Source organism: Streptomyces sp. NPDC017246, from assembly GCF_044331325.1.
Classification (GTDB): domain Bacteria; phylum Actinomycetota; class Actinomycetes; order Streptomycetales; family Streptomycetaceae; genus Streptomyces.
The window spans coordinates 1-113,808 of sequence record NZ_JBIRMW010000020.1 but is presented as its reverse complement, the minus strand read 5'-3'; the positions used below and the strand labels follow the sequence as shown (position 1 = coordinate 113,808).

The 113,808-nt window shown below is 72.9% G+C and carries 94 protein-coding genes, 1 tRNA gene, 3 pseudogenes and 1 riboswitch (1 of these 99 only partly in view); of the genes and pseudogenes, 43 read left to right on the top strand and 55 right to left on the bottom strand.

What is annotated here, in order from left to right; translation table 11 throughout:
• The 4 genes from ACH4MY_RS33930 to ACH4MY_RS33915 form a co-directional block, all read left to right on the top strand.
• On the top strand, positions 1 to 1,582 hold the 3' portion of the coding sequence (locus ACH4MY_RS33930; RefSeq protein ID WP_398008083.1) for a glycoside hydrolase family 15 protein. Its footprint begins 236 nt before the window's first position; only the last 1,582 of its 1,818 coding nucleotides appear in the window; the start codon falls outside the window, past its left edge; the stop codon is at positions 1,580 to 1,582.
• Between the two features lie 94 nt (positions 1,583 to 1,676).
• A complete protein-coding gene (locus ACH4MY_RS33925) occupies positions 1,677 to 2,246 on the top strand; it encodes a PadR family transcriptional regulator (protein WP_398008081.1) in 570 nt (189 codons plus the stop codon).
• Positions 2,247 to 2,337: 91 nt separating this feature from the next.
• Positions 2,338 to 4,062, top strand: coding sequence for an acyl-CoA dehydrogenase family protein (locus tag ACH4MY_RS33920; RefSeq protein ID WP_398008079.1), 1,725 nt, complete (start codon positions 2,338 to 2,340; stop codon positions 4,060 to 4,062).
• A 226-nt stretch (positions 4,063 to 4,288) separates the two neighbouring features.
• Positions 4,289 to 5,836, top strand: a complete 1,548-nt coding sequence (locus ACH4MY_RS33915; protein ID WP_398008078.1) for a SulP family inorganic anion transporter — start codon at positions 4,289 to 4,291, stop codon at positions 5,834 to 5,836.
• A gap of 15 nt (positions 5,837 to 5,851) precedes the next feature.
• On the opposite strand, the gene ACH4MY_RS33910 is transcribed toward ACH4MY_RS33915, so the two are convergent.
• Entirely contained in the window at positions 5,852 to 6,007 is a 156-nt protein-coding gene (locus tag ACH4MY_RS33910; RefSeq protein ID WP_398008077.1) for a hydrophobic protein, read from the bottom strand.
• Positions 6,008 to 6,406: 399 nt separating this feature from the next.
• On the opposite strand from ACH4MY_RS33910, the gene ACH4MY_RS33905 reads away from it, so the two are divergent.
• Both ACH4MY_RS33905 and ACH4MY_RS33900 read left to right on the top strand, forming a co-directional pair.
• A tRNA-Leu gene (locus tag ACH4MY_RS33905) sits at positions 6,407 to 6,494 on the top strand.
• A gap of 124 nt (positions 6,495 to 6,618) precedes the next feature.
• A pseudogene (locus tag ACH4MY_RS33900) lies at positions 6,619 to 7,338 on the top strand (DUF429 domain-containing protein); the annotation flags it as partial.
• 135 nt (positions 7,339 to 7,473) lie between these two features.
• Here the strand turns inward: ACH4MY_RS33900 and ACH4MY_RS33895 are convergent.
• Positions 7,474 to 10,131 (bottom strand): hypothetical protein, encoded by a 2,658-nt coding sequence (locus ACH4MY_RS33895; protein WP_398008075.1) that lies wholly within the window; start codon positions 10,129 to 10,131, stop codon positions 7,474 to 7,476.
• Positions 10,128 to 11,546 (bottom strand): hypothetical protein, encoded by a 1,419-nt coding sequence (locus ACH4MY_RS33890; RefSeq protein WP_398008073.1) that lies wholly within the window; start codon positions 11,544 to 11,546, stop codon positions 10,128 to 10,130. Before ACH4MY_RS33890 ends, ACH4MY_RS33895 begins: the two co-directional genes overlap by 4 nt.
• A gap of 290 nt (positions 11,547 to 11,836) precedes the next feature.
• Here ACH4MY_RS33890 and ACH4MY_RS33885 point away from each other — a divergent pair, with 290 nt between their 5' ends.
• Positions 11,837 to 12,187, top strand: a complete 351-nt coding sequence (locus tag ACH4MY_RS33885) for a hypothetical protein (RefSeq protein ID WP_398008072.1) — start codon at positions 11,837 to 11,839, stop codon at positions 12,185 to 12,187.
• A 7-nt stretch (positions 12,188 to 12,194) separates the two neighbouring features.
• Here ACH4MY_RS33885 and ACH4MY_RS33880 read toward each other — a convergent pair whose 3' ends face one another.
• Positions 12,195 to 12,944 (bottom strand): GntR family transcriptional regulator, encoded by a 750-nt coding sequence (locus tag ACH4MY_RS33880; protein ID WP_398008070.1) that lies wholly within the window; start codon positions 12,942 to 12,944, stop codon positions 12,195 to 12,197.
• 297 nt (positions 12,945 to 13,241) lie between these two features.
• Here ACH4MY_RS33880 and ACH4MY_RS33875 point away from each other — a divergent pair, with 297 nt between their 5' ends.
• Genes ACH4MY_RS33875 through ACH4MY_RS33855 form a run of 5 tightly spaced genes read left to right on the top strand, consistent with a single transcriptional unit; the run spans position 13,242 to position 18,017 of the window.
• On the top strand, positions 13,242 to 14,360 hold the full coding sequence (locus ACH4MY_RS33875; RefSeq protein ID WP_398008124.1) for an ABC transporter substrate-binding protein: 1,119 nt from the start codon (positions 13,242 to 13,244) through the stop codon (positions 14,358 to 14,360).
• Positions 14,360 to 15,313, top strand: a complete 954-nt coding sequence (locus tag ACH4MY_RS33870; protein WP_398008068.1) for an ABC transporter permease — start codon at positions 14,360 to 14,362, stop codon at positions 15,311 to 15,313. The genes ACH4MY_RS33875 and ACH4MY_RS33870 overlap by 1 nt, the downstream gene beginning before the upstream one ends.
• Positions 15,301 to 16,248, top strand: a complete 948-nt coding sequence (locus ACH4MY_RS33865) for an ABC transporter permease (RefSeq protein ID WP_398008066.1) — start codon at positions 15,301 to 15,303, stop codon at positions 16,246 to 16,248. The genes ACH4MY_RS33870 and ACH4MY_RS33865 overlap by 13 nt, the downstream gene beginning before the upstream one ends.
• 3 nt (positions 16,249 to 16,251) lie before the next feature.
• On the top strand, positions 16,252 to 17,343 hold the full coding sequence (locus ACH4MY_RS33860) for an ABC transporter ATP-binding protein (protein WP_398008064.1): 1,092 nt from the start codon (positions 16,252 to 16,254) through the stop codon (positions 17,341 to 17,343).
• Positions 17,340 to 18,017 carry an HAD family hydrolase gene (locus tag ACH4MY_RS33855; RefSeq protein WP_398008062.1) on the top strand — a complete coding sequence of 226 codons (678 nt, stop codon included), beginning with the start codon at positions 17,340 to 17,342 and terminating at the stop codon, positions 18,015 to 18,017. The genes ACH4MY_RS33860 and ACH4MY_RS33855 overlap by 4 nt, the downstream gene beginning before the upstream one ends.
• A 123-nt stretch (positions 18,018 to 18,140) precedes the next feature.
• Here the strand turns inward: ACH4MY_RS33855 and ACH4MY_RS33850 are convergent.
• Together ACH4MY_RS33850 and rox are read right to left on the bottom strand one after the other, a co-directional pair.
• Positions 18,141 to 18,701, bottom strand: a pseudogene (locus ACH4MY_RS33850) (4'-phosphopantetheinyl transferase family protein); the annotation flags it as partial.
• A gap of 68 nt (positions 18,702 to 18,769) precedes the next feature.
• Positions 18,770 to 20,197 (bottom strand): rifampin monooxygenase, encoded by a 1,428-nt coding sequence (rox, locus tag ACH4MY_RS33845; RefSeq protein ID WP_398008061.1) that lies wholly within the window; start codon positions 20,195 to 20,197, stop codon positions 18,770 to 18,772.
• A 304-nt stretch (positions 20,198 to 20,501) separates the two neighbouring features.
• Between rox and ACH4MY_RS33840 the strand changes: the two genes are divergently transcribed.
• Entirely contained in the window at positions 20,502 to 21,920 is a 1,419-nt protein-coding gene (locus ACH4MY_RS33840; RefSeq protein ID WP_398008059.1) for an amidase, read from the top strand.
• Positions 21,921 to 21,991: 71 nt separating this feature from the next.
• Here ACH4MY_RS33840 and ACH4MY_RS33835 read toward each other — a convergent pair whose 3' ends face one another.
• Together ACH4MY_RS33835 and ACH4MY_RS33830 are read right to left on the bottom strand one after the other, a co-directional pair.
• Positions 21,992 to 22,321, bottom strand: a complete 330-nt coding sequence (locus tag ACH4MY_RS33835) for a plasmid stabilization protein (protein ID WP_398008057.1) — start codon at positions 22,319 to 22,321, stop codon at positions 21,992 to 21,994.
• A 76-nt stretch (positions 22,322 to 22,397) separates the two neighbouring features.
• Positions 22,398 to 22,991 (bottom strand): DUF6328 family protein, encoded by a 594-nt coding sequence (locus ACH4MY_RS33830; protein WP_398008055.1) that lies wholly within the window; start codon positions 22,989 to 22,991, stop codon positions 22,398 to 22,400.
• Positions 22,992 to 23,226: 235 nt separating this feature from the next.
• On the opposite strand from ACH4MY_RS33830, the gene ACH4MY_RS33825 reads away from it, so the two are divergent.
• Positions 23,227 to 23,619, top strand: a complete 393-nt coding sequence (locus ACH4MY_RS33825; RefSeq protein ID WP_398008053.1) for an STAS domain-containing protein — start codon at positions 23,227 to 23,229, stop codon at positions 23,617 to 23,619.
• Between the two features lie 64 nt (positions 23,620 to 23,683).
• Entirely contained in the window at positions 23,684 to 24,274 is a 591-nt protein-coding gene (locus tag ACH4MY_RS33820; protein WP_398008051.1) for an ATP-binding protein, read from the top strand.
• 258 nt (positions 24,275 to 24,532) lie between these two features.
• On the opposite strand, the gene ACH4MY_RS33815 is transcribed toward ACH4MY_RS33820, so the two are convergent.
• The gene (locus tag ACH4MY_RS33815; protein ID WP_398008049.1) at positions 24,533 to 25,453 is read right to left on the bottom strand and encodes a SigB/SigF/SigG family RNA polymerase sigma factor; all 921 of its coding nucleotides are present in this window, start codon (positions 25,451 to 25,453) and stop codon (positions 24,533 to 24,535) included.
• 175 nt (positions 25,454 to 25,628) lie between these two features.
• Between ACH4MY_RS33815 and ACH4MY_RS33810 the strand changes: the two genes are divergently transcribed.
• Positions 25,629 to 26,054, top strand: coding sequence for an ATP-binding protein (locus ACH4MY_RS33810; RefSeq protein WP_398008048.1), 426 nt, complete (start codon positions 25,629 to 25,631; stop codon positions 26,052 to 26,054).
• Here the strand turns inward: ACH4MY_RS33810 and ACH4MY_RS33805 are convergent.
• A complete protein-coding gene (locus ACH4MY_RS33805; RefSeq protein WP_398008046.1) occupies positions 26,048 to 26,524 on the bottom strand; it encodes an STAS domain-containing protein in 477 nt (158 codons plus the stop codon). The two genes, ACH4MY_RS33810 and ACH4MY_RS33805, sit on opposite strands and share 7 nt — an antisense overlap.
• 135 nt (positions 26,525 to 26,659) lie before the next feature.
• On the opposite strand from ACH4MY_RS33805, the gene ACH4MY_RS33800 reads away from it, so the two are divergent.
• Positions 26,660 to 27,112, top strand: a complete 453-nt coding sequence (locus ACH4MY_RS33800) for a helix-turn-helix transcriptional regulator (protein WP_398008044.1) — start codon at positions 26,660 to 26,662, stop codon at positions 27,110 to 27,112.
• A 22-nt stretch (positions 27,113 to 27,134) separates the two neighbouring features.
• On the opposite strand, the gene ACH4MY_RS33795 is transcribed toward ACH4MY_RS33800, so the two are convergent.
• Genes ACH4MY_RS33795 through ACH4MY_RS33785 form a run of 3 tightly spaced genes read right to left on the bottom strand, consistent with a single transcriptional unit; the run spans position 27,135 to position 29,901 of the window.
• Positions 27,135 to 27,629 (bottom strand): hypothetical protein, encoded by a 495-nt coding sequence (locus tag ACH4MY_RS33795; RefSeq protein ID WP_398008042.1) that lies wholly within the window; start codon positions 27,627 to 27,629, stop codon positions 27,135 to 27,137.
• Positions 27,626 to 29,209: an ATP-binding protein gene (locus tag ACH4MY_RS33790; protein WP_398008040.1), complete on the bottom strand. Its 1,584-nt coding sequence runs from the start codon at positions 29,207 to 29,209 to the stop codon at positions 27,626 to 27,628. The genes ACH4MY_RS33795 and ACH4MY_RS33790 overlap by 4 nt, the downstream gene beginning before the upstream one ends.
• Entirely contained in the window at positions 29,206 to 29,901 is a 696-nt protein-coding gene (locus tag ACH4MY_RS33785) for a response regulator (RefSeq protein ID WP_398008038.1), read from the bottom strand. Before ACH4MY_RS33785 ends, ACH4MY_RS33790 begins: the two co-directional genes overlap by 4 nt.
• A 134-nt stretch (positions 29,902 to 30,035) precedes the next feature.
• Between ACH4MY_RS33785 and ACH4MY_RS33780 the strand changes: the two genes are divergently transcribed.
• Genes ACH4MY_RS33780 through ACH4MY_RS33765 form a run of 4 tightly spaced genes read left to right on the top strand, consistent with a single transcriptional unit; the run spans position 30,036 to position 33,740 of the window.
• Entirely contained in the window at positions 30,036 to 30,689 is a 654-nt protein-coding gene (locus ACH4MY_RS33780) for a hypothetical protein (RefSeq protein WP_398008036.1), read from the top strand.
• Entirely contained in the window at positions 30,686 to 31,792 is a 1,107-nt protein-coding gene (locus ACH4MY_RS33775; protein WP_398008034.1) for a peptidoglycan-binding protein, read from the top strand. Before ACH4MY_RS33780 ends, ACH4MY_RS33775 begins: the two co-directional genes overlap by 4 nt.
• A complete protein-coding gene (locus ACH4MY_RS33770; RefSeq protein WP_398008032.1) occupies positions 31,789 to 32,550 on the top strand; it encodes an ABC transporter ATP-binding protein in 762 nt (253 codons plus the stop codon). Before ACH4MY_RS33775 ends, ACH4MY_RS33770 begins: the two co-directional genes overlap by 4 nt.
• Positions 32,547 to 33,740, top strand: a complete 1,194-nt coding sequence (locus ACH4MY_RS33765; RefSeq protein ID WP_398008030.1) for an ABC transporter permease — start codon at positions 32,547 to 32,549, stop codon at positions 33,738 to 33,740. Before ACH4MY_RS33770 ends, ACH4MY_RS33765 begins: the two co-directional genes overlap by 4 nt.
• Here the strand turns inward: ACH4MY_RS33765 and ACH4MY_RS33760 are convergent.
• From ACH4MY_RS33760 to ACH4MY_RS33740, 5 genes are all read right to left on the bottom strand, one after another.
• Positions 33,727 to 34,086 (bottom strand): MazG-like family protein, encoded by a 360-nt coding sequence (locus ACH4MY_RS33760; RefSeq protein ID WP_398008028.1) that lies wholly within the window; start codon positions 34,084 to 34,086, stop codon positions 33,727 to 33,729. The genes ACH4MY_RS33765 and ACH4MY_RS33760 overlap by 14 nt on opposite strands.
• 109 nt (positions 34,087 to 34,195) lie before the next feature.
• Positions 34,196 to 35,647, bottom strand: coding sequence for a DEAD/DEAH box helicase (locus ACH4MY_RS33755; protein WP_398008027.1), 1,452 nt, complete (start codon positions 35,645 to 35,647; stop codon positions 34,196 to 34,198).
• 232 nt (positions 35,648 to 35,879) lie between these two features.
• Positions 35,880 to 36,083, bottom strand: a complete 204-nt coding sequence (locus ACH4MY_RS33750) for a cold-shock protein (protein ID WP_030218719.1) — start codon at positions 36,081 to 36,083, stop codon at positions 35,880 to 35,882.
• A gap of 124 nt (positions 36,084 to 36,207) precedes the next feature.
• Positions 36,208 to 37,104 carry a DUF817 domain-containing protein gene (locus ACH4MY_RS33745; RefSeq protein WP_398008025.1) on the bottom strand — a complete coding sequence of 299 codons (897 nt, stop codon included), beginning with the start codon at positions 37,102 to 37,104 and terminating at the stop codon, positions 36,208 to 36,210.
• A 236-nt stretch (positions 37,105 to 37,340) separates the two neighbouring features.
• Entirely contained in the window at positions 37,341 to 38,786 is a 1,446-nt protein-coding gene (locus ACH4MY_RS33740) for a glyceraldehyde-3-phosphate dehydrogenase (protein ID WP_398008023.1), read from the bottom strand.
• A 137-nt stretch (positions 38,787 to 38,923) separates the two neighbouring features.
• On the opposite strand from ACH4MY_RS33740, the gene ACH4MY_RS33735 reads away from it, so the two are divergent.
• Positions 38,924 to 41,920 (top strand): BTAD domain-containing putative transcriptional regulator, encoded by a 2,997-nt coding sequence (locus ACH4MY_RS33735; protein WP_398008021.1) that lies wholly within the window; start codon positions 38,924 to 38,926, stop codon positions 41,918 to 41,920.
• Here the strand turns inward: ACH4MY_RS33735 and ACH4MY_RS33730 are convergent.
• The 4 genes from ACH4MY_RS33730 to ACH4MY_RS33715 are packed head-to-tail and all read right to left on the bottom strand — an operon-like array spanning position 41,917 to position 43,466.
• Positions 41,917 to 42,528, bottom strand: coding sequence for a GNAT family N-acetyltransferase (locus ACH4MY_RS33730; RefSeq protein WP_398008020.1), 612 nt, complete (start codon positions 42,526 to 42,528; stop codon positions 41,917 to 41,919). The genes ACH4MY_RS33735 and ACH4MY_RS33730 overlap by 4 nt on opposite strands.
• A complete protein-coding gene (locus ACH4MY_RS33725) occupies positions 42,512 to 42,967 on the bottom strand; it encodes a hypothetical protein (protein WP_398008018.1) in 456 nt (151 codons plus the stop codon). Before ACH4MY_RS33725 ends, ACH4MY_RS33730 begins: the two co-directional genes overlap by 17 nt.
• 18 nt (positions 42,968 to 42,985) lie before the next feature.
• Positions 42,986 to 43,162: a hypothetical protein gene (locus ACH4MY_RS33720; RefSeq protein ID WP_398008016.1), complete on the bottom strand. Its 177-nt coding sequence runs from the start codon at positions 43,160 to 43,162 to the stop codon at positions 42,986 to 42,988.
• Between the two features lie 52 nt (positions 43,163 to 43,214).
• Entirely contained in the window at positions 43,215 to 43,466 is a 252-nt protein-coding gene (locus ACH4MY_RS33715; protein ID WP_398008014.1) for a hypothetical protein, read from the bottom strand.
• Between the two features lie 178 nt (positions 43,467 to 43,644).
• Here ACH4MY_RS33715 and ACH4MY_RS33710 point away from each other — a divergent pair, with 178 nt between their 5' ends.
• Positions 43,645 to 44,046: a hypothetical protein gene (locus ACH4MY_RS33710; protein WP_398008012.1), complete on the top strand. Its 402-nt coding sequence runs from the start codon at positions 43,645 to 43,647 to the stop codon at positions 44,044 to 44,046.
• A gap of 111 nt (positions 44,047 to 44,157) precedes the next feature.
• Here the strand turns inward: ACH4MY_RS33710 and ACH4MY_RS33705 are convergent, their stop codons facing one another.
• Together ACH4MY_RS33705 and ACH4MY_RS33700 are read right to left on the bottom strand one after the other, a co-directional pair.
• Positions 44,158 to 45,189, bottom strand: a complete 1,032-nt coding sequence (locus ACH4MY_RS33705; RefSeq protein ID WP_398008010.1) for a serine hydrolase domain-containing protein — start codon at positions 45,187 to 45,189, stop codon at positions 44,158 to 44,160.
• 119 nt (positions 45,190 to 45,308) lie between these two features.
• Positions 45,309 to 47,072, bottom strand: a complete 1,764-nt coding sequence (locus ACH4MY_RS33700; protein ID WP_398008008.1) for a VanW family protein — start codon at positions 47,070 to 47,072, stop codon at positions 45,309 to 45,311.
• A gap of 313 nt (positions 47,073 to 47,385) precedes the next feature.
• Between ACH4MY_RS33700 and ACH4MY_RS33695 the strand changes: the two genes are divergently transcribed.
• The 5 genes from ACH4MY_RS33695 to ACH4MY_RS33675 all read left to right on the top strand — a co-directional run bounded on the left by ACH4MY_RS33695 (position 47,386) and on the right by ACH4MY_RS33675 (position 55,452).
• Positions 47,386 to 48,147 (top strand): IclR family transcriptional regulator, encoded by a 762-nt coding sequence (locus tag ACH4MY_RS33695; protein ID WP_398008006.1) that lies wholly within the window; start codon positions 47,386 to 47,388, stop codon positions 48,145 to 48,147.
• A 46-nt stretch (positions 48,148 to 48,193) separates the two neighbouring features.
• Complete coding sequence (locus tag ACH4MY_RS33690) at positions 48,194 to 48,523, top strand: putative quinol monooxygenase (protein ID WP_398008004.1); 330 nt, start codon at positions 48,194 to 48,196, stop codon at positions 48,521 to 48,523.
• Between the two features lie 174 nt (positions 48,524 to 48,697).
• Positions 48,698 to 49,732 carry a LacI family DNA-binding transcriptional regulator gene (locus ACH4MY_RS33685; protein ID WP_398008002.1) on the top strand — a complete coding sequence of 345 codons (1,035 nt, stop codon included), beginning with the start codon at positions 48,698 to 48,700 and terminating at the stop codon, positions 49,730 to 49,732.
• Between the two features lie 309 nt (positions 49,733 to 50,041).
• On the top strand, positions 50,042 to 54,667 hold the full coding sequence (locus tag ACH4MY_RS33680; protein WP_398008000.1) for an aminotransferase class I/II-fold pyridoxal phosphate-dependent enzyme: 4,626 nt from the start codon (positions 50,042 to 50,044) through the stop codon (positions 54,665 to 54,667).
• Positions 54,664 to 55,452: a class I SAM-dependent methyltransferase gene (locus tag ACH4MY_RS33675; protein ID WP_398007998.1), complete on the top strand. Its 789-nt coding sequence runs from the start codon at positions 54,664 to 54,666 to the stop codon at positions 55,450 to 55,452. Before ACH4MY_RS33680 ends, ACH4MY_RS33675 begins: the two co-directional genes overlap by 4 nt.
• Here ACH4MY_RS33675 and ACH4MY_RS33670 read toward each other — a convergent pair.
• The 9 genes from ACH4MY_RS33670 to ACH4MY_RS33630 all read right to left on the bottom strand — a co-directional run bounded on the left by ACH4MY_RS33670 (position 55,443) and on the right by ACH4MY_RS33630 (position 68,288).
• Complete coding sequence (locus tag ACH4MY_RS33670; RefSeq protein WP_398007997.1) at positions 55,443 to 56,723, bottom strand: beta-galactosidase; 1,281 nt, start codon at positions 56,721 to 56,723, stop codon at positions 55,443 to 55,445. The genes ACH4MY_RS33675 and ACH4MY_RS33670 overlap by 10 nt on opposite strands.
• Entirely contained in the window at positions 56,720 to 57,814 is a 1,095-nt protein-coding gene (locus ACH4MY_RS33665) for a glycosyltransferase family 4 protein (protein ID WP_398007995.1), read from the bottom strand. The genes ACH4MY_RS33670 and ACH4MY_RS33665 overlap by 4 nt, the downstream gene beginning before the upstream one ends.
• Positions 57,801 to 59,447: an ArnT family glycosyltransferase gene (locus ACH4MY_RS33660; protein ID WP_398007993.1), complete on the bottom strand. Its 1,647-nt coding sequence runs from the start codon at positions 59,445 to 59,447 to the stop codon at positions 57,801 to 57,803. The genes ACH4MY_RS33665 and ACH4MY_RS33660 overlap by 14 nt, the downstream gene beginning before the upstream one ends.
• On the bottom strand, positions 59,444 to 60,328 hold the full coding sequence (locus ACH4MY_RS33655; protein ID WP_398007991.1) for a PIG-L deacetylase family protein: 885 nt from the start codon (positions 60,326 to 60,328) through the stop codon (positions 59,444 to 59,446). The genes ACH4MY_RS33660 and ACH4MY_RS33655 overlap by 4 nt, the downstream gene beginning before the upstream one ends.
• Positions 60,310 to 62,136, bottom strand: a complete 1,827-nt coding sequence (locus tag ACH4MY_RS33650; RefSeq protein ID WP_398007990.1) for a glycosyltransferase — start codon at positions 62,134 to 62,136, stop codon at positions 60,310 to 60,312. The genes ACH4MY_RS33655 and ACH4MY_RS33650 overlap by 19 nt, the downstream gene beginning before the upstream one ends.
• Complete coding sequence (locus tag ACH4MY_RS33645) at positions 62,133 to 64,721, bottom strand: lipopolysaccharide biosynthesis protein (RefSeq protein WP_398007988.1); 2,589 nt, start codon at positions 64,719 to 64,721, stop codon at positions 62,133 to 62,135. Before ACH4MY_RS33645 ends, ACH4MY_RS33650 begins: the two co-directional genes overlap by 4 nt.
• A complete protein-coding gene (locus ACH4MY_RS33640) occupies positions 64,718 to 66,169 on the bottom strand; it encodes a glycosyltransferase family 4 protein (RefSeq protein WP_398007986.1) in 1,452 nt (483 codons plus the stop codon). The genes ACH4MY_RS33645 and ACH4MY_RS33640 overlap by 4 nt, the downstream gene beginning before the upstream one ends.
• 5 nt (positions 66,170 to 66,174) lie before the next feature.
• Positions 66,175 to 66,924, bottom strand: a complete 750-nt coding sequence (locus ACH4MY_RS33635) for a glycosyltransferase (RefSeq protein WP_398007984.1) — start codon at positions 66,922 to 66,924, stop codon at positions 66,175 to 66,177.
• A 557-nt stretch (positions 66,925 to 67,481) separates the two neighbouring features.
• A complete protein-coding gene (locus ACH4MY_RS33630; protein ID WP_398007982.1) occupies positions 67,482 to 68,288 on the bottom strand; it encodes a glycosyltransferase family 2 protein in 807 nt (268 codons plus the stop codon).
• 205 nt (positions 68,289 to 68,493) lie between these two features.
• Here ACH4MY_RS33630 and ACH4MY_RS33625 point away from each other — a divergent pair, with 205 nt between their 5' ends.
• The 5 genes from ACH4MY_RS33625 (at position 68,494) to ACH4MY_RS33605 (ending at position 75,966) form a co-directional block, all read left to right on the top strand.
• Entirely contained in the window at positions 68,494 to 70,335 is a 1,842-nt protein-coding gene (locus ACH4MY_RS33625; RefSeq protein WP_398007980.1) for a glycoside hydrolase family 15 protein, read from the top strand.
• A gap of 268 nt (positions 70,336 to 70,603) precedes the next feature.
• Positions 70,604 to 71,677 carry a phosphatase PAP2 family protein gene (locus ACH4MY_RS33620; RefSeq protein WP_398007979.1) on the top strand — a complete coding sequence of 358 codons (1,074 nt, stop codon included), beginning with the start codon at positions 70,604 to 70,606 and terminating at the stop codon, positions 71,675 to 71,677.
• A gap of 44 nt (positions 71,678 to 71,721) precedes the next feature.
• Positions 71,722 to 73,941, top strand: coding sequence for an NADP-dependent isocitrate dehydrogenase (locus ACH4MY_RS33615; protein ID WP_398007977.1), 2,220 nt, complete (start codon positions 71,722 to 71,724; stop codon positions 73,939 to 73,941).
• A 95-nt stretch (positions 73,942 to 74,036) separates the two neighbouring features.
• Positions 74,037 to 74,327, top strand: a complete 291-nt coding sequence (locus ACH4MY_RS33610) for a hypothetical protein (protein ID WP_189831175.1) — start codon at positions 74,037 to 74,039, stop codon at positions 74,325 to 74,327.
• 181 nt (positions 74,328 to 74,508) lie between these two features.
• Positions 74,509 to 75,966, top strand: a complete 1,458-nt coding sequence (locus tag ACH4MY_RS33605) for a sigma-70 family RNA polymerase sigma factor (protein WP_398007975.1) — start codon at positions 74,509 to 74,511, stop codon at positions 75,964 to 75,966.
• A 22-nt stretch (positions 75,967 to 75,988) separates the two neighbouring features.
• On the opposite strand, the gene ACH4MY_RS33600 is transcribed toward ACH4MY_RS33605, so the two are convergent.
• The 4 genes from ACH4MY_RS33600 to ACH4MY_RS33585 form a co-directional block, all read right to left on the bottom strand.
• Positions 75,989 to 77,026 carry a CAP domain-containing protein gene (locus ACH4MY_RS33600; RefSeq protein ID WP_398007973.1) on the bottom strand — a complete coding sequence of 346 codons (1,038 nt, stop codon included), beginning with the start codon at positions 77,024 to 77,026 and terminating at the stop codon, positions 75,989 to 75,991.
• 152 nt (positions 77,027 to 77,178) lie between these two features.
• On the bottom strand, positions 77,179 to 78,051 hold the full coding sequence (locus ACH4MY_RS33595; protein WP_398007972.1) for a universal stress protein: 873 nt from the start codon (positions 78,049 to 78,051) through the stop codon (positions 77,179 to 77,181).
• Between the two features lie 173 nt (positions 78,052 to 78,224).
• Positions 78,225 to 79,592 (bottom strand): acyl-CoA dehydrogenase, encoded by a 1,368-nt coding sequence (locus tag ACH4MY_RS33590; protein WP_398007971.1) that lies wholly within the window; start codon positions 79,590 to 79,592, stop codon positions 78,225 to 78,227.
• A 158-nt stretch (positions 79,593 to 79,750) separates the two neighbouring features.
• Positions 79,751 to 80,206, bottom strand: coding sequence for an RrF2 family transcriptional regulator (locus ACH4MY_RS33585; protein ID WP_398007969.1), 456 nt, complete (start codon positions 80,204 to 80,206; stop codon positions 79,751 to 79,753).
• A gap of 593 nt (positions 80,207 to 80,799) precedes the next feature.
• Between ACH4MY_RS33585 and ACH4MY_RS33580 the strand changes: the two genes are divergently transcribed.
• A complete protein-coding gene (locus ACH4MY_RS33580; protein ID WP_398007967.1) occupies positions 80,800 to 81,660 on the top strand; it encodes a glutathione S-transferase C-terminal domain-containing protein in 861 nt (286 codons plus the stop codon).
• Positions 81,661 to 81,792: 132 nt separating this feature from the next.
• Here ACH4MY_RS33580 and ACH4MY_RS33575 read toward each other — a convergent pair whose 3' ends face one another.
• Positions 81,793 to 82,830 (bottom strand): NAD-dependent epimerase/dehydratase family protein, encoded by a 1,038-nt coding sequence (locus ACH4MY_RS33575; protein ID WP_398007965.1) that lies wholly within the window; start codon positions 82,828 to 82,830, stop codon positions 81,793 to 81,795.
• Positions 82,831 to 82,982: 152 nt separating this feature from the next.
• Between ACH4MY_RS33575 and ACH4MY_RS33570 the strand changes: the two genes are divergently transcribed.
• Together ACH4MY_RS33570 and ACH4MY_RS33565 are read left to right on the top strand one after the other, a co-directional pair.
• Entirely contained in the window at positions 82,983 to 83,222 is a 240-nt protein-coding gene (locus ACH4MY_RS33570) for a DUF5133 domain-containing protein (RefSeq protein ID WP_398007963.1), read from the top strand.
• 197 nt (positions 83,223 to 83,419) lie between these two features.
• Entirely contained in the window at positions 83,420 to 85,801 is a 2,382-nt protein-coding gene (locus ACH4MY_RS33565; RefSeq protein ID WP_398007961.1) for an ATP-binding cassette domain-containing protein, read from the top strand.
• A 162-nt stretch (positions 85,802 to 85,963) separates the two neighbouring features.
• On the opposite strand, the gene ACH4MY_RS33560 is transcribed toward ACH4MY_RS33565, so the two are convergent.
• Positions 85,964 to 87,298: a D-alanyl-D-alanine carboxypeptidase family protein gene (locus ACH4MY_RS33560; RefSeq protein WP_398007959.1), complete on the bottom strand. Its 1,335-nt coding sequence runs from the start codon at positions 87,296 to 87,298 to the stop codon at positions 85,964 to 85,966.
• 332 nt (positions 87,299 to 87,630) lie between these two features.
• Here ACH4MY_RS33560 and ACH4MY_RS33555 point away from each other — a divergent pair, with 332 nt between their 5' ends.
• The gene (locus ACH4MY_RS33555) at positions 87,631 to 89,589 is read left to right on the top strand and encodes an NAD-binding protein (protein WP_398008122.1); all 1,959 of its coding nucleotides are present in this window, start codon (positions 87,631 to 87,633) and stop codon (positions 89,587 to 89,589) included.
• 304 nt (positions 89,590 to 89,893) lie between these two features.
• Positions 89,894 to 91,144 (top strand): cytochrome P450, encoded by a 1,251-nt coding sequence (locus ACH4MY_RS33550; protein WP_398007957.1) that lies wholly within the window; start codon positions 89,894 to 89,896, stop codon positions 91,142 to 91,144.
• 104 nt (positions 91,145 to 91,248) lie between these two features.
• On the opposite strand, the gene ACH4MY_RS33545 is transcribed toward ACH4MY_RS33550, so the two are convergent.
• The 5 genes from ACH4MY_RS33545 to ACH4MY_RS33525 form a co-directional block, all read right to left on the bottom strand.
• The gene (locus ACH4MY_RS33545) at positions 91,249 to 91,497 is read right to left on the bottom strand and encodes a hypothetical protein (RefSeq protein ID WP_398007956.1); all 249 of its coding nucleotides are present in this window, start codon (positions 91,495 to 91,497) and stop codon (positions 91,249 to 91,251) included.
• A 172-nt stretch (positions 91,498 to 91,669) separates the two neighbouring features.
• Positions 91,670 to 92,146, bottom strand: a complete 477-nt coding sequence (locus tag ACH4MY_RS33540; RefSeq protein ID WP_398007954.1) for an NUDIX domain-containing protein — start codon at positions 92,144 to 92,146, stop codon at positions 91,670 to 91,672.
• A gap of 180 nt (positions 92,147 to 92,326) precedes the next feature.
• On the bottom strand, positions 92,327 to 93,532 hold the full coding sequence (locus ACH4MY_RS33535) for an FAD-dependent oxidoreductase (RefSeq protein WP_398007952.1): 1,206 nt from the start codon (positions 93,530 to 93,532) through the stop codon (positions 92,327 to 92,329).
• The gene (locus ACH4MY_RS33530) at positions 93,529 to 94,962 is read right to left on the bottom strand and encodes an FAD-dependent oxidoreductase (RefSeq protein WP_398007951.1); all 1,434 of its coding nucleotides are present in this window, start codon (positions 94,960 to 94,962) and stop codon (positions 93,529 to 93,531) included. The genes ACH4MY_RS33535 and ACH4MY_RS33530 overlap by 4 nt, the downstream gene beginning before the upstream one ends.
• Positions 94,959 to 96,536, bottom strand: coding sequence for an FGGY family carbohydrate kinase (locus tag ACH4MY_RS33525; RefSeq protein ID WP_398007949.1), 1,578 nt, complete (start codon positions 96,534 to 96,536; stop codon positions 94,959 to 94,961). Before ACH4MY_RS33525 ends, ACH4MY_RS33530 begins: the two co-directional genes overlap by 4 nt.
• 301 nt (positions 96,537 to 96,837) lie before the next feature.
• On the opposite strand from ACH4MY_RS33525, the gene ACH4MY_RS33520 reads away from it, so the two are divergent.
• Both ACH4MY_RS33520 and ACH4MY_RS33515 read left to right on the top strand, forming a co-directional pair.
• Positions 96,838 to 97,812 (top strand): hypothetical protein, encoded by a 975-nt coding sequence (locus ACH4MY_RS33520; RefSeq protein WP_398007947.1) that lies wholly within the window; start codon positions 96,838 to 96,840, stop codon positions 97,810 to 97,812.
• A gap of 108 nt (positions 97,813 to 97,920) precedes the next feature.
• Positions 97,921 to 99,453, top strand: coding sequence for an amino acid permease (locus tag ACH4MY_RS33515; RefSeq protein ID WP_398007945.1), 1,533 nt, complete (start codon positions 97,921 to 97,923; stop codon positions 99,451 to 99,453).
• Between the two features lie 140 nt (positions 99,454 to 99,593).
• Here the strand turns inward: ACH4MY_RS33515 and ACH4MY_RS33510 are convergent, their stop codons facing one another.
• A complete protein-coding gene (locus ACH4MY_RS33510; RefSeq protein WP_398007944.1) occupies positions 99,594 to 100,349 on the bottom strand; it encodes a GntR family transcriptional regulator in 756 nt (251 codons plus the stop codon).
• Between the two features lie 185 nt (positions 100,350 to 100,534).
• On the opposite strand from ACH4MY_RS33510, the gene ACH4MY_RS33505 reads away from it, so the two are divergent.
• Entirely contained in the window at positions 100,535 to 101,875 is a 1,341-nt protein-coding gene (locus tag ACH4MY_RS33505; protein ID WP_398007942.1) for a DUF2252 domain-containing protein, read from the top strand.
• Between the two features lie 143 nt (positions 101,876 to 102,018).
• Here the strand turns inward: ACH4MY_RS33505 and ACH4MY_RS33500 are convergent, their stop codons facing one another.
• On the bottom strand, positions 102,019 to 103,410 hold the full coding sequence (locus tag ACH4MY_RS33500; protein WP_398007940.1) for an FAD-dependent oxidoreductase: 1,392 nt from the start codon (positions 103,408 to 103,410) through the stop codon (positions 102,019 to 102,021).
• 106 nt (positions 103,411 to 103,516) lie between these two features.
• On the opposite strand from ACH4MY_RS33500, the gene ACH4MY_RS33495 reads away from it, so the two are divergent.
• A complete protein-coding gene (locus tag ACH4MY_RS33495; protein ID WP_398007938.1) occupies positions 103,517 to 104,170 on the top strand; it encodes a hypothetical protein in 654 nt (217 codons plus the stop codon).
• A gap of 88 nt (positions 104,171 to 104,258) precedes the next feature.
• Here the strand turns inward: ACH4MY_RS33495 and ACH4MY_RS33490 are convergent, their stop codons facing one another.
• The 9 genes and pseudogenes from ACH4MY_RS33490 to dhaK form a co-directional block, all read right to left on the bottom strand.
• Positions 104,259 to 104,795 carry a PadR family transcriptional regulator gene (locus ACH4MY_RS33490; RefSeq protein WP_398007936.1) on the bottom strand — a complete coding sequence of 179 codons (537 nt, stop codon included), beginning with the start codon at positions 104,793 to 104,795 and terminating at the stop codon, positions 104,259 to 104,261.
• Positions 104,796 to 104,827: 32 nt separating this feature from the next.
• Positions 104,828 to 106,843: an FAD-dependent oxidoreductase gene (locus ACH4MY_RS33485; RefSeq protein WP_398007934.1), complete on the bottom strand. Its 2,016-nt coding sequence runs from the start codon at positions 106,841 to 106,843 to the stop codon at positions 104,828 to 104,830.
• A gap of 204 nt (positions 106,844 to 107,047) precedes the next feature.
• Positions 107,048 to 107,929, bottom strand: coding sequence for an energy-coupling factor ABC transporter ATP-binding protein (locus ACH4MY_RS33480; protein ID WP_398007932.1), 882 nt, complete (start codon positions 107,927 to 107,929; stop codon positions 107,048 to 107,050).
• Positions 107,926 to 108,675 carry a cobalt ECF transporter T component CbiQ gene (gene cbiQ / locus ACH4MY_RS33475; RefSeq protein WP_398007930.1) on the bottom strand — a complete coding sequence of 250 codons (750 nt, stop codon included), beginning with the start codon at positions 108,673 to 108,675 and terminating at the stop codon, positions 107,926 to 107,928. Before cbiQ ends, ACH4MY_RS33480 begins: the two co-directional genes overlap by 4 nt.
• A gap of 296 nt (positions 108,676 to 108,971) precedes the next feature.
• Positions 108,972 to 109,287, bottom strand: a pseudogene (locus tag ACH4MY_RS33470) (energy-coupling factor ABC transporter substrate-binding protein); the annotation flags it as partial.
• Positions 109,284 to 109,982, bottom strand: coding sequence for an energy-coupling factor ABC transporter permease (locus ACH4MY_RS33465; protein ID WP_398007929.1), 699 nt, complete (start codon positions 109,980 to 109,982; stop codon positions 109,284 to 109,286). The pseudogene ACH4MY_RS33470 and the gene ACH4MY_RS33465, both read right to left, overlap by 4 nt.
• 28 nt (positions 109,983 to 110,010) lie before the next feature.
• Positions 110,011 to 110,218, bottom strand: a riboswitch (cobalamin riboswitch).
• Between the two features lie 65 nt (positions 110,219 to 110,283).
• Positions 110,284 to 110,691 carry a PTS-dependent dihydroxyacetone kinase phosphotransferase subunit DhaM gene (locus ACH4MY_RS33460; RefSeq protein ID WP_398007927.1) on the bottom strand — a complete coding sequence of 136 codons (408 nt, stop codon included), beginning with the start codon at positions 110,689 to 110,691 and terminating at the stop codon, positions 110,284 to 110,286.
• Positions 110,688 to 111,323: a dihydroxyacetone kinase subunit DhaL gene (gene dhaL, locus ACH4MY_RS33455; RefSeq protein WP_398007925.1), complete on the bottom strand. Its 636-nt coding sequence runs from the start codon at positions 111,321 to 111,323 to the stop codon at positions 110,688 to 110,690. The genes ACH4MY_RS33460 and dhaL overlap by 4 nt, the downstream gene beginning before the upstream one ends.
• A gap of 65 nt (positions 111,324 to 111,388) precedes the next feature.
• Entirely contained in the window at positions 111,389 to 112,381 is a 993-nt protein-coding gene (dhaK, locus tag ACH4MY_RS33450) for a dihydroxyacetone kinase subunit DhaK (RefSeq protein WP_398007923.1), read from the bottom strand.
• 258 nt (positions 112,382 to 112,639) lie between these two features.
• On the opposite strand from dhaK, the gene ACH4MY_RS33445 reads away from it, so the two are divergent.
• Positions 112,640 to 113,776, top strand: a complete 1,137-nt coding sequence (locus tag ACH4MY_RS33445) for a hypothetical protein (protein WP_398007921.1) — start codon at positions 112,640 to 112,642, stop codon at positions 113,774 to 113,776.
• The last annotated feature ends 32 nt before the right edge of the window (positions 113,777 to 113,808 follow it).

Below are 113,808 nucleotides of genomic sequence, written 5' to 3'. Positions count from 1 at the left end.
CTTCCTCACCCCGGAGGGGGTGGGCGAGGTGGTCGACTTCATGCCGGTGGGCGACCGGCCGGACGTGCCCACCGACCGGCACCGACTCGTCCGGGCCCTGCGCGTGGTGCGCGGCACCCTCACCTTCCACGTCCAGTGCCGGCCGCGCTTCGACTACGGCCGCGCTCCGCACACCCTCACGCTCGACGGCGCCGCCGCCACGTTCCACGGCCCCGACCTCGACGTACATCTGCGGAGCAGCGTCCCCCTGGACGCCGACGGGCAGGACGTGCGCGCCACCATCACCCTCAGCCACGGCCAGACCGCCGGAATCCTCCTGGAGACCTCCTCGCCGGGAGCCGCCGCCCCCGGGCCGGTCGACGAGGAGGCCCTGGAGGCGGCGATGGAGGAGACCCGCGTCTTCTGGCACGGATGGATCCGCCGTTGCCGCTACCGCGGCCGCTGGCAGAACATGGTCGTCCGCTCGGCCATCACCCTCAAACTGCTCATCTACGCCCCGTCCGGAGCGCCGATCGCGGCCCCCACCATGGGCCTCCCCGAACAGGTCGGCGGCGAGCGGAACTGGGACTACCGCTACACCTGGATCCGCGACGCCTCCCTCTCCGTGCGCGTCCTGCTCGACCTCGGATACATCGAGGAGGCCGACGCCTTCCGCCGCTGGCTCGGCGGCCGCGGCCGCGCCCCGCGCCCGCCCGGCGGCGAGCCGATGCAGATCATGTACCGGGTCGACGGCGACCCCCGGCTGTCGGAGGAGGTCCTCGGGCATCTGTCCGGCTACCGCGAATCCTTCCCGGTACGGGCGGGGAACGGCGCCGCCGACCAGCTCCAGCTCGACATCTACGGCGAGTTCGCCCACGCGATGACCCACTCGCCCGACCTGGCCGGCTACGAGGGCTGGAAGGGCTTCGCCGCGCTCCTCGACTGGCTCTGCGACAACTGGGACCGCCCCGACGAGGGCATCTGGGAGACCCGCGGCGGACGCAAGGACTTCACCTACAGCCGGGTGATGTGCTGGGTGGCCCTCGACCGCGGCATCCGTCTCGCCACCGAGTACGCCCGCCCCGCCGACGTCCCGCGCTGGACCGCGCAACGCGACGCGATCCTCGTCCAGGTGATGGAGCGCGGCTGGAATCCCCGGCTCAAGGCCTTCGTCCAGCACTACGACAGCGAGGTGCTCGACGCGTCCCTGCTGCTCATGCCCCTCGTCGGCTTCATCTCCCCGAGGGCGCCCTCCTGGCTGTCCACCCTGGACGCCATGGACCGCGAACTGGTCACGGACAGTCTCGTCTACCGCTACAACCCCGAGGCGTCCCCCGACGGGCTGCGCGGCTCCGAGGGCACCTTCTCGCTGTGCAGCTTCCTCTACGTCGAGGCGCTCGCCCGGGCGGGCCGCCTCGATCAGGCCCGCTACGCCATGGACAAGATGCTCACGTACGCCAACCACGTCGGTCTCTTCGCGGAGGAGATCGGCCGTACCGGCGAACAGCTCGGAAACTTCCCCCAGGCCTTCACCCACCTCGCCCTGATCACGGCGGCGATGGCCCTCGACGAGGAACTCGACAAGGCGGCGGACCGCCGCTGACGCAGGCGGCCGCGGCGCCCGCGCGCGGTGAGCCGCGTCTCACCCGGGCGGCCGGACTTGCCTATGCAACGAGTTGCATAGAAGGATTTCGGGTGTGGCGATCGAACACGCGATTCTTGTGTCCCTGCTCGAGCAGCCCGGATCCGGCTATGAGCTGGCCCGGCGTTTCGAGCGGTCCATCGGGTACTTCTGGACCGCCAGCCATCAGCAGATCTACCGCGTGCTCAAGCGGATGGAGAACGACGGCTGGGTCGACGTCCGGGACGTGCCGCAGCACGGCCGCCCGGACAAGAAGGAGTACTCCGTCGCGGACCTCGGACGGGCCGCCCTGTCCAGCTGGCTGCACGAACCCGTCGAGCCGGAGAGCCTCCGCCACGACCTGGCCGTGAAGATCCGAGGCGCCGCCTTCGACGACCCCGCCGCGCTGATCAGCGAGGTGGAACGACACCGGCAGGCGCACACCGAGCGCCTCGCCCGGTACCTCGCCGGCGAGGAGCGCGACTTCACGGGAGCCGCGGCGGCCCGCCCGGCCGACGGCCCGCCCGACGCCGGCCGGGAGCTCCAGCACGTCGTCCTGCGCGGCGGCATCGCGTACGAGCGGATGACGCTCGCCTGGCTCGACGACATCCTCGCCACCCTCCACCGGCTCGGCCCCGCGCGCTGAGCGGCGCCCTAAGCGCGCCCCCCGACCACCCGCCGGCAGGCGCCGCCGCCGGCTTCACGCCCCTCGTCCACCGGACCGAAAGATGGAGCACATGGCCGACTCGCTGCTGTTCAACCCGCACACCTACGACCCGGCACACTTCGATCCCGAGACCCGCCGGCTGCTGCGCGCCACCGTCGACTGGTTCGAGGCGCGCGGCAAGCGCCGGCTGATCGAGGACTACCGCACCCGGGCCTGGCTGGGGGACTTCCTCGCCTTCTCCGCCAAGGAGGGACTGTTCGAGACCTTCCTGACGCCGTCCGCCGAGGCCTCCGAGGAGCAGGGCGACAAGCGCTGGGACACCGCCCGGATCGCCGCCCTGAACGAGATCCTCGGCTTCTACGGTCTCGACTACTGGTACGCCTGGCAGGTCACCGTCCTCGGTCTCGGCCCGGTCTGGCAGAGCGACAACGCCGCCGCCCGCGCCCGCGCCGCCGAGCTCCTCTCCCAGGGAGAGGTGTTCGCCTTCGGTCTCTCCGAGAAGACCCACGGCGCCGACATCTACTCCACCGACATGCTCCTGGAGCCCGAGGCCGACGGCGGCTTCCGGGCCACCGGCTCCAAGTACTACATCGGCAACGGCAACGCGGCCGGACTCGTCTCCGTCTTCGGCCGCCGCACCGACGTCGAGGGCCCCGACGGCTACGTCTTCTTCGCCGCCGACAGCCGCCACCCGGCATACCACCTGGTGAAGAACGTCGTCGACTCCTCGAAGTTCGTCAGCGAGTTCCGCCTGGAGGACTATCCCGTCGCGGCGGAGGACGTCCTGCACACCGGCCGCGCCGCCTTCGACGCCGCCCTCAACACCGTCAACGTCGGCAAGTTCAACCTCTGCACCGCCTCGATCGGCATCTGCGAGCACGCGATGTACGAGGCCGTCACCCACGCCCAGAACCGCATCCTCTACGGCCGCCCCGTCACCGCCTTCCCGCACGTCCGGCGCGAGCTGGCCGACGCCTACGTCCGCCTCGTCGGCATGAAGCTGTTCAGCGACCGCGCCGTCGACTACTTCCGCACCGCCGGTCCCGACGACCGCCGCTACCTCCTCTTCAACCCCATGACGAAGATGAAGGTGACCACGGAGGGCGAGAAGGTCATCGACCTGATGTGGGACGTCATCGCCGCCAAGGGCTTCGAGAAGGACAACTACTTCGCGCAGGCGGCCGTCGAGATCCGGGGCCTCCCGAAGCTGGAGGGCACGGTCCACGTCAACCTGGCCCTGATCCTGAAGTTCATGCGGAACCACCTGCTTGACCCGGCCGCGTACGAGCCCGTCCCGACCCGCCGGGACGCGGCCGACGACACCTTCCTCTTCCGGCAGGGCCCGGCCCGCGGCCTCGGGTCCGTCCGCTTCCACGACTGGCGCCCCGCCTACGACACGTACGCCGGAGTGGCGAACGTCGCCCGCTTCCGGGAGCAGGCCGACGCCCTGTGCGAGTTCGTGCGCACCGCCGCCCCCGACGAGGCGCAGAGCCGTGACCTGGATCTCCTCCTCGCCGTCGGCCAGCTGTTCGCGCTCGTCGTCCACGGCCAGCTGGTCCTGGAGCAGGCCGCGCTGACCGGTCTCGACGAGGACGTCCTCGACGAGCTCTTCGCCGTCCTCGTACGGGACTTCTCCGCCCACGCCGTCGAGCTGCACGGCAAGGACTCCGCCACCGAGCCGCAGCAGGCCTGGGCGCTGGGAGCCGTACGGCGCCCGGTCGTCGACGAGGCGCGCTCGGCCCGGGTCTGGGAGCGCGTCGAGGCGCTGTCGGGGACGTACGAGATGGCACCGTAACGAGGTGCCGAGGGGCCGGGGCGGCGTCCGCCCCGGCCCCGGCGGCGGTCAGTACTGCTGAGCGGTACTGAGCGGTTCTGCTCCGGCCCTGGGAAGCGGTTGTCGCGACGAGGGCGAGGGCCGTTCCGGGAGCCCCCGGTAGAGTTGCCGGTGGCGAGGGTGGCAGGCTGCCGCTCGCGCCGTCGTCATGTCGGGGCCGACGCCGCTCCCGGCGTCGATCCGCACCATGCCCCGGCCCCTGCGCGCGAGGCGTGCCCACGCGCGACAGGTTCCCCCTTTGTCTTCTTCGCCCGCCCGTCTGTCCGTCGCCCGTCTGCGTCCCGACTGGCTGACCGATCCGAAGGTCTGGCGCACCGAGGTGCTGGCCGGTCTGGTCGTCGCCCTCGCGCTGATCCCCGAGGCGATCTCGTTCTCGATCATCGCCGGGGTCGATCCCGCGATCGGCCTGTTCGCGTCCTTCACGATGGCCGTGACCATCGCGATCGTCGGCGGCCGGCGGGCGATGATCTCCGCCGCGACCGGAGCCGTCGCGCTCGTCATCGCGCCCCTGAACCGTGAGCACGGGCTCGGGTACCTGGTCGCCGCCGTCATCCTCGCCGGTGTGATCCAGGTGATCCTCGGCGCGCTCGGGGTGGCGAAGCTGATGCGGTTCATCCCGCGCTCGGTCATGGTCGGCTTCGTCAACGCACTGGCCGTACTGATCTTCATCACCCAGGTCTCCGAGCTCCGGAACGTCCCCTGGGCCGTCTACCCGCTCTTCGCCGCCGGCCTGCTCCTGCTGGTGTTCTTCCCGAAGGTCACCGGCGCGATCCCCGCGCCCCTGGTGTCCATCGCGATCCTCACGGCCGTCACGGTGGCCGCGGGGATCGCCGTACCCACGGTCGGGGACAAGGGCGCCCTGCCGTCCTCACTGCCGGTGCCCGGCCTGCCGGACGTGCCGTTCACCGTGGACACGCTGACGACGATCGCGCCGTACGCCTTCGCCATGGCGCTGGTCGGCCTGATGGAGTCGCTGATGACCGCCAAGCTCGTCGACGACATCACCGACACCCGTTCCGACAAGACCCGCGAGTCCATCGGTCAGGGAATCGCCAACATCGTCACCGGCTTCTTCGGCGGCATGGGCGGCTGCGCCATGATCGGCCAGACGATGATCAACGTGAAGGTGTCCGGCGCCCGCACCCGTCTGTCCACGTTCCTCGCGGGCGTCTTCCTGATGGTGCTGTGCATCGCCTTCGGGCCCGTCGTCTCCGACATTCCCATGGCGGCGCTGGTCGCCGTCATGGTCATGGTGTGCTTCGCGACCTTCGACTGGCACTCCGTCGCGCCGGGGACCCTCAGGCGGATGCCGCTCGGGGAGATCGGCGTCATGGTGATCACCGTGGTGTGCGTGGTCGCCACCCACAACCTGGCCGTCGGTGTGGTCGCCGGCTCGGTCACCGCCATGGTGATCTTCGCCCGTCGCGTCGCCCACCACGCCGAGGTGACCGCCGTGACCGACCCCGACGGCACGACCGTCGTCTACCGGGTGACCGGTGCGCTGTTCTTCGCGTCGGCCAACGAACTCGTCGGCCGTTTCGCCTACGCCGCCGACCCCGACCGGGTCGTCATCGACCTCTCCTCGGCCCACATCTGGGACGCCTCGTCCGTCGCCGTACTCGACACGATCGAGACGAGGTACGCCCAGCGGGGCAAGACCGTGGAGATCACGGGCCTGAACGACCCGAGCGCGGCCCTCCACGGCAGGCTCAGCGGAGAACTCACCGGCACCTGAGAAGCGGAGCCGGGGTCACCAGCGGTACCAGCGCCCGTTCGAGCTCCGCATGAAGAAGCCGAGGACCCAGAGCACCAGGACGGCGATGGCGATGTACCAGAGCACCTCCACGGCGAAGCCCGCACCGAAGAGGACGAGGATCAGCAGGAGGACGAGCAGCAGCGGGACCATGACGACACCTCCGCCAGGAGTGTGGGGCGGGACCCCGTCCTCGGGGCGCGCCCTTGACACCAGGGCGTTTGCCCGCAAAGCCGCGCCTCATACCTGGTCCTGACCCTCGGGATCCGGCGTCCTCGTCCGGCACCGGATCCCGCGTCGTCATCCGACGGGGTGACCCGCGGATGAGCCGAACGCCGGGAACACGGCATGCGGCCCGTCGTCGTCCGTGCGCGGTCACCTGGTCGTACGTCGCCGAGTGCGGCGTACACCCGATGGCGTACGTGCCCGGGGCAGCGGCCCGGACCGGGCCACCGAGCCGCTGACCACCGGAAACGTGGGTGAACCAGGGGCCCGAGCCCTGATATATTCATCTTGTCGCCGCGAGGGAAACCCCGCTGCGACAGACACCTTGTCCGGGTGGCGGAATGGCAGACGCGCTAGCTTGAGGTGCTAGTGCCCTTTATCGGGCGTGGGGGTTCAAGTCCCCCCTCGGACACCAACCGGGACGATCACCAGATCGTCCCGAAGCGTTGACGAATGACCGGTCGAGCCTGGGGCTCACCGGTCATTCGTCGTTCAGGGAGCAGTCGGACCGGTGGCCGGTTCTCTGGTACTACCGACGCATGGGGATTGAACGGTTCATCGGCGTCGACCTCGCCTGGGCGGAGGGCGGAGCCCGCACCAGACCCAACGAGACCGGCGTAGCAGTCGTCGACGGCAGTGGCGTGGTGATCGCATGCGGCTGGACGTCCGGCCTCGAAGAGACGATGGCGTGGCTCGCCGAGGCAGCCGCCGGCGGATCGGCCCTAGCCTTCGTCGACGCACCGCTGGTCGTCGACAATCCGGCCGGCCAGCGGCCCTGCGAGCGGGAGGTCGGTCAGCGGTACGGCCGCTGGAAGGTGAGCGCGAACAGTACCAACCAGAGTTCGCCCCGGCGGGCCGGAGTGCTGTTGAGGACGTTGATGCAGGAGGCCGGCTGGGTCTACGACGACGGCAGGGGCGGACCGCCGACGGACGGGAAAGTGGTCTCCGAGTGCTATCCGTACACGACCTTGGTCGGGGCGCCCGAGCTGGGCTACGACCGGGAACGCCCCACCTACAAGCGCCGGCCCGCGCGAGTGCCGACGGCGCGGTGGCGAGCGGTCCGGGCGGAGGAGTGTGACAGGCTGATCGCGCGCATGGCGGACCTGGCTACCGCCGATCCGCCCCTCCTGCTCTCCTCCCACGCGGTGTCCCGCCGGCTGCTCGACGAGCCCTCACCCCAGCTGGCGGCCGACTACAAGCACCGGGAGGACCTCATCGACGCACTGATCTGCGCGTGGACGGCCGCCCTGTGGTCCCGGCACGGGCCGACGCGCTGCCAGGTCCTGGGAGCGGACAGCCACGCACCCCTCGGAGCCGCTCCCACCATCATCGCGCCGGCGCGCCCGGAGCAGAGGCGAGGCGAGCTGAACGGAGGGGAGCGCGGGCCGTTCCCTTCACGCGCCGTCTGCGAACAACCGCCGGATCAACTCCGGGTAGAGCAGGCCCCCGTCGCTCAGAATCTTCCTCAAGGCCTCGGGTGCGCCCGCCGGGAGCGGCGCCGGGGCGCCGACACGGCCGGGCACCGCGGAGAGGTCGCCACCGCTGAACCGTGACTCCGGTGTGGCCGGGGGCCGTACCTGGTAGGTACGCCAGACGCGAGCCGGGGGGTTCAGGAGGACCAGATGGGGCGCCGCCCACGCGACGAAGGCCCAACGGTTCCTGCTCCGAGCCCGCACGAGCACGCCGTCCGGGTGGTGCCGCCCGAGCCGGTCGGCGACTCGGGCCGCGACGGGGACCGGGTTGCCGAAGGAGCCTGTGATCTCCCAGAGTCCGTCCTCGTACGAGGCCTCCCAGCCGGCCGCGGAGAGCTCCTCGACCACCTCCGCGAGGGGGTCGTCCTCCTGGGCCCGCTCGATGAGCCGTTCCACCTCGCTCCAGGGTGCGACGCGGGCGTGGGCCTGTCCCGGCGGGAGCATCAGGTCCTCCGCCTGGGCGGGTTCGGCGCGCGCGATCATGTCTTTGCCGCTCTGCCACGCGCGGGCGGCCGCCACATCGTGCTCACCGCCTCCGGTGAAGGTGGCGCCCTGGCTGAGGAGTGTCATCACCACGGCCGCGACCGCGTCCAGTCGCCGCCGGGTCGCGGGTGGAGTCCGCCGGCCCGCGTCATCCGGTCCGTCTTCGGAACCGAGTGCCGCGAGCAGACCGCTGAGGCCGTCGCGCCAGCTCTGGTCGTTCTCGTCCCAGACTCCGGCGGCCAGGAGCTGCACGTACAGCTTCGCCACGACCAGCCGCACCGGCGCGGGTGCCGGGGGCGACGCGTCAGTGGCGGCGAGCGTCCCCACCCAGCGTCGAATCCAGGTGCGGCAGTGGCCCCGCTGGTCGGGCGGAACGTGGGGAGCGACCGTCATGCCCGCGGTGAAGAGGCCGTCGTCCTCTGCGTCGTCCTCGATCGCCTCGCTCGGCTCGTCGTCCTCCGCGGTCCCGATACCGGTGACCCCGGACACGACCCACCGCGACGAAGGGGCCTGCGGCAGGCCGGTCTGCGAGGTACCGAACGCCAGATCCGTCAGAGGTGCGCCGATCATCCGGCGGCAGTCCTCGATGTACGCGTCCCAGCGGTCGACCCCGCTCAGGGCTGCCGAGCCCGTCGTCGCACCGGTCGCCGGGCTCACCCGAGGCCTGGACGTTCCGGCGGTGAGCTCGCGCAGGCGCAGCAGATCGGTCTCGAAGCGGCGTGCGGCACGCTCGTCGGCGAACAGCGCCTGCGCCGTGTAGTCGTAGCGCAGCCGGGGTCCGCTGTCGGCTCCGTCGCGGCGGGCGCAGTGCACAGGGCTGTAGACGAAGACGACGGGCGATTCGAGGGTGCTGCCGTCCGGCCGGACGCAGGTGGCGCGAACCGCGGCTCCCGGGACCTCGGGCTGCGGGAAGGAACCGGCCGACGCCCCTGCGGGGACGGAACCGATCTCCGTCCACGAGCCGGGCGAACCGTCGGGTGACGTGCCGATCGCGACGGGTTCCGGCCGGGCGTGGGCCAGCGAGACGTGCAGGCCCTCGCTGTCCGTCTTCGCCCCGAGCAGGACGAGCGCTTGCTTGGTGGAGGTGAAGGGCCGAATGGTACGGCCCTTCAGACTCGCGAGCGGAGTCACGCGTCCTTCGTCGGGGAGCAGCGGCAGGGTGTCGGTGCCGAGAACGGCGAGCTCGCAGTTGCCGCCGTCCCTGGTGCTGGTTCCCAGTGCGGCACGGGTGAGGTTGGGGCTACCGGTGAGCGCGTATCGCCGGCCGCCGGTCTGCCATTCGATGAATTTGCCGTGGCGCATCCGTGTCTCGTCGAGAAGCCGGATCTGCGCGGAGGAGGCGCCAAGAGCCGCCTTGACCGCTTCGGCGTCGTAGCTCGACCAGCGGGGCTGGAGACCGAGGGTGAAGCGGCGCGGGGCGAGGCGGTCGACGAGCGCGCTCAGGGCGTGCCCGGCCTCGTCGACGAACGGGGCGTAGGCGTGCACCTCGTCGACGGGACCGCTCGGCAGTTGGTCGAGGAGGCTTCGGCGCAGATTGTGCAGCAGCCGGGGACCGCCTTCCGGCGCGGCGGGAGCGTTGACATGCCGTTCGGTGAGGAGGGCGGCCAGTTCCGCGAGGTGGCTCGCCGACCACGGTGCCAGGCTCACGGCGGTGGGAAGTTCGTCCAACCAGTCGGCGAGGTCGGCCAGAAGCGCGTGGGACTCGTTCTCCTCGGTTTCCACCACGGTCCACAGTTCGTCGTTGGCCCCCCAACCGGACAGGGTCGGGTTCCCCGAACCCACCGCCAGTCGGCAGGCGTGTTCCCCGACCAGAAGCACGACCTTGGGGTGGAAGGCGCCTCGACAGGTGGCCAGGCCGTGCAGATAGCCGCGGCCGGCCATGCGCACGTCGACCGGATCGTGGAGTCCCTGGGCTGCGTCACCGATCACCGCGGTGCGGGCGCCCATGCCGCGTGCGAGGGGTATGGCGACTTTCTCCAGGAAGGGAAGATCGACCGTGAACCCCATGAAGAGTGCTTCGTGCAGCGCCTGATCCTCGGCCCATTCGTGCAACAGCGTGACGGGGGAGGCGAATCGGGTGTGCCGGACGGCGCTCACCGGTTGGTCTCCAGGATTCGTCGGCCGCTCTCCGTGACGATGCGGCGGCCGTCCTGAACGGCGAAGAGTCCCAGCTGCTCCGCGAGGGATCCGAGTTGGGGGATGCGTGTGCCGATGTCGGAGTCTCCTTCGTCACCCGTCTTGAAGTACCGCTCGTCGCGAAGATGCAGTCGGGAGAAGATCTTCAGCCCGCCCGTGGCCGGGTCGGTGCGCAGCTTCGCGAGGGCGACCCTGCGGGACTGGGCGAGCATGTCGTCGACCAGCCGGGCGGCCAGATCGCGCGCGGGGCGGTCGATGTAGTCGTTGACGAGTCCGTCGATCCACGTCGGGTCGAGGAACTCGGCCGAGCGTCGTTGCCGGCCGAGGAAGACGGCCCGTACGTCCTCGGGCAGATGCCCGGCTCGGGACCGCAGCGCACCCACGACGAGGAGGCGCACATTCGTCATCGGTGCGTCACCACCCTCCTTGAGGAGCTCCTGCTCGACCGGCATCAACCGGCCTTTCGCGTCCTTGAGCGGGAGCAGATCGCCCAGCAGTGCCCGCACATCCCCCGTCGGCACCTGATGTGCCAGCCAGTCGCGCAGCTCCTCGGCCGACCGGTCGGCCTCGCCGTCCTTGGACCCGATTCCGGAGACCAGCGCTGCCCACAGGCGGCGCCAGGCGCCGACGGAATAGTGACGCAGCAGCGTTCCCCGCCACCCCGCTGTCTCGGGAATGGCCGCGAGGACCGGATCCGTGGTCGTCTCCTCGCCGAAGGCCACGGTGGAGCGCAGCATCTCCTGATAGCCGCCGTTGTCGTCGCGGCGAAGACGGACAGCCCCGGCGAGGATGCGAAGGGTCGCGCGCCGGGTGCGGTCGGACGCCTCCCAATCCTCCGGGACGTGGACGCCTCCGGCGTCGGTGGCGGTCAACACCCCCGTCAGCCACGCCTGCTCGGCCGGACAGGCGACGCCGAGGGCCGCGCGTCCCGCTGTGTCCAGCGCCGCGAAGGGAACGACCTCCTTCGAGGCGAGAGACAGCAGCGGGGCGAAGAGCTCCTGGACGGCGGAAGGACACGCGTGCCGTCCGGGCCTGAGCGCTCCCTCCCGGACGTTCACCGTGCCGAGTACCGTGGCGGGACCGCCGTACTGGTCCCAGAAGCCCCAGCGGCGGGGCGAGTACGACCGGCTCAGTTGCTCCTCGTCGGCGGCTTGCGCGAGTTCGAGGTCCTCCGCGCGGAAACGCAGTACGCGATCGGCGCCATGAGCGGACCATGCCGTGGGCTCCGGCTGCTGCTGCTGGAGCGCCGCCAGCAGCACCTCGCTGCGGCGAACCAGCCGGCGGCACGCGGTGACATCCAAGGCGTTCTGCTCGGCGTGCGCGGCGATCGCGGCGTACATCGAGTGATAGCGGATGTACCGGGTCACCGTCGACACACCGGGAACCAACCGGTCCACCGCCCGCATGACCGGGCCCTCGACCGCCAGGGGATACCGCCCCGACCGCACCCCCAACCCGTCGAGTGCCCATGCCGGTCCATGGACCTTCACTGTCACTGGTCACCCCTTGTCGGCTGCCGGAGCGTTGCATCAGCAGCGGTCAACTGCCCCTGCCTCAGGGTAGTTGCCGAGGGGGGAGGGGAGGCGGATACCGGCCACCGGTTGTGTGCGACCCGATCAAGGAAGGTCGTCTCGCCAGGCGCCACACGGCCGGGTACGTTCGCCCTGTGTGTTACTACGCCGAGAAGCCCTACAAGCCGCACTACGCCTGCGTGCCCTGCCGCGTCGCGTTCAAGCGGCATCCCGATTCCTGCGGGCATCGCTGCCCCCGATGCACGGAGCCGATGGCCTGCGCCGGGCACGACTTCGCGGCACCGCCTCGGCGGGACACCAAGGCGTGGACCGTCGCGGCCGCGGTGCTCGACGCCGGACTGCGTTACGAGGGCCGGGAACCGTGCGGCTGCGGCAGGGAACCCGCGTTCCGGCCTCGCACCCGAGCCCAACTGCGCGCCCGTCGCATCGCGGCGGCACGAACCGGAACTCCCCTCGCCGACCTGCTGGGACGCGCGGAGCTGTAGGTATCCCTCACATCAGCAGCGCGCCCGGATCCCTGACCAGTGGTGCCGTGCCGACGGAGTTACTGACGTTGAAGGTGACGCTGCCCGCGCGGTAGCGGTCCTCCGTCCATTCGATGGGGCGGCCGTCCGGGTTGCTCGTGAGGTGGCGCTGGCGCAGGAGGGGGCTGCCGCGGCGGACGCCGAGCAGGCGGGCGTCGTCGCTGCCGGCGGGGACGGCGTCGATCAGGTGCTCGCCGTAGTGGGCGACGATGCCGGCCTCCTCCGCCATGCTGTCCATGATCGAGGCGCAGTCGACGGGCAGCGACTCGACGGCGGGGGCGACCCAGCCCGCGTAGGCCGTGCGCTCCACCATCACCGGTTCACCGTCCAGGAGTCGCAGTCGCAGGACGTCCAGGACTCCCGACCCTTCCGGGAGGGCGAGGCGGCGGGCCTCCTCGGGGGTGGCCGGGCGGCGCTCGCGGTGGAGGAAGCGGCTGGTCGCCCGATAGCCCATGGCCCGCGCCCACTGCGCGAAGCTGTGGAGCTCGGCGAAGCTGTGCCGGCGCTCCCTGCGGAGCACGATGCGGCGGGCTCCCTGGCGTGAGCCGATGAGCCCTTCCGAGGTGAGCAGGGCCACGGCCTGCCGTACCGTGCCGCGTGAGGCGGACCAGCGGACGGAGAGGTCGCTCTCGGACGGCAGCCTGGCGCCGACGGCGTACTCGCCGCTGAGGATCGAGCGGCGGAGTCCCTCCGCGATCTCCACGTAGAGCGCCGTCACGGCATCCCCCTTATTCGCGCGTGCCTGTGCGCAGTCGGTCACAGCGTGTGCTGTACGGAGGGTCAGCCTAACCCGGCGGGAGGGGTGTGTGCTGCCCTCTCGCGAAGCTCAACTCCACCGCGTTCACCTGGTGTTCACTGCTACCGGCTCTTCCGGAAGTCGTGTGGATTCAGCCATGTCCTGTTCATCTCGCGGACAGGACGTACGGGCGAACTAAGGGCGTCTTGTTCAGACAAGTTCTTCACTCGCCTCTGGGAGAAACCCGTGCGCAGAACCCCCGTCCGCAGTGCCGCCGTACTGCTCGGCGCCGTCGTCCTGACCACCGTCACCGCCTGTGGTGCCGCCCCCGAGGGCGAGGCCGGCGCCAAGGGCGACGGCGCGAAGGCGGCCACCGCGGCGTCGGCCAAGGACTTCGGCGGCCTGGACGCCCTCGTCAAGGCCGCCAAGGCGGAGGGCACGCTCCACGTGATCGCGCTGCCGCCGGACTGGGCCAACTACGGTGAACTGATCAAGACCTTCGAGGCCACGTACGGCATCACCGTCGAGAGCGAGAACCCGGACGCCGCGAGCGCCGACGAGATCGCCGCCGTCAAGTCCCGCAAGGGCCAGAAGCGCGCCCCCGACGTCCTCGACCTCGGTATCGCCTTCGCCCGATCCGGCGCCGAGGAGGGCCTCTTCGCCCCGTACAAGGTCGAGGCCTGGGACAAGATCCCGGCCGCCCAGAAGGACGAGGCCGGGCGCTGGTACAACGACTACGGCGGCTACGTCTCCATCGGCTGCGACGCCGAGCGCGTCCCGAACTGCCCGAAGACCTTCGCCGATCTCCTCAAGCCCGAGTACAAGGGCAAGGTCGCCCTGAACGGCAACCCGACCAAGTCCGGCTCGGCCTTCGGCGGCGTGTACGCGGCGGCCCTCGCCAACAAGGGCTCCTTCGCCGACATCCAGCCCGGCATCGACTTCTTCGGCAAGCTCAAGAAGAGCGGCAACCTCATCCCCGTCGAGTCCACCCCGGCCACGGTCGAGAAGGGCGAGACGCCCATCAGCATCGACTGGGACTATCTGAACGCCGGCTACGCCGACCAGTTCAAGGACAAGGGCGTCGACTGGCAGGTCGCCGTGCCCACCGACGGCGTGTACGCCCAGTTCTACTCGCAGGCCGTCAACAAGGACGCCCCACACCCCGCGGCCGCCCGCCTGTGGATGGAGTTCCTCTACAGCACCCAGGGACAGAACCTCTGGCTCAAGGGGTACGCCCGTCCCGTGCTGCTCCCGGCCATGACCGCCGACGGCACCGCGGACAAGACCTTCGTCGCCAAGCTGCCGGCCGTCGCCGGCACCCCCGCCTTCCCGGCCTCCGCCGAACTCGACAAGGCCAAGGCCACCCTGGCCGAGAAGTGGGACAAGGCCGTCTCCTGATGTCCTCCGCCTCCCCCACCCCCACTGAGGGAACGGTCCCCGCCGAGGCCGGTGTCCCCGAAAAGGACACCGCCCCCGCCGAGGGACCCGCCGGCGGCACCCGCCGCCGGCGCCGCGGCCCGCGCACCTGGCTCGCCGCGCTGCCGCTCATCGCCTTCACCGGGCTGTGCTTCGGGCTCCCGCTCGGCGCCCTCCTGTACGGCGCAGTGACCCGCACCGACCCCGACACCGGCGCCACCGCCCTGACCGGCGAGCATCTGAGCCGCTCGCTCCAGGGCCCCTACCTGGGATCGCTCGTCGGCAGCGTGCAGCTCTCCGCCCTCACGGCGCTCATCGGCTCGGTCGTCGGCGTCCTCATCGCGCAGGCCGTCGTCACCTCCCGCTCCCGCACCCTGCGCGATGCCGTCCTGACCGCCTCCGGGGTCCTCGCCAACTTCGGCGGCGTGCCGCTGGCGTTCGCGTTCATCGCGACCGTCGGAATCTCCGGTGTCGTCACCCAGCTCGCCGACCTGAGCAGCCTCGGCTGGAACCTGTACTCGTTCACCGGTCTCGCCGTCGTCTACCTGTACTTCCTCGTTCCGCTCATGGTCCTGGTCATCCTCCCCGCCCTCGACGGTCTGCGGCCCCAGTGGCGCGAAGCCGCGCAGAACGCGGGCGCCGGAGGATGGCAGTACTGGCGGCACGTCGGCATCCCCGTCCTCGCGCCCTCCCTGCTCGGCGGGTTCGTGCTGCTCTTCGGCAGCGCGTTCGCCGCGCACGCCACCGCGGCGGCCCTCGTCGGCGGCTCCGTCCCCCTGGTCACCCTCAAGATCGCGGACGCGCTCTCCGGGAACGTCCTCGTCGGGCAGGAGAACGTCGCCCTCGCCCTCGGCCTCGACATGATCCTGATCGCCGGACTGGTCATGGCCGTCTACCTCCCCCTCCAGCGCAGGAGCGTCCGATGGCTGCGATGACCCCCACCGCCCGGGAGGCCGCCCCGAAGCCCGACAGGGACACGGCTCCGCCGGCCCGCCCCGTACGGGCGAGGCGCCGGCCCCGTCTGTGGCGTGGCGCCGTCCTCGGCCTCGGCGGTGCCTACTTCCTGATCCCGCTGGTCGCCTCGTTCGTCTTCACCGTGCACACCCCCGGCCAGGGCATCTCCTTCGAGGCGTACACCGCGCTCCTCTCGGCCGACGGCTTCACCGAGAGCCTGCTGCTCTCCCTCGGTCTCGCCGCCGCCACCATCGTCCTCGCCCTGCTCCTCGCGGTGCCCGCCCTGGTGGCCGTACGGCTGGGGTCGCCCCGGCTGCGTCCGGTCGTCGAGGTGATGTGCATGCTGCCGCTGGTGGTGCCGCCGATCGCGCTGGTCACCGGCATCAGCACCGTCCTGCGCTGGGGACCCGACCACCTCTCGCGGACCCCGCTCTACCAGACCTTCCTGGCGGTGCAGAACGAGAGCTTCCCCGTCGTCCTGGTCCTCGCGTACACGGTCATGGCCCTGCCCTTCGTGTACCGCTCCCTCGACGCCGGACTGCGCGCCGTCGACGTCCCCACCCTCGTCGAGGCCGCCCGCAACTGCGGGGCGAGCCTGCCGTACGTGATGTTCCGCGTCATCCTGCCCAATCTGCGGTCCTCCCTCGCGGGCGCCGCCTTCCTCACCCTCGCCCTGGTCCTCGGCGAGTTCACCATCGCCTCGCTCCTCGGCTTCCGGCCCTTCGCGGTGTGGATCGTGTCCATCTCCGGGGCCCACGCCCGGATGTCCGTGGCCGTGTCCCTCCTCAGCCTGGTCATCACCTGGCTCCTGCTGCTCGCCCTCTCCCGGGCCGGGACGGCGCAGGCCGGAGCGTCCGGCACCACCCGTTCCCCCCGTACCTCCCGCGGTTCCCGCACATCGCCCAAGGAGTCCTGACCCATGTCCTCGTCCACAGCAACAGCGGACCGGACGGAGCCCGCGGCGGTCGCCGGGGCACGCGTCGAATTCCGGGGCCTGCGCCGCACGTTCGGCGGCACCACCGCCCTCGACGGACTCGACCTGACCGTCGAACCGGGCGAACTCCTCGCCCTGCTCGGCCCGTCGGGCTGCGGCAAGACCACCGCCCTCCGGGTCCTCGCCGGATTCGAGCGACCCGACGCGGGCGACGTCCTCGTCGACGGGGCCGACATCACCCAGGTCCCGGCCAACCGCCGCGACGCCGGGATGGTCTTCCAGTCGTACAGCCTCTTCCCCAACCTCACCGCCGCCGACAACGTCGCCTTCGGCCTGCGGGTACGGAAGGTCAGGGCGGCCGAGCGGCGCACCCGGGCCGCCGAGCTCCTCGACCTCGTGGGACTGCCCCAGCACGGCGACCGCTACCCGCACCAGATGTCGGGCGGCCAGCAGCAGCGGGTCGCGCTCGCCCGCGCGCTCGCCCTGCGCCCCCGTGTCCTGCTCCTCGACGAACCGCTGTCCGCGCTCGACGCCAAGGTCCGCCTCAGCCTGCGGGAGGAGATCCGGCGGCTCCAGCTCTCCCTCGGCATCACGACGGTGTTCGTCACCCACGACCAGGAGGAGGCACTGTCCATGGCCGACCGCGTCGCCGTCCTCAACGCCGGGAGGCTGGAGCAGTGCGCGGCCCCGGCCGAGCTCTACCGGCGACCGGCGACCGCCTTCGTCGCCGAGTTCGTCGGCACCATGAACCGCCTGCCCGGCCACCTGACGGGCTCCGGCCACGTCGAGGTCGCCGGCACCCGGCTGCCCGTCGACGGCGAGGCTCCGCCCGTCCGCGAGGTCGATGTCCTGGTCCGCCCCGAGAACGTCACCGTGACCGAGTCTCCCGACGGCGACGCGACCGTGGTCTCCACCTCGTTCCTCGGCTCCGTCACCCGCGTCCACCTCGACCACGCCGGTACGCGGGTCAAGGCGGACCTCGCCTCCCGGGAGGCGACCGCACTCGTCCCGGGGACGCGCGTCAGCCTCGGCCTCGCCCCGCACCCCGCGCTCGTCGCGCCGAGGGCGGAGCGATGAGCGAGCTCGCCGCCGTCCTGTTCGACATGGACGGAACCCTCGTCGACACCGAGATCCTGTGGTGGGACGCGACGGAGGAGATCGCCGCGCGCATCGGCCACCGGCTCACGGACGCCGACGCACCCGAGGTCGTCGGGCGCGCCGTCGAGGACACCGCCGCGCACCTCGTACGCGTCACCGGCACACCGGACGCGGACGGTGTCGCCACGGCCCTGACCGCCGCCTTCCAGGAGCGTGTCGACCGGGGCGCGCCGCTGCGACCCGGCGCGGGGCGGCTGCTCGCCGAACTCGCTTCGGAGGGCGTGCCGTTCGCTCTGGTCAGCGCGTCGCCGCGGTCGGTCGTCGACTCGGTGATCGGGGGCGCGCTCGCGCAGGTCCCCTTCGCCTTCACCCTCTCGGCCGACGACACCGCGCGTACGAAGCCGCATCCCGATCCCTACCTCGCGGCCGCCGGACGGTTCGGGGTTCCGGGCGAGGCCTGCGTGGCCGTCGAGGACTCACCGGACGGAGCGGCCTCCGCCGGCGCCGCGGGCTGCGTCGTCCTGGTCGTCCCCTCCCTGTTGCCCGTGCCCGCGCGGCCGGGGCGGATCTTCGCGGACAGCCTGGAAGAGGTGTCCCTCGCGGGTCTGCGCCGCTGGGCCGCCGACGGCGGAGCGGCCGCCGGTCCCGTCTGATGTGGCCACGGCCGCCGCGAAGGAGGGCGCGACCGGGACGTCGGTCAGCGTCCAGCCGGGCACGGCGGCCGGCTCCGGGCCGAGACCGGTGTACGTCCGGCCGAGCCCGCCGGCCAGCCCCTCGCCCGTGCCCTTCAGATACGCCTCCTTGCGCACCCAGCACCGGGTGAACGCGGCCGGCCGGACCTCGGGGGGCAGCAGGGCGTACTCCTCCCGCTCCCGCGGATGCAGCCGGTCCGCCACGAGGTCAGGGGCACCGGCCTCCGGGTGCGCCTCGACGTCCACACCCACCGGCGTCGCGGCGAGAGCGATGAGCACCAGGTCCCCGCTGTGCGAGAGCGAGAAGTGGACCCCGCCCCCTCGCACGGCGGGCCGGCCGTGCGGCCCGCCGCAGAGGGGACAGTCCTCCCTGACGAAGTCCACCCGGTCCGCCGGTATGCCGAGACGGTGCCCGAGGACCCGCCGCAGCGCCCCGTGCGCGGCGAGATACCGTGCCCGGTCGTCCTCCCGTACGAGCGCCTTCCACCGCCGCCGCTCCTCGGCGTCCAGGAGTTCGTGCGCCGCCGGGTCCTGTGCCACCCGGGTCAGCCAGAGCACGACCGTCCCGTCGGCGGCGGGCAGGACGGCCGGCTCCGGCGGGTCGCCGGCTCGTAGCACCCGTACAGGGGGGATCTCCAAGGTCATGCCGTCATTCTGAGGCCTCGCGCGCGACCGGCCAGGGGCTCGCGGGGCCGGGCGGGCGCCTCCGGCGCTCAGCCGGTGGCGGCGCCGAACCAGGTGGGCAGCTGTTCGACCAGCTCCCCCTGGTCCTCGCCCACCCACGCCACATGGCCGTCCGGGCGCAGCAGCACGGCGGGCACGTCCAGTTCGTCACCGGTGTCGACGACGTGGTCCACCCGGTCCTCCCAGCCCTCCACCGACAGCAGTCCGGTCCGGTCGAGCAGCAGTCCGCGACCCTCGTGCATCCGCTCGTAGAGGCGGCCGCCCTTGAGCTCGACGTCCCGCATCCGCCGCCCGAGCAGCTCGTGCCCGTCGCCGAAGTCGTAGCGGACGGAGATCGCCGTGATCTTCTCGATCAGGTACCGGTTGACGTCGTCGAACTCCACCAGCTCCGCGAGGAGTCGGCGCACCGCCTGGGCGCCCGGCTCGGTCGACATCAGCTGGATCTGCGCGCGGGTGTTGTCCAGGACGTCGGTGGCCACCGGGTGCCGCTCGGAGTGGTAGCTGTCGAGAAGCCCCTCGGGCGCCCAGCCCTCGACCGCGGCGGCCAGCTTCCACCCGAGGTTGAAGGCGTCCTGGATGCCCAGGTTGAGCCCCTGGCCGCCGGTCGGCGGGTGGATGTGGGCCGCGTCGCCGGCCAGGAACACCCGGTCGACCCGGTACTGCTCGGCCTGCCGCGTGGCATCGCCGAAGCGGGAGAGCCAGCGCGGCGAGTGCACACCGAAGTCGGTGCCGGCGAACGCCCGCAGCTGCACCTTGAACTCGTCGAGCGTCGGCGCGGCGGAACGGTCCTCGGCCACTCCCTCGGCGGGCACGATGACGCGGAACGCCCCGTCCCCCAGGGGCATGGCGCCGAACCGCAGCTGTGTCTTGCGGACTTCGGCCACCACGGCGGCCAGCTCCTCCGGAGACACGGTCATCTCCATCTCGCCGAGCAGCGTCTCGACCCTGGAGGGCTCACCGGGGAAGGCGACGCCGAGCAGCTTCCGCACCGTGCTGCGGCCGCCGTCGCAGCCGACGACGTAGCGCGAACGCAGTCGCTCGCCGTCGGCCAGTTCGACCGTCACGCCGTCGTCGTCCTGGCTCAGCCCGACCACCTCGCTGCCACGCCGGATCTCGGCGCCGGTCTCGACGGCGTGCTCGGCCAGCAGGCGTTCGGTGACGGCCTGCGGGATGCCGAGGACATACGAATGCGCCGTGTCCAGCCCGGCGGGCCACTCCTTGGCGAGGCCGGCGAAGAAGCCGCCGACCGCGATCTGCTTTCCGAGCGGCAGGAAGCGCTCCAGGAGGCCGCGCTGGGCCATCACCTCGATGCTGCGCACGTGCAGACCCTGTGCGCGGGACTGCAGGGTCGGCTGCGTCTCCTTGTCCAGCACGAGTACGCGCACGCCGTGCAGCCGCAGTTCGCTCGCCAGCATCAAGCCGGTCGGACCGCTGCCGACAACGATCACGTCGATCATGAAAACCGCCCCGTTTCTCAAAGTCGTGTCCGGCCGGTCACCCGCTGGCGGGATCCCCGCCCCATGGGGGGCGGGTACTCCGTGTACCGCTGGTTTCCGCAGGTCACCGGCTACGGCCGGAGATTCTGCCCCAGCACGGGGGCCTTGCCGCAAGGCCCCCTGTGCGCTATATCTTGAGAGTGGCAAGGAGTCCGGGACTTCCTTGCCTCCCGCTTTTTCCGGGCGTGTTTCACCTCTCGCGTGTTACTGGTTGGTAGGGCATGCTGGCGGCCAGACATCCACACGGCCGGGGGCTGAGACAACGGTGACGACTTTCGAGGAACGGGCCACGGTGCACGCCTTCCGTGACGACGCGCTGGGGGAGCACGACGCCGTCGGGCTCGCCGCGGCGATCCGACGGGGCGAGGTCGGCGCGGCCGAGGCCGCCCGGGACGCGGCCGAGCGGGTACGCGCGGTCGAGGAGCGGCTTCACGCGGTCCAGGTGCACATCCACGCCCCCGCACCCGTCACCGGCCCGGGCGGCGGAGCCTTCGCCGGAGTGCCGACCTTCGTCAAGGACAACACCGACTACCTCGGCCTCCCCACGGGGCACGGCAGCGCCGCCTTCACCCCGAAGGTCGCCCGGCGCCATGCCCCGTTCGCCCGGCAGCTCCTGAGCAGCGGCGTCACCGTACTCGGCAAGACCCGGCTCCCCGAGTTCGGGTTCAGCCCCACCACGGAGTACGAGGCCGCCGAACCGGTGCGGAACCCGTGGAACACCGGCTACTCGGCGGGCGGTTCGTCCGGCGGCAGCGCGGCGCTCGTCGCCGCCGGAGCGGTGCCGATCGCCCATGCCAACGACGGCGGCGGCTCGATCCGCATCCCGGCCGCCTGCTGCGGACTCGTCGGTCTCAAGCCGACCCGCGGCCGTGTCGTGATCAACCCCCAGAGCCGGCAACTGCCCCTCGACATCATCTCCGACGGCATCGTGAGCCGCTCGGTACGGGACACCGCCGCGTTCCTCGCCGCCGCCGAGACGCACTGGCGCAACCCGAAGCTGCCGCCCCTCGGCCTCGTCGAAGGCCCGACGGACCGGCGCCTGCGCATCGGGTTCCTGCTCGACTCGCCGACCGGAGTCCCCACCGACGCCGCCACCCGGGCCGCCGTCACGGAGACCGTGGCGACACTCGAACGGCTCGGCCACACCGTGGAACCGGTGGAGCTGTCCCTCGACCCCCGCTTCACCGACGACTTCCTCACCTACTGGGGGATGCTGTCCTTCCTCCTCGGCGTCACGGGCCGGAGCCTCGGCGCGGACTTCGACCGGCGCCGGATGGACGGCCTCAGCCGGGGACTGCGCGAGGAGTACGTGAAGAGCTGGCGGCGCACGCCCGCCGTACTGCGGAGGCTGAAGCGGACGAAGGTGGCGTACGCGGCGGCGTTCCGCGGCCTCGACCTCGTCCTCACGCCCGTACTGGCGCACACCACGCCGGAGATCGGTCACCTCGGCCCGACCGTGCCGTACTCGACGCTGATCGAGCGGATCCTCGCGTACGTGGCCTTCACACCGGTCAACAACGTCGTGGGGACGCCGTCGATCTCGGTGCCGGCCGCGAGCGCGACGGAGGCCGGGCTGCCCGTCGGCGTGATGTTCTCCGGCCGCCCCGGCAGCGAACGGACACTCCTCGACGTCGCGTTCGCGCTGGAGGCGGACCGCCCGTTCCGGCGCATCCAGGACGTCTGACCCCGAGCCGATGGACCCGGGAGGCCGGCGGACTCGACCGTCCCCTGCCTCCCGCGGGCCGACGCGTGTCCTCAGTCGCCGCCGCCCAGGGCGCGCAGCAGCTGTGCCTTGTTCATCTTCGAGCGGCCGTCGATGCCGCGGCGCCTGGCCTCTTCGTAGAGCTGGTCGAACGTGCGTCCCCGGGCCCCGCTGTGGGAGCGCTTGCCGCCGCGCTCCCCGGAGGACATGTCCTCCCGGGACAGCCGGCTCGACGTCCTGGACTCGCCGTGCCGTGCGCGTTCCTTGTTCACCGTGCGGGCGGCGATCTCCTCGGCGCGCCTCTCGCTCTCGCCGCGCTCCCGGGCGCTCTCCTTGATGTGCTCGTACTGCCGTTCCCGCTTCGGGCTGGATCCGCGAGGCATGGCGTGCTCCTTCCACGTGGTCCGGGTGACTCCGATGTCCGGGCGTTCTCCGTGCGGCTACCCGCCGCCTCCGCGGTCACTCCCTCCTCCTCGCGGTGTACCGGTACCGGGTCCACAGCGGCAGGGCGAACCAGCACAGCAGGTACCAGGCCGCGACCCCGGCGACGACCCACGGAACGATCGTGTTGTCCGTGGCCACCCGCAGGATGAGGAAGAGCGCGCTGGTGAGGGTGGCGAGCAGCAGCACGATCCCGATGAAGGTCAGCCGGGACGCCCAGGTGACCGCGTGGGGTTTGATCTGCCGCCCCGCGACGATGCGGTGGAAGGGAACCGGCCCGATGAGCGCGCCGGTGGCCAGCGAGCCGAGGATCACCGTCAGGATGTAGATGCCCTTGTCGGTCGAGCCGAGGCTCTCGTACCGGGGGGTGAAGACGACGGTCAGCAGGAAGCCGAGGAGGATCTGGACGCCCGTCTGGACCACCCGGATCTCCTGCATGAGGTCCTGCCACTGCCGGTCGGCACGCTCGTCCGCGGTCTCCCGGCGGCCCCGCCCGCTCGCGTGACCTCCCCGCCCGTCCTCCCGGCCCCGTCGGGCCCCGGACGTGCCCTGTCCGGTCTCGGGGGCCGCCTCGGCGTCCTCCCGTCCCCGCCCGGTCTCGCGGTCAGTCATCCGCCTCACCTTCCGGTCCCAGGGGCCGCGCCGAGCGGAGGCCGCACACGGCGTCTGCCCGGCCCGCCCCGGCACATCCGTACCCCTGGGACTCTTCGTGACATCACACGAGGGCCCGAACGCGTCCGCCCGGTCCTCTGCCACGGCCCGGCGCTTCGGCTCGCCCTGCCCGGAGCCCCCGGCGTATCGTCGTCCACAGCTCTGAATTCTGCGCCGACGGGAACCGGAGAGCCTGATGCCAAGGGATGCGACGGGGGCGGGTGACGCCGGGCTCGTCGGCCCGCGCCTGACGGCCGCGGTCCGCTGGAGCGGCGCCACGGCCGTCGTCACGGTGACGGGCGAGCTCGACCGCGACACCCAGGAGCCGCTGCGCGAGGCGCTCTCCGGCGCCCTGGAACGGCGCCCGGAGCGGATCGTGGTGGACTGCGAAGGCTTGACGTTCTGCGACTCCACCGGCCTCAATCTCCTGCTGACCACGAGACTGGACGCGCTGGAGGCGGGCAGCAGACTGGAACTGGCCGCCCTCCGTCCACCGGTCGACCGGGCGTTCGGCATCACGGGAGTCGTGGCCGTGTTCACGGTGCACGAGGAACTCCCCGCGGACCTGGTCGAGGGGGAGCACCCGTGAGCACGGCAAGGAGCCGGGGACGGCGGCGGTGGGAACGGCGGAGGTGGGGACGGTGGAGGCGCGGATGAGCGAACCGGTCCGGTCGAGGGGCCAGATCAGACGGCTCGGCCTGCGGAGCGGCGGGTCGGTGGTCGCCCGCTGCCGCGACTTCTGCCGGGTGGCGCTCACCGACTGGGACTGGCCCGGCCCGCAGGAGTCCTCGGGACTCACGGCGGAGGAACGGGAGCTCGCCGTCGAGGACGTGCTCCTCGTGGTGTCGGAAGCGGTGACCAACGCCTGCCTTCACGCCGGCGGCCCGACGGAACTGGTGATCCGCCTCGCGCCCACCGGGCCCCCCGATACGGGTGCGGCGGGGGACCTGCGGATCGAGGTGAGCGACCGGAGCAGCCGCGTTCCGGGCTTCCGGCCCCGGGGCGCGCCGGGACAGCCGGGCGGCAACGGCCTGATCGTGATCGACCGGCTCGCGCGGGCCTGGGGAGCCGTCGTCACGGAGGAGGGCAAGTCCGTCTGGATGGAGCTGGCGGCACCCGTCCCGGAGGGCGGCCCAAGCCCCGCACCGGGGGCACACGGCCGGCTGGGCGACGCCCCGGGGCCGGCCCCGGGGCCGAGTGCGGGGGGCTCGTCCGGTCCCCTCGACGGCGCCCCGGGCCGGTGACGCCGCGGGCGGTGCCCCGGATGGAGCCCGCTCCCGGGGCTCGCTAGTCGCTGCGACCCACCCGGTACGTTCGCGAGTCGGGGTGGTGCCCCGGCCGTGAGTCGGTGTGGTGCCCCGGCGGGCTCGCGAGCCCCTGGGGCCACCCGGCACCGGCCCCAGGGCCACGTCTGGGGCCACCCTGCACCGGCCCCAGGGCCACGTCTGGGGCCACCCTGCACCGGCCCCAGGGCCACGCCCCGGCGCCGCGCGGTGCGCCGCCTACCGGGCCGCGGACGTGACGCCGCCCGCCGGGCCGCCGGGCATGCCCCTCGGTGGCTCGTCCGTCATCAGGCCCGTACGCAGACCGCCCAGGATGCGGCTCAGGAGACGGGAGACGTGCATCTGCGAGAGGCCGAGCCGCTCGCCGATCTCCGCCTGCGTCAGCTCGTCGCCGAAGCGCAGCGACAGGATCGTCCGTTCGCGTCCGGACAGGGCGGCGACGAGCGGCTTGAGAGCTTCCAGGTTCTCGATCTTCTCGAAGGCGTCGTCGTCGGTCCCCAGACAGCGCGCGAGCATGCCCGGACCGCCGTCCTCGTCGTCCGTGGGGACGTCGAGCGAGCGGCTGGTGAATGCGTTCGCCGCGATCCGGCCCTCGCGCAGTTCCGCCTCGGTGATGTGGAGGTGATCGCTCAGCTCCGAGGACGTCGGCGGGCGGCCCAAGTCCTGTTCGAGGGCGTCGTTCGCCTTCGCCAGGTCGAGGCGCAGCTCCTGCAGCCGGCGCGGCACGTGCACGCTCCAGCCGGTGTCGCGCAGATGCCGCCGTATCTCACCGAGCACGGTGGGCAGGGCGAAGGACATGAACTCGTTCCCGCGCTCCGGGTCGAACCTGTTGATCGCCTTGATCAGGCCGACGGTGCCGACCTGGACGATGTCCTCCCAGGACTCCCCGGAACGGCGGAACCGGGTCGCCGCGTACTTGACGAGGCTGAGGTTGAGCTCGACCAGGGTGTTGCGTACGTACGAGTACGAGGCCGTGCCCTCCTCCAGCGACCGCAGCCGCTCGAACAGGGGCGCCGAGAGCGTGCGGGCGTCCGCGGTGCTCACCGCCAGGGGGTTCTCGATCTCCGGGAGGCCGGCCGGTCGCTCGGGCTCCCGGCGGACGGTCCCGGTGTCACGGGCGGTGCGGGGGCGGTTCGACATGAAGGCTCCTCGGGGGAGATCCCTCTGACCTCGTACCCGCTGCCGAGGTCCACGACCCGCGTGGGCGTCGACGGGGGAGAGGAATGGGGCGAATGTGGATGCTTCGTCGGGGCAGGGGCCTGTGGAGCGAAGAGAGACAACGGGTGGGACGAGCGCAGACAGGGCGGGAGGAACAGTGACCCCAGGGCACAGCACGCTGGAGAAGTACTCGATCCTGGTCCCGCGCGACGCGTCCGAGGCGCGCGCCCGAGTGGCGGAGGCGCTGGAGGCGGCCGGGTCGGGGCCGACGGGTCCGCCGTCCGGCACCGCCTTCGGAGATGCGCTGCTCGTGACGTCCGAGCTCGTGACCAACGCGCTGCGACACGGCGGCGGCCTCACCGGATTCGGTGTGGCGGTCGACCGGGGCATGGTGACGATCACCGTCGCGGACGCGAGCGGAGAGTTGCCGCACGCCGGGAACGCACGGGCGAGGCAGCACGCCGACGGCCTGGCGGAGGGCGGCTTCGGCTGGCCCCTGATCAGGCTCCTCGCGCGGGAGATCAGGGTGTGTCTGCCGCCGGAGGGCGGCAAGACCATCGAGGTCCGGATGCCGCTTCACTGACCTGGCCCCGTCGTCGTGAACCGCATGCGCCCCAGCTGCTCCGGCCGGGTCCGTCCCGTCCGCTCCGCCCGGCTCGGTCCCGTCTCCGGTGCTCCGAGGAGTTCTCCGGTGCCGGTGAGCTGGAGCAGTCGCGCCATCCGGGCACTCACGGGGCCCAGCGCCAGCCGGTGGAGCCCGCCGGCGAGGCGCCGGTGCCGGGCGGCCAGGACGGCGCGCAGGCCGGCGCAGTCGCAGAAGGTGACGCCGGACAGGTCGAGCGTGACACCCGCCGGGTGCGCGTGGAGCGCGAGCAGGAGGGTCCGCTGCAGCCGGGAGGCGGTGCCGCTGTCGATCTCGCCGCGGACGACGACGGTGCCGCCCGGTGTGACCTCGACGGTCAGCCGCGTGTCCGGGGCGGCCGTGGGCGACTGCGGGCCGAGGCCGGCGGTGTGCGCCCCGACGTCGATGGACTGGTCCGAAAGGGGATACATGGTGGCCTCCCGTGGGCCGGCCAAACCTTCTCTTTCCGTCCCTATAGTCCTCTTTCGACTCATAGCACGTCAAGAATCACATGATATCGATTTCAGGTCTTGAGACTCATGAGGAAACCGTCACATAATGGGTCCATGGGTGACAGCTCAGGCGATCGCCAGTCGTGGACCTTCCTGACGAATCACGCCCGAGTGCTGGTCGTGATCGCACGAGATCCTGATGTGCGCCTGCGGGACGTCGCCGCCGCGTGCGGTGTGACCGAGCGGACCGTGCAGGCGATCGTGGCCGATCTGGAGGCCGCCGGCTATCTCACGCACGCGCGCGAAGGGCGGCGCAACCGCTACCACCTCGCCTCCGGCATGCGGTTCCGGCACCCCCTGGAAGGCGACTACGAGATCACCGGCCTGCTCGACCTCCTCCGCGCCTCACCCGGCGACGGCGGCTCCGCGCACCGCGCCTCACCCGGCGACGGCGGCTCCGCGCACCGCGCCTCGCCCGGCGACGGCGGCTCCGCGCACCGCGCCGCGGCGAACGACGGCGGCTCCGCCCACCGCGCCGCGGCGAACGACGGCGTGGACGCGGTGTGACCCCCCCCGGCGGGGAACCGTGTCACCCGTCGAGGAACTCCGCGCACCGATAGGGCCCCAGTACCGGGCCCTCGGGCCGGCGCAGGGTGACCTCGACGTCGTCGGCCCGGACCTTCGGGTCGAGTACGGACTGGGCGCGGGCCAGGGTGCACACCAGCTGCCCCGTGCCCTGATCGCGGCCGGTCGCCGCGTACGGATCCTCCAAGTGCACCGTGACCCGGACGCCCCGTCCCGTCACCGTGTAGCCGCCGAGTTCCACGAGGTTGGTGAGGCCGTCACGCTGCTCCGCGGGCGGTGGGCCGCCGGCGAGCAGCTTCACCACCGTGTTCAGGTTCTCGACCTTCCTGTCGAGCACGGGCACACCCCGCAGTCCGCTGCCGGACGCGAAGTACAGCCGGACCCCGCGCGTCAGCCCGGTGGCCGGCTCGCCCGCGCCTATCACCCCGGTCGGCTGCACACCGCACCCCACCAGCGCGATCCCGAGGACGGAGACCAGCACTCCCACCCGTACCCTCACCGTGCTTCCTCTCCCGAACGCCGAAGGGGCAGCCGCACCGTGAACACCGCGCCGCCCTCCGCTCCTGCCGCCACCTCGATGGTGCCGCCGTGCAGCCGCGCGTTCTCCAGCGCGATCGCCGTACCGAGGCCGCTGCCCTGCCCCTCGGTGTCGGCGGCACTCCGCGTGCGTGCCGCGTCCGCCTTGTAGAAGCGGTCGAAGACCCGTTCCCGGGCCTCCGGCGGCAGCCCGGGACCGTGGTCGGCGACCTCCACCGTCACCCACTCCCCGTCCGCCGCGACAGCCGTACCGAGGGTCACGACGACCGGCGGGGCTCCGTGCCGCAGCGCGTTGCCCACCAGGTTCGCGACGATCACATCGACACGACGCCGGTCGACCACCGCCCGTACGCCCTCGTCGAGCCGGGTCTCCACCCGGTCCGTCCAGCCGCGCAGCGCCAGGGACGCCCGGACCGCGTCGGCGAGGTCCGTCTCCGCGGCGTTCAGCCGGATCGCGTTCGCGTCGAAGCGGGAGATCTCCATCAGGTCCTCGACGAGCCGGGAGAGCCGCGCCGTCTCCGCGCCCACCGTGCGGGCCGCCCGTGCCGCGTCGGGCGGCAGCTGGTCGGCGTCCTCCTCCAGGACCGTGGCGACCATCGTCATCGCCGCGAGCGGTGTGCGCAGTTCGTGCGACACGTCCGCCACGAAGCGCCGCGCCTTCGCCTCCTGCTCGCGCAGGCGCGCGTCGGAGGCCTGCAGGGCGTCCGCCGTCTCGTTGAACGTCCGTGCCAGATCGGCGAGTTCGTCGTGTCCCCGGACCGCGACCCGACTGCCGAGATCACCGGCCGCGAGCCCACGGGTGGCCCGCCCCAGCTTCCGTACGGGACGCAGGACCGTCCCGGCCGCGAGCAGCGCCAGGACGGCGGCCAGGACCACCACCGGCAGGATGCCCGCCCGTACGGAGTCCAACAGGGCCGCCGTGTCGTCGCGTTCCGCCCGCAGATCGGTGATCACGAAGACCTCGAGACCGGAGGAGCGACGGTCCCCGTCCGCGTACGCCACCGGCATGCCGACCACCAGATACGGCTCGCCCCGCCACATCACCCGCTGGAACCGGGCCCCGTCCCCGGCGCGCACGGCGGTCCGCAGTTCGACGGTGATCCGCTGCTCCGTGTCGGCGAGCGAGTCGGAGACCGCCACCAGATCCTGGTGGCGGGCGACCACGATCCTGGGGCCGAGGCCGTCCGAGACCTTCGCCGCGAAGCGGGAGAGCGAGCGCTGGTCGGGCGGCAGGTCGAAGTCGGCGGCGACCGCGGTGACCCGCGTCCGTACGTCGTTCACGGCGGCGTCCTGGGTGCGCCGGAGGACGGCGGTGCGCGCGTCCCGGTAGGCGAGCGCGGTCGCGGTCACCGCGCTGATGAGCGCGACGACGACGAACGTGACGACGAGCCGGGTCCGCAGCCCGCCGACCAGCCGCCGGGGACGGCGCTTCGGGCCGCCGCCCCACCGGGCCCTGCCGTTCCGGGCGGTGCGCGACGCCTCCCCGTCACCCGCCTCCCCGTCACCCGTCCCCTCGCGCCCGGCACCCCGCTCGCGGCTCACAGCGGCCCGAAGCGGTAGCCGAAGCCCCGAACCGTCTGGACGTACCGCGGCCTCGCCGGCACGTCCTCCAGCTTCGCCCGCAGCCGGCCGACCGCCGCGTCCACCAGCCGCGAGTCCCCCAGGAAGGTGTGGTCCCAGACCGATTCGAGGAGCTGCTCGCGGCTGAAGACGCGGCCGGGGGAGGCGGAGAGTTCGAGCAGCAGCCGCAGTTCGGTGGGCGGCAGCGGGATCGGGACGCCGTGCTTGGTGACGGTGAGACCGGACCGGTCGATCACCAGCCCCGCGAGGTCCGCGCCGGCCGGCCGCGGCTGCGCGGACGGCTCCGCGCGCCGCAGCGCCGCCCGGATGCGGGCCTCCAGGACGGGCGCGGTCACCGGCTTGACCACGTAGTCGTCGGCGCCCACCTCCAGCCCCGTCACGATGTCGTGGTCGTCACCGCGGGCCGTCAGCATGACGACCGGCAGCACGGTCGTCCGGGCGCGGATGCGGCGGCACACCTCGAAGCCGTCCATCCCCGGCAGCATCAGGTCGAGGACGGCCAGCTCGACCCTCCCGCCGTCCGGGCCGTCGAGCAGCGCGAGCGCCTCCTCGCCGGTGGCCGCCGTGTCGACGTCGTACCCGTGCCGGCGCAGCACGAGCTCCATTCCGTCCCGTACGGACGCGTCGTCCTCGATGAGCAGTACATGCGGCATGCGGTCGATTATGGGTGCCGCGCGGGCCGGCGAGAGACCCCGAGGGTGGGCCGATGCGCAGGTCGGGGGCATTGTTACGTTCTCATCATGTGGCCATGGAGTCGTCATCACGTGGTCCGCCGAGGGTGGTCGTCATGAGCACGAAGACAACCTCCCGTGTCCCCGCCCGGCTGCGCCTTACCGCGCTCGCCGTGCTCCCCGTCCTCGCCCTCTCCGTGGCGTGCGGCGGCGGTGACGACAGCGCCGCCGACGCGCGGAAGAACGACGACATCGCCTCGGTGCCCGACACCACCACGGCCTCGCCGGCCGCGCGGGGCGACAGCACCCCGAGCACCCGCCCCGCCGGGAAGAGCGCCTTCTACGACGCCCAGTTGGCCTACGTCCGGTGCATGCGCGTCAAGGGCGGCTACAAGGACTACCCCGACCCCAAACTCAGCGGCCACCTCGACTGGGGGAAGATCGAGGAGATCTCCTCGCGGCCCGGCCAGATGGAGGCCGCCAAGGGCGGCAGGAACGGCGTCTGTGTCGCCGAACTCCAGAAGGCCATGCAGGCCGAACCCAAGAGGGACCAGCAGAAGGACTACGAGTCGATGCTCGCGCACGCCACGTGCATGCGCGACAACGGCGTCTCCCGGTTCACCAACCCCACGATGAGCGGCGGCAACGCCCAGCCCGGCGGCGACCCGAACCCGGCGTCCCCGACCATCGACAGCGACTCCCCGGCGTACAAGCAGGCCCGCGAGGCCTGCGGGACGAAGCTGCTCGACGGTCTGGACGGCATGCAGTGAGGCGCCGCACCGCCTTCCGCGCCCTCGGCGCGGTCACCGTCGCCGCAGCCGTCGCCGGGGGAGTCGTCCTGCTCGGCGACGGCGGGGACTTCGGCGTCCTCGGCGACGGCCGGAGCACCAGCGGATCGGGCAGGGGCGGCGACCTGCCGCCCGCCACCGCGACCGTCGTACGCACCGACCTCGTCCAGTCCAAGACCGTCGACGGCAGACTCGACTTCGCTCAGCGCCGCCCCGTCAGGTCCGCCGTCGAGGGCACGGTCACGGTGGCCGCCGTCGAGGGGAGGACCCTGACCCGTGGGCAGTCGATGTACGAACGGAACGACAAGCCCGTCACCCTGCTCTACGGGCCGGTCCCGATGTTCCGCGAGCTGAGGACGGGCGACCGCGGCAGCGACGTGCTCCAACTGGAGCGGAACCTCAGGGACCTGGGGTACGGGGCGGGGCTGTACGTCGACCCGAGGTACGACAAGGACACCGAGACCGCCGTCAAGCGGTGGCAGAAGTCCCTGAACCGCGAACCCACCGGCAGGGTCGGCAGAGGAGACGTCGTCTTCCAGCCCGGCGAGGTGAAGGTGGTGTCCGTCGACGCCGCGCTCGCCGACCAGGTCGGCCCGGACGAACCCGTCCTGACGATCGCCTCCACCAGGCCCGTCGTCCGGGCACGCCTGGACCAGACCGACGGCGCCCTCACGGCGGCGGGCACCAGGGTCGAGGTCACCCTGCCCAGCGGGAAGCCCGTGACCGGGCGGGTCCACGGAACCGTACGCCCCGAGGAGAGCGGCTCGGGGGACGGCGCCGGCGCCCAGGAGGGCATCGTCGTCGAGGTCGTCCTCGACGGCGGTGCGAGCGCCGCGTCCGGCGAGGACGCCAAGGCCGCGGCCAGCGTGAAGTTCGTCAGCGAGGCCCGCAGGGGAGTCCTCGCGGTCCCCGTCGAGGCGGTCCTCGCCCTGCGCGGCGAGAACGGCGGTTACGGCCTCCAGATCGTCCGGGGCACCACCACGACGACGATACGGGTGGAGACGGGCATGACCGCCGACGGACGGATCGAGGTCAGCGGCCCGGACGTGCGCGAGGGTTTGAAGGTCGGAGTGGCGGCGTCATGAACCCGGACCCCGTCACCCCCTCGGCCTCCGGCATCGCCCCGACGCCCGCCACGACCCGGACCCCCGTCGTCGAACTGCGGGACGCCGCCAAGTCGTACCCCGGCGGGGTCCACGCCCTGCGCGGGGTGAACCTCACCGTCGACGAGGGCGAACTGCTCGCCGTCGTCGGGCCCTCCGGCTCCGGCAAGTCCACGATGCTCCACGTCATGGGCACCCTCGACAAGCCCACCGCCGGCACCGTCCGGATCGCCGGCCACGACGTCTCCGCCCTCTCCGACGCCCGGCTCTCCGCACTGCGCGCCCGGCACATCGGCTTCGTGTTCCAGCACTTCCACCTGGCGGCGGGGCGCGACGCCGTCGACAACGTCGCCGACGGACTGCTGTACGCGGGCGTGCCACCGCGCGAACGCCGCGCGCGGGCGAGAGAGGCACTCGCCCGGGTACGCCTCGACCACCGCGGCTCCCACACGCCCGACGAACTGTCCGGCGGCGAGAAGCAGCGCGTGGCCATCGCCCGCGCCCTGGTGGGGGAGCCCACGCTGCTGCTCGCGGACGAACCGACCGGGGCGCTCGACACCGCCTCCGGCGAGATCGTGATGGAGCTGGTGCACGAGCTGAACGCCGCCGGCACCACCATCTGCGTCATCACCCACGACAACGGGATCGCCGGCTCACTGCCGAGACGGGTGCGGTTCAAGGACGGCGAGATCGTCGCGGACGAACGCGGGGCTCTCCCCGGGCAAGGAGTCTCGCCGTGAAAGACACCCTCAAGCCCTCCCGGCTCTCCGCCGGCGACATCCTCCGGGTCGGCGCCGTCGGTCTCCGCGCGCGACGCGCGCGGGTCGTGCTCTCCGCGCTCGGCATCGCCATCGGCATCGCGACCATGGTCGCGGTCGTCGGCCTGTCCGAGTCCAGCCGAGCGGACCTGATGGCCCGGCTCGACCGCCTCGGCACCAACCTCCTCACCGCCGAGGCGGGCAAGGACGCCCTGGGCGCGGAGGTCAAACTCCCCAGGAACGCGGTCGCGATGGTCGAGCGCATCGGCCCCGTCCAGCACGCCACCGGCACCGGGGACGTCGACGCCCGCATCCGCCGCAGCGACCTGGTCCCCGAGGAGCGCACGGCAGGCGTCACCACGCAGGCGGTCCGTACCGACCTCCTGGCCGCGCTCGGCGGTGAGGTCGACGAGGGCGTCTGGCTGGACCCGGCCGGTGAACGGCTGCCTGTCACGGTCCTCGGCGCGGTGGCCGCCGACCGCCTGGGCATCACCCGCACCGGAGAGACGATCATGATGAACGACATCCGCGTGGTCGTCGTCGGCATCCTGAAGCCGCTCGAACTCGTCCCGAACCTGGACCGCGTGGCGATGGTCGGATTCCCCGCCGCCGAACGCCACTTCGGCTTCGACGGCCACCCGACCACCGTCTTCGAGCGCTCCACCGACGCCTCGGTGGAGGACGTACGGGCGATCCTGGCCCGCACGATCAGCCCCGGCGGCGAGGCGGGCGTCAAGGTCTCACGGCCATCGGACGCGCTGGCCGCCAAGGCGGCCACCGACAAGGGCCTGACGACCCTGATGCTGGGCCTGGGCGCGGTGGCCCTGCTGGTCGGAGGTGTCGGCGTCGCCAACACCATGGTCATCTCCGTCCTGGAGCGCCGTCAGGAGATCGGCCTGCGCCGCTCCCTCGGCGCGACCCGCAACGCCGTCCGGCTGCAGTTCCTGACCGAGTCGCTGCTGTTGTCGGCGCTCGGCGGGGCGACGGGCGCCCTGCTGGGCGCGGCGGCGACGTACGGCTTCGCACGGGTCCAGGGCTGGACGGCGGTGGTCCCGCCCTGGTCCCTGGCGGGCGGCCTGGCGGCCACGCTCGTGATCGGTGTGAGCGCCGGCCTCTACCCGGCGATCCGCGCCTCCCGCCTCCACCCGACGGTGGCGCTCAACGCGACGTGACCACCGGGGTGCCGCCGGGCGGGAGGAACTTCGCCGCCTTCTCGGCGAGCACGGCGGTGAAGAACTCCGCGGCGTCGTCGGGGCGCATCCGGGAGAGGGCGACCATGCCGGTGACCACGGCGTCGACCACCTCCTCCTGCACCTGCTCCCAGCTGTGGCTGCGGCCCTTGCGCGGATTCGCCGCCCGGACACCGATGACGGCCTGCGCGGCCTCACCGACCTCCTCGGAGAGCTTGAGGACCTGGAGCGTCCACTGCTCCTCCGGCGCCAGCCCCCGCTCTGTGTCGAACTCCGCGAAGCGCGCGGCGAGCGAACGGATGGTGTCCCACGGGTCGTTGTCCGTCACGAGGTCTCCTCGGGTGTGCCGCCGCGCGGTGGGCCGCCGCGGTCGCGGCGGCCCCGTCACACGGACGGTAGCCGCCCGCCGGGAGGGACGGAGACCGGTCAGGTCGGCGTCACCCGCCGCGGCGGATCCTCGCGGCCTGCCGGGCCTCGGCCGTCTTACGTGCCTCGGCGGCCCGCCGGGACTCGTTCTTGGCGCGGCCGGGGCGACCGGGGACGGTGCCCATGCCCCGGAAGGCCGCGCCACCGCGCTTGACGCCCTCCTGGCTCTTCGCGGCGCCGTCGACGGGAACGCCCGAGGGGGTCCGGGCGCCGGTGATACGGCTCAGCACGGCCTCGCCCGAACGGACCTGGGTGATCTGGGGGCGGATGCCCGCGTCCGCCATGAGGCGGGCCACGTCACGCCGTTCCTCCGAGGTGACGAGGGTGACGACGAGGCCGGACTCGCCGGCGCGCGCGGTGCGCCCGCCGCGGTGCAGGTAGTCCTTGGCGTCGGCGGGCGGGTCGACGTTGACGACGAGGTCGAGCTCGTCGACGTGGATGCCGCGGGCCGCCACGTTGGTGGCCACGAGCACCGGGACCTCGCCGGTCCTGAAGCGGTCCAGGGTGCGGGTCCGCAGCGGCTGCGACTTGCCGCCGTGCAGCGCCGCGGCGCGGACGCCACTGCCCAGGAGGTGCTTGGTGAAGCGGTCGACGGACGCCTTCGTGGACAGGAACATGATGACCCGTCCTTCACGGGCGGCGATCTCCGTGGCGGTGGCGAACTTGTCGGCGCCGTGCACCTGGAGCACGTGGTGGTCCATGGTGGAGACGGTGGCGGACGACGGGTCGACGGAGTGGACGACCGGGTCCTCGAGATACCGCTCGACCAGCAGGTCGACGTTGCGGTCGAGTGTGGCCGAGAACAGCATGCGCTGACCCTCGCCGCCCACCCGGTCGAGCAGCTCGGTGACCTGGGGCATGAAGCCGAGGTCGGCCATCTGGTCGGCCTCGTCGAGGACGGTGACGCCGACCCGCTCCAGACGGCAGTCCTTGCGCTCCACGAGGTCCATGAGGCGACCGGGTGTGGCGATCAGGACCTCGACCCCGTCGCGCAGGGCCGTGACCTGTCGGCCGATCGACATGCCGCCGACGACGGCCGTCAGGCGCAGTCCCAGTGCCTCGGCGAAGGGGGCGAGCGCGTCCGTGACCTGCTGGGCCAGTTCGCGCGTGGGGACGAGGATCAGCGCGAGCGGCTTGCGTGCCTCGGCGCGTCGTCCCGCGGTGCGGACGAGCAGGGGCAGGCCGAAGGCGAGGGTCTTGCCGGATCCGGTGCGCCCGCGCCCGAGGACGTCACGGCCCGCGAGGGCGTCGGGGAGGGTCGCGGACTGGATCGGGAACGGCTCGTCGACGCCGAGGCGGGTGAGCACGTCGAGGACCTCGGCCGGGAGCTCGAGCTCGGCGAAGGTGGCGGCCGGGGGCAGGGCCGGGGTGCCGGCCGTGGGCGCCGAGAGCTCGTTCGCCGCGGGGCCGCGCCGTGCCCTGTCGCGGCGGGGGGCGCTGTTCGTGTGGTTCGTACTGTTCATGGGGACCTTCCTCGAAACGGTGCGCTTCGAGGAATTCGCGGCGGGCCGCGGCCCAATGAATTACAGGAACGTACCGAACGCCATATGCGTGCGGATCCGGCCATGCCGAGAGTGAAACGCGGCATCCGGTCCGTAAATAAGCCCGGAAAGGCTTGAATAGGTCTGGAAAATGCAACGAGCCGGGGCCCTCACCACATGGGTGAGGACCCCAGCTGCGTCGGACGTATCAACGTCAGGCGGGGAGGATGTTCTCCGCCTGGGGGCCCTTCTGGCCCTGCGTGACGTCGAAGGTCACCTTCTGGCCTTCCTGGAGCTCACGGAAGCCAGAGGTGGCGATGTTGGAGTAGTGGGCGAAGACGTCCGGGCCGCCACCCTCCTGCTCGATGAAGCCGAAGCCCTTTTCAGCGTTGAACCACTTCACGGTGCCGTTAGCCATGTCAAATCTCCTTCGGGGCGTAGCCCTGGAATCCGCACTGTGCAGACCCCGGAGTCGCCGTGATGATTGCCCCGTTCGGAAAACTGCACCGAAAACACAGAAAGTGCCTGACGATGTCGAATCGTCAAAGGCACTTGTAAGTTTCTTTGGGAACCACGACTGCAACTGATGTTGACTGTACCACGTCCCCTGCGGGCGTGCACGTAATTGTCGAATTAGGTGCGTCGCGTGGCGCCGCCCACATTTCCGGCCGGGCCCCGGCGCCGGTCCTCGCCCCGTGGGCCGTCAGGACGAACGTGACCGTGATGAGCAGCGCCCAGGCGCCGAACTTGGCGAGGGACACCGGCTGCCAGCCGTCCAGCTGGTCCGGGTAGCTCCAGGCGCCGACGTACGTGGCCGCGTTCTCCGCGACCCAGAGGAAGAACCCGATCAGAACGAACGACAGGGCGAGCGGCATCCGGTACGTGCGCTCGCCCACCCGGAACCGCACCCAGGCCCCCGCCGTCGCGGCGAGGAGCAGTGCCCCCAGGGCCCAGCGCGCGTCGGGCAGCCAGTGATGGCTGAAGAAGTTCACGTACACGGCGCCGGCCAGGACGGCCGTCACGCGCGGCCGGTAGCCCGTGAGCCGCAGGTCGAGGAGACGCCAGGCCCGGCAGACGTAACTGCCGAGGGCCGCGTAGAGGAACCCGCCGTACAGCGGCACCCCGCCGACCTTCGTCAGCGCCTCCTCCGGATAACTCCACGACCCCATCCGCACCTTGACCAACTCGAAGAGCAGGCCGACGGCGTGGCAGCCGACGATCACCGCCACGTCCCGTCCGCTGTCCCACCCGACCCTCCAGGACAGGACGGTGAGCCCGATCCCGTAGAGCAACAGCAGGTCGTATCGGGCGATCGGCAGTTCGGGCGGCAGGGTCGAGACGGCGATGCCGCCGACGAGGGCGACGGCGAAGGCGCAGCAGCGCGCCTCGAGCACCGCGAACCGCAGGAGCTGGCGTATCCCGTGCGTGAACGTCGTCATGCGGGGAGGGACGCCGGACCCGTCGTGATCGGTTCGCCGGCGCGGTGGACGGGGACGCGGGACCAGGTGGCGGAACGGCGGGGGGGGGGGGCCCCCGGGGGGGGGGGGGGGGGGCCGGGGGGGGGGGGGGGGGGGCGGGCGGGGGGGGGGGCGGGGGGCCCGGGGGGGGGGCCGGGGGGGCCCCCCCCCCCGGGGGGGGGGGGGCGCCCCCCCGCCGTGCTGTCGAGCGGGGGAGATCAGACCGCCGGGGCCGGGAAGGTCGGGTACTCCACGCCGGAGACGTGCTGGACGACCCGGATGACCTGGCACGAGTAGCCGAACTCGTTGTCGTACCACAGGTAGAGGATCGCGTTGTCGCCGTCGACCTTGGTCGCGCCGGCGTCCACGATCGACGCGTGACGCGAACCGACGAAGTCCATCGAGACGGCGTCGGGGGCCGTGGTGAAGTCGATCTGACGCTTCAGCGGCGAGTGCAGCGAGACGTCGCGGAGGTACTCGAGGACCTCGTCGCGGGTGGTCTCACGGCCCAGGCGCAGGCTCAGGATCGCGATCGAGACGTCCGGGACGGGGACGCGGATCGAGCTGCCCGTGATCGGGGCCTTCAGCTCCGGCAGCGCCTTGGCGACGGCCGAGGCGGCACCGGTCTCGGTGATCACCATGTTGAGCGGCGCGGAACGGCCGCGGCGGTCGGCCTTGTGGTAGTTGTCCAGGAGGTTCTGGTCGTTCGTGAACGAGTGGACCGTCTCCACGTGACCGCGCAGCACGCCGTACTCGTCGTCCATCGCCTTCAGCGGCGGGACGATCGCGTTGGTGGTGCAGGAGGCGCAGGACAGGATCTGCTCGTCCGGCTTGATCGTGTCGTGGTTGACGCCGTGCACGATGTTCGGCACGTCACCCTTGCCGGGCGCGGTCAGGACGACCTTGTCGATGCCGGGGCGCAGGTGCTTCGACAGGCCCTCGCGGTCGCGCCACTTGCCGGTGTTGTCGATGAGGATGGCGTTGTCGATGCCGTACGCCGTGTAGTCGACCTCGGAGGGGTCGTTGGCGTAGATCACCTTGATGGTGTTGCCGTTGGCGACGATGGTGCTGTTCGCCTCGTCGACGGTGATCGTGCCCTGGAACTGGCCGTGGATCGAGTCGCGACGGAGCAGCGAGGCGCGCTTCACCAGGTCCTGCTCGCCACCGCCGCGGACGACGATCGCGCGCAGGCGCAGACCGTTGCCCGAGCCGGCCTTCTCGATGAGGAGGCGGGCGACGAGGCGGCCGATGCGGCCGAAGCCGTAGAGGACGACGTCACGGCCGTCACGGCGCTCGATCTTGTTCTCGCCCGTGGCCCCGGCGACGGCCTCGGCGGTGAACGCCTCCACCGTGAGACCGCGGTTGTCGGTCTTGTACTCGGCGGCCAGCATGCCGATGTCGATCTGGGACGGGCCGAGATCGAGGGTGGTGAGCGTCTGGAGGAAGGGAAGCGTCTCGGTGACCGACAGTTCCTCGCCGGCGATCTGGCGGGCGAACCGGTGGGTCTTGAGGATGCTGACCACCGACTTGTTCACCAGGGAGCGGCTGTGGACCAGGACGGTGATGTCCTGCTCCCGGTGCAGCTTCCCGATGATCGGGATCATCGACTCCGCGATCTCCTCGCGGTTCTTCCAGCTGGTGAACGAGTCGTCATTGACAGTCACAAGTTTATCTTTCGAGCTAGGCGGCGCTCATATGGTAACCCGAGGCATGTTCGATCAATCAAGGGGTGCCGAACGTACGATGGAGCCGTCGGGATCCGCCTCCGGTCAGGCGGGCCGACCTACCTTGATGCGGGGGCATGGTGGTCACGTTCGGGCTGCTCGGATCGCTGGTCGTCCACGACGGGACGGAGCTTCGTCCCGTGACCGGGCCCAAGGTCCGCGTCCTCCTCGCCGCACTCCTGCTCCAGGCCAACCGCGCCGTCTCCAGGGACACCCTCAAAGAGGCCCTCTGGGGCGAGTCCGTGCCCGCCAGCGCCGACGCGGCCCTCGCCAACCACCTCACCCGGCTGCGCCGGGTCCTCACCACCCCGGACCACGGGCCCGAGGAGCGGCTGCGCACCGTCGCCCCCGGCTACCAGCTGCTCGTCCACGAGGGGGAGCTCGACGCCGACGTCTTCGAGGCCCGGGTCCGGGCCGTCCGCCACGCGCACCGGCGCGAGGACTGGGAGGAGGTCCGGCGCGAGACCGCCCTCGCCATGCTGCTGTGGCGGGGCACACCCCTCGCCGATCTGGCCCCCTTCGCCGACGCGGAGGGACCCGCGCTCCGGGTCCACCAGCTCGTGGAAGCCCGCCTCCAGGCCCTCGAATGGAGCTTCGACGCCGAACTCCACCTCGGACGGCACCACGAAGCCGTCGCCCCCCTCGGCACCCTGGCGGCGGAGCACCCCCTGCGGGAGGGCTTCCACCGGCGCCTGATGCTCGCCCTGCACCGGTCGGGCCGCCAGGCCGAGGCCTTCTCCGTCTACCGGCGGCTGCGCCGCAGCCTCGTCGACGAGCTCGGCACGGAACCGGGCGCCGCCGTCCAGCGGGCCCACCAGGAGGTCCTCGCGGGCGAGGCCGCGCCCCGTCCACGCGCCCACGCACGCCCCGCCTCCCCGCGGCCGCCCTTCCAGCTGCCCTGCGAAGGGGACGCCTTCACCGGCCGAGGGGCCGAGATCGCGGCCCTGCGGGCGTTGCTCGGGGCGGCGGGGGACGGGCAGGGTGCGGAGGATGCCCCGGGCGCCGGCCCGGCGGGCGCCGCCGCGGACCGGGGCGTCGACGGCACCGCCACGGCGGCCACCGGCGGCCGGGACACCGACGCCGACGGCCCCGCGAAGCCGCCCGCCTCCATCCGGCCCGTCGTCATCTCCGGCATGGGCGGGGTCGGCAAGACCGCCCTCGCCGTCCACGTCGCCCACCGCGTGCGCGAGACCTTCCCGGACGGCGTCCTCTACGCCGACCTGCGCGGCTACTGCGTCCACGGCGCCCGCACGGCCGACGAGCTGCTCGCCCGATTCCTCTCGGACCTCGGCGTGCACCACGACACCCTCCCCGAGGACACCGACGACCGCGCCCTCCTCCTGCGCGCCGCGCTCGCCGAGCGACGCGTCCTGCTGGTCCTCGACAACGCGCGCAACGCCGCCCACGTGGCCCCCCTGCTCCCGGCCGGCGGGCCGAGCGCCGCCCTGATCACCAGCAGGCAGCTCCTCGCGGACCTGCCCGGCGCCGTCAAGGTCCCGCTCGCCCCGCTGCCCGAGCCCGAGCAGCACGCGCTCCTCGCCACACTCGCCGGCGCCGACCGCGTACGCCACGAGCCGGAGGCACTGGCCGACATCATGGCCGCCTGCGGGGGCCTGCCCCTCGCCCTGCACATCGTCGGCGGCCGGCTGGCCTCCCGCCCCTCCTGGCCGCTCGCGCTGATGGCGAAACGACTCACCCCCCACCAGGGCCGCCTCGAAACCCTCGCCATGGGCACGTTCGACGTCCAGCGGACCTTCGCCATGAGCTACGTGGCCATGCGGGAGAGCGCCCAGCCCCTGGAGCGCGAGGCCGCGCGGGCCTTCCGGCTGCTCGGCCGGGTCTGGTCCGGCCACCAGGTCACCCCGCAGTCCACCGCCGCGCTCCTCGACGTCACGGAGGTCCGCGCCGCGGCCGTCCTCGACGTACTGGCCGACGCCCACCTCGTACTCAACCCCGAACCCGAGCGGTACGTGCTCCACGACCTCCTCGGCGAATACGCCTGGCAGCGGGGCGAGGAGGAGGACACGAGGACCGAGCGCGACACCGCCACCCTCCGGCTGCTCTCCTGGTACGTCACGGCGCTCGCGGCCGCGTCGCTCGCGGCCACCCGGGAGACACAGTCCCCGCCGCCGCTGGAACGGGAGACCGGGGAACCCCTGTCGCTCCCCGGGTTCGCCGACGACGACGAGGCCATCCGCTGGACCACCAGGGAACTCCCGGCCATCCGGGACGCCCTCACCCGCGCCGGGGAGCTGGGCCGCTCCGACATGGCGTGGCGGCTCGCCGTGGGGCTCTTCGGATACGCGGGAACACACTGGTGGACGGCCGAGTGGGACGCCTGTCTCGGGCAGGCGATGGACATCGCCCGCGCCCACGACGACACCCTCGGCCAGGCCTGGCTGCACCGGCGGACGGCCGTCGCCCACGGCATGGCCTTCCGCAACGAGGCCTGCCTCGAACACCTCCGCATCGCCCTGGACCTCTTCACGGCACGCGGGGACATGCTGGCCCGGGCCTCGATCCTCGGCAACATGTCGGGCCTCTACTCCCAGATCGAGGACGCCGAGCAGGCGCTCGTGTACGCCGAACTCTCCCGCGACCTGTACCGGGAGGCCGGCAACACCCGGGGTGAGGCGCTCGTGCTCAGCAGGATCGCCGACGCCCGCCAGCTGCTCGGGGACGTCGAGCAGGCGGCCGCGGACTGTCTGCGGGTGATCGAGCTGCTGAGGGCGGACGGCCACTGGGTGTTCCTCGCCACGAGCCTCACCAAGTACGGCGACATCCTCCGCGATCTCGGCCTCCGCGACGAGTCGTTCGCTGCCCTCACGGAGGCGCTCGGCATCCGGCACCGGATGGAGGACGTCGGCGGGACGGCCGACTGCCTGGTCTTCACGGCCCGCGCCCACCACCATTTCGGGGAGTGGGCAGCGGCCCGCGCGACCTGGGAGACCTGCCTGGACCTCGCCCGCGAACACAATCTGACCAAGCGGATCGACGAGAGCCTCGAAGGACTCGCGGCCCTTCCCGATCCCGGCCGGGCGCTGCCCGGCGGATCACGGCCGGACACGGTCTAGACGGACCGCCCGACCGCCAGGCGCTCTTCCAGTGCCGCCCGGCGTTCGGGCCATTCCGAGGAGATGATCGAGAACATCGCGCTGTCCCGGAGGCCGTCGTCCCCGGGGGCCCAGGAGCGCGACCAGTTCCGCAGGACGCCCTCGAAGGTGGCGCCCACGCTCGCGATCGCCGCCCGGGAGCGGGCGTTGCGGGCATCCGTCTTGAGGTCCACCCGGGCCGCGCCCCACTCCTCGAAGGCGTGCCGGAACAGCAGGTACTTCGCCTCCGTGTTCACCCCCGTGCCCTGGGCGGAGGCCGCGAGCCAGGTGTAGCCGATCTCGACCGCGCAGAGACCCTCGCCGGACGGCCACGGCCGCGGGTCCAGGAAGGAGGTGTGGCCGACCACGCGGCCGGTCGCCACGCTCACCTGCGCGTAGGCGGCGAGCACACCGGCGAGCCGCGCCTCGATGTACGCCCCGACCTCCTCCCGCCCCGGCACCACGGTGAACCGGTAGGAGTCCCGGTTCTCCTCCGCGGCCTCCGCCAGCCCGGCCGCATGGTGCTGCCCCAGCGGCTCCAGGCGCACGAGCGCGCCCTCCAGGACCGGTCCTTCAAGCGTGAAACCCATCGTTGCGCACTCCGTACACGTCGAGCTCGTCCAAGATCGTGCGATCGAGGTGCAGGCTCGCAGAGTCGCCGGAGAGCGGCACGCGAATTTCGTCGGGTGCGGCCGTGTGGTCCCCGGAGGAACCGGGACTCAGAACACGCCGTGGGTCGCCTTGGAATGCCCGCATCGCACCCACTGGTCTCCGCCCACACCGCCGTGGTCGGGGAACGTCGTCCGGCAGGGATCGTCGCCACCCGAGCCCCTGTAGCGGCAGCAGCGGATGCGGCAGCTGTCCGGAACAGCTGAATTCGAGCGAGTTCCGCTCCTCGGAGCTCAGTTCCAGCCCCGACTCGTGGATCATCGCCGCGGCCTTGTCCTGCGCCTCGACGAGCAGCGCAGCGGCCTCGGCCACCATCCGCGACTGCGCGTCGGTCCTGTCGTTCCGCTTCGACTCGGACATCTGCGTCCTCCTGACCGGTCAGATCTGGGCGTGCTCGGATTCCGTGTGCTCGCAGGTCACGGTGGGCGACCCCTCGCCGAAGTCCGGGCCGGTGAATTCGGTCCAGGTGTTCAGGCAGGGTTCTTCGCCGCCCGAGCCGCCGTAGTCGCCGCAGCCGCAGAGGTGCGGGGTCGGCGGGGGGTCCAGAGTGGCCATGCAGGGGCGGCCGAACCAGTCGCGTTCCTAGTGTCCACTGGCTGACTGTGAGTCAGGCGAGAGGGGCCGTTCGACGTTGGCCCATAAGGTTCGGCCCATGGACTTCCCTCGCATCGATGCCGACCGGCTCGACCAGTGGTGTGCGCACCACCTCGGGTCGAGGATTGCGGCCGAGCGCTTCCGGAGCGGTCGGCCTTCGGTCGTGATCGGCGTCGTGCTCGCCGACGGCCGAGAGGTCGTCATCAAGGTTCGGAAGCCGGCCGCCCGTCTCGAAGGCTGCTTCGCCGTGCAGAGTCTGCTGCACGCTTCCGGGTATCCGGCTCCCGAGCCGGTCCTCGGGCCCACTCCGCTCGGGAGGTGGACCGCCTCCGTCGAAGCACTGGTCGGCGGAGGGGACGAACTCCCGTCTTCGGGGCGGGCTCCGTGGCCGTTCGCGTCGGCCCTCGAAACGCTTGTGCGCACCGCCCGTCCGCTGGCCGCCGGTGTCGACCTCCGGCTGCCGGGACGCGCGCGAACGGATCGCCTGTTGGCAGGCGCCGAGGGTCGTCGGCCACGGCGACCGGTTCCGGGAGAACTTCCGCTGGCGCGGTGAGGAGCTCCACGTCGCGTACGACTGGGGCAGCGCGATCCTGGAGACGGAGGCGGTCATCGTGGGAATCGCCGCGGCCTATGTGGCCCCGTCCGTCGAGGAGACGGCGGCGTTCCTCGCGGCGTACCAGGAGGTGGCCGACCGGCGGTTCGAACGCGATGAGCTCGAAGTGAGCTGGGCGGCCGGCCTCTGGCTGCGGGGGTGGAAGTCCAAGCGGCAGGTGGTGACCGGCGAGCCGATACGGTCGCTGTCCGAGGGCGAGGCGATCCGGCTGTCCGTGCTCGCCGGGCTCTGAGCGCCACGCCTGTCGGGCGGACGCACTCGCGCACCCCCTTCACCGCTCCAATTCGGCCGACCCCTGGGCGGACATCGGCGCCACGATCGCCGCCGCAGCCTCGCCGGGTGGTCACGGGAGGGCGAGGGCCCGGAAGACGTCCCTGACCCGGGCCAGGGGGCCGGGGTCGCGGGTGAGACGGAGGCGGTTGGTGAGCAGGACCGCCCAGCGGCCCCGGGACGGTGACACCCACAGGCCCGTGCCCGTGAAGCCGAAGTGCGCCCAGACGTCGTCCGCCGGCTCCGTGCCCGGCGCCGGGTGCCAGAACAGGCCTCGCGGCGGGACGAGTTCACCGGTGTGGACACGGAGCGAGGCGGCCGTCCAGTCGGCGGAGAAGGTGCCGGGGACCGGGGCGAGGACATGGCGCAGGAACCGGCCGATATCGGCGGCGGTCGTGAACACCCCCGCGATCCCGCAGGCTCCGCCGAGGAGCCGCGTCGAGAAGTCGTGGACGACGCCCTTGAGCGGGGCGCCGCCGGCCTCGTCGTACTCGGTGGGCGCACACCGTTCCCTGACGGCGGCGGGCAGCGGACCGTACCGCGTCTCCGTCATGGCGAGCGGAGTCCAGACCCGGTCCTCGGCGAGCCGGGGGAGCGGCTGCCGGGTCAGATGCTCGGCGAGGTAGCCGAGGATCAGCGCCGCCCGGTCGGTGTACGCCACGGCCTCCCCGGGCCGGTGCCGCAGCGGCTCCGCGAGGACGCCGTCCCGGACGTCCCGCGGGTCGGAGCCGTACAGATGCCGCAGGTTGGCGCGCAGGGGCATGCCCGCGGTGTGAGTGAGGAGATGGTGCGCCGTCACCCCGGCGAGGGGCCGGCCCGCGGCCTCGGGCCAGTAACCGCCGAGCGGGGCGGTCGGGTCGAGCTTCCCGGCGTCGACGAGGGTGCCGATCACGGCCCAGACAGCGAGGATCTTGGTGAGGCTGGCGACGTCGAAGAGCGTGTCGCGGCGCATCCGTTCGGCGGGGAGCGCCGGGTCGAGCAGGCCGACGGCCCCGTCGGACAGGGTCGTACGGGCGTCGCCCACGGCCCACACCATGCCGGGGCAGACGCCCGCGCGCACGGCGTCGCCGAGGAGCCGCTCGAAGGGGTCGCTGCGCTCTGCCAAGGCGTGCCTCCGGCGGGTTGAGGGCGGCCCTGGCCTGGTGGGCCGTGCTCCGGAGTCATGCCCCGGCCGTACGGGAAGACACCCTTCCGGGCGTCCGTCTCCCGACGGCCGTGTACGGGTCACCTGCCGTCCGTGTCCCCTTCGGCCGGCTTGCAGACGACCTCGTCGCGCGGGGTGTAGTGGGTCTTGAAGGTCTCGCGCTTGACCTCGGCGCCGCCGTTCTTGAACACCCGGTCCACCGTGATGTCGAAGCCCTCGAGAGGAGGCTGCGGCATACAGGCCTCACCGGTGCCCTCGCGCTTCGCGGGCTCCTTGAGGTTGGTGCGCTCGCCCGCGACCGCCTCCACGGAGTCGTACTTCTTCGTCCCGAGGAAGCTCACGGTGACGGAGGAGTCCGTCGCGCCCGCCTTGATGTAGATCGGCTTGCCGGTGTCGTTGCGGAACTTCAGGTCGAGCGTGCCCCAGGCGACGGTCGCCTCCCGGCCGGCCGGGTAGCGCTCGATGTAGAAGGAGTGGGCGCCGTACTCGACGGGCTTCACCCCGGCGAAGAACATGGCGTTGAAGACGGTGGTGGCCATGGCCGACACACCGCCGCCGGGTGCGGAGCGGTACTGGCCGTCGAGGATCATCGTGCCGTCGACGAAGCCGTTGTCCGGGGTGCGCTCGCCCACGGTCTTGTTGAAGCTCCACACCTCGCCGGGCTGCACGATCGAGCCGTTGATCAGCTCGGCCGCCCGGCCGATGTTCGTCGTCCGGTACGGAGCGGTGGGGAAGTTCACAGTGAACGTCGACATCTGCTCGGTGATGCCGAGCCGGGCCAGCGAGGCGGAGCTCAGCTCGGGCTGGGTGACCGTGGTGTTCACCGGGGCGGTCCGCGCCGCCGAGCCGGACTTGGCGAGCAGCGGGGTCACGGCGTCGCCGAGGGCCTTCGCGGTCACCTCGTGCCCCGGCCTGCCCTCCTCCTCCACCACGACCTTGCCGTCCCGCACCCCGAGGGTGGCCTCGACGGGCGCGCCCGACAGTGAGGCGACGGGCCGCGCCACGTCCGGGTCGCGCAGCAGTGCCTCCGCGTCGAGCGCGGCGGTGAGCCGGCCGTTCTCGGTCTTCACGGTGAGGTGGTCGCCGAGCGTGGCGGCGGAGATCCGCAGGCGCTGGTCGCCCGTCGTGAGCGTCACGGGGCCGGAGACGGCGGGTTTCGCGTACGTGTCGAGGAAGTGGCTCACCTCGGCGGCGGGCAGCTTCGGCTCGGTCACCGCGACGGGCAGGGTGACGGGCGCGGCGCCCGTGGCGGGGTAGGCGGCGCGCAGGGTCTCGACGGCCTTGCCGGTGTCCAGCTTCTGGCCGGTCACGGGATGGGTCGAGACGGCCTTGCCCTCGCGGAAGGCGACGGACCCCTCGCGGACCGCGCGGTCGTTCTTCTCGGCCAGCCCGGCCACGGTCGCCTTCGCCTTCACCGCGTCGTACGCGAGAACCGGCCGGATGTCCCGCTCGCCGGAGGAGAAGAGCCGCCCGACGACGGTGAAGGGGTCACGGGAGGGATCGGCGGCCAGGTCGACGGTCTTCGCCAGGTCCACGGTCATGCCGGCGGCGGCCGGCTCCACGGTCGCGGCGCGGTCGCCGACCTTCACGGGTATCGGCGCGCTCCAGGCGGCCGGAGCCTCGGCGGCCAGCTTGGCCCGCGCCTCCGCGCGGCTCATGCCGCCTATGTCCACACCGCCGACGCGCGTGCCGGCGGATATGTCGTCGCCGGTGGCCACCAGGCCCGCCACGTACAGGCCGCCCGCGGCGACGGCGACCACACCCGTCGCGATCGCCGCTGTCCGGAGACGAGGACTGCGCCCCTGGTGAGGCGTCGGGGCATGGTCGGTCCTGGAGCTGGGCACACGCTCTCCCGTGGCGTCGAGGATGGGGGGAACCACTCGACGGTACGCCGAAAGAGTGTCTTATGCACATAAGGGTGGTTTGACCTGCGAGGATACGGAGGGGAGCGGAGTCGGTACGGAACGTTCGCGGGCCCGGCCGGGGTCCTCGCCGGAGCCTTGCCGGAGTCCTGACCCGAGGCCCCGGTCGGCATCCGGTCGAAGCGACGGTCGGCGCCCGCACTCTCGGCCGAAGCACCGGTCGGCGCCCCGCCCGCACCCTCGGCCCCAGCACCGCTCGGCACCCGGCCCGCACCCCTCCGCCTAAGCTGGACCGATGCCTGCCTCGCCCCCGAGCCCCGGGCCCCAGTCCGTCGACCGGGCCCTCGCCGTCCTCGACGCCGTCGCCGACGCCGACCGGCCCGTCGGGGCCAAGGCGCTCGCGCGGCGGCTCGGCTGCGCCCTCTCGACCGTCTACCACCTCACCGGCCCCCTGCTGGCGCGCGGCTACCTCGTCCGCACCGCCGAGGGGTACGTCCCCGGCCCCCGCGTCCCGGCCCTGTACCGCTCCCACCAGCGGCACCACGGGCTCGACGCCGGGACCGGAGCGCTGCTCGGCCGGCTGCGCCGGGCCACGGGCGCCGAGGCCTACCACACCGCCTACCGCGACGGTCTGATCACCGTCGTCGACACCACCGCCCCGGTCACCGACGCCGCCCACCCCTTCACGCCGGGCCCCGAGCAGCGCGCCCACGCCACCGCCCACGGCAAGGCCCTGCTCGCCGCGCTGCCCCGTCCGCTGCGGCGCCGGTATCTGGCGGAGCACGGAATGGCCCGCTTCACCGAGCGGACGATCACCGGAGCCGAGCGCTTCGAGGCCGAGGTCGACCGGGTGCGCGGCCAGGGCTTCGCCGTCTCGGTGGGGGAGGCCGACCTCGCGTACACCTGTCTCGCCGTGGCCCTGCCCGAGCGCGGCGACGGCATCGTGCACGCCCTGTCCGTCTCGCTGCCGACCGCCGACTTCGCACGCCGTCAGGGCGAGATCAGGGCCGCGCTCACCCGCGCCGTACCCGAGTTTCCGGCCCTGCCGGAATCCTGACCGGACCGGCTGGCCGCGTCCGGCGGTGGCGCCGCAGCCTTGACGCATGATCTTCATCGCCGTCCGGTTCACCGCCCGCCCCGACCACGCCGACCGCTGGCTCGACCTGGTCGCCGACTTCACCCGCGCCACCCGCGAGGAGCCCGGCAACCTCTTCTTCGACTGGTCCCGCAGCGTCGACGACCCGAACGTCTTCGTTCTCCTGGAGGCCTTCGCCGACGCCGAGGCGGGCGCCGCCCACGTCGCCTCCCCGCACTTCACCGCCGGTCTCGCGGCCATGGCCGGAGCCATCGCCACCACGCCCGAGATCATCAACGTCGAGGTCCCGCAGCAGGGCTGGGGCGCCATGGCCGAGCTCGCCCCGACCGGCGTCTGAGCCCTCCGCCGTACCCGGGAGCGCCGAGCCCGAGCCCGTTCCCCGGCATCCCGCCCCGGCGCCCCGGAGCACCGCGCCAGGGGGTTCCCCCGGCACCCCGGGCGGACGCCGTCCCGCCTGATAGGTTCGCGTGCACACGCAGGCGGGGCGGCGGCCCGAGGGGAGAAGCGGCACATGGCGGTGAGCGGGCGGCAGACCGGCAGGCCCACCCTGGAGGAGGTCGCGGCCAGGGCCGGAGTCGGCCGCGGCACGGTGTCCCGGGTCATCAACGGCTCCCCCCGGGTGAGCGAACAGGCCAAGGCCGCCGTCGAGCAGGCCGTCGCCGAACTCGGCTACGTCCCCAACCGGGCCGCCCGCGCGCTGGCGGGCAGTCGGACCGACGCCGTCGCCCTGGTGATCCCCGAGACCGAGGCCCGGCTCTTCGCCGAGCCGTACTTCCTCGACATCATCCGCGGAGTCAGCAGCGAACTCGCCGATGCCGACAAGCAGTTGCTGCTCACCCTGATCCGCAGCGAGCAGGAGCGGCAGCGCTTCGAGCAGTACCTCGCCGCCCAGCGCGTCGACGGCGTCCTGCTCGTCTCCGTCCACGGCGCCGACCCGCTGCCCGACCAGGTCCGCGCCCTCGGACTGCCCGCCGTCCTCAACGGCCGCCGCACCGAGGACGAGCGGGTCGCCTTCGTCGACTCCGACAACACCGGCGCCGGCCGGACCGCCGTCGCCCATCTCTCCGCGCGCGGCCGGAGCGCCATCGCCACCATCACCGGACCGCTCGACATGTACGTGGCCCGCTGCCGCCTCGACGGCTACCGCGAGGGCCTGTCGGAGGCCGGACTCGTCCTCGACGAACAGCTCGTCGCGAACGGTGACTTCACCGAGGACGGCGGGCGGCGCGCCATGCGGGAACTCCTGGATCGCAGGCCGGACCTGGACGCCGTCTTCGCCGCCTCCGACGTCATGGCCGCGGGTGCGCGGAACGTCCTGCGCGAGGCGGGCCGCAGGGTCCCCGAGGACGTCGCCCTCGTCGGTGTCGACGACTCGGCCGTCGCCCGGCACATGGACCCGCCGCTGACGAGCGTCCGCCAGCCCATCGAGGAGATGGGCCGCACCATGGCCCGGCTGCTCCTGGAGGAGATCGCCGCCCCCAGCGAACCGGACGAGCAGCCCCGCCGCATGCTTCCCACCGAACTCGTGGTCCGCGCCTCCTCCTGACACCCGGCCACCTCGCGGCACCTGCCCCCGGCCGCGGCCGACGCCGGGCCATCCGGCCACCTGGCGCACCGGCCCCCGGCCACCTGGCGCACTCACCACCCGCACCTCGCGCACCGGCCACCCGGCCGCTGCGGGCGACGCCGGGCCGTCCGGTCGTGGCGGACGCAGGGCGCTCGTCGGAGCGGCCCCGCCACGCGCCGAGATGCAGCCGTCCCGGGGGCCCCGGAGAATGGACACCGTACGGGGTCCTATCCGCGACCAGGGCGCTCCCGACGGCGTCCGTCCGACCCGGCAAGGGGGCGGTCGACAATGTCGCTGCGCCACCCGAACCGGCCGCTGACCGCGACCGGGGCACTACGCCGGTGGACGCTGCTGTACCTCCTCGTCGTGACGCTGCTGACGGTCGCCTATCTGCAGTTCCCCAGCCGGCACACCGTCCTCTGGGCGCTCATCGGACTCGGCGGCGTCGTCGCCATCCTCGTCGGAGTCCATCTGCACAAGCCCTCACGGCGCTGGCCGTGGCTGGTGCTCGCGGCCGCCAATCTCGCCTTCGTGGGCGGCGACACCGCGTACAACGCCCTGGAGGCCTTCTTCGGCCAGACCAGGCCCTTTCCCTCGGTGGCCGACGCGCTGTACCTGGTCACCTATCCGCTGTTCGCCGTCGGCCTCTTCGGCTTCATCCGCTACCGGGCCGTCGGCCGCGACCTCGGTGTCGTCCTCGACGCGCTGATCCTCACCTCTGGCCTCGCCCTGCTGTCCTGGGTCAACCTCATCACCCCGCTGGCCCGGAGCGAGGAGATGAGCTGGACCGAGAAGGCCATCTCCATCGCGTATCCCCTCGGCGACGTGCTGATGCTCGCGATGCTCGCCCGGCTCCTCGTCCCCGGCGGCCTCAGATCCCGGTCCGTGCAGCTCCTCACCCTCGGGACCTGCGGCATCCTCGCCTCCGACGTCATCTACAGCACCCTTCAGATCAGGGGTACCTGGCAGGTCGGCACCCCCTGGGACCTGGGGTGGGTCGTCTTCTTCACCGCCTGGGGCCTCGCCGCCCTCCACCCCTCGATGACCGGCCTCACCGAGCGCGCCCCCGAACCGGCGCCGCACGTGGCCGAGCGGCGGCTCGCGCTGCTCGCGGGAGCCTCGCTCGTCGCCCCCGCCCTGCTGCTCGTCCAGTCGCTGCGCCACGACCGGGGCCAGGACATCGCCGTCATCGCGATCTTCTCCGCCCTGATGTTCCTGCTCGTCCTGGCCCGGCTCTGGGGCATGATGAACGACCACGGCAAGGCCGAGGCCCGCGAACGCAGCCTCCGGATGGCCGCCGCCTCCCTCGTCGCCGCCCTGAGCCCCCGCGAGGTCGCGGGCGCCGTGGAGACGGCCTCCGCCACTCTCTTCGGCCCCGGCACCGGTCACCGGGTCCTCCTCCTCACCAGGGACCGCAAGGGCGGCCTCGGCGCTGTGGCCACCACGAGTCACCCCTGGAGCTGTCGCACGGACGCGCTGACCCGGCCTCCGACCGGGTCCTCGGGCGGGTCTCCGACCGGGCCTTGGGGCGGGCCTTCGGGCGGGCCTTCCCGCAGGTCGGACCGGGGCCCGACCGGGTCGGCCCGGAAATCCACCGAGCCGACCCCGCCCCCCGACCAACCGACCCTGCCGCCGATGACGGCCTGGCCCGAGACCGTCTCCCAGGGCACCCGGCTCCTCTCCGTCACCCGGCTCGACCCCGCCGTCGCCGCGGAGCTCGCACCCGAACCGTTCGTCCTGCTCTGCCCCCTGGAAATCCAGGCCCCGGCGGGCACCGAACCGCTGCTCGGTGTCCTGCTCCTCGCGGGCACCGAGAAGAAGCTCGCCGAGATCTCCGGCCCCGCCCAGTCCCTCGCCTCCCAGGCGGCCCTGGCCCTCGAACGCTTCGAGCTCAGCGAGGAGGTCAACCGCCGTACCAGCGAGGCCTACTTCCGCACCCTCGTGCACAACACCTCGGACGTCATCCTCATCGTCGACGACGACGACACCGTCCGTTACGCCAGCCCCTCGGCCGAGGCCATGTTCGGCCGCTCCCTGCTCCCCGGCACCCCGCTCACCGACCTCGTCGCACCCTCCGACACGGCCGCCGCCCTGCGCGTCCTGGCCGACGCGCGGACCCGCTCCGCCGTCGACACCCGGGACGACTGGAAGCTGATCCACGGCGGCTCCGCCGATCTGGAGGTCGAGGTCCGCTGCAGCAATCTGCGCGACGAACACACCGTGCACGGCCTCGTCCTCACCCTCCGCGACGTCACCGAGCAGCGGAAACTGGAACGCGAGCTGACCCACCGGGCCTTCCACGACTCGCTCACCGGGCTCCCGAACCGCGTCCTCCTCCTCGAACGGGTCGAGCGCGCCCTGCTCCGAGGCCGCCGCGAATCCACCCTGACCTGCATGCTCTTCGTCGACCTCGACGACTTCAAGGTCGTCAACGACACCATGGGGCACTCCGTCGGCGACGAACTCCTCGTCGCCGTCGCCCGCCGCCTCACCTCCGTCCTGCGGCTCACCGACACCGCGGCCCGGCTCGGCGGCGACGAGTTCGCCGTCCTCATCGAGGGGGCGCGGGAACCCCGCGACGCCGAGGCCCTGGCGGCCGAGATCGTGCACACGCTGAGCCAGCCCTTCCACCTCACCGACGGGGCGGTCTCCGTGTCGACCAGCGTCGGCGTCGCGACCGTCCTCGACAGCGCCCACGCCGAGGAGCTCCTCGGCCACGCCGACCTCGCCCTCTACGCGGCCAAGGCCGCGGGCAAGAAGAGATGGCGGCTCTTCCACCCCGAGTTCCACTCCCGGCTCGTCGCCCGGCACGAACTCCAGGCGGGCATGGACACCGCCATCGCCGACCACGCGTTCGCCCTGCGCTACCAGCCGATCGTGGAGGTCCGCGACGGCGCCCCCGCCGGACTCGAAGCCCTCATCCGCTGGCCGCACGCCCGCCGCGGCATGGTCCCGCCGGACCAGTTCATCGCCCTGGCCGAGGAGAGCGGCCACATCATGCCGCTGGGCGCCTGGGTCCTGGAGCACGCCGCGCTCGACATCGCCCGCTGGCAGCGCGCCCGCCCCCGGAAGTCCCCCCTGTACGCCAGCGTCAACGTCTCCGCCCGTCAGTTCCGCGACCCCGGGTTCCTCGACGGCGTACGCCGCACCCTGCGTTCCTCGGGGCTCGAACCCGGCTCGCTCGTCCTGGAGCTCACCGAGAGCGTGCTCATGCGCAGGGACGCCCAGATCAAGACCACCATGGCCGCCCTCAAGGACATGGGCGTCTCCATCGCCATCGACGACTTCGGTACGGGTTTCTCCTCGCTCAGCTACCTCCGCGAGTTCCCCATCGACGTCCTCAAGGTCGACAAGTCGTTCATCGACGACATCACGACCGACCCGCAGCAGGTGGCGCTCGTGGACGGCATCGTGCGCATCGCCGACGTCCTCGGGCTCCAGGTCGTCGCCGAGGGCATCGAGCACGAGGAACAGCGGGCACTCCTCGCCGACATGGGCTGCCGGTACGGGCAGGGCTATCTCTTCGCCCGCCCCATGACCGGCCATCAGACCGAGTCCTATCTGCATCGCGCCCTGCCGACCGGCGAACGTCCGCCCGTCCGCCCCGCCGTCCGTCCCGCCGTCCGCCCGGCCGCACGGGTGGCGCGCCCCCCGAACGCGTCCCGCTGGCGCGACCTCGAACACCTTCACAGGACCAGCCGGATGTGCGACGCCGTCATCGACGAGATCGACGGCCGTCGCATCCGGGTCGGCGAGGACTGGCTCATCGACTTCGCCTCCTGCAACTACCTCGGCCTCGACCTCGACCCGACGGTCATCGCGGCGATCGAACCCGAGGTCAGACGGTGGGGCACCCACCCCAGCTGGTCCCGGCTCATCGGCAGCCCCCGGCTCTACCCCCGGATCGAGGAGCGGCTGACCGAACTCCTCGGCGCCTCCGACACCCTGCTGCTCCCCACCATCACCCTCATCCACCAGTCGGTGATCCCGCTCCTCGCCGGCACCGGGCAGGTCTTCGTCGAGGCGCAGGCCCATCGCACCGTGTACGACGGCTGTGTCGCCGCCCGCGGCCAAGGCGCCGAGCTCCACCGCTTCCATGCCGAACGGCCCGACGAGCTGGCGGCACTGCTGCGCGGCGCGCCCGCCGACGCGAGCCGGCTCGTCTGCATGGACGGCGTCAACAGCATGACCGGCAACTTCCCCGACCTGCCCACCCTGGCCCGGGTCTGCCGGGAGAACGGCGCACTCCTGTACGTCGACGACGCCCACGGCTTCGGCGTCATCGGGGAGCGGGGCCCCGGCGAGAGCAGCCCGTACGGCTCGCGCGGCAACAGCATCGTCCGCCACCTCGGCGAGACCTACGACGACCTGGTCCTGGTCGGCGGCTTCTCCAAGGCGTTCTCCTCGCTCCTGGCCTTCCTCGCCGTACCGAAGTGGCTCAAGGACCACCTCAAGGTGGCGGCGGCCCCGTACCTGTACTCCGGGCCGTCGCCCACGGCCTCGCTCGCGACCGCCCTCGCCGGACTCGACGTCAACGACGAGCGCGGGGACGAGATCCGGGCGGACCTCTACCGCAAGACGGCACGCGTCCTCGCGCACGTACGCGGCCTGGGCATCGTCACACCCAACACCGACGGGCTGCCGATCATCGAGATCCCGCTCGCCGACTCCGACGACCTCGACGGCGTCGCCGCCTTCCTGTGGGAGCACGGCATCTACGTGACGCTCGCCTCCTACCCGCTGGTCCCGCGCGACCGGGTCGGTTTCCGCGTCCAGGTCACCGCCGCCAACACCGACGAGGAGATCGAGGAACTCTGCGCGGCCCTCACACGGCTCGCCGGCCGCTTCGCCCTGCAGCACCCCGGACCGGAACCTCGCGGGGCCCTCGCGGCCGGCCGGAGGTCGGAGACGTGACGGACCGGCCGGAGGCGGTCCGGTCGAGCGCGCCGCGGGTGCGCCGCAACCGGGACGCCGACTGGAACGCCTGGCCCGTCGCCGACTACCTCGCCGAGAACTACCGCGAGCTCCACCCCATCGACATCGGCGTCATCCGCCACCACTCCGCCGTCTACCGGCGCTACGCCCCCGGCGGCCTGGACCGCACCCTCGAACTGGGCGCGGGGCCCAACCTCTACCCGCTGATGCCGGCGGGCGCGGCCGCCCGCCGCATCGACGCCCTCGAACCGAGCGCCGCCAGCGTCCGCTACCTCCGCGGCCAGCTCGCGCGGGGCCCGGACGACAGCTGGCAGCCCTTCTACGCCCTCTGCCGCTCGCTCGACCCCGCTCTTCCGACGAGCTGTGCCGAGGCGCTCCGGCCGGTGCGGGTCGTCCCGGGGACCACCGGGGATCTGGTCCCCGGCACCTACGACCTCGTCTCGATGAACTTCGTCGCCGAGAGCGTGACCGAGGACCTCGGCGAGTTCACCGCCCTCTGCGAGGCCTTCGTCGGCGCGGTCCGTCCCGGCGGCCGGATCCTCGCCGCCTTCATGGAACGCATGCCGAGCTATCGGATCGGCACGGGACCGGTCTGGCCCGCCCTGCCGGTCGACGAGGCCGCCCTGCGGACCGTCTTCACGCCCCTCACCACGGGGCTGCGCGTCTCCCGGCTCGCCAAGGACCGCACCCTGCCCGAGTACGGGGACTCCGGCATCCTGCTCCTCACCGCCGAGCGCACCCGCACGGCCACGCCTCACCGGTGACGCCGGATCGTCTCCGCGTACTCCCGCAGGGACGAGCCGGGAGTCCCGTCGTAGAGCTGGCCGTCGAAGGCCCACATGATGCCCTCCAGGCCGCAGGACGCCATCTGCCGGTACGCCGCCTCCGTCACCCCCGGCCGGTACGGGTACACCTGCGGTCCCGCGCTCTCGCCGGTCAGCCGGGTGAATCCCGCGCTCCGGGCCACCGCCGCCACCCAGCGGGACGAGGACCAGTCCCGCACCACCGCGTCGTCCGGGGCCGTGACGTCGGTCCTCGCGTCGGCGGGCGAACAGCCGTTGTCCCGTGGGGTGCCCGTGCCGTCCACCAGGGCCGTGGTGACGATCCGCACCGTGTCCCGGTGCGCCACCAGGGGGAGCGACAGGAAGAAGCCCGCGCCGCGCGCGACGAGCCGGATCGTCGGAGTGTCCACGAGCCGCGCGTCGATCGCCGTCTTCAGGTCCGAGGGGTAGAAGCCCGACCCGGGAATCAGGACCTTGAGGGCTCCCTCGTAGCCGAGCGAGGTGTAGAGGCCGAGCTGCCAGTTCACGGCTCCGGCCAGTGCCCCGACGTACCAGTCGTACCAGCGGGCCACCTGCTCCCGGGTGAAGGGCTTCCCGTGGTACGTGCTCTCGCCGGGCCGCCAGCCCGGGTACGGGCTGCTCCGCTGGGCGTGGCTGTCGTAGGCCCAGAACTCGGGCGGACCGTCGCTCTCCGACAGCGGCGAGGGGTAGGCGAACTCGCCGCTCTCGTTGACGCCCACCCGGACCGCCCAGAAGTTGTCGAGACCGATGAGCCGGTCCACCGCGCGCGCGTACTCGGCGACGTGCTCCCGTACGGGCTCGCTGAACACGATGTTCGGAGTGCTGGTGGACCGCTCGCCGAGCTGGTTCACGAAGACCGACTCGGGGAAGGCGTCCGGCAGCCACGGCGGCGGATGATTGAGGCCCAGACCCGCCTCGACGCGCAGCCCCGCCTGATGGAAGACGCCCAGGGTGTCCCGTACCTCGCGCGCGTACTCCTCGTCGTACACGCCCTGCTCCGGCTCGAACCTGCCCCAGTCGATCTGGAGGTGGGCCACCCGGATGCCGTGCTCGTACTCGGTGGAGGCCCGGTCCGGATCGGTCTGGAGCGTGCCGTACCAGTACGCCTCCGGTTCCGGGCCCGGGGCGTCGTGCCGCAGCACACCGAACGCCCCCACGAGGAGCAGGACCACCGTGAGAACGGCGAGCACGGCCGGCCCGCGCCGGGACCCCGGCCGCCGCCGGCCGGTCATGACAGCAGTTCCCGGTACAGGGCCGCGTAGCGGGCGGCGAAGCGCTCGGGACCGAAGCGTTCCTCGACCAGGGACCGGCCCCGCTCGGCGAGCACGTCCCAGGAGCGCGGCTGGTCGAGCAGCCACGCCAGCTGCTGCCCGGTGCGGCGCGCGTCGCCCGCCGGGGCCCGCAGCACGGCGTGCCCGAAGTCGGAGAACTGCGGGAGGTCGCTGAGGATCGCCGGACGCCCCGAGGCCAGCGCCTGGAGCACGGTGAGGGGAATGTCCGCCTTGCCGCCGAGCACGGCCGGCGGGAACAGCAGCACATGGACGGTGGCGAGCAGCGCGCGCATGTCGTCGACGTATCCGAGCACCTCGAAGTCCGTGAGACCCGCCGCTCCGGCCCGCTCGCGCAGTGCTTCGTCGAGCGCCGCGTTGTCCTGCCCCGGCCGTCCGCGCATCGCGAGCACCAGCCGGAACCGGGCACCCGTCCGGGCGGCCTCCGCCGCCGCGTCGATCGCCGTCTCCGCCCCGCCGTGCGGATCGTGGTGCCCGGCGAACAGGACCACCGGGAAACCCTCGGGGCGCGGCAGATACGGCCACGAGTCCAGCCCGATCATGGGGGGAACGACCCGTACGTCCCCGAAGTCCGCTGCCCGCAGCCGGCGTGCCATCGACTCCGACAGGGCGACCGTCGTCCCCAGCGGCCTGCTGCGCGCCAGGTAGCGGGTGTGCATCGCCCCGGGCACGGTGTGGACGACGGGCCGGCCGCCGAGCAGCAGTGGGCGCAGCCGGGAGAAGGCCGGGAAGGTGCGGCCGATGGTGAGGAAGGCGTGCACCAGGTCGACCCGGCGGGCCTGCACGGCCCCGGCGAGCGCGGACTGCACCCGCTCCGGAAGGTGCGGCACACCGTCGCGGGAGAGGATGCGGACGGGACGTCCGCGTTCCGGCGGAGGCTGCCGACGGCCCGGCCACTGGGAGAACCAGACGAAGTCCACGTCCGGCAGGGACCCGAGGACGTCGGAGGCGAGCCGGACGTCGCATCCCTCCGCCCCGTCCAGCGGACTGCTGGTCAGGAGCAGGACGCGGGGACGCCGCTCAGCGTGGCGCATCGCCCACCTCCGGCGCGGAGAGCGGCGGCCCCGTCACCGTGGCGCCGGGCGCCGCGAGCTGCGTCAGGTCGGGCCCCGGCAGCGGTGCCGGGAGCCGGTACAGGGCGAGCGTGCCGTACGTGGGTCCGTCGAACGCGAACACCGGCCGCAGCCCGGCGGTGAGCCGCTCCACCTCGGTCAGCGAGGAACGCCCGTACCCCTGCTCGACGACCCGCCACGGCACGATCACATAGTGGGCGTCGTTGGCCGCCTGCTCTTCCGGCGTCACCCAGTTGCCGAGCCGGTAGGTGTCGTTCAGCGCCCAGCTCGTCACGCCCCGGGTCCGCTGCCCGTCCACCGTGACGATCCCGCTGCCCGCCGGCACATGGGTGAGCAGAAAGGCGCGGAGGCGGTCGAAGCCGTCGTCGGGGGTCCACCGGTCGCGGGCGTACACCGCGGCGGGGGCGGCGAGTACGGCGACGAGGGCGGCCCAGGCCGCCAGGCGCAGTCCGGGCCGGCTGCGGGACGGCATCGGCACGGTGACCGCGAGCGCCACCAGGTTGGGCACGAACAGCAGGTACAGGGCCTGCTCCTCCAGGGTGCCCACGCCGAGCGCGTACCCGAGGGTGACGATCGCCGAGGCGTGGAAGAGCGCGAGCAGCCGGTACACCGGCTCCTTGCGGCGCAGCAGCAGGAAGAGCGCGACAGGCGTGAGGGCGAGCAGGAGGTACGTGACCCCGTACCCGGGGAGTTCGGCGAGGAGACGGCCCGAGAGCGAGGGAGTGCCCTCGGCGTTGAAACCGGTCTCCTGCACGACCCCGAGGAGCCGGCGGACGCCGGACGTCTTGGCCTCCCAGAACTCGTCGAAGTGCCCGAACCCGGCCAGGAACGCCACGTACACGACGTACGAGAGGACGGCCACCCCGGTGGTGAGGGCGACGAGCCTGCGGGGTGGACCCCAGCCGAGCAGCAGCGCGGCGAGCAGCGGCAGCACGGTGATCAGCACCGCGTGGTCCTTCGTCAGGATCGCCAGACCGAAGAACAGCCCGGCGAGCAGCGCCCGGGCCCGTGGCCGGGGCGGCGATTCGGCGCGGGTGAGACCCACCAGGACCAGATAGCCCGCGAGGATCCACACCATCGTCCCGGTCTCCAGGAGCACCCGGTTGTTCTGCCGGATGCAGAACTGGTCCAGGGCGAACACCAGACCGGCGACCACGCCGGCGCCGCGCGACCGCACCCGGGCGACGAGGAAGACGATCAGGGCCGCGGTGACACCGGCCAGCAGCGCGTTGAGCACCCGCGAGGAGTGCACGCCCGCGATGATGTCGGAGTGCCCCCCGACGAGCTTGGTCCAACCGGCCTCCACGTAGAAGTAGCCGGGCGGGTGCAGGAAGAACAGGCCCTCGTCGGTACGGGGGAAGCCGCCCGCCGCGGCGCTCTCCCCGAGCTGCCGGTAGATCGGCTCGTCGATGAACAGGTCGCCCGCCCGGCTGATCTCCACCAGGCGAAGGATCACGGTGAGCAGCGCCGCCCCGGCCGCGTACACCGCCGTCGGCACCGATTCGGGCCGGATGCGCCGACGGGCCGGCGAGGGCGGGACCACCGTGGCCGGGTCGGTCCGGGCGGACGAGGGGGCGGTGCGCGGGAGGGTCACGACACACCTCCGGGGGCACCGACCCCGCGGGCCTCGCGCGTCGGTGCCGGGTGCGTCGACCGGGGGCGGACCGTCGCGTCCGCCGTCTCGGGGACGAGGTAGATCTCGGGTGACCGGGGGACGCGGCCCTCGGGGAACAGGGCGTCGGCCTGGGTCGCGTAGCCCCGGATCAGCTCGGCCTTCCGGTCGAGTCCGCGCTCCCAGTCGCGGGCGATCAGCCGGTGCCGGGCGGTGAACCGGGCGTCGGGGTCGGCGTGCTGGTTGTACGGGAAGTCGCTGTAGTACACGACCGGGCGTCCGCAGCGCTCGGCGGCGGTGCGGACGAGGACGTGATCGGCGTGCCCGCCCACGCCCAGCGGGGCGAGGACCAGACCGCCGGAGGTGCCGGGCAGGAGGGCGTCGATCGTCTCTCCGACGGCGCGGAGCGTCTCGTCGTCGTGGGGGGAGACCCGGCCCCTGGACAGGTGCAGCCGGTACGTCGGGTACACATGGGCCAGCTCGGGCAGCAGCCCGGTCAGCCGCGCGGTGCCCGGACGGGGCCGCGGCAGCCGCCGGAACAGCCCGTCGACCAGTCCGGCGTGACGCCAGGCGACGTCGAGCCGCTCCAGGACCCGCAGGTCCTCGGCCCGGCGCTCGGCGTAGAGCTCCTCGGCGTCATCGGCGCCGGTCTGCTTCAGGAACTGGCGGGCGGAGAGGGTGTGCGGCGGCGGCGCGGCCTCCGTGAACAGGGAGGCGACCGTCACCGGCGCCCGGCGCCCGGCCCATCCGAGCAGGCCTCCGCAGGAGAGGACGGCGTCGTCCAGGTGCGGTGAGAGCACCAGGATCGGGACGTCCGAGCCGACGACGGTCCTGACGAACCCGGTCAGCGGGTCGACTGCCATGACGCACCCCTCTTCCTCGGCCGCCGTGCGGAGGCGGGAATGTCCACGAGACGGTGGGCCAGGGCCAGATAGCGGCCCGTCATCTCGTCCCAGGTGTAGTGCTGGGCGGCGATCCCGGAGCGCCGCCCCAGACGGCGGCGGAGCGCCGCGTCCGTGGCCAGTTCGTTCATCCGCCGTCCGAAGGCCGCCACGTCGAACGGCGGCACGGTCACATCACCGCCGTCGCGCATCCAGCGCAGCGCGGGCAGGTCGAAGTGGAGGACGGGCTTGCCGTACGCCATGCCTTCGAGGGCCACCAGACCGAAGGTCTCGTGGCGGGACGGCACCACCAGGAAGGCGCTGTCGCGCAGGAGCTGACGCTTGCGGTCGCCCTCGGCGTACCCGACCCAGTGGATCCGGGGCTTCGGCCCACGGCCGTGGGCGGCCACGAGGGCGGCGAGCCGGCGTTCCTCGGCCGGGGTGCCGCTGCCCGCGATGAGCAGCTCCAGCGGCGGCGCGGCGCTCTCGTACGCGTCGAGGAGCAGGTCGAGGCCCTTGACCCAGGTGTCGATCCGCCCCAGGAAGAGGATGAACTGCCCGCTGCCCAGCCGGCTCTCGTCGAGGTCCCGGTGGTCGACCCCGTTGGCGATGACCTGGACGTCGGCCCGGGGGCTGAACCGCCGTACCTCTGATCCGTCGGCCGCGTTCATCACCACGATGTGCCGGTAGCAGCGCAGCCCGAGCCGCTCCACCAGGAAGAAGGGGATGTGATAGCGCCGCCACAGGGCCTCGGCGCTGCGGCCCTGGTCGATGCCGATGACGGGGGCGCCCGTCGTCAGGGGCAGGAAGCTCGTCGAGAACGGCGGAGTGAAGCTCTCCAGCCACAGGTCGTGGTGGATACGGCGGGCGACGAACGGCAGCAGTGTCAGGAACAGCAGTTGGCCGGCGCGCGGGCCCGCCCGGCAGACCGGCAGCCGGACGTAGCGGATGCCGTTGCGCTCCTCGCTGCAGCCGTTGCGGCCGGCCGTCACGACGGTCACCCGGAAGTCCTCGGAGAGCCGGCGGGCCACCTTGCCGACGACCAGGGCGCCGCCGCCCCGGTAGGCCGGGTTCTCCGCGTCGTCGTAGATGGACACCACCACGTGCCGGCGGCGCAGGGCCGTGTGCCGGACCCGTTCGCGTTCCCGGGCGGCGTCCAGGATCCGGTCGAGCGCCTCGCCCGCCACCAGGGGCCGTGACCGCTCCCCGTCGATCCGCGTGAGCCGGGGCAGCCGCTGGGACCAGCTCCGGTAGCGGGCCCACCAGACGGTCGGGGGACCGGCGATCTCCTCCCAGCCGCGGCCCCGCAGCGTGTCGGGCCCTGTCTCCACGAGCAGGGTCAGTCCGTAGCGGTCGGCGATCCGGCGGAACACGGACGCCGCCGCCGAACGGTTCGGCAGGTCGAACTTCACCAGCCCGTCGAGCGGACCCCGGTCCGTGAGGACCACGGACTCCCCGCCGTGCGCGCGCCTGCGGGCCCGCGCTCCGGCGAACGCGATCCGGACGGCCAGTTCGCCCGCGTCCAGGAACGCGTGGGCACGCCGCAGCCGCGATCCCCGGCGCTCGGGATCCGTGGCGCGCCGTGCCCACCCGTCCCCGCCCGGTCCCGTCTCCTTCGCCTTGGGGGGAACCGGGAAACCGCGGCACAGGAAGCAGCCGTAGGAGTGCAGGGCGACGACGGTGAACCCCCGCTCGTCGAGCAGTGCCACCAGTCGGCCGACCAGGGAGGACTTGCCGGCCCCGTCCGGTCCGGACACGGCGACCAGGAGAGGGCGGTGTGAGGTCGTCATGGCACTCGCCTCCGCAGTTTCTTGGTCATCACGAGCGGCACGCGCAGGGACGCCTCGCGGGTCGCGCTCCGCAGCCTGCCCTCGACCAGGAGGTGGCCCGAATGCTCGGCCCCCACCCGGAGCGAGGTCGCCACCGGGAGCGGCAGCGGCAGCGGGACGTGCTCGCCCCGGTCGAGCCGTGCCATCGCCTCGACGGCGGCGCCGAGCGCCGCCCGGCCGCCCGCGGACCAGCCCTCGCGGGCGGCCTCGTGGCGGGCCTCCGCCACGATGTCGGGGTGGAGGAGCGAGCGCAGGGCGAGAAGTTCGGAGAGGTCCAGGGTCAGGTTCTGGAAGAGGGCGTGGGCCAGCCAGATCCGCAGCCGGTCGGAGGGACACGGGGTCAGCCAGGCGTAGCCGTCGGTGCCGCCGTTCACGGCGTGGTGCGGATGTCCGTCCGGGGAGCCGTTCACCGGCCCGTCCGCGGCCTCGGGCCGCGCGACGTGTTCGGCACGGGCGAAGAGCCGGTCCGTCGGCACCACCGGAACGCCGAACCACGAGACCGAGCCGTGGAGATGCGCCGCCGGGCCCTTGGGAGGTTCCAGGAGCACCTTCGTCGAGCGTTCCAGCCAGTACGTCGTGCGGTGCGCGTACCAGCCGTCGAGCGCGGTCTGTGCGGCCCGCAGCCGCCCCGGGGGCACCACCAGGTCGAAGTTCCCGTACACGTAGTCCCCCGCCAGATCGGCCTTGATCAGGACGGTCGGGATGCCCGCCGCCCGCAGCCGGTCCGTGGACTCGACGAGGTTCCGTCGGAACAGCCCGGTCGCGCTCTCCACCTCGGTGAGCGTGGCCGCGAGCTGACGGGGGTACGCGCGGGCCAGCCGGCCCTCGACCTGGTTGCGCCGGGCCGCGGCCAGCGCACCGAGGAGCTCCTCGTCCGCGGCGGGCCGGACCCGACCCCGCCACACGGCGTCGACGAGAAGGTTCACGGCGCGTTCGTCGTGGACCGCGGCCCGGGTCCCTCGCGCCTCGGCGGGCGGCGTCTCCCGCCGCTCCGGTACGGGCTTCTCCTGCGGAGCCGCACCGGTTCCGCCGCTCAGGGGCGCTTGCGCGGGCATTTCCTCAGATCCTTCCTCAGGTCCTTCGCCGGGTCCGTCCCGCGGCCCGTCCCCGGGTCCCGCGGCGGGGCCGGTCTCGGGAACGGGGGCCTGGCGCCGCCGTCCGAAGAACTGCCACAGGGCCGCCGCCGTGACCAGCACCGCGGCGGCGAACCACACGTAGGTGAACGGGCGGAGCAGCGCGAGGCCCGCGGCCAGCGCGAGCAGGGGCAGCACCACCCGGCCGAACGGCCGCTCCGCGACCCCGAATCCGTGCCGGCGGGAGTGCCGCACGGCCAGCAGGAGCAGCGCGGCGACCGTCCCGCACAGCCCGCCGATCGCCATGCCGAGCACGCCGCCGGTGACCCAGCCGGCCGCCAGGGCCGTCACGTACAGGCCGAGCCCCACGAGCAGGGTGCGCAGGCACGCGTAGTCGTTGACGGCCTGCGCGAAGGTGACCAGCAGGGCGAGCGCGCCGAGCGCGAGGCCCGATGTCGCCGTACAGGCCATCAGCGTGGAGACCATCGAGTACCCCGAAGGGAAGACCGTCGTGATGAGCGCGTTCGGGACCGTCGCGGCCACCACGGTCAGGGGCAGGGCCACGGTCAGATACATCCGCAGGGCGCTCGCCGTGAGCGGGTCGCCCGCCCGGCGCCGCGAGAGCGCGGGCAGGAAGGCGATCGAGACGGCCCCGGCCAGGAACAGCGGGACCCGGCCCAGCATGACCGCCGCCTGGTAACTGGCCGCCGCCGCGCGGTCGGTCGGCAGCATCGCGACGAGGACGATGTCCACGGAGGCGAGCAGCGCCACCACGCCCTGGAGGGAGGCGACACCGGACGCCCGCCGCCACAGGTCCCGGTCGGCGGTCACCGCGCGCCACGGCCGGCGCGGCTCGTTGCGGAACCGGTGCGGCCGGAAGAACACGTACGGCAGTACGGCGACGCCGAAGGCGGCGAGGGCGCCCGTCTCGCCGAGCCCCAGGGCCGCCACGAAGAACAGTCCCACGCCGAACTTGAGGAGGGCCTCCGCGGCGGTGAGGACCGCGAGGGTCCGCAGCCGCTCGGTGCCCTGGAGCCAGCCCACGCTGACCCGGGTGATGTAGATGGCCAGGGTCGAGCCCGCGATGGCGAGTGTCGTCAGGGTGCCCGCGAACTCCATCGCCACACAGCCCACCGCGACCGCGGCGACGGTGCCCCCCACGACGGCGGTGATCATGGCGAAGCGGACCGCCTCACCGCGTTCGGCGTCCGAGCCGGCCCGGGCGAGGGCCTGGGCCAGCATCCAGGGCACGGTGACCACGGCGACCGCGGCGGTGCACACGACGAGCCCCTGGCCGGCGGCGAAGGTGGCGTACCCGGAGACGTCGAGGAGCCGGGTGAGGATGAGGGTGTACGCGTAGTTCACGGCGCCGACCACGACCACCGCGGTAGCGATCCAGCGCGCGCCGTGGACGGCGGTGACCTCGTCCTGGTGGACGGCCGACCGTTCGGCGACCCGTGCGGCGGAGGTCATGACGGCCGCCCGCGGTCCGGACCGTCGGCGGAACCCTCGGCGGGGTCGATCGCGCCGAGCAGGACGTCGTGACCGTTCGCCAGGACGACGTCGGCCTCGGCGACGTCCAGGCGGCGCAGCGCGCTCAAGGCCCTTACCTCGTCGCAGCCGTGGAGCAGCAGCCGGAAGGCGTCGCCGTTCCGCTGCCAGGCGTCGGTCTGCCGCAGGGCGGTGCGGACCGCGCGCTCGGTGGACTCGGGGTCGGGCGACGTGAAGCGCGTGACGACGGACAGGTCGCTGGCCGAGCGGCGGGAGCGGCGGTGCCGGTGGATGCGCTGGAGGTCCTCCACGACGACCTGGGCGAGCCGTTCGGCGCTGGCGTCCCAGGAGAAGGCGGCGGCCCAGGCACGGCAGCGGGCCGCGGTGCGGGCCCGCGCCTCGGGGGTTGACAGCACCTCGAAGGCCGAGGCGATACCGGCCGCGAGATCCGCTTCCGGGTCGAGGAGCCACCCGTTGACGCCCGGGCGGATCGCGTCCCGCAGCCCCGGCACGTCGAAGGCGAGGGCGGGCGTGCCGACGGTGTTCGCCTCGATGACGGCGAGGCCCCAGCCCTCGGCGACCGACGGAACGACCGTCAGCCACGCCCGGTGGAACAGCTCCTGCTTGCGTTCGTCGGAGACGTATCCGTGGAACTCGACGGCGGAGCCGATGCCGAGACCGGCGGCGAGCTTGCGCAGCGACTCGCCCTCGGGGCCGTCCCCGCACAGGTCGACGCGCAGCTCCGGCAGACGGCGCAGCAGCGCCGGCACGGCCCGGAGGATCAGGTCGACCCGCTTCTGCGGCACGAGCCGGCTGACGACGGTGAGCGCCGGGGTCGCCGAGCGCCGCCCGGCGGGGCCCGTGAGTTCCGGGCAGGGGCGCCCGTTGGGCACGATGTGGATCGGGTTGCCGAAGCCGAGTTCGCGCCGGGTGCCCTCGCGGGTGGAGGGCGAGACCACCACCACGGGCCGGCCCCGGTAGACGCGTCGGCTGACCTGCTTCTCCAGGACGCGTCCGACGGTGTTCATCGGCCACCGGAAACGGGTGTCGAACTGCCGCTGGTGGACATGGTGGATGACGCAGATGTCGGCGGTCCAGCGGGGGGTGAACAGCGGCGAGAAGAACGGGATCCCGTTCTGGAAGTCGACCACGGCGTCGTAGGCGTGACGGTTGCGCAGCAGGTGGGCCGCGGCGGCCGCGTACACGCCGAACGTGCCGCCGCCGCGTACGACGCGGATCCCCTCGCGGTACTCCTGGGCACGCGAGCCGGGATACCGCGAGGAGACGAGGGTGATGTGGGCTCCGGCCGCCGCGAACCGCCTGGCGATCTCCCAGCAGTACGCCTCGGCCCCTCCCGCGTCGGGGTGTGTGGGGTCACGCCAGTTGAGGAAGGCGAGGTCCGTACGGGCGAGACGGTCGAGAGCGGTCACAGGAATCACCGGGCCAGCGAGATGCGCAGAAGATCGGCCATCGAGCGCAGTCCGTCGCGCCGTGCCGAGAACGTCGATCCGGGTACGTCGTGCCAGACCACCGGCACCTCCACGACGTCCCGCCCGGCCCGTACGACATGGGCGAGCAGTTCCACGTCGAAGGCGAAGCCGTCGATGTGGCAGTCGCGCACGATCGCGCGGGCGAGCGGGCCGGAGAAGAACTTGAACCCGCACTGGGTGTCGGCGACCCCGGGCAGCGACAGATGCGCGAGCGAACGGAACAGCAGGCCGCCGCCGCGCCGCAGCGCCGACTGCTCCACGTCGAGCCGGGCGCCCGGTGCGTGGCGCGAGGCGATGACCGCTCCGTGCCCCGCCCCGAGCAGCTCCATCACCCGGTCGAGGGTCTCGACGGGGGTGGCGTTGTCGGCGTCGGCGAAGCCGATGAAGCGGGCGGAGGAGGTCTCGATGCCGCGCCGGACCGCCGCGCCCTTGCCCTGGTCGCTGCACCCGATGGCGTGCACGGGGACGGGGGCGTCGGCAAAGCGCTCCAGCACGTCGAGGGTGCCGTCGGCGCTGTTGTTGTCGACCACGACGACCGCCGACGACCAGGGCCGCTCGGCCAGGAAGCCGACCGTGGCGGCCACGGTGGACGGCAGCCGGCGCTGCTCGTTGAAGGCGGGGATCAGTAGTTCCAGGTCCACCGGCGGACGGACGAGCCGGCGGGGGAGCGGTGCGTGCGCGCGTGCCGCGGACATCACGCCTCGCCTCCTCGGGGGAAGGCGCGGGGCGCGGGGCGCGCGGGCGCGCGGGGGATCGGCGCGGGGACGGGGGTGGGGCGCGGACGGGCCGAGCGGTCACAGGGGGCCGGGGGCCCTTCGGGTGGTGCGGGTTGGGGCGAGCCGGCTCCGGCTGGTTCGGACGACCCGGCTGGGCCGCCGGAGGCGCGACTGTGGCGCGCGGTGCGGGTGTGGCCCGTACGAGCACGCCGCCGGCGCGCCGCGCCGCGTGGCCTGCACGTCCTGCTCCGTGGCGGAGGGACGGCGGCGACGACCCGGTCGGACGCCCGGCGTGCCGGGTGGGCGGTCGGGTGGTGGGCGGGGCGGCGGAGCGAGCGGCGCCGGGCATCGGCGAGGGGCCAGTCGGTCACCCGCCGCAGGGGATGCGGTTCGGATGCCACCGGCGTTCGGTTGGTGGGGGTGGAGGTCACGACGAGCCTCTTCCGGCAACCGACCCTGCCGAGTGTGTGTGCTCAGGGTCTACTTTGTCTGAAAATGGTGCTTGTTCCAGCGTTAGCACCCTTTGGTGCGGTTAGTCAACCGGAGGGGCTGTGAGTGCTTCGGGCGTTCCGGGTGCCGCGCGACGGGAACGGGCGCCGTGCGAGCCGCCACAGGACGTTGTGCGGGCGCTCGTCGAGCAGGGTGCCGAGGATGCGCGCGCCGTCACGGATCGTGCGGGGGTGCGACGGGTCGTGGCGGCGCGGCAGTTCGAGGCTGGGCACCTCGGCGACCCGCAGGCCGTAGTGCAGAGCGTGCGTGACGAGTTCGGCACCCAGTTCGACGCCGTCCTCGCGCAGGTCGAGAAGATCCACGAAGGAGCGCCGGAAAGCGCAGAATCCGTACCAGAGATCAGTCAGGTGCTGGCCGTACAGCCTGCGCGCGACGCGCAGCAGAGCACGATGTCCGAGCCGCCGCGACAGCGGATAGTCGGCGAAATCCCCGCCCGCGATGAAACGTGATCCCTTGACGAAGTCGTAACCGCTTTCCAGGTAGTGCAGATAGTGCGGGATCTCGTGCGGCGACATGCTCCCGTCGGCGTTCATCAGCACGACCAGATCGCCGGTCGCCGCGAGCAGCGCCGCGTGCGGGATGTCGCCGCGGGTGGAGTCCCAGGGCCCGAGTTCGCGCACCGTGAGTCCGGTACGCGCCCGGCGGCCACCCGTCGGTCCGCCGATCAGGACCACGTCTCCCACGCTCGACGGCACTTGGTCGAGGAGCAGGTCGAGAGCCGGTCCGGGGTCCCCGTCGCCGGGGCGGACCGTGAGGACGAGGCTCACCGTCCGCGTGCCGGAGCCGGGCGCGTGGTCGGTCGACCGGCGCAGGGGATGTGAATCACTACTCATCGGTACGGCCTTCCGCACGGCGGACCCGCGTTCTTCAGAATCCTTCGCCGGGATGATCCCGTCAAGAATTGCGGAAGAATATGCGGGCGCCCGCGAAGTGATTCCCGGCCGGATCGCCCGTGAATGTCCTGACGGGCCTTCGATCCGAGCCGGTGATTGCACGGCCGCTTCTGCATCGGCCTCTCTCAAGGCATACAATCCGGTCATGGCAGGGCGAATTGAAGACTATGCCCTCGTCGGTGACCTGGAGACCGCCGCGCTCGTCGGGACCGACGGGTCCGTCGACTGGTGGTGCGCGCCGCGCTTCGACTCGCCCGCGTGCCTCGCGGCCCTTCTCGGCGATCCGGGCCACGGCCGCTGGCTTCTCGCCCCCGTCGGCAAGGTCCGCTGCTCCCGCAGGAGTTACCGGGGCGACACGCTCGTCCTCGACACCCTCTGGGAGTCCGTCGACGGAACCGTCAGGATCACCGACTTCATGCCGCCGCGCTCGCCGCGCGAGGACGCCCCGCGGATCGTCCGCGTGGTCGAGGGGATCGCCGGACGCGTCGACATGCGGGGCGAGTTGAGGGTCCGCTTCCACCACGGCAGCATCGTGCCCTGGACCCGTTCGGTGGACCGCCGCACCGTCGCCTCCGTCGCCGGACCCGACGCCGCCTACCTCTCCTGCGACCCGGGCGTCGAGCCCGTCATCACCCCGGACCGCGCCACCGTCGCGTTCACCGTCACGGAGGGCCGGCGGGTCGCTTTCGTCCTCGGCTGGCGCCCCTCGCACAAGTCCGTGCCTCCCGCCGCCTCGCCCGCGGAGATCGACGCCGCCCTCACCCGTACCCTCGCCTTCTGGAACGACTGGGCCGCCGCGCTCCGCTACGAGGGCCCCGCGCGCGAGGCCGTGATCCGTTCGCTGCTCACCCTCAAGGCCCTCACCTACGCCCCCACCGGCGGAGTCGTCGCCGCGGCCACCGCGTCCCTCCCCGAGGCGATCGGCGGGCAGCGCAACTGGGACTACCGCTTCTGCTGGTTGCGCGACTCCACCTTCACGCTCTCCTGCCTGCTGCGCGGCGGCTACCGCCGAGAGGCGCTCGCCTGGAACGACTGGCTGGTCCGCGCCGTCGCCGGCGACCCCGCCGACCTCCAGCCGCTGTACGGGGTCGAGGGGCAGCGCCGGCTTCCCGAGACGGACGCCGACTGGCTTCCCGGATACGAGAACTCGCGTCCCGTCAGATTCGGCAACGCGGCCGTCGACCAGTTCCAGCTCGACATCTACGGCGAGGTGCTCAACACCGTCTACTCGGCCGTCCGGGCCGGGGTCGCCCTCGACGCGACGGCCTGGGCGCTGGTGGCCTCGCTCCTGGAGTACCTCGGCAAACGCTGGCAGGAACCGGACGAGGGCATCTGGGAAGTCCGGGGCCCGCGCCGCCACTTCGTCCACTCCAAGGTCATGGCCTGGGTCGCCGCCGACCGGGCCGTCCGCCTCGCCCGGGTGGCCGGACTCCGGGGCACCCTCCGGCGCTGGCAGGCCCTGCGCCGGGAACTGCGCGCGGAGATCTGTTCCCTGGGCTGGAGCGAGGAGCAGCAGTCCTTCACCCAGTACTACGGAAGCCACCAGGTCGACGCCACGGCCCTGCTGATCCCCCGGCTCGGCTTCCTTCCCGCCGACGACCCCCGGGTCCTCGGCACCGTACGGGCGATGGCGCGGCTCGACGACCACGGATTCCTGCGCCGCTACGGCGACGTCCGGGACGGCGGGAGGCACGAGCTGGACGACCTCGGCGGCACCGAGGGAAGTTTCGTCGCCTGCACGTTCTGGTACGCCGACGCCCTCGCCATGACCGGCCGCACCGACGAGGCCAGAAACGTCTTCCGGCGGGTCCTCGACATCCGCAACGACGTCGGCCTCCTCGCCGAGGAGTGGGACCCGGTGGCGGGCCGTCAGCTCGGCAACATGCCCCAGGCGCTCAGTCATGTCGCACTGGTGAACACGGCGTTCACGCTGTACGGCACGCGCCGCCGCGACCGTACGCGCAACGGTCCTCTCGCCGTGGCGTGACGCGCCGAGTCCCGGCACCGAGCCTCCTCGACGGCCTCGTGATCCCGGCCCAGCGCCCCGCCCAGGACCGCTGAGGCCCTCGACGGAGTCCCTGCGGGGACGTGTTCCTCCGACGCACTGCCACTCCGGCCGCCGGGCGGGCCGGGTGCGCCGGCGGTGCGTGCTTTCCCGGCGAGGCAGGTCACACCCGCCAGGGTCTCGTTCCCTCGGCGCGTCGTTCGGGTGCGTCCAGCGGGCGGGGCCGCCGCGCCTGGGGTCGAATCGGGGCATGGCTTCCTACGACAGGCCCCGCGCGGGCGGCCCCCCGAGGCCGCTGCAGACCGGTGACACCTGGTGGTACGCCGCCGTGGCCGGCGAGGCCGCAGGCTCGTTCAGCACCCGCGTCCGCACCCGGACCCGGCGTGGCTGCCTCGGGGCCGTGCTCCTCCTCACGGTCGTCTACGCGGGCCTCGTACTCACCGCGACCGGCCGCCGCTGGGGAGACGCGGCCATGACCGGCAGGCAGGCGGACACCGCCGCCGTCACCGTGCTCCGCGAGCACCCCTCGCTCGCCGGGCTCACCACCCTGTCCCTGGTCCTCGGCTGCGTCCTGCTGGTCGTCGTCGGCCTGATACGCAAGCGGTACGCCGCCACCGGCATGGTCGCCGGCGCGACGGTCACCGCACTCGCCCTCACCGGACTGCTCCAGCGGTACGCACCGCGCCCCCGCCTCCTCGACACCGGCGGAGCGCTCGTCCCGAGCGGCTTCCCCAGCGTCCAGACCACCCTCGCCCTCGGCGTCGCCCTCGGTCTGGCCCTCGTCGTCCCGTACCGGCTGCGCAGCCTCGTGGTCGGAGCCGCCACCCTCTGGGCCGTCGGCGTGGGCGCGTACACCCTCACGGCCGGACAGCACCGGCCCGGCGACGTCATCGCCGCCGCGCTGCTGGTCCTCGCCGTCCACTGCGGCCTCCTCACCGTCCTCGCCCGCAAGGGCAGGGTGCGCCCCGGTGCTCGCCGCGGGCCCGTGCTGCGCGGCCTCCCGGCGACCGTGCCGCTCGCCCTCGTCGCCGTCACCGGGCTCGGCGCTGGCCTCTGGCTCCTCGGCGACACCCTCGCCCTGCCCGCCGCCGCCCCCTACGACCCGGCCGAGCTCCGGCTCGCCCACCGCTGCGGCCAGGCCCTCGCCGCGGGCGTGGTCGCCGCCGCCGGGCTGGTTCTGCTCGGCCTGCTCCGCCGGGTCGACGTGGACGCCGCCCCCGCCCCGTACCGGCTCGGCGGACCCTTCGTCGAGGCCGCCGGGGTGCCCGGGGACAGCGAGCTCGTGGGCCCCTTTACCGAGGACCTCGATCACGAGATATCTTGATGTCGAGCAATCTCGCATACGCAGACGTGGAGCGGAGCACCCTGGTGACTGACTCGACCATCATTTACACCCACACTGACGAGGCGCCCGCCCTGGCGACGTACTCGTTCCTGCCCGTGATCCAGGCGTATGCCTCGCAGGCCGGCGTCACGGTCGAGACGCGTGACATCTCCCTCGCGGGCCGCATCATCGCCGTCTTCCCCGAGTTCCTGGAGGAGGGCCAGCGCATCGCCGACGCCCTCTCCGAGCTCGGCGACCTGGCCAAGACGCCCGGCGCCAACATCATCAAGCTGCCGAACGTCTCGGCGTCCATCCCGCAGCTCAAGGCCGCGGTCGCCGAGCTCCAGGCGCAGGGCTACGCCCTCCCGGACTACCCGGACGACCCGAAGACGGACCAGGACAAGGACGTCCGCGCCCGTTACGACAAGATCAAGGGCTCGGCCGTCAACCCGGTCCTGCGCGAGGGCAACTCCGACCGCCGCGCGCCCGGCTCGGTGAAGAACTACGCCAAGAACCACCCGCACCGCATGGGCGCCTGGACCTCCGAGTCCAAGACGAACGTCGCCACGATGAGCGAGAACGACTTCGCCTCCACGGAGAAGTCGGCCGTCGTCACCAAGGACGACACCCTCCGCTTCGAGTTCACCGCCGCGGACGGCACCACCAGCGAGCTGCGTGAGCCGCTGAAGGTCATCGCCGGCGAGGTCGTCGACGCCGCCGTCATGCGCGCCGCCGCCCTGCGTACCTTCCTCAGCGAGCAGGTCGCCCGCGCCAAGGCCGAGAACGTGCTCTTCTCCGTGCACCTCAAGGCCACGATGATGAAGGTCTCCGACCCGATCGTCTTCGGCCACGTCGTGCGCGCCTTCTTCCCCGAGACCTTCGCCAAGCACGGCGAGGTGCTCGCCGGTGCCGGCCTCTCCCCGAACGACGGCCTCGGCGGCGTCCTCAAGGGCCTGGACTCCCTCCCGCAGGGCGCGGAGATCAAGGCCTCCTTCGAGGCCGAGCTCGCCGCGGGCCCCGCCCTGGCGATGGTCGACTCCGACAAGGGCATCACCAACCTGCACGTGCCGTCCGACGTCATCGTCGACGCCTCGATGCCGGCCATGATCCGCACCTCCGGCCACATGTGGGGCCCGGACGGCCAGGAGGCCGACACCCTCGCGGTCCTCCCGGACCACAGCTACTCCGGCGTGTACCAGGTCGTCATCGACGACTGCCGCGCCAACGGCGCCTTCGACCCGTCGACCATGGGCTCCGTCCCGAACGTCGGCCTCATGGCGCAGAAGGCCGAGGAGTACGGCTCCCACGACAAGACCTTCGAGATCGCCCAGGCCGGCACCGTCCGCCTCGTCGACTCCGAGGGCAACGTCGTCCTGGAGCAGGAGGTCGCCGAGGGCGACATCTTCCGCGCCTGCCAGACCAAGGACCTGCCCATCCAGGACTGGGTCAAGCTCGCCGTCACCCGCGCCCGCGCCACCGGCGCCCCGGCCGTCTTCTGGCTGGACGAGAACCGCGAGCACGACGCCCGCCTGATCGCCAAGGTCAACGAGTACCTCCCGCAGCACGACACCGAGGGCCTGGACATCAAGGTCCTGTCCCCGGTCGAGGCGACGAAGTTCTCCCTGGAGCGCATCCGCCGCGGCGAGGACACCATCTCCGTCACCGGCAACGTCCTCCGTGACTACCTGACCGACCTCTTCCCCATCCTGGAGCTGGGCACCAGCGCCAAGATGCTGTCGGTCGTCCCGCTGATGGCGGGCGGCGGCCTCTTCGAGACCGGCGCCGGCGGCTCCGCCCCGAAGCACGTCCAGCAGCTCGTCAAGGAGAACTACCTCCGCTGGGACAGCCTCGGCGAGTTCTTCGCCCTGGCCGCCAGCTTCGAGCACCTCGCGACGTCCACGGGCAACTCCCGCGCCCAGGTCCTCGCCGACACCCTCGACCGCGCCACCGGCACCTTCCTCAACGAGGACAAGTCGCCGACCCGTCGCCTCGGTGGTATCGACAACCGCGGCAGCCACTTCTACCTGGCCCTGTACTGGGCCCAGGAGCTGGCCGCCCAGACCGAGGACGCCGAGCTGGCCAAGGCCTTCGCCCCGCTGGCCGAGAACCTCGCCGCCAACGAGCAGAAGATCGTCGACGAGCTCGTCGCCGTCCAGGGCTCCCCGGCCGAGATCGGTGGCTACTACCAGCCCGACCCGGCCAAGGCCGCTGCCGTGATGCGCCCGTCCGCCACGTTCAACGAGGCCGTTGCGTCCCTCGCCTGATCCGGCACGCACCGCGTACCGCCCCGGCCGGAACTTCTCCGGCCGGGGCGGTCCCGTCGGTGGCGCATACGCCGTTCGGGTGTGAACCTGGATGGATGAGCTGGGCATCTTGGACGACCGCCGGTGTCTACACCGGGCGAGGTGGGGTGCTGACCGTCGAGGCAGGCGTCGTCACGGGCGATGTGACCGTGCACACGACCTGGACCGAGACGGAGGCACGCGTGGCCGTGCAGTACAGCGGCGCATCCGACTGGTTCACCATGTCGGGCAGTCCCGTTCCGTGCGCGTCGGAGGAGGAGAGCCGCGATCTGCACGACGCCGTCGTGGCAGCCGTCCGGGAGGGGAACGGGGCCACGGTCCCGACCCTGCCGGTACCACCGGTGTAGACGCCGAGGGCGTTCATCACCGATCATCGGTCACCGGCGACGGGTGACCGTCCACCGCCGTCCACTGAGCGGCCGGCGATCACCGTTGACCGAACACCGACCGGAATAAGTGTTATCCCTCCCGCGCCCACGGGTCTCCGAACGTCGGGGGACTCCGTACAGGGATTGAGGGAGCAGATCCATGCACAGCGACGAGCGCCGCACCACCGCACTGGTGGAGGCGGCCAGGGCCGGTGACGCGCAGGCCAGGGACGCACTGGTACGCGCGTACCTGCCCCTCGTCCACAACATCGTCGGCCGGGCCCTCGACGGCCATGCCGACACCGACGACATCGTCCAGGAGACGATGGTCCGCGCCCTCGACGGCCTGTCCGGTCTCCGGGACCCGGCCCGCTTCCGGTCCTGGCTCGTCGCCATCGCCATGAACGGCATACGGCGCCGCTGGCGCGAACGCCAGCAGGCACCCGTGCCCGGCCTCGACCGGGCCACGGACCTCGCCGACCCGGCCGGCGACTTCACCGAGGTCACCATCCTCCGCCTCGGCCTCTCCGGACAGCGCCGGGACGTGGCCCGCGCGACCCGCTGGCTCGACGAGGACGACCGCGAACTCCTGGCCCTGTGGTGGCTGGAGGCCGCGGGCGAACTCACCCGGGCCGAACTGGCCGAGGGGCTCGGCGGGATTCCCCCGCAGCACGCCGCCGTCCGGATCCAGCGGATGAAGGAACGCCTCGAAACCGGCCGGGCCGTCGTCCGCGCCCTCGACGCCGTACCCCTCTGCCCGGAGCTCGCCGACACCGTCACGGCCTGGGACGGACGACCCTCCCCGCTCTGGCGCAAGCGGATCGCCCGCCACCTGCGGAACTGCACCGTCTGCACCGCCCGCGTGACCGGCCGGAGCGGGCTCGCCCCCGTCGAGGGCCTGCTCGTCGGCATCGGCCTCGTCCCCCCGCTCGCGATCGCGGCCACACACGGCCACACCCCGGACCCCGTCGCCTTCCAGACCGTCTCCCGCTGGACACCCCTCCGACGCGTCGGGGTCGCGGGAGCGGCGGCCGTCGCCGTCCTGGGAGCGGTCGCCCTTCTCATCCCCCAGGAGCCGCACGCGCGTCTCGCGCCGGGACGGCCCGTCGCCGCGCCCCCGGCCACCCCCGCCCCGGCGACGACACCCCCGGCCCCCACGGCCACCGCCGCCACCCTCACCCCGACGACGACGGCCCCCACCCCCCGCCGCACCCCGCGCCCCACCCCGACCCCCGCCGCGGACGAGCGGGTCACCGGCCTCGTCAACCGCCTCCGGGCGAAGGCGGGTTGCGCCCCGCTGCGCATCGACCCCCGCCTCACCGCGGCCGCCCGCGGCTACGCCCGTGACATGGTGGCCCGCGACTACTACGGACACGCCAGCCCCGAGGGCGAGTTCGCGGACGCGCGGATCACCGCCGCCGGCTACGACTGGAGCGCCTGGGCCGAGAACCTGGACCGGGGCGCGACCGACCCGGCGTCCGTCGTCGACGACTGGACGGACGGCTCGATGCACGAGGAGAACATGCTCGACTGCCGCTACCGGGACACGGGCGTGGCCTCGGCCCCCGGCCCCCGAGGCACGATCTGGGTCCAGAAACTGGCCACCCCCGCGTCCTGATCACGAAGTTCGGTGGCAGGGCTCAGCGCTTCACGCCGAAGTTCTGGACCCACCAGGGGCCGTTGGACGTGAGGGTCACCCCGACGCCGATGTCCTTGAAGGAGCAGTTGAGGATGTTCGCCCGGTGGCCGGGGCTGTTCATCCAGTCCTGCATCGCCCGGACGGGTGTCTTCGGTCCCCGGTGGATGTTCTCCCCCCAGGTCGACCACGTGTACCCGGCGCCGCTCATCCGGTCGCCCGCGTTGTCGCCCTCCGGGTTGTCGTGCTCGTAGTAGTCCCGGGCGGACATGTCGTCGGCGTGGTTCTGGGCGGCGGTCCGCAGATGGCTCTCGGAGCGGAGGGGTCCGCAACCGGCCTTCTCCCTCTCGGTGTTGGCGAGAGCGACGACCTCCTGGACGAACCGTTCGGCCCTGTCCTCCGCCAACGGCGCCCCGGGCGCCAGGCCCGGCTGTCCCTGCCCTTGCTCCTGCCCCTGTCCCTGCCCCTGTCCCTGCCCTTGTTCCTGGGAGTGTTCGGGGCGTGGTTCCCGTCGGCGCTCCGACTCCGCCTTCGGCCCCGTCTCCTGCCGTGTACCGGGGAGCGTCGGGCGGGCCGGTGTCGCGCCGGCCGTACGAGGGGAGGGGGTGGTCGCGGTCGTGGGCGGTGCGCTCGGGCCGGTCTCCCGCACGGACGTGGTCGTGGCGGGGGCCGATCCGGAGGTGCCGGGTTCACTCGGGGGCGCGCTCCTTCCGCCGTCCGAGGGGGCGGCGGCCGCGGCTCGGACGGCAGCGGCCGGGGCGGTGGCGGTCGTGGGACCGGCCGCCGGGGAGGACGCCACGTACACCCCCGTGGCCACCGTCAGGACCGCGGCAGCGGCCCCGGCGGCGGTGACGGCCGTGCGGAAGGTCGGACGGCGCGGCCGGCGGCGGCGCGCCCCGCCGCCCCTGCGGTGCCGGCCGCTCGCGCGTACCGCGGGGTCTTCGTCCCGTACGGGTTCCTGGGCGAAGTCCCGTACGGAACCGTCCGGGTGGACGGCGTGCTCGGGGTTCTCGGGGTGACCGGGACGGTCCTGGTGCCGCATGGAGCTCCGCTCTCTCGCCGTGATCGCCGGACGGTCCGGCGCTGGGGAGAGCCACCGGGGCGACGGCGATATCACTGTCCGGCCCCGGCCACCCCGACACTCCTCGTCAACATGGCGCGTCAACGCGATGCGTCAACGCACATCGAACCCTTTCAGCCCTGCGGGACGACCGCCACCGGACAGGGCGCGAGGTGCAGCGCCGCGTGCGCGACGGAACCGATGCGCGATCCGAGAGCCCCCCGCCCGGCCCGCCGGCCCACCACCAGGAGCTGGGCGGCCCCCGAGGCGGAGAGCAGCACCTGACCGGCGCTGCCCAGCTCCACGTGCTCGGTGACCGGCACGTCCGGGTAGCGCTCGCGCCAGGGCGCGAGGGCCTCCCGCAGCGCCTTCTCCTCGTACGGCACGAGCCCGCCGGCCTCGTCGGCGAGCCGCATCGAGGCCGGGCTGTACGCGTAGAGCGGCGGCAGACTCCAGGCGCGCACGGCCCGCACCGAGGCTCCGCGCGCGGCGGCGGTCTCGAAGGCGAAGCCGAGGGTGGCGGCGCTGTCCTCCGGGTCGCCGAGCTGTCCGACGAGCACGTGTCCGGTGGGCGGTTCGGCCGGGTCGCCGTCGCGGGAGCGGACGGCCACCACGGGGCGGGTGGCGGCTGCGATGATCTGCTGGCCGTACGAGCCGAGCAGGAAGCCGGTCACGGCCCCGTGGCCGCGCGAGCCGATGACGAGCATCTCGGCCCGCTCCTCGGTGCCGAGCAGCGCGGCGACCGGCGTGTCGCGGAGCACCTCGGCCGTGAGCGCCACGCCGGGGTAGCGGCCGGCGATCGTGGTCTCCGCCTCGCGCAGGACGGCCTCCGCGACGTGCTCCTGGGACGCGCGGTCCTGGACGAGGGGGAGGTCGATCGGTTCCCAGCGCCACGCGTGCGCGAGCCGTAGCGGAAGCCCCCGGTGAAGGGCCTCGCGCGCGGCCCAGTCGGCCGCGGCGACGCTCTCCGGGGAGCCGTCCACTCCTGCGACGATCTCACGACTCATCAGGCTGCCTCCGTGGGTGCGGTGTCGGGGTCCGCCGGGCGGCCGGACCCCTCTCCTCCCAGCTTGGGCCCATCGGCCGCCCGGCGAGAGGGCCGGACGTCCCGACATGCCGGTCCGTCCGGCCCTACGTCCGCGTGGCGCGCCGCGAGCGTCGGCCCGTGGACAGCTGCGCGTCAGGCGAGCAGCGTGAGCCGTGCGTGGGTGCCGTTGAGGTAGTGGTCCCCGATGTCACGGAGCCGGTGGGCCGACTGCGTGGGGGCGGTGAGCGCGCGGGCGTTGCGCCAGAAGCGGTCGAAGCCCGGGCCGCCGCCCCGGGTGTCGGCGCCCGCCGTCCCGTCGACGAGTTCGAGGATGCGGGTGGTGATGTGGACGGCCGCCCGGCCTGTGACCGTCTCGGCCGCCGCCACCAGGACGGCGATGTCGGCCCGTTCCTCCACGCCCAGCGACCACGTGGCGAGCAGACCGCGGGTCAGGGCGTCCGTCGCCCGCTCCACCACCGCGGCGGCGGCGTGCGCGGCCGTCGCCAGCTCCCCGTAGGCGAGGAGAAGGTACGGATCGTCCCCGGCGCCGCCCGCACCGGAGCCGCCCGGCGTCAGGGCTCCTCCCGCGCGACCGGCCGGGGCCGGTCCGGCCTGGTCCGCGCGGCTGATGTCGCGGGCCTCGGCGAGCGCTCCCTCGGCGATGCCGAGCCCGACCTGGACCAGCAGCAGCCGCAGGGCGAGCGGGGCGAGGGTGGCGAAGGGGGCGGCGGCGTGCTCGTCGTGGGGGAGCGTGCCCAGGATGTCCTCGGGCGGCACCGGGACCCGGTCGAAGGTGACGGTGCCCGCTCCGGCGAGCCGCTGTCCTACGCGCTCCGTCCCGGCGTCGGTGTAGACCCCGGGCCGCGCCGGGTCCACGAGGACGACCAGCAGGTCGCCGGTGCCGCCGGGGCGGGCTCCGACCACGAGCCGGTCGGCCACGGTCACGGCGGAGGCGAAGGTGCGGCTCCCGTCGAGGAACCATCCGCCGCCGGAATCGGCGGGGGTGAGGGTGAGGCCGGGTTCGGCCTCGTTGCGCGGTGGTTCGACGCCGCCGGCGAGCAGCCAGTGTTCCTCGGCGGTGCGGACATCGAGCGGGAGGGCGGCCGTCGGCGTGACCTCCGGCTCCCGCGCGGGGCCGAAGAAGCGGCTGCTCCAGGAGAGCGCGTAGTGATGGGCGAGGAGTTCGCCCACGGAACTGTCGGCGGCGGAGATCTCCCGTACGACCGCACACGCGGCCCGCCAGTCGGCGCCCCGCCGGTTCGGTCCCGGTGCGGTGAGCAGGGCGGGGAGCCCGGCCTCCTGCAGCCGGGCGACCTCGTCGAACGGCGCTTTGCCGGCCCGGTCCCTGGTGAGGGCGTCGACGGCGAGGTCGTCGGCGAGTTCACGGGTGACGCGGGGCCACAGCTCGTCGTCGGCGGGCCGGTCGACGGGGCTGCCGCCCGGCCTTCCGGCGGGCCGGGAGTCCGGTGCGGAGGTGGTGCGTATCGCGGGTCTCTTCGGCGATTTCCTCGGCGTACTCACGTCACCTCACATGATTCCTAGTATCCCCACTGGAATAGTAGGGATAGTGGCAGAGGTGACCGCGTCGCCCCAAGAGGCGTCCGAAGGGTGGACAGGGTCGTCTTGTCAAGTGAGACGATGTCAAGTCGACGCAGGCAGGGGGCGATTGGCCCCGTCGATCACGGGTTGGTCCAGGCCTCCGGGTCGTCCGCGAGCGCGACGATCCCGTCCGGCAGCCGGGCCGCCGCCACCTCCGCGAGCGAGACCCCGAGCACCTCGCGGACACCGGCGCGGAGCGCGATCCACAGCGTGAGCAGCGACTCGGCCGGGCCGGTGTACGACAGGTCCGGCGGGCGCTCCCCGCGCACAGAGACCAACGGGCCCTCCACGCAGCGGATGACGTCCGCCACCGAGATCGACTCCGCCGGACGTGCCAGCCAGTAGCCGCCGTTGCCGCCCCGCTGGCTCTGCACCAGGCCGCCCTTGCGCATGTCCCCGAGGATGCCCTCGAGGAACTTGTGCGAGATGCCCTGGTCCTCGGCGATGGCCTCGGCCTTCAGCGGCCCGGCGTCCTGGGCGGCGGCGAGCTGGAGGGCGGCACGCACCGCGTAGTCGGCCCTGGCTGAAATGCGCATGCGCGCATTATTCCGTACGCGCGTGACCGGATCCGTGCACCCGTGGGGTGATCCGTGCGGCGGGCCGGCGATCGGCGATCCGCGCCCTGGGGGGCGAGGGCGGGGACGGGGCCCGGGCTGACGCGGGGACGGAGGCGAGGGCGGGGCGCGGGGACGGAGGCGAGGCCGGGTGTGGGCGTGGGATGACCCGTGCGCCGGTGAGATGACCCGTACCGCACCCTTGACGCCGTCCGGGACCGGTCCGAGACTCAAGAGCGGGGAAACCGAGCGAACAGGTAGGGAACCATGGGACGCAGCGGTCGAAGGGACACCTCACTCGCCGCACCCCTCCCGCGTCCCCTGCCCCTCACGTCCCGCCGGCACATCGATCTGCTGCGGGTCTGCAGCGCGGCGAGTCGAGGTTCCCGCACGGGCGTTCACCCTGCCCGCTGAGACGACCTCCGCCGAGACGCCTCCGCGCTCCGTCCGTCTCCTCCTTCCCGTACCTCTGCTGCCTCCGGGCCCCGTGCGGCCGGTGCCGCGTCGCGCCGCCGCGACGGGTGCCGTGCCGCGTACCGCCCCGACCCAGCACCGCGCACCCTCAAGGGAGAAGCATGTCCGTCGTCCCGTCCTCGCTGCTGCCCGCCTCCGCCGTGCCCGCCTTCCGGGGGCGGATCGGCCGCGACGTGCACAGCGGCCACTACGCCGTGCCCCACCGCTATCGCCTCCATGTCGCGCCGTACGACCCCGGCTGTCTGAGCATCGCCCTCACCCACAGCCTCCTCGGACTCGACGACACGCTCCCGCTGGCGGTGCTGCCCGAGACCCCCGACACGCCCGACGGCGGGTACGCCGCCCTCCGCCCGCTGTACGAGGCGAGCGCGCACCTCTACGACGGTCCCGCGGCCGCCCCCGTCCTCAGCGACGGGTGGACCGGGCGGATCGTCACCACCCACGTCCCCGACATCCTCCGGGACCTCGCCCTCCGCTTCCGCGGCGACGGCCCCGAGCTGCTGCCGGAGGGGCGGCGGGGCGAGATCGAGGCGATCGGCGACCTGTGCGAGCGCAGCATCAACAGGGCCGCCCAGCGGGCCGGAGAGCTCGGACTCGACGGCGAGGCCGCCCACCGCGACCCCCTCACCGTTCTCTTCGCGGCCCTCGGCTCCCTGGAGCGCCGCCTCGCCCGCCACCCGTACGTGCTCGGCGACGCGCCGACCGCGGCCGATGTGCACGTCTGGGTCACCCTGGTCCAGCTGGACACCGTCCACCGCTGGCACCTGGACGCCGCCGCGATGGAACGGGTCGCCGGATACCCGGCCCTGTGGGCGTACGCCCGGCGGCTGGCCGCGCGCCCCGAGTTCGCCCGCCGGCTCGACATCGAAGGGGTCATGCGACGCCACCGCGCCCACTGCAGGGGCCGCGAGGCCGCGGGCGCGGCGATCCGCCTGGTCGACTGGTCGGGCACCACACACTGAGCCGACGCGACGGAGGACCGAGGCCGGCGCGACGGGACGGCCCCGACCCGGTGTGACGGACGGTCTGGGCCGGCGTGACGGACGGCCTCGGCGCAGTGGGCTCGCCCCAACCTCCACTTCGTGCGAACGACTTCAGCCGATGCGGTGGCCCGCCAAGGGCCCCGTGTCGTCGCCCGCGCCCGCGCGGACCCCGCGCAGAAACGCCTCCAGCGCCTCCACGGCACTCCTCGACGGCTCCCACTCCAGCTCCCTCCGCGCGCGCTCGGTCGCCAGCAGCGGCATGTGCCGCAGCGCGTCGAACAGGTCGGGGGAGGCCGCGGCCAGCCGGAGCCGCCAGGCCGCCGACAGGGCACCTCGTACCGCGCCCGCCGGGACCCGTACCGGCCGGGCGTTCAGCAGCTCGCCCAGGACCGCCGCGTCGATCACCGGCTCGGCGGCCAGGTTGAACGCGCCGCGGGCGTCCCCCAGCAGCGCCCGCCGATAGGCGTCGGCCGCGTCCTCGGTGTGCAGGACCTGGAAGCGGAGCCCGTCGAACTCCGGGAGCAGCGGCAGCAGATCGGGCCGCATCAGCTGCCCGGGGAAGAAACGCCCCGCGAAGATCCGGCGCTGCCCGCTCGCCGACTCCTCCTTGAAGAGGAACGCCGGACGCATCCGGACCACCCGGATCATGGGATGGTCCCGCTCGAAGGTGTCGAGGACCCGTTCCAGATAGGCCTTCTCCCGGGTGTACGCGGCGCCCGGCCAGCCGTGCGTCGGCCACGCCTCGGACACCGGGGCACCGCCCGCCGGGCCGGGGGAGTACGCCCCCACCGACGAGGCGTACACCAGGACCGGCACCCGCGCCGCGGCGACCGCGTCGAAGACACGCACCGCACCCAGGACATTGGTCCGCCAGGTCTCCGCCGGGTCGTGGGTCGGCCCGAAACGCCAGGCCAGGTGCACCACGGCGTCCGCGTCGGCGACGTGCCGCGCGAGCAGGGGCTCGTCCCCCTCCCGGGAGAGATCGACCTCGGCCCACTCCACCCCGGGGAGTTCGAGCCCCGGCCGGCGCCGGGCGAGCCCCAGGACCGTGCCGACGCGCGGCTCGCGCGCCAGGGCGCGGACCAGACTCGTGCCCACGTTGCCGGTGGCGCCGATGACGACCACCCGCGAAATCGCGCTCGGGTTCATGCTTCCGACCCTCCGCCATGAGCGGCGGAAGCGCACTCCGAAGGGCGTCCCGGCCGTGGCGTCGCGCGGGTTCGTCACCCAGTGTGTCCGTGTCGGTCGCGAGTGTGGCCGACGACCGGGACTATGGAGCGACTCAGGAGAAGGAGGACACCATGTTGCTGCCCGACAGGAACACGGTCGACCGGCTGCTTCGGCACTACCGCGTCCAGGAGCGGACCGTGCTGGCCAGGCCGTGCGACCTGTCGGCGCGCCGGCGCTTCGAGGACACGGCGTACACCCTGTGCGTGCTGATGGGAGAACGTACCGCCCGCGAGGCCGTCCACGCCGCCGAACACTATGTGGCCGGGCACTCCACCTCCCGGCAGGCCCTGGAGGGCCTCCCCGGGCTCTGATCCGCCCGGAGGGCCGGGGGCGACCGGGGACGGGGACGGTGGTCGGGGCCGCTCGTGAGCCGATCGGGATTTGAGAAGCGTCGCCGTCCGACCGCCGCTAGCGTGGCGGTCATGGACCTGGCGACACATCCCCGGCCGGCGACGACGGGACGCGCCGGTCCTCCGTGTTTCGGCCCCGCGCGACAGCTGGAGAGACGATGAGCAAGGCCCCCAGGGCGGACAGGCAGCCTCCGCACCCGGCCGACCGGCACGACCTGATCCGTGTGCACGGCGCGCGGGAGAACAACCTCAAGGACGTCAGCATCGAGATCCCGAAGCGCCGTCTCACGGTGTTCACGGGCGTCTCCGGCTCGGGCAAGAGCTCCCTCGTCTTCGACACCATCGCCGCGGAGTCCCAGCGGCTGATCAACGAGACGTACAGCGCCTTCGTCCAGGGCTTCATGCCGACCCTGGCACGCCCCGAGGTCGACGTCCTCGACGGCGTCACGACCGCGATCATCGTCGACCAGCAGCGGATGGGCGCGGACCCCCGCTCCACGGTCGGCACCGCCACCGACGCCAACGCGATGCTGCGCATCCTCTTCAGCCGGCTCGGCAAGCCGCACATCGGCCCGCCCAGCGCGTACGCCTTCAACGTCCCCTCGGTCCGGGCGGCCGGCGCGATCACCGTCGAGCGCGGCGACAAGAAGACCGTCAGGGCGAGCTTCAACCGCACCGGCGGGATGTGCCCGAAGTGCGAGGGCCGCGGCACGGTCTCCGACATCGACCTCACCCAGCTCTACGACGACTCCAAGTCGCTCGACGAGGGCGCGCTCACCATCCCCGGCTACACCCCGGGCGGCTGGAACTACCGCCTCTACAGCGAGTCGGGCCTCGTCGACCCCGCCAAGCCGATCCGCAGGTACACCAAGAAGCAACTGCGGGACTTCCTGCACCACGAGCCCACCCGCATGAAGATCGCGGGCATCAACATGACGTACGAGGGCCTGATCCCGAGGATCCAGAAGTCGTTCCTGTCCAAGGACAAGGAGGGCATGCAGCCGCACATCCGCGCCTTCGTGGAGCGGGCCGTCACCTTCACCACCTGTCCCGAGTGCGACGGCACCCGGCTCGCCGAGGGTGCCCGGTCCTCGAAGATCAAGCGGATCAGCATCGCCGACGCCTGCGCGATGCAGATCAGCGACCTGGCCGCCTGGGTCCGCGGGCTCAAGGAGCCCTCGGTGGCGCCGCTCCTCACGGCGCTCCAGCTGACCCTCGACTCGTTCGTGGAGATCGGCCTCGGCTACCTCTCCCTCGACCGTCCGGCGGGCACGCTCTCCGGCGGCGAGGCGCAGCGCGTCAAGATGATCCGGCACCTCGGCTCCTCGCTCACCGACGTCACCTATGTCTTCGACGAGCCCACCGTCGGCCTGCACCCCCATGACATCCAGCGGATGAACGAGCTGCTGCTGCAGCTGCGCGACAAGGGCAACACGGTGCTCGTCGTGGAGCACAAGCCGGAGACGATCGCGATCGCCGACCACGTCGTCGACCTCGGCCCCGGCGCCGGTACGGGGGGCGGCACCGTCTGCTTCGAGGGCACGGTCGAGGGACTGCGCACCGGCGGCACCGTCACCGGCCGCCATTTCGACGACCGCGCCTCCGTCAAGGACTCCGTGCGGGAAGCCACCGGCACCCTGGAGATCCGGGGCGCGACGACCCACAACCTGCGCGACGTCGACGTCGACATCCCGCTCGGGGTGCTCGCCGTCGTCACCGGGGTCGCCGGCTCCGGCAAGAGCTCGCTCGTACACGGCTCGATCCCGGTCGGCGACGACGTCGTGTCGATCGACCAGAGCCCGATCCGCGGCTCGCGCCGCAGCAACCCGGCCACGTACACCGGACTGCTCGACCCGATCCGCAAGGCCTTCGCGAAGGCCAACGGCGTGAAGCCCGCGCTGTTCAGCGCCAACTCCGAGGGCGCCTGCCCCACCTGCAACGGCGCGGGCGTCATCTACACCGACCTCGGGATGATGGCCGGCGTCTCCTCCACCTGCGAGGACTGCGAGGGCAAGCGGTTCCAGGCCTCGGTGCTCGAATACCTTCTCGGCGGCCGTGACATCAGCGAGGTGCTCGCGATGTCCGTGACCGAGGCGGAGGAGTTCTTCGGCTCGGGCGAGGCGAGCACCCCGGCCGCGCAGCGCATCCTCGCCCGGCTCGCCGACGTCGGTCTCGGCTACCTCAGCCTCGGCCAGCCGCTCACCACGCTGTCCGGTGGCGAGCGCCAGCGGCTCAAGCTGGCCACGAACATGGGCGAGAAGGGCGTCGTCTACATCCTTGACGAGCCGACCACCGGCCTGCACCTCGCCGATGTGGAGCAGCTGCTCGGGCTGCTCGACCGGCTCGTGGACGCGGGCAAGTCGGTCATCGTGGTCGAGCACCACCAGGCCGTGATGGCCCACGCCGACTGGATCATCGACCTCGGCCCCGGGGCCGGTCACGACGGTGGCACGGTCGTCTTCGAGGGCACACCCGCCGACCTCGTGGCCGCGCGGTCCACCCTCACGGGTGAGCATCTGGCGGCGTACGTGGGGGCCTGATCTGACGGGTCGGAGGGGGCGGCGGCCCGGTGGCCCGGCGGTTCGTGCTGCCGGGCCGTCGGACGGTGGTGGCCGAAGCCGGGGCCACGGCCGTAAGCCGGACCGTGCGGCGTCCACCGGACCGTCGCCGGCACGGCCCCGGCCCGATGTGGTGCGCGTCCGTCAGCCCACCCGCGCGGCCGCCCGACGGCGTCGGGCCCACAGCGCGAGCGCCGCCGCGCAGGCCGTGCCGACCAGGGCGAGCGGAAGGCCGGCCGACACGCCCGAGGGCTCCGCCCCGTCGACGGGGGCCCTGCCCGGCGCGGCCGCCGCCTGTGCTCCGGAGCGGGGCGCCTTCCGGGCGGCCTCCGCGGCGGATCCCCCGCGGGCCACCGACACGGCCCGGGTGCCCGCTTCGGCCGCCGCCTTAGTCCGTACGGGCAGCAGTGAGCCCACCGGCTGCACCCGTCCCGCCGCCTCGAAGCCCCAGTCGAGGAGCTCCCGCGCCTCCTCGTACACGGCGAGACCGCCACCGCTCTGCGGGTTCATCACCGAGACGACCAGGGTCCGGTCGCCGCGCCGGGCCGCGGAGATGAGCGTGTTGCCCGCGTTGCTCGTGTAGCCGTTCTTGATCCCGATGAGCCCCGGGTAGCGGGCCACGCCGTTCGCGCCGGTCAGGAGACGGTTGGTGTTGGCGATGCCGTACGACCAGGAGCCCGCCGGGAAGTCCGCGTACGCCGTCGAGCAGTAGCGGGTGAACGCCGGGTCCTGGAGGCCGGCCCTGCCGAACACGGCCAGGTCGTACGCGGAGGACACCTGCCCGGGGGCGTCGTAGCCGTCGGGGGAGATCACATGGGTGTCCATGGCGCCCAGGGCACGGGCCTTCTCCTGCATCTGGCCGGGCATCGAGTCCCAGCCGCCGTTCATGGCGGCCAGGACGTGCACCGCGTCGTTCCCGGAGCTGAGGAACACCCCGTTCCACAGGTCCGAGACCTTGTACGTGTACCCCTCCTTGACCCCGACGAGGCTGCTGCCGTCCCCGATCCCGGTCAGCTCGGCATCGGCCACGGTGTGCTGCTCGGAGGGCTCGTGGTGGGGGAGCGCGGTGAGGGCGAACAGCGCCTTGAGGGTGCTGGCCGGCGGCAGCTTCCGGTGGGCGTTCCGGGCGGCGAGGACCTCGCCCGAGGACGCGTCCGCCACCACCCACGACAGGGCGGAGACCGAGGGCGCGGAGGGCGCGCCCGGCAGCGGCTGCACCTGGGTGCCCTTCCGGTCGAGCCGCGCCGGATCGACATAGTGCCGCGTGGGCGGTGTGGGCTCCCCGAGCGCCGAGGCGGAGGCGACGGACTCGGCGGATGCGGCCGACGGGACGGAGGCGGCCGACGCGAGGGAGCCCGTCGCGGTGACGGAGGCGGTGGCCGAGGTGACGGGAGACGCCGTTGCCGCCGGAACGGGCAGCACGAACAGCACCGCCGCGGTACCGGCGGCGGCATGACGAACAGCTGACGTGACGATCATTCAGCCACCGTAGGAAGGAGGCGCGTGACGCGCAGATCGGAGTGCGCCGACCGGCGTAGCGGGTGTGGCGTACGGCGGCGCGTCGTGAGGCGGCCGGGTGGTTGCGGCCCGCCCGGCCCGCTGTCGGAGGCGCAGGGCATGCTGGTGACGTGCCCTCACACCCTCATCAGAGCAACGCCGTTCCGGCCGAAAGCACCGGAGCGCCCCCCGCCGAACCGGCCGCCCGGCCCGTCCCGGCCCCGGCCCGGCCGTCGGGGATCACCGGCGGCGGCCCCTTCGGCGCGCCCGCCTTCCGGACCGAGCGGCAGCCCCGCCAGGACCCCGCCGGGCACATGATCGTCTGTGGGGACGACGCCCTCGCCCACCGCCTCGCGGGCGAGCTGCACGAGGTGTACGGAGAGCGGGTCACCCTCCTCGTGCCGGTACGGCCCGACGCCCCGCGCACGCCGACCGCCCGCACCGGCCGCGCGCTCGCCCTCTTCGGCCGGGTCACGGCGGCCGTCACCCGTACCACCGTCACCCCGGCCGCACACGCTGCCGCGGGCACCGGCGTCGACAGCGCCGAACCCACCGGGACGCTGCGGGTCGTCGAGTCGGCCGAAGCCGACGACCGGGCCCTGACCGACGCCGGGGTGGAACGGGCCGCCGCACTCGCCCTCGTCCACGAGGACGACGAGACCAACATCCGGGCCGCGCTCACCGCCCGGCGGCTCAACCCCCGGCTGCGCCTGGTCATCCGCCTCTACAACCGCAAACTCGGCCAGCACCTCGAAACGCTCCTCGACCAGGCCGCCGCCGTCGCCGAACCGGGCCTCGACCCCGAGAAGCTCGACGCCGCCACCACGGTCCTCTCCGACGTCGACACCGCCGCCCCCGGTCTCGCCGCGGCCGCCGTCGCGGGCACCAGCAAGGTGGTCCAGGCCGGGGGACTGCTGCTGCACGCCGTGGAGCGTCTGCCCGTCGCCGGGGAGGCCCCCGACCCGGGCCTCTGCACGCTCGCCCTGCTCTCCGCCACGACCGGCGATCCGGCGGGCTGCGAGGGCTCGGAGCGCAGCGGCGACGCGGGCCCCCGACTCCTGCCCGACGACCGGACCGTGGCCGCCGCCGTCGGCCGTGCCGCCGTCACCCTCGAAGCGGTCACCCCGGCGGGACCCGCCCTGTCGACCGCCCGCCTCGCCGCCTCCGCGCTGCCCGTCGCCTCCCTCTTCTCACGCCGCCTGCGCTGGTCCCTGAGCGGCGCGGCCGCGGCCGTCCTCGCGCTCGCGCTCGCCTCCACCCTCACCACCGGCGACCACCCCCTGCACGCCGCCTATCTGACGCTCCTCGACGTCTTCGCCATCGGCGACCCGGCCGTCGGGGAGTCGACCGGCCGCCAGGTCATCCAGATCCTCGCCGGGTTCGTCGGACTGCTCCTGCTGCCGGTGATCGTCGCCGCCGTCATCGAAGGACTCGGCACCTTCCGCACGGCGACCACCCTGCGCCGCCCGCCACGCGGACTCTCCGGGCACGTCGTCCTCCTCGGCCTCGGCAAGGTCGGCACCCGTGTGCTCGCCCGGCTGCGCCGGCTCAACATCCCCGTGGTCTGCGTCGAATCCGACCCTGAGGCCCGCGGTATCGCCGTCGCACGCCGGCTGCGCGTCCCCACCGTCATCGGCGACGTCACGGAGGAGGGCGTCCTGGAGGCCGCCCGCATTCATCGCGCGCATGCCCTCCTCGCCCTGACCAGCGTCGACATCACCAATCTGGAGGCCGCGCTCTCCGCCCGCGCCGTCAGCCCCGACCTGAGGGTCGTCCTGCGCCTGTACGACGACGACTTCGCCACCGCCGTCTTCCGCACCCTGCGGACGGCGCACCCCGCGGCTCTCACCCGCAGCCGCAGCGTGTCCCACCTCGCCGCGCCCGCCTTCGCGGGGGCCATGCTGGGCCGTCAGGTGCTCGGCGCGGTGCCGGTCGAGCGCAGGGTTCTCCTCTTCGCCGCGGTGGACGTCGCGGACCATCCGCTCCTGGACGGCCTGACCGTGGCCGAGGCGTTCCACCCCGGCAACTGGCGGGTCATCGCCCTGGACAGGAGTACGGCCACCGGCGCCGCCGCCCGCGCGGGCGCGGCGGCCCGTGACCCGGGCTGGCGTCTCGACCCCGACCGCGTTCTCGGACCCGGCGACCGGGTCGTGGTCGCCGCCACCCGCCGAGGCCTGGCCGAACTCCTCGGCCGCGGCGTACGCCCCACCACCCCCACCATCCCCGCCGGCACCGTCGTGCCGGACAACTCCGCTCAATCACCGCGAGGTTGACCGTAGGATCTGACCGCTCAGGTGATCGATCCGCCACCACCCTCATACGTCGAAGTGCCCGACCACTCCAGCCTTGACCACTCCAGCCCCCACCAGCCCAGCCCCCACCGGCGCGGCTGCGCCCGTCCCGCGCCGCCCACCCCGAGCGCCCCGCCGTGCGGGGGCGATCGACCCGGCGGGGCGGCACGGGTGGCGCCGGGGACCTCGCCCGCCCCGGTGCCCGGGCGGGCATGCCCGCCCTCGCACGTCACCCGCACCACAAGGACCCGCACCGGCCACGCCCCCGCAGTCAGGAGTCACCCCGATGACCACACCGCACAGCACCGCCCCCGCCGGCCCCCCGCACCGGATGGACCCGGCCGGCGGCTGCCCCCACGCGGTCAACGCCCGGCTGCTCGCCGAGGGCGCCGTCGCCCCGGTGATCCTGCCCGGTGAGATCGAGGGCATGGTGGTGCTCGGCCACGACGCCCTCCGTGACTTCCTCTCCCACCCCGACGTCGCCAAGGGCGCCCAGCACTTCACCGCGCTGACCGAGGGACGCATACCCGACGGCTGGCCGTTGCGGACCTTCGCCACCGTGCCCGGCATGACCACCGCGGACGGCGCGGACCACCGCCGGCTGCGGGCCCTGGTCAGCAGCGCCTTCACCGCCCGCCGGGTCGAGGAACTCCGTCCCCGCGTCGAGACGGTGACCGCCGGACTCCTCGACGGACTCGCCGAGGCGGCCGGCACCGGCGACGGTGTCGCGGACCTCCGCCGTCACTACGCGCTTCCCCTGCCGCTCGGCGTCATCTGCGAACTCCTCGGTGTCGACCCCGCCCATCAGGACCGGCTGCACCATCTCTCCAGCCTGGTCGTCGCGACCGACACGGAGCCCGCACGAGCCGTCGCCGCCAACCGCGAACTCGTCGAACTCCTCGGTTCCATCGCCGGTGCCAAGGCCGCCGCCCCCGGCGACGACCTCACCAGCGCGCTCATCACCGCCCGGGACGAGGAGGGCGACCGGCTGAGCGGGCCCGAGCTGATCGGCACACTGCTCCTGCTGATCATCGCGGGCCACGAGACCACCCTGAACCTGGTCACCAACGCGGTCCGGGCGCTCTGCACCCACCGCGACCAGCTCGCCCTGGTCGTCGAGGGCCGCGCCGGCTGGGCGGACGTGGTCGAGGAGACCCTCCGCTGGGACAGCCCGGTCAGCTACTTCCCGTTCCGCTACCCCACCCGCGACCTGACCGTCGACGGCACGCTCATCCCGCGGGGGACCCCCGTCCTGGCCGGATACTCGGCGGCGGGCCGGGACACGAAGGCCCACGGCCCGGACGCCGACCGCTTCGACCTCACCCGCGGCGCGGGGGCGAAGCATCTCTCCCTCGGCCACGGTCCCCATTACTGCCTGGGCGCCCCGCTCGCCCGGATGGAGGCGGCGATCGCACTGGAGGCGCTCTTCACCCGGTTCCCCGATCTGGACCTGGCCGTCCCGGAGTCCGAGCTGCCCCGGCACTCCGGCTTCGTCGGCAACAGCGTCCGAAGGCTCCCTGTCCGGCTGAACGGCTGACGGCCCCGGCCCCCAGCCACCGGCCCCCAGCCACGGGCCCCCGGGCCCCCCGGCCCCCCGCTCCCACCGTCGGGAGCCGCACGGGGGCGCGCCCGCTCACGGACTCATCCGGCGCGCCCCCGTACGGTCGTCGCGGGGGAGGCCCGCAGGGAGGAGACGAGCCGCAGCAGCCGGTCCTCGTTCCCCACGAGGCCCGCGGCACGGAGCGCCTCGTCCGCCTCGGCCATCGGATGGGTCAGCATCACCCCCGCGTACGGGGCGAGCTGTGGGTCGGTCAGCACGGCTTGGGTGGATTCGAGCAGCCGCAGGTACGCCTGGGCGGCCGCGCGCTCGCTGGCGGTGATCGTGGTCATGTCGGGCTCCCTCTCGACAGTTCGGCGCTCACCACCCTCTCGCACGGGTCTGACATCGGGGGTCCGCAGGCACTCCGGTGCGCTCGATGCGCCCTGCCGCGCCGCGTGGACGGCGGGGTACGACCGCCCGCCCGCGGCCGTGATGACGGGCGACAGAGGTTGTGCGACGCTCTCAGCCCGCTCCGCCGAGGTGCGCCCCGAGCCGTTCCAGGAAGACCCGCTGACCCTCGACCAGGAGCGGGGCGGCCGCCTCCGGGGTGAACCAGCCCACCCGGTCGATCTCCGGGAACTCGCCCTGGATTCCGGACCGGGGAGGCCACTCCATGGTGAAGGTGCCCGGCACGATGTCGGCCGGGTCGAGGGTGCCCTCGACGGCCCAGACGGTGACGAGCTTCCCGTTGCGCTGCCGGGACTCGCCGAGGTCCCACCACTCGCCCTCCGGGGCCGGGAGGCCCAGTTCCTCCAGGAACTCGCGCCCCGCCGCCGCCTCCGGAGCCTCGTCCGGCTCGTACTCCCCCTTGGGGATCGACCAGGCGGCCTGCTCGCGGGAGGCCCAGAAGGGCCCGCCCATATGACCGATGAGAACCTCGACGCCGCCGTCCGCCGTACGGCGGAAGACCAGAAGACCCGCGCTGCGCTTGTCCGACATGCCGCCCAGTCTGGCCGACGGGCCGGGCCGCCGCAGCCGCGCGCGGGCCGGGCCCGCACGCCCCGGCCGGGCCCGCACGCCCCGGCCGTACGCCCCGATCGGCGCATCGTGCCCCGGCACGTCCCGTCCCGCACGACGGGGCCCTGCGTGTCCCGCCCCCGCCCGCCCGTACCCGGAGCTTCAGTCCTCCGTGCCGACCGTCACCGGGCCGCCCTTGAGATCCACGCCGCTCGTCCAGTGGAGCGGCAGCCGTACCGAACGCCACGGCGCGAGCGAGCCGCTCAGCCGCTCCCGGCGCAGCAGGACGCCGTCCTGGGTGACGGTCAGAACCGGGCGTACGAGCCCGCGGTCCGTCCGGAGGAGCAAGGGCGCGGCCACCGGGCCGAGGAGGCCGGGCGTCACCCACCGCAGCGGTCCCGTCGTCGTCACCGGCACCCCGCCGTCGGGCCAGGGGTGTCCGTCGAGACGTTCGAGGACGGCGGTTGCCACCCTCCGTCCCTCGGCGGCGGCCACCGCGGCCGGTTCCCCGCCCCTCAGCAGGTTGCCGACGGCGAAGACCCCGGGTACGGCGGTGCGGAAGGAGACGTCCGTCGCGGGCCCCCGGGTGCCGGGGGCGAGCGGCAGCCCACAGGAGCGGGCCAGTTCGTGGTCGGGGATCCAGTCGCCGGTGAGGACGACGGTGTCGCACCGCAGCATGGCCGTGCGGCCGTCCTCGCCCCGGACCGAGACCCCGGTCAGCCGGCCGCGTCCGACGAGCTCCGTCACGACCGTGCCGGAGAGGACCGGGACCGCGCCGAACGCGACCCGCCGCACGAGCGGTTCGGCGACGACCGCCGCCACCTCGACCCCGGCCCCGCGGAGCGTCCGCACGGCATCGCGGGCCACCCGGTCGCCGCCGACGACCACGGCCCGTCGCCCGATGTGGTCCCACCGCGGCCCGAACCGCAGCACCAGCTGCTGGAGTTCGCCCGTCGTCAGCACCCCGGCCGGCCGTGACCCGGGGACGAGCCGTGCGCTGCGGGGACGTTCGCGGGCTCCGGTGGCGAGGACCACCGCGCGGGCCCGGATGCGTTCGAGCCCGGTCGGGGCGGTGACGTCGAGGGTGAGCGGCCCGGCCCAGCCCGTGGCCGATACGCCGGTACGGACGGTGGCCCCGGCCCGCAGCGCCGCTCGCGCGGCGCGTCGCGCGTACGCGGGACCGTCCAGCGGGCGGCCCCGGGAGTCCGCGCCGAATCCCGGGCGGGCGCAGTGCCGTGGGACGCCGCCCGCGGTCCGCTCCCGCTCCAGGACCTCGACGCGCCCCGCGCCCGAGGCCGCGAGGCGGGCGGCCGCGGCGAGCCCGGCGGGCCCGGCTCCGACCACGAGGACGTCGACCGTACGGTTCACCGGGCACCCCTCCCGTACCTCTCGGACCCGTACTCCTCGAACAACGCCCGTACCTCCGCGCCGCAGTGGTGCCCCTGGCAGCGCCCGCCCCGGGCGCGTGTCCTGCGCCGCAGCCCGTCGAGGCCGCCCGGCGGGATCGTCGAGGTGAGCGCGGCCCGGATCTCGCCGCGGGTGACCCGCTCGCAGTGGCAGACGACCGAACCGAATTCCGGGTTTCCGGCGATGAGACGGGCGTCCCGATAGGGGCGGGGGAAGGCCTCGCCGAGGTTCGGCATCCGGAGCCGGGCGAGCGGGCGCTCGGGCCCCGGGTCGAGCCCGCAGTCGGCGAGCAGCCCGCGGACGTGCTCGGCGATCGCCAGGGAGGCGGTGAGCCCGGTGGAACGGATCCCGCCCACCGTCACATAGCGGAGTGCGGGGTGGGCGGAGATCCGGTAGTCCTCCTGCCCGGTGGCGGCCCGCAGCCCCGCGTAGACGGCCGTGACCTCCTCGTCCAGCAGTGCCGGGAGGATCCGGCCGCCCTGCTCGCGGAGGCCGGCCAGCCCCTCGGCCGTGGTGCCGGTGGCGGTCTTGTCGTCGAGGTCCTCGGCGGTGGGCCCGAGCATGACGTTCCCGTACACGGTCGGTGTGATGAGCACGCCCTTGCCGAGCGGGCCGGGGACGGGGAGCAGGATGTGCCGTACGAGATCGCGCGCGAACTTGTCGAAGACCAGCAGCTGCCCGCGGCGCGGTGTGACGACGAAGTCCTCGCGGCCGACCAGCGCGTCGAAGGCGTCGGCGTGGAGCCCGCAGGCGTTGACGAGATGTCGGGTCCGCAGCACCCCCCGCCGGGTGACGAGCCGGTGGTTCGGATCACCCGGACGCACCTTCTCCACGCGGCAGTTGAGGTGGAGGTCGACGCCGGAGCGGACGGCCTGGGTGGCGTACGCGAGGGTCGTCGTCCAGGGGCAGATCACCGCCTCGCCCGGCACTTCCAGAGCGGCGAGTCCACCGGGCCCCAAGTGAGGTTCCCTGGAACGGAGTTCGGTGGCGGTGAGCAGTCGGGTCGTGCGGTGGCCGTTGCGCTCGGCCTTGTCGGCGAGGCGGGGGAGTGCGGCACGCTGCCGCTCGTCCCAGGCGACGAGCAGGGCGCCCAACGGCTCCACGGGGATACTGGTCTCCTGGGCGTAGCCGGACAACAGGCGGTGTCCCTCGCGGACGAGCCGTGCCTCCAGTGTGCCGGGCACGGCGTCGAAACCGGTGTGCAGGATGGCGGTGTTGGCCTTCGACGTACCGTCGCCGACGTCGTTGGCCGCCTCCACGAGCGCGATCCGCAGAGGGTGGCGGGCCAGGGTCCGGGCGATCGCGGAGCCGACGACGCCCGCTCCGACGACCACGACGTCGTAGGTCGCGTCGGCGCCGGCGGGGAGGGGTCCCCTGCGGGTGACACTCATGCGATGCCGGTGTCCGTGCGGCCATACGAGCTCGAACCGCCGCCGACGCGGGAGTCCGAGCCGTCGCCGATGTCGGAGCCCGGACCATCGCCGATCCCGGACCCGAGCTCGGACCCGATCCCGGACCCGATCCCGCCCCCGGAGCGGTCGACCAGCGCCGACACCTCGCTCCGGAAGCGGGACAGGCGCGCGGCCGCCTCGTCCCCCGAGATCCGGGGCTCGTACACGGCCGAGGGTTTCCACTCCGGTACGGCCTCGCGGAGGGTGAGCCCCGGGTCGTGGCCGAGCCGGGCCACCGCGCCCACCCCGAGCGCTGTGGCGTCGGGCAGTGAGGAGACCTCGACCGGGAGCTGCAGCAGATCCGCCTGGGTCTGCATGAGCAGGGCCGACCGGGTGAGACCGCCGTCGGCGCGCAGCGAGGTCAGGGGTGCCCCCCGGTCCGCCGCGACGGCCGAGGCGAGCTCCACCACCTGCGCGGCGATGCCCTCGCACAGGGCCCGGACCAGATGGCCCGGTGTGGTGTCCAGGCCGAGGCCGGTGAGCGAGCCGCGTACGTCGCCCCGCCACCAGGGCGCGGCGAGTCCCGCGAGCGCGGGGACGAAGGTGACCGCTCCGGAGTCCGGGACTCCGCCGCCGACCGGGTCGATTTCCTCGGCCCCGGCGATGACGCCGAGGTCGGTGAGCCAGCGCACGGCCGAGGCGACCGTGTACACCTGGCCGTCGAGACAGTGGGCCACCTGTCCGCCGAGCCGCCAGGCGACACAGCTGACCAGGCCGGACGAGGCGCGCCGGGGCTCGGGGCCGGTCTGGGCGAGGAGGAAGGCTCCTGTGCCGTAGGTGCACTTGGCGGCCGCGGGGTCGTCGGCGCTCTGGGTGAGCAGCGCCGCCTGCTGGTCCACCAGGAGTCCGGTGAGCGGCAGCGGAGGGCCGAAGGCGGTCGTGGTGCCGACGGGCGTGTCGCAGTCGACGACCCGGGGGAGCTGTTCCCCGCCCAGGCCGTAGAGATCGAGTGCCGTCTCCGACCAGGCGACCGTGTCGAGGCCGAGGAGCCCGGTCCGTCCCGCGGTCGCCGCGTCGGTGACGAAGGCGCCCGTGAGCCGGTGGACGAGCCAGGCGTCGCTGGTGGTCACGACGCCCGCGCCGGTGGCGTGGCGGCGGATCCAGGCCATCTTCGGCGCGGCGAAGTACGGGTCGAGGGGGAGTCCGGTCAGTTGCCTCAACTGCTGCGCGTGTGGGTCGAGTTCGGCGCAGATGGAGGCCGCTCTGCGGTCCTGCCACACCAGGGCGTCGGTGAGCGGTTCGCCGGTGGAGGAGTCCCAGGCGAGGACGGTCTCTCCTTGATTGGCGAGGCCCATGGCCACCACCGGTGTGCCGGCCTCGGCGAGCGCCGCCCGGCCCGCGGTGACGACGGAGTCGTACAGCTCACGGGGGTCCACCTCGACCAGGCCGCCCGGCAGGTAGCGGGGGCGGACCGGGGCGGTACCGCTGCCGATGACTCCGCGCTCGGGGCAGAGGACGAGCGCCTTCGTGCCCGAGGTGCCCTGGTCGACGGCGAGTACCGGGCCGGCCGTCATCGCGCTGCTCCTGTCCCTGGACGTTCGGTGATCATCCGATCACCGAAAAGGGTCAGGGTGCCGTCGCCGGGACTCTCCGTCAAGCCTCCGCGGGGGACCCCGTCAGGTCCGTCGCCGTACCTGACAGTAAGTCAAATTCAGTCGTTGGCTTAATAGTTACCGTCACGAAAGAAAGTGGACCGGTCGCATCCAGAGCCCTCTATAGTGATCGCCGATCAACGGCCGGGACGCCCGCCGGGGGACTGACCACCCCCTCCATCCACCGAGGACCCATGTCATCCACACCACGCCCCACCCCCTGATGGCCGGACACGGCTTCCGCCCCGTCTACCATCCGGCGGGCCACGACCACGCCCTGCGCAATGCCGTCCAGGACTTACGCACCGGCCGCTGGGTGGCGATGGCCCGACTCCTCGACGAGACATCGGGCTGGGACGCCTGGACCCGCCGCACCCAGGTCCTCGCCGCCGTCGCCGCGGGCACCGACGTCGTCCACACCTGGCGGACCGAACAGTCCGGGAGCCTCGCCGCCGTCGTGATGCACAGCCGGGTCACCGTCGAGCGGGCCGTACGCGCCCACCGCGCCGGCCACGCCCGCACCCGGGAACTCTGGCAGGAGGCCTGGACCGCCTGCCGCGAGGCCGCCGACCTCGCCCCCGACGACCCGGTGCCGTGGGTGGGCCTCATCGCCCTCGCCACCCTCGACGCCCGCCAGAGCATGGCCGAGCACCGGCTCTCCCCTCCCGCCCCCATGCTGCCGCCCGGCCCCTGGGGCCTGCTCGCCGAGGCGGAGAAGCGCGACCCGCACAACCGCGAGGCGCACCACCGCATGCTGCAGTTCGTCTACGGTCGGCGCCCCGGACCGCTCTCCGAGGCCGTCAACTACGCCCACTGGGCGGCCTCCTCGGCCCCCGTCGGATCCGCCCTGCACGTCCTCCCGCTCTACGTCCGCGTCGAGCGGTACCGGCGCGAGCGGGGCCACGAGCGGGCCCTCGACCTCCACTGGGTCGCCGAGGACGCCCTGCGCGAGGCCCAGCGCGCCCTCGACACCTGGTTCCTCTTCTGCGCCACGGACGAGGCCTCCCTGCTCGACCTCAACTACCTGGCGCACGCCCTCTTCGGAGGCCTCCGCTTCACCGACGCGGCCCGGGTCTTCGAGTCCCTCGGCCCGTACTACACGACTCTGCCATGGGCGTACCGGACCCCGCACCCGGACGACCGCGTGCTCGCCGAAGACGTCTTCCTGCGCGCCCGTGCCCGCTGTCTCGGCGGCTGAATCCCCTTCGTACGCCTCCCCGCTCCCGCCCCCTGCACGCTCCATCCGGCCCCGCACGCCCCATCCGTCTCCCCCGCCCCCCACTCACCCCCGTCCCCGGAGGAACCGATGTCCCGCACCACCGCCCCCACCGACGCGATACGCAAGCCACCGCCCGCCCAGGACGAGGAGGCGCGGCTGAGAGAACTCGGCTACCAGCCCGTCCTCGCCCGACGCATGGGCGGCTTCGGCAACTTCGCGATCAGCTTCTCGGTCATCTCCGTCCTCTCGGGATGCATGACCCTGTACGGCTTCGGCATGGGCACCGGCGGCCCCGCCGTCATGCTGTGGGGCTGGGCCGGCGTCGGACTCTTCGTGCTGTGCGTGGGACTCGCCCTCGCCGAGGTCACCAGCGCCTATCCGACCTCCGGCGCCCTCTACTACATGGCGGACCGCCTCGGCGGCCGCCGCTGGGGCTGGTACACCGGCTGGCTGAATCTGCTCGGTCTGCTCGGCGCCATCGCCGGTATCGACTACGGTGCCGCGCTCTTCACCGGAGCCTTCCTCAACCTCCAGTGGGGCTTCGAGCCCACCGCGGGCTCCACCTTCCTGATCTTCCTCGCGATCCTGCTGCTCCACGCCGTCCTGAACCTCTTCGGCGTCCGGCTGGTCAGCGTGCTCAACTCGATCAGCGTCTGGTGGCACCTGGCCGGCGTGGCGATCATCGTCGGCGCCCTGGCATTCGTCCCCGACCGGCACCAGTCGGTCGAGTTCGTGTTCACCGAGTTCGTCAACGACACCGGCTGGGCCAACCCCTTCTACGTCGCCGCCATCGGCCTGCTGCTCGCGCAGTACACCTTCTCCGGCTACGACGCCTCGGCCCATCTCTCCGAGGAGACCTCCAACGCCTCCGTCGCCGCCGCCAAGGGCATCGTGCGGGCCATCTGGGTCTCCTGGATCGCCGGCTTCGCCCTGCTCGCCGGACTGAGCTTCGCCATCCAGGACTACGCGGCCACGCAGAACAGCGCCACCGGAGTCCCGCCCGCCCAGATCCTCCTGGACGCGCTCGGTTCCGGCGGCGCCACCGCGCTGCTCCTCGTGGTGATCGTCGCCCAGCTCTTCTGCGGCAACGCCGAAGTGGCCGCCGCCAGCCGGATGGTCTTCGCCTTCAGCCGTGACAACGCCCTGCCCGGCTCCGCGATCTGGCGCAAGGTCAGCGGCCGCACCCAGACACCGGTCCCCGCCGTCTGGCTGGCGGTGGCCGTGGCCGCGCTGCTCGCCGTGCCCTCGCTGTACTCCGCCACCGCCTACGGCGCCGTCACCGCGATCAACGTCATCGGCATCACACCCGCCTACGCCATCCCGATCTATCTGCGGCTGCGCGCCGGGAACCGGTTCACCCCCGGCCCGTGGAGCCTGGGCCGCTGGAGCAAGCCGATCGGCTGGACCGCCGTCGTCTGGGTGGCGATCGTGACCGTGCTGTTCTGCCTGCCCCAGAAGTCCCCGGTCACGGTCGACACCATGAACTACGCCGTGATCGCGCTCGCCGTCGTCCTCGTCCTGGCCAGCGTCTGGTGGTACGTCGCCCGCCGCTCGTACGGCACGCCGACGGCGTACGGCACGGCCCGCGAGGAGGCGGAGATCTCGGAGGGCATCGTCTGACGGTGCGCACCGAGGGCGCGGACGGGACGGAGAACCCGGATCCTGTCCCCGTACCGGACAGGAGCCGGTCCGCTCCAGGACGCCCCCGGACCACCGTCAGGGGCCCGCTGCCCTCGGACACCACGACTCCCGCGCCACCGTCAGGCGCTGAACTCGTAGGTCCAGGCCGCCGACTGGGCCGAGAAGTCGATGTCCGTGATCTCCAGGGCGTGCCCGTGCTGATCGCTCACCACCCGGTGGACGACCAGCCGGGCCGCGCCGCCGGACGTGGTCGTGGCCGGGCCGGGTGGCACGCCGACCGACTCCCGGTGGGTGACCCGCAGCCCCGCGGCGTGCATCCAGTGGTAGAGCAGCCGCAGATCCGGCTGTTGCCCGCTGTCCCGTCCCCTGCGGTAGCGGGCCAGTTGGGGGATGTCGTGCAGCGCCCGCCGGGAGAACCACGACACCGCCCGCTGGAGCGCGGCTCCGTGCGGCCCGAGCACCACGTGCCGGTGCACGAGCGTCGGCTCGCCCGGGGCGAGCTGGAGCCGCGCCGTCAGCGGTGTGGGCGGCGGTTCCCAGGTCAGTGAGGCCCGCACCAGCGCCTCGGCCGCGCGGGGCCCGCCGGGGAAGTTCGGCCGGCGGGCCGTGAGCGCCGGGACGACGGGCTCGCCCCCGGCTCCGGCGGCGGCGAAGGTGCCGCGCCGGTCGGTGACCACGAGCCGCTCGTCCCGCAGGAGCTGGAGCGCGCTGCGTACGGTCTGCCGGTTGACGTGGTACCGCTGCGACAGGGATCGTTCGGAAGGGAGCCGACTGCCGGGGGAGATGCGCCGGTCCGCGAGATCCTCGCGGAGTGCGGCGGCGACCCGGAGATAGAGCGGCGCGTCTGCCGCCGCCTCGGATTCGGGCTCGGCCATGATCAAACCCTCTCTTCGCTCAGCGTGACCGCATGGGTCGTGTGGGTGATCAATTCCTATCATTGGTCTAAACCATTTTGCTAGGCCGGTCCGGCAGAGTGGCCGAAACGAGCGTCGCCCCGTGTAATGAGGGAGCAGGTGCACGGGGACGAGACCGCAGCGGCGGAAGAGGCGGGTGAGGCCGGATGACGACATCTTCGGAGCGCGCCGAACGGGGCAGGGCGGCTCGCAAGCGCGTCCCCCGCTCCTCCCACGGCCGCTGGATACCCAGCTCTCAGCGGCCCGACCCCGTCGGCGTGCTGGAACGCCAGTCCATGGACCGCCTGACCGACCTCGTACCCCTCCGGTACGGCCGGATGGCGGCCTCCCCCTTCGCCTTCCTCCGCGGCGCCGCCGCCGTCATGGCCGCCGACCTCGCCGCCCAGCAGCACACCGGCCTCACCGTGCAGCTCTGCGGCGACGCCCACCTCCTCAACTTCGGGGTCTACGCGTCACCCGAACGGACGCTGCTCTTCGATGTGAACGACTTCGACGAGACGCTCCCCGGCCCCTTCGAATGGGACGTGAAAAGACTCGCCGCCAGCGTCACCGTCGCCGCCCTCCAGAACGGCAGCACCAAGGCCAAGGCCCACCGTGCGGCCCTCGTCGCCACCGAGTCGTACCGCACGACCGTGCGCCGCCTCGCCGGCCTCGGCGAACTCGCCGTCTGGTACGAGCGGATCGCCGCCGACGACCTGGTCTCCCTCGTCCGCCGCGACGACCGGGCCCGCTTCGTGAACCGGCTCGCCCGCGCCCGCCGCCGCACCAGCCTCCAGGCCTTCGCCAAGCTCACCGAGGCCGACGCGACCGGCGCCCGGCACATCGTCGACGACCCGCCGCTCCTCGAACGGGCCACGGACCTCGACCGGGTCACCCTCGGCAAGATCTTCAGCGACTACCGCAGCTCGCTCTCCGAGGAACGACGCGTCCTCCTCGACCGCTACCGCTTCCTCGACGCCGCCCGCAAGGTCGTCGGCGTCGGCAGCGTCGGCACCCGCTGCTTCGTCCTCCTCCTCGAAGGCCGGGACGAGGAGGACCCGCTCATCCTCCAGATCAAGGAGGCGGTCCCGTCCGTCCTGGAGCAGTACCTGACCCCGAGCACGTACAGCCACCAAGGCCGGCGTGTCGTCTACGGCCAGCGCCTCACCCAGGCCTCCAGCGACATCTTCCTCGGCTGGATGACCGGCCCCGAGCAGCGGCACTTCTACTGGCGTCAACTGCGAGACATGAAGGGCTCCGCGGAGGTGGAGACCATGTCCCCGGCCCTGCTGCGGGACTACGCGCGGCTCTGCGGGCGCGCCCTGGCCCGCGCCCACGCCCGCTCCGGCGACCGGATCGCCATCGCGGCCTACCTCGGAGGCTCGGACGTCTTCGACCGCGCCGTCGCCGACTTCGCCCTCGCCTACGCCCGCCAGAACGCCGACGACTACGCGGCGCTCGGCGCCGCGATCGCCGCGGGAATGATCGTGGCGGCACCCGGAGCCTGAACCGCCGGTGCCGGGGGCTCGGCGGGGCCGAGGGCGGCGTGCCCGACGCAACAGGTGCCAGGACGGGTCCGGGTACGCCTTCCGGCACCCCGGCCGGGCCCGAGCGCAACGGCTCGGACCCGACCACGATGGCGGCTGGCTCGCTACGCGTCGCGCCGCAGCGGCGGCTCCGCGGGCGTCTCGGCCGCCGGGCCGAACAGCACCGCCCGCGCCACCGAGGGCGCGAAGAGGCCCGTCAGCGGAGAGGTCAGGCTCAGCGCCGCACGGAACGCCGCCCCCACGACCGGATCGCCCGCCGCCCGCTGCTCCACCCGGCTCAGATACCAGCCGACCGCCTTGTCCAGCGGACCCGTGCCGGCCGCGTCCCCGATCGCACCCGGCATCTTCTTGTCCGCGCCCGCCGAGATGTCCCAGGCCTGCCGGGAGGCGTCCAGCAGAGCGCGCTGCACGGTGCGCGTGGTCGCGGTGCGCCGGGGGTCGTCGAGCGCCCGGCGCAGGGCGACCGCGCTGAGCGCGGCGACGGCCATGCCCTGCCCGTAGATGGGGTTGAACGCGCACAGCGCGTCGCCGGTGGCGAGGAAACCGGCCGGGCGGCGGCCCGGACGGTCGTACCGGCGCCGGATGTTCGCGGTCCTCCGGAAGCCGTACACCGGGGACACCGGCTCGGCCCGCGCCATCCAGTCGCTGATCACCGGATGCGGCAGCCGCTTGGCGTACTCCTCGAACGCGCTCTCGTCGGTGGGTGGTTCGTCCCCGCGCAGCCCGGAGAGGGTCACGAGATGGTGCCCGTCACCGAGGGGCAGGACGACGCCGCTGTACACCTGGGAGGGGTTGGGCACGATGTAGTAGCCGGACGCGTCCGTGCCCGGGGTCTCCTCCGGGGCGCGGTAGACGCGGGTGCCGTACGCGAGACCGGTGTCGAGGGTCTCCTCGTGCGGGGCCTCCGCGCCGATGTCCGCCAGCCAGTCGGCGGACTTGGTGGACCTCCCGGAGGCGTCCACCACCAGATCGGCCGCGAGGATACGGGGCTCCTTGTCGGCCCCCGCCCCGCGCTCGCGCAGCCGTACGCCCCGCACGCGCGAGGAGTCACCGGTCAGCCCCACGGTCTCGGTGCCCTCGACCAGCTCGATCCGCGGGTCGGCCAGCACCCGCTGCCGCACCAGCCACTCCAGCTGGGGGCGCGGGCCGGTGTAGTAGTGCGCGGTCGCGGGCGTGCGGCGGAACCACCTGCCGCCCTGCCACTGGACCATGTCCTGGGGCGCGCCCACCTTGGGTGCGCCGAGTGCGGTCAACTCGTCCATGAATCCGGGAAGCAGCTCGTCGAGCGCCTGCTGCCCGCCCGCGATCAGCACGTGCAGATGCCGCCCCTGCGGGACACCCGGCCGCGCGTCCGCCCCCTCCGGAAGCCCGTCGCGCTCGACGACCGTCACCTTCTCCGCGTGCCCCGCCAGTACCCGAGCGGCAAGCAGCCCGGCAAGACTTCCCCCGATGACCACCGCGTGACGTGTCGCGCGGTGCCCCAAGTCGTCGGCCATACCCGACCTTTCGTGTCGTGGACCTGAATGGCCCAGTATCCCCTCGGCCAAGCCCCGCGTGGGGTCCCCGCCGTACGGTTTCGGCCGCCTCGCCTACCCTCGTGTCGTGGAGAAGTCCTGGGAGCCGCCGAGCGCCGCTCATGATCCGGAGAGCGCGTTTCCGTTCCGGCTCGGTGATGACGTACGAAGAGTCCTGGCGGTCGTACCGGACACCGGGCTCTCGTCGACGGCGCCGTTCCAGGTCGATGTGCGGGGCGAGACGGTGACGATCCCCTCGCGGATCCATCACGACGAGCCGGACGCCGACGTGCTGCGTTCGCTGACCGGGACCCAGCGGGCGATCCTGCACTGCCTCTACTCCCGGCACTGCGACGGCAGGGTCCGCCTGCGTCATCTCGAACAGATCGTGGGGCTGGGCGAGGCGTGGGTGGTCCCCTTCGTCGTTCAGCCGGCCGGTGAGTACGTGGTGGAGATCATCGAGGCGTTCCTTCGGGGCCTGCCCGGGCTCTGTCTTCCGGGCTCGGCCCAGCGCGGACTCTACGGGGAGTTCATCGTCCGGAACCCGGCGTTCTTCGCCCGCGTGGAACGACGGGCGGTGAGCTACTGGTCCTGCTACTACCGCCGGGAGTTCCCGGCGTTCGACGCGTACCCGGGAAGCTCACTGATGGAGGCGCTCAGGGCCGCCGCCTCGGAACGGACGGGCGCACCGTGGCCCCGCCACACGCCGGCCCCGCGACGGGCGGTGCCGAGCGGCGTGTGAGGAAGGCCCGCGCCGCACGCGCGGGAGGCGAGCCGCGCTGTCCTGTCCCGGACCTCACTCTGGCCCGGACCTCACTCCGTCCCGGACCTCACTCCGTCCCGAGTTCCGCCAGCGCGCCCGTCAGCCACTCCACCCAGAACCGCTCCATCTCGATCCCGCCCCGCAGGACGAGATGGCGGAGCCGGTCGGGTTCCGAGTGGCGGCGGTCGGTCGGGAAATCGCGGGACTCGATCGCCAGGTACTCGTCCAGCTGCTCCCGGTGCAGGGCGAGATGACGGGCCAGCTCGGTGCAGAGGCCGGCCGCACCGACCACCGCGGCCGCGCGCATCCTCAGCAGCAGGGCGGCCCGCATCGGCTTCGGGTCCTCGGACCTGGCGACCCAGGTGCCCAGCTCGGCGCGGCCCGCGGGCAGCACCTCGTACTCCTTGCGCTGCCCCCGCACGGGCACCGGGGCGGGCAGGGCACGGATGTGCCCCGCCTGCTCCAGCCTGCCCAGCTCGCGGTAGATCTGCTGGTGCGTGGCCGACCAGAAATAGCCGATCGACTTGTCGAAGCGGCGCGTCAGTTCGAGGCCGGAGGACGGCTTTTCGAGCAGCGCGGTGAGGATCGCGTGCGGGAGGGACATGCACGCATCCTAGAAGTGGCCGGCCACGGCGATCACAGCGTGGCCGCGAGCCGGGTGCCCTGGTCGATGGCCCGCTTGGCGTCCAGCTCGGCGGCGACGTCCGCGCCGCCGATCAGGTGCGCCACGCGGCCCGCCGCGACCAGCTCCTCGTACAGGCCCCGGCGCGGCTCCTGGCCCGCGCAGAGCACGACCGTGTCGACGGGAAGCAGCTGCTGCTCGCCGCCGATCGTGACGTGCAGGCCCTCGTCGTCGATCCGGTCGTACGACACGCCCGCGACCATCGGCACGCCCCGGTGCTTGAGCTCGGTGCGGTGGATCCACCCCGTGGTCTTGCCGAGACCCGCGCCGACCTTGGACTCCTTGCGCTGGAGGAGGTGCACCTGGCGCGGCGGCGCGGCGCGCTCGGGGACGCGCAGTCCGCCCCGGTTCTCGTACGAGGTGTCCACGCCCCACTGCCGGAAGTACGTCTCGGGGTCCTGGCTCGCGCCCTCCCCGCCGTCCGTGAGGAACTCGGCGACGTCGAAGCCGATGCCGCCCGCGCCGATGATCGCGACCCGCTCGCCGACGGGCGCGCCGTCGCGCAGCACGTCCAGGTAGCTGAGGACGCTCGGGTGGTCGACGCCCGCGATGCCGGGGGTACGGGGGGAGACGCCGGTGGCGACGACGACCTCGTCGAAGCCGTCCAGGTCGGACGCGGAGACGGGGGTGTTCAGACGGACGTCGACCCCGCGCTCGGCGAGCTGCACACGGTAGTAGCGGAGCGTCTCGTCGAACTCCTCCTTGCCGGGGACCCGCTTGGCGATGTTCAGCTGTCCGCCGATCTCGGCGGCCGCGTCGAACAGGGTGACGGAGTGGCCGCGCTCGGCCGCCGACACCGCGCAGGAGAGGCCGGCCGGCCCCGCGCCGACGACGGCGATCCGCTTGGCGCGGCGGGTGGGGGAGAGGATCAGCTCGGTCTCGTGGCAGGCGCGCGGGTTGACCAGGCAGGACGTGATCTTCAGGTTGAAGGTGTGGTCCAGGCAGGCCTGGTTGCAGCCGATGCAGGTGTTGATCGTGTCGGCGCGGTCGGCCGTGGCCTTGGCGACGAACTCCGGGTCGGCGAGGAAGGGGCGGGCCAGCGAGACCAGGTCGGCGCGGCCGTCGGCGAGGATCTCCTCGGCGACCTCGGGGGTGTTGATGCGGTTGCTGGTGACGAGGGGCACGGAGACCGCGCCCATCAGCTTCTTCGTCACCCAGGTGTAGGCGCCGCGCGGCACGGAGGTGGCGATGGTGGGGATGCGCGCCTCGTGCCAGCCGATGCCGGTGTTGATGATGGTGGCGCCCGCCGCCTCGATCTCCTTGGCGAGCTGGACGACCTCCTCCAGGGTGGAGCCGCCGGGCACGAGGTCCAGCATGGAGAGGCGGTAGACGAGGATGAACTCCTCGCCGACCCGCTCGCGGATCCGGCGAACGATCTCCAGGGGGAAGCGGACGCGGTTCTCGTACGAGCCGCCCCAGCGGTCGGTGCGCTGGTTGGTGGCGGCGGCGATGAACTCGTTGATGAGGTAGCCCTCGGAGCCCATCACCTCGACACCGTCGTACCCGGCCTCCTTGGCGAGCTCGGCGCAGTGGGCGTAGTCCTCGACGGTCTGCTCGACCTCGGCCTCGGTCAGCTCGTTCGGTACGAAGGGGCTGATGGGGGCCTTGATCGCGCTGGGCGCGACGAGGGCGGGGTGGTAGGCGTAGCGGCCGAAGTGCAGGATCTGCATCGCGATCCGGCCGCCTTCGGCGTGCACGGCGTCGGTGATCAGCCGGTGCTCCGCGACCTCGTCGGCGGTGGTGAGCTTGGCGCCGCCGTCCCAGGGGCGCCCGGCGTCGTTGGGCGCGATTCCGCCGGTGACGATGAGGCCCACGCCGCCACGGGCACGTTCGGCGTAGAAGGCGGCCATGCGCTCGAAGCCGTGCTCGGTCTCTTCGAGGCCGACGTGCATCGATCCCATGATCACCCGGTTGGGCAGGGTGGTGAACCCGAGGTCGAGCGGGCTCAGCAGGTGCGGGTACGGGGTCATGCGGGCGCCTCCTCGCGCAGGAACGTCGACTCAGTTCTAAGGGACCCCCTCCCGTTCTGCAACTAGTTGCAGAAGATTCTGGACGTGATGTCTACTACTCGGTAGCAAAGGAGCCCGACCGGGCCGGGATCAGCTCAGGCCCGGAGCGGACCGGCCCCGGAGCGGAGCGGTCCCGGATCGGACCGGCCCCGGATCGGTCCCGACTCAGGCCCCCTGACGGGCGCTCGTCGCCCCCGTCCCGCTCCACGCGTCCAGATCCTCCGGTGTGCGCGGTTCCGGGGCGTCCGCCGCGAGCAGGCCTTGGGTACGGAGCAGCCGTGCCACCGTCGTGCCCCAGGGGCGGCGCAGCCGCGCCTCCTCCAGGAGCGCGTCGTCCGCGAGGAGCTCCGCGACCGGGCCGGTGCGCAGACCCGACGGGGCCAGGACCGCAGCCTCGTCCGCCCACCGGAGTGCCAGGTCCACGTCGTGCGTCGCCATGAGCACCGTCGTGCCGGTCTCCCGGAGCCGCTGGAGGGCGTCGAGCAGCCGTTCCTGCCCGTGCGGGTCGAGACCCGCCGTCGGCTCGTCCATGATCAGGACCCGGGGCCGCATCGCCACCGCGCCCGCGATCGCCGCCCGCTTGCGCTGCCCGTACGACAGCAGATGCGTCGGGCGGTCCGCGAGCGCCGTGATGTCCAGCGCTTCCAGTGCCTCCCGTACCCGGAGCCGTACCTCCTCCTCCGTAAGCCCCAGGTTCATCGGACCGAACGACACGTCCTGGGCGATCGACGCGGCGAACAGCTGGTCGTCCGGATCCTGCACCACCAGCTGCACGGTGGTCCGCAGCCGCGTCAGGCCCTTCCGGTCGTACGCCACCTCCGCCCCGTCCAGCAGCAGCGCCCCGCTCCCGCCCCGCAGCCCGCCGCTGAGCAGCCGCAGCAGAGTCGTCTTGCCGCTGCCGTTGCGGCCGAGCAGCGCGACCGACCGCCCCTCCGCCACGGCGAAGTCCACACCCGAGAGGACCGCGGGCCCGTCCTCGTAGGCGAAGCCCGCGTTCACCAGCTCCACGACGGGGACCGGACGGGGAGGGGGCGTCGAAGACGTCACGGAAGAGACCTTTCCAGTACGAGGGTGAGGGCGACGAGCGCCGCGAGCAGCGCGCCCGAAGCGGCGAGGAACCGGCGGGAGACCGGGGACACGGGTACCAGGACCCGCAGCGTCCCGTCGTACCCGCGCCCCGCCAGCCCCGACTGCAGCCGCTGCGCCCGGTCGAAGGCCCGCACGAACGTGGTCGCGCCGAGCCCGGCGAGCGAACGCCAGGTCGCGGCCCGTGAGGTGTGGCCGAGCCGGGCCGCCTGGGCCTGCCGGATCTTGGACATCGAGTCGAGCAGCAGGAAGATGACGCGGTACATCACGAGCGCCACGTCCACCACCGGCGCCGGCACCCCGGCCCGGACGAGCCGGGGCAGGACGTCCGACACGGGCGTCGTGAAGGCGAACAGAAGCACCCCGAGCGAGGCCGCCGCCGTCCGCAGCAGCAAGCCGCCCGCCTGAGCGGGACCGTTCGGCGCGAGGGCCACGAGCCCGCGGGCACCGCCCACCTCGAAGAGCAGCGGAATCGCCCCCGTGACACAGAATCCGAGCGGGATCCGGAACGCCCGCCACAACGCCCGGCCCGGCACACCGGCCGGGCCGAGCAGGACCGCGAGCGTGGCCGTCGCCACGAGCACCGCACCGGGCCAGGGCGGCAGGCTCACCGCGCACAGGGTGAGACCGAAGCCGAGCAGCGCCTTCTCGGCGGGATGGCGGCGACGCCAGCGACTGCTGTGCGCCGCCGCGTCGATCGGCAGCATCGGCGGTTACGCGTCCTGGCCGTCGACGGACGACGCGGCCCGGGGGGATCCGGCACCGGCCCCAGCCCCGGTACTGGCGTCGGCCGCGGCCCCGGCACCGGTACTGGCGTCGGCCGTGGCCCCCGCGTCGCCCCTGTCCACCGCCGCGGTCTTCGCCCCGGCGGCCGTCCCGGCAGCCCCGTCCGTCTCCGACGCGGCCACGTCCGAACTGGCCGTTTCCGCCCCAGCCCTCGCCGATCCAGCCGTTTCCACCCCAGCCGTCTCCGCCTCAGCCGTCTCCGATCCGGCGGTCTCGGACCTCTCCGTCTCCGCCCGGGCCGCCCCCTGCCGGCGCCCGCGCCGCAGGCCGAAGTAGTACGCGAGCACCCCGGCGCCGATGGCCGCCTGGAGGGCGAAGAGCGCGGACTCGATCTCACCGGACGGGGGCTCGTAGAGGGGGCTGAACCACGGTTCGTAGTCCGGCTGGAGCTCGGTGATGGCGGTCTCCGCCTCCGCGTCCGACCCGGTGAACGGTTCCTCCTTGTGGTCCCCGAGCCCGAGCGCGAGCGGCAGTACCGCGAGCGCGGCGACGACGAGCAGCAACAGGGTGTTGATCTTCGCGTTCCGGCTCATCGCGCGGCCGCCTCCTCGCGTCGCTCCGTCGTGCGCCCGGCGAGGACGCCGAGCCGGGTCAGTTCGCCCTTGCTCGACTGGGTGAGCAGCCGCATCACGAGCACGGTGAGCAGTCCCTCGCTGACCGCCAGCGGAATCTGCGTCACGGCGAAGATCCCGCCGAACTTGGCGAGCGCGCCGGGAATGCCGCTCCCCGGGTCCGGGAAGGCGAGAGCGAGCTGAACGCTGGTCACGCAGTACGTGGACAGGTCGGCGACGAAGGCGCCGAAGAAGACGGCGACCATCAGCGGCGCACCGAACCGGCGGAGCAGCCGGTACGCGCCGTAGCCCGCCCAGGGCCCGACGATCGCCATCGAGAAGGCGTTCGCGCCGAGCGTGGTCAGCCCGCCGTGGGCGAGCAGCAGGGCCTGGAAGAGAAGGGTGATCGTGCCCAGGACCGCCATGATGGGGGGCCGGAACAGGATCGCGCCCAGCCCCGTCCCGGTCGGATGCGAGCAACTGCCTGTCACGGAAGGCAATTTGAGTGCCGACAGGACGAACGTGAAGGCGCCGGAGGCACCGAGCAGCAGGGTGGACTCAGGATTCGACCGCACCTCGCGGGTCAGCGCGCGGACCCCGTGGACGACGAACGGCGCGGACGCGACGCCCCAGGCGGCGGCGTGCACAGGGGGCAGATACCCCTCGGCTATATGCATGGTTGGGAGACCCTCTCCAGCACCTCGTGGATGGACAACGCACCCTGGCCGGTCTCCTGGCTGACGGTCATGCGCCCGGACTCCGCCTTCCCACACCACGAGGGTCTCCCGTCGTGGTCCAGTGGCTTCCCCGTGGGTATTTCCCGCGGGGGTGGAGCCGGACCTCCCGATCACAGTGGCGAGGGCCGCACCGGTACTTCACCGGTTTCCCGTACACCAAGGCCCTGCGACATTAGTGCGTTGACCTGCTGGATCACAACACGGTCGCCACCCGGTGCGGCCTCTCGCTCACTGCGCGCAGTCACTCCTTGCGGTAGGCGTACGCCTCCGAGGCCGCCGCCGACACGGCGTCGAGGTCGCCGCCCGCGCTCGCCGTGACCAGGGCGGCGACCGCGCCCTCGACGAACGGGGCGTCCACCAGGCGAGACCCGGCGGGCAGTTCGTCGCCCTCGGCGAGCAAGGCCTTCACGGTGAGCACGGCGCTGCCCAGGTCGACCAGGATCGCCACGCCGGCGCCCCGGTCGACGCCCTTCGCCGCCTCGCAGATCAACTCGGAACTCGTCCCCAGGCCGCCGTCCGGGGTTCCGCCCGCCGGGAGGATCGGCGCCAGGTCGCCGCCTCCGGCGAGCCCCTGGGCCAGCTCGGCCACGGCCGCGGCGACGGCGGCGCTGTGCGAGACGAGCACGATCCCGACGGGTGACCCGCTCATGACGCCTCCCCGGTACGCCCGTTCTCGGCGAGCGCGGTCTCGTCCAGCGCGGCGAACAACAGCGCGGAGGAGGTCGCCCCCGGGTCCTGGTGCCCCATCGACCGCTCACCCAGATAACTGGCCCTGCCCTTGCGGGCCCGTAGGGGTACGGTCGCGAGGGCGCCCTCCTCGGCGGCCGCGCGGGCCGCCCCGAACGAGTCCCGCAGGCCCTCCACCGCCGGGACCAGCGCGTCCAGCATCGTCTTGTCACCCACCTGTGCGCCGCCCAGCTGGGACACGGCGGCCACCCCGGAGCCGAGGGCGTCCGCCAACTGCGCCCGGGTCACGCGGTCGTCCTCGCCCAGCGTCTTCCCCGTACGGCGCAGCAGCGTGCCGTACAGCGGTCCCGACGCACCGCCCACGGTGGAGATGAGCTCCCGCCCGGCGGTGGTCAGCACGGCGCCGGGCGTCGTCGGCGGCTCCTTGGCGAGGGTCTCGGTCACGGCGGCGAATCCCCGCTTGAGATTGGCGCCGTGGTCGGCGTCACCGATCGCCGAGTCCAGCTCCGTGAGCCGGTCCGCCTCACGGTCGACGGCCTCTGCCACCGCGGCCAGCCAGCGCACCAGGAAGTCCGCGCCGAAGGTCTCCGTCATGTCGATTCCCTTTCCCGTCCTCAGTCCTGTCCCACGGTCCGACCAGGTTCCACGTCTCGCTCGTCTCAGCGACCCCAGCGGAGCGCGGGCGTCCGCACGGGCGCGTCCCACAGCCGAAGAAGCTCCTCGTCCACCTCGCACAGGGTCACCGAGCAGCCGGCCATGTCGAGCGAGGTCACGTAGTTCCCGACGAGCGTCCGCGCCACCGGAACCCGCCGCTCGCCGAGCACGCGCTGCACCTCGGCGTTGAATCCGTACAGTTCGAGGAGCGGGGTAGCACCCATGCCGTTCACCAGGGCGATGACAGGCCCGGCGGGGCGGAGGTCCTCGACGACGGCGTCGACGGCGAAGTCCGCGATCTCCCGGGAGGTCATCATGGGCCGCCGCTCGCGGCCCGGCTCGCCGTGGATGCCGATGCCCAACTCCAGTTCACCCGCAGGGAGATCGAAGGTGGGGCTGCCCTTGGCGGGGGTCGTGCACGCGCTCAGGGCCACGCCGAACGACCGGCAACGCTCGTTGACCCGGCGGGCGATCGCCTCCACGCGCTCCAGCGGAGCGCCCTCCTCCGCGGCGGCTCCCGCGATCTTCTCCACGAAGAGCGTGCCGCCGGTCCCGCGTCGGCCCGCCGTGTACAGACTGTCCTTGACGGCGACGTCGTCGTCGACGAGGACCCTGGCGACCTGGATGCCCTCGTCCTCGGCGAGCTCCGCCGCCATCTCGAAGTTCAGCACGTCACCCGTGTAGTTCTTGACGACGAACAACACCCCGGCGCCGCTGTCGACGGCGGCCGCGGCCCGCACCATCTGATCGGGCACCGGGGAGGTGAAGACCTCCCCGGGGCAGGCGGCCGCGAGCATCCCGGGCCCCACGAAGCCCCCGTGCAGCGGCTCGTGCCCGGACCCCCCGCCGGAGACCAGCGCCACCTGGCCCGCCACGGGCGCGTCCCGCCGCACCACGATCCGGCGCTCCACGTCCACGGTGAGCTCGGGGTGGGCGGCGGCCATCCCCCGCAACGCGTCGGCGACGACGGTCTCGGGGACATTGATGAGCATCCTCATGGATACCTCCTGGTGAGAGTAACAGGCAAGCTGCTGAGCAGGGTCTTCGCAGGTCAGAGCAGGTAAGGCGAGTTAATGATCTTGGCGGTCCATGGCTGTGGGGGGCGGTTCTGTGCGGTACTGATGCCGACCCAATGCTGACTTCCCTGATGCACCGTCAGGCCTGGCAGCCGAGTTCGAGCTTTGCGAGTGCGCATCATGGTGCAATTATCGACGCGAGACCGCGAGCGTGCACGGGTGCGTGGGACACTTTTGGTCGTGGCTCAGCACGACTTTCCTCCCCTCATCTCCGACGGGACATCCCAACCGCCAGCCGATGACACCGCGGCGGATCGTTGGCTCCCCGTGGCGGCGGATCCCGATCTCGGCTATCCGCCCAGCGCCGGCACCCCTGGGAACAGGCCACCGGGCGAAGATCTCGATCTGGCGATCGGGTGGGACCGTTTTGAGAAACTGATGCTGGCGGTGTCGAGTCACGTCCTCGCATTCCGAGGGATCAAGTTTCGCCGGTACGGGGTGCAGGGACAGGTCCAGCACGGTATCGACCTGGCGGGCCGGGACGTGGAGGGTCGATTCGTCGTCGTCCAATGCAAGGACCACCAGGAGTTCACCGCTGGGGACCTGCGGAAGGCTGTGGAGACGTTCGCAAGTGGGAGGCGGCCCTTCGACGCTGGCCATCTGATTGTCGCCACCTCCGCCTCCACTGAGCGCACCCAGCTGGCCGACGAGCTGGCAACGCTCCAAGGGGAGCTCGAGGACCTCGAGCTGGACCTGTGGGGTGCGGAGCAGATCAACGACTTCCTCCGCTACCAGGCTGACGTCGTCGCACGATTCTGGACTCGCGAGACGGCGGACGTGTTCTGCACCGGGGCACCCCTTCCAGGGGTTCCTGCTCCTCCCCTTGACCGCCAGGAGCGGGCGGATCGCATCCTCATCGGGCCTCTCAAGACGAGTGGGGTGAGGCCGATTCTGCGCGCGGCGGAAGCCGAGCGAGCATCGGCGCCGGATCAGTCCGCCAGAAAATACGGCGAAATCGCGTCGCGACTCGAAGACGCGGGCTTCCGAGGGCATGCGAGCGTGCTGAGGAGCCGGCAGTTGGATGCGCTCAGGGAAGCTGGCCTGCTCGATGAGGCGGCGGAACTCGCCGGCCGCCTTGCTGCCGCAGCCCTCCATCATGGGGACAGGTCCGAGCCGCGAAGGCTGGCGCGGATGCTTGACGGCCTCACCCGCAGCGACGCGTCGGCAGAGACGGAGCATGCGACGGCGATTCGCCGACATGCGCGACTCATTCGCGCAGCGGTTGATGCCATCCTCCATCCCCTCGGCGCCGCCTCAGTAGCTGTTGTCGTTCCGATCTTGAGGGGTGTGTGTCGAACGGGAGTCTCGATCGGGTGATCGCGGCTGGTCGTGGGCATGAAGGCAGGGCC

Excerpts from the sequence above, each read along its gene's own strand:
- ACH4MY_RS33920 (WP_398008079.1), top strand. The coding sequence starts at position 2,338 with ATGGCCGACTCGCTGCTGTTCAACCCGCACACCTACGACCCGGCACAC.
- ACH4MY_RS33915 (WP_398008078.1), top strand. The coding sequence starts at position 4,289 with ATGCCCCGGCCCCTGCGCGCGAGGCGTGCCCACGCGCGACAGGTTCCC.
- ACH4MY_RS33910 (WP_398008077.1), bottom strand. The coding sequence starts at position 6,007 with ATGGTCCCGCTGCTGCTCGTCCTCCTGCTGATCCTCGTCCTCTTCGGT.
- ACH4MY_RS33870 (WP_398008068.1), top strand. The coding sequence starts at position 14,360 with ATGTCCTCCGCCTCCCCCACCCCCACTGAGGGAACGGTCCCCGCCGAG.
- ACH4MY_RS33865 (WP_398008066.1), top strand. The coding sequence starts at position 15,301 with ATGGCTGCGATGACCCCCACCGCCCGGGAGGCCGCCCCGAAGCCCGAC.
- ACH4MY_RS33860 (WP_398008064.1), top strand. The coding sequence starts at position 16,252 with ATGTCCTCGTCCACAGCAACAGCGGACCGGACGGAGCCCGCGGCGGTC.
- ACH4MY_RS33855 (WP_398008062.1), top strand. The coding sequence starts at position 17,340 with ATGAGCGAGCTCGCCGCCGTCCTGTTCGACATGGACGGAACCCTCGTC.
- rox (WP_398008061.1), bottom strand. The coding sequence starts at position 20,197 with ATGATCGACGTGATCGTTGTCGGCAGCGGTCCGACCGGCTTGATGCTG.
- ACH4MY_RS33835 (WP_398008057.1), bottom strand. The coding sequence starts at position 22,321 with ATGCCTCGCGGATCCAGCCCGAAGCGGGAACGGCAGTACGAGCACATC.
- ACH4MY_RS33830 (WP_398008055.1), bottom strand. The coding sequence starts at position 22,991 with ATGACTGACCGCGAGACCGGGCGGGGACGGGAGGACGCCGAGGCGGCC.
- ACH4MY_RS33825 (WP_398008053.1), top strand. The coding sequence starts at position 23,227 with ATGCCAAGGGATGCGACGGGGGCGGGTGACGCCGGGCTCGTCGGCCCG.
- ACH4MY_RS33820 (WP_398008051.1), top strand. The coding sequence starts at position 23,684 with ATGAGCGAACCGGTCCGGTCGAGGGGCCAGATCAGACGGCTCGGCCTG.
- ACH4MY_RS33815 (WP_398008049.1), bottom strand. The coding sequence starts at position 25,453 with ATGTCGAACCGCCCCCGCACCGCCCGTGACACCGGGACCGTCCGCCGG.
- ACH4MY_RS33805 (WP_398008046.1), bottom strand. The coding sequence starts at position 26,524 with ATGTATCCCCTTTCGGACCAGTCCATCGACGTCGGGGCGCACACCGCC.
- ACH4MY_RS33800 (WP_398008044.1), top strand. The coding sequence starts at position 26,660 with ATGGGTGACAGCTCAGGCGATCGCCAGTCGTGGACCTTCCTGACGAAT.
- ACH4MY_RS33785 (WP_398008038.1), bottom strand. The coding sequence starts at position 29,901 with ATGCCGCATGTACTGCTCATCGAGGACGACGCGTCCGTACGGGACGGA.
- ACH4MY_RS33780 (WP_398008036.1), top strand. The coding sequence starts at position 30,036 with ATGAGCACGAAGACAACCTCCCGTGTCCCCGCCCGGCTGCGCCTTACC.
- ACH4MY_RS33770 (WP_398008032.1), top strand. The coding sequence starts at position 31,789 with ATGAACCCGGACCCCGTCACCCCCTCGGCCTCCGGCATCGCCCCGACG.
- ACH4MY_RS33755 (WP_398008027.1), bottom strand. The coding sequence starts at position 35,647 with ATGAACAGTACGAACCACACGAACAGCGCCCCCCGCCGCGACAGGGCA.
- ACH4MY_RS33750 (WP_030218719.1), bottom strand. The coding sequence starts at position 36,083 with ATGGCTAACGGCACCGTGAAGTGGTTCAACGCTGAAAAGGGCTTCGGC.
- ACH4MY_RS33745 (WP_398008025.1), bottom strand. The coding sequence starts at position 37,104 with ATGACGACGTTCACGCACGGGATACGCCAGCTCCTGCGGTTCGCGGTG.
- ACH4MY_RS33735 (WP_398008021.1), top strand. The coding sequence starts at position 38,924 with ATGGTGGTCACGTTCGGGCTGCTCGGATCGCTGGTCGTCCACGACGGG.
- ACH4MY_RS33730 (WP_398008020.1), bottom strand. The coding sequence starts at position 42,528 with ATGGGTTTCACGCTTGAAGGACCGGTCCTGGAGGGCGCGCTCGTGCGC.
- ACH4MY_RS33725 (WP_398008018.1), bottom strand. The coding sequence starts at position 42,967 with ATGTCCGAGTCGAAGCGGAACGACAGGACCGACGCGCAGTCGCGGATG.
- ACH4MY_RS33720 (WP_398008016.1), bottom strand. The coding sequence starts at position 43,162 with ATGGCCACTCTGGACCCCCCGCCGACCCCGCACCTCTGCGGCTGCGGC.
- ACH4MY_RS33695 (WP_398008006.1), top strand. The coding sequence starts at position 47,386 with ATGCCTGCCTCGCCCCCGAGCCCCGGGCCCCAGTCCGTCGACCGGGCC.
- ACH4MY_RS33690 (WP_398008004.1), top strand. The coding sequence starts at position 48,194 with ATGATCTTCATCGCCGTCCGGTTCACCGCCCGCCCCGACCACGCCGAC.
- ACH4MY_RS33685 (WP_398008002.1), top strand. The coding sequence starts at position 48,698 with ATGGCGGTGAGCGGGCGGCAGACCGGCAGGCCCACCCTGGAGGAGGTC.
- ACH4MY_RS33680 (WP_398008000.1), top strand. The coding sequence starts at position 50,042 with ATGTCGCTGCGCCACCCGAACCGGCCGCTGACCGCGACCGGGGCACTA.
- ACH4MY_RS33670 (WP_398007997.1), bottom strand. The coding sequence starts at position 56,723 with ATGACCGGCCGGCGGCGGCCGGGGTCCCGGCGCGGGCCGGCCGTGCTC.
- ACH4MY_RS33665 (WP_398007995.1), bottom strand. The coding sequence starts at position 57,814 with ATGCGCCACGCTGAGCGGCGTCCCCGCGTCCTGCTCCTGACCAGCAGT.
- ACH4MY_RS33655 (WP_398007991.1), bottom strand. The coding sequence starts at position 60,328 with ATGGCAGTCGACCCGCTGACCGGGTTCGTCAGGACCGTCGTCGGCTCG.
- ACH4MY_RS33650 (WP_398007990.1), bottom strand. The coding sequence starts at position 62,136 with ATGACGACCTCACACCGCCCTCTCCTGGTCGCCGTGTCCGGACCGGAC.
- ACH4MY_RS33645 (WP_398007988.1), bottom strand. The coding sequence starts at position 64,721 with ATGACCTCCGCCGCACGGGTCGCCGAACGGTCGGCCGTCCACCAGGAC.
- ACH4MY_RS33635 (WP_398007984.1), bottom strand. The coding sequence starts at position 66,924 with ATGTCCGCGGCACGCGCGCACGCACCGCTCCCCCGCCGGCTCGTCCGT.
- ACH4MY_RS33630 (WP_398007982.1), bottom strand. The coding sequence starts at position 68,288 with ATGAGTAGTGATTCACATCCCCTGCGCCGGTCGACCGACCACGCGCCC.
- ACH4MY_RS33625 (WP_398007980.1), top strand. The coding sequence starts at position 68,494 with ATGGCAGGGCGAATTGAAGACTATGCCCTCGTCGGTGACCTGGAGACC.
- ACH4MY_RS33620 (WP_398007979.1), top strand. The coding sequence starts at position 70,604 with ATGGCTTCCTACGACAGGCCCCGCGCGGGCGGCCCCCCGAGGCCGCTG.
- ACH4MY_RS33610 (WP_189831175.1), top strand. The coding sequence starts at position 74,037 with ATGAGCTGGGCATCTTGGACGACCGCCGGTGTCTACACCGGGCGAGGT.
- ACH4MY_RS33605 (WP_398007975.1), top strand. The coding sequence starts at position 74,509 with ATGCACAGCGACGAGCGCCGCACCACCGCACTGGTGGAGGCGGCCAGG.
- ACH4MY_RS33600 (WP_398007973.1), bottom strand. The coding sequence starts at position 77,026 with ATGCGGCACCAGGACCGTCCCGGTCACCCCGAGAACCCCGAGCACGCC.
- ACH4MY_RS33595 (WP_398007972.1), bottom strand. The coding sequence starts at position 78,051 with ATGAGTCGTGAGATCGTCGCAGGAGTGGACGGCTCCCCGGAGAGCGTC.
- ACH4MY_RS33585 (WP_398007969.1), bottom strand. The coding sequence starts at position 80,206 with ATGCGCATTTCAGCCAGGGCCGACTACGCGGTGCGTGCCGCCCTCCAG.
- ACH4MY_RS33580 (WP_398007967.1), top strand. The coding sequence starts at position 80,800 with ATGTCCGTCGTCCCGTCCTCGCTGCTGCCCGCCTCCGCCGTGCCCGCC.
- ACH4MY_RS33575 (WP_398007965.1), bottom strand. The coding sequence starts at position 82,830 with ATGAACCCGAGCGCGATTTCGCGGGTGGTCGTCATCGGCGCCACCGGC.
- ACH4MY_RS33570 (WP_398007963.1), top strand. The coding sequence starts at position 82,983 with ATGTTGCTGCCCGACAGGAACACGGTCGACCGGCTGCTTCGGCACTAC.
- ACH4MY_RS33565 (WP_398007961.1), top strand. The coding sequence starts at position 83,420 with ATGAGCAAGGCCCCCAGGGCGGACAGGCAGCCTCCGCACCCGGCCGAC.
- ACH4MY_RS33560 (WP_398007959.1), bottom strand. The coding sequence starts at position 87,298 with ATGATCGTCACGTCAGCTGTTCGTCATGCCGCCGCCGGTACCGCGGCG.
- ACH4MY_RS33555 (WP_398008122.1), top strand. The coding sequence starts at position 87,631 with ATGATCGTCTGTGGGGACGACGCCCTCGCCCACCGCCTCGCGGGCGAG.
- ACH4MY_RS33550 (WP_398007957.1), top strand. The coding sequence starts at position 89,894 with ATGACCACACCGCACAGCACCGCCCCCGCCGGCCCCCCGCACCGGATG.
- ACH4MY_RS33545 (WP_398007956.1), bottom strand. The coding sequence starts at position 91,497 with ATGACCACGATCACCGCCAGCGAGCGCGCGGCCGCCCAGGCGTACCTG.
- ACH4MY_RS33540 (WP_398007954.1), bottom strand. The coding sequence starts at position 92,146 with ATGTCGGACAAGCGCAGCGCGGGTCTTCTGGTCTTCCGCCGTACGGCG.
- ACH4MY_RS33530 (WP_398007951.1), bottom strand. The coding sequence starts at position 94,962 with ATGAGTGTCACCCGCAGGGGACCCCTCCCCGCCGGCGCCGACGCGACC.
- ACH4MY_RS33525 (WP_398007949.1), bottom strand. The coding sequence starts at position 96,536 with ATGACGGCCGGCCCGGTACTCGCCGTCGACCAGGGCACCTCGGGCACG.
- ACH4MY_RS33520 (WP_398007947.1), top strand. The coding sequence starts at position 96,838 with ATGGCCGGACACGGCTTCCGCCCCGTCTACCATCCGGCGGGCCACGAC.
- ACH4MY_RS33515 (WP_398007945.1), top strand. The coding sequence starts at position 97,921 with ATGTCCCGCACCACCGCCCCCACCGACGCGATACGCAAGCCACCGCCC.
- ACH4MY_RS33510 (WP_398007944.1), bottom strand. The coding sequence starts at position 100,349 with ATGGCCGAGCCCGAATCCGAGGCGGCGGCAGACGCGCCGCTCTATCTC.
- ACH4MY_RS33505 (WP_398007942.1), top strand. The coding sequence starts at position 100,535 with ATGACGACATCTTCGGAGCGCGCCGAACGGGGCAGGGCGGCTCGCAAG.
- ACH4MY_RS33500 (WP_398007940.1), bottom strand. The coding sequence starts at position 103,410 with ATGGCCGACGACTTGGGGCACCGCGCGACACGTCACGCGGTGGTCATC.
- ACH4MY_RS33490 (WP_398007936.1), bottom strand. The coding sequence starts at position 104,795 with ATGTCCCTCCCGCACGCGATCCTCACCGCGCTGCTCGAAAAGCCGTCC.
- ACH4MY_RS33485 (WP_398007934.1), bottom strand. The coding sequence starts at position 106,843 with ATGACCCCGTACCCGCACCTGCTGAGCCCGCTCGACCTCGGGTTCACC.
- cbiQ (WP_398007930.1), bottom strand. The coding sequence starts at position 108,675 with ATGCTGCCGATCGACGCGGCGGCGCACAGCAGTCGCTGGCGTCGCCGC.
- ACH4MY_RS33465 (WP_398007929.1), bottom strand. The coding sequence starts at position 109,982 with ATGCATATAGCCGAGGGGTATCTGCCCCCTGTGCACGCCGCCGCCTGG.
- ACH4MY_RS33460 (WP_398007927.1), bottom strand. The coding sequence starts at position 110,691 with ATGAGCGGGTCACCCGTCGGGATCGTGCTCGTCTCGCACAGCGCCGCC.
- dhaL (WP_398007925.1), bottom strand. The coding sequence starts at position 111,323 with ATGACGGAGACCTTCGGCGCGGACTTCCTGGTGCGCTGGCTGGCCGCG.
- dhaK (WP_398007923.1), bottom strand. The coding sequence starts at position 112,381 with ATGAGGATGCTCATCAATGTCCCCGAGACCGTCGTCGCCGACGCGTTG.